The following is a 113,674-nucleotide window of genomic DNA, read 5'->3' on the forward strand; positions in this document are numbered from 1 at the left end:
TCGAAAAAACCCCTTCCGGTGATCCGGTTGGGGTTTTTTTACGTCCAATGATTTATGCATGGCATCGATCGCGTGCTACCTTGAAAGGGATATCTTGTCTGCTGTGCATACACTGGAGCAATTACGCGCTGGCCAACTGGCCGGCCTGCGCCGCCTGAAGCTGTCCTGCGGCTTGACGGACTTTCCCCGCGACATCTTCGACCTGGCAGACAGCCTGGAAATCCTCGACCTGTCCGGTAATGCGCTGTCCGCGCTGCCCGATGATTTGTCGCGCCTGCACAAGCTGCGCATCATTTTTTGCTCGGATAACCTGTTTACCGCCTTGCCGGCCGTGCTCGGTTCCTGTCCTGCACTGGAAATGATCGGTTTCAAGGCGAACCGGATCGACCACGTGCCAGCCGCAGCCTTGCCATCCAGATTGCGCTGGCTGACCCTGACCGACAATGCCATCGCAGTCTTGCCGGACGAACTCGGCATGTGCAGTGAGCTGCAGAAACTCATGCTGGCAGGAAATTGCCTGGACAGTTTGCCCGCTTCGTTGGCGAACTGCCGCCGGCTGGAACTGGTGCGCATCGCCGCCAACCGTTTCACTGCGCTGCCCGAATGCCTGCTGTCCTTGCCACGCCTGAGCTGGCTCGCGTATGCGGGCAATCCCTTTACGCAAGCGCGTGAACTGGCGGCCCTGGCCGATATGGCTGCGGCGGGCATGGCATGGCAGCGCCTGGAACTGGCGCAGCAGCTGGGTGAGGGCGCATCGGGCGTGATTTACCGTGCCCGCCTGGATGGTGTGGATGAGGTCGCCGTCAAGGTATTCAAGGGGGCCATGACCAGTGATGGCTTGCCGCGCAGCGAGATGGCCGCTTGTGTCGGCGCCGGCGCCCATTCGGGCCTGATTCCCATCCTCGGGACGCTCGATGCGCATCCGCAAGGGGCGTTGGGACTCGTCATGCCGCTCATCGACACGGCCTTCCGCAATCTGGCCGGACCGCCGAGCCTGGAATCGTGCACGCGCGACGTATATGCCGATGGCGTGCGCTTTGATCCTGCGCAAGCCCTGGCCATTGCCCATGGCATCGCTTCGGCCGTGTGCCAGCTGCATGCGCGCGGCATCGTGCACGGCGATCTGTATGCGCACAATATCCTGCATGCGGACGCGGGGGCTTGCCTGCTGGGTGACTTTGGCGCGGCGTCGATGTTTGCGCCCGGTTCAGCGCAAGGGGACTTGCTGCAGGGCATAGAGGCGCGCGCCTTTGGCGTGCTGCTGGGTGAATTAATCGCGCATTGTGCGACGCCTTTGCCCGCCCTGCAGGTCATGATGGAAGCTTGTCTGCAGGAAGAAGTATTGCGGCGGCCCGCCTTCGACGTGATCGAGCGGGACTTGCGGGACATGCTCCCCGCATAAAAAATGGCGCAGCCTTCGCAGGCTGCGCCATTTTCATTTCAGGCTGGCAAGATTCAGCTTGCCACCAAGATTTCTTTTTCCGGCAGGGCGATCTGGTTGTCGACGCTGAACTGGTAATCCTTGAAGACGTGTTCGGCCGTCAGGATCTGGTATTCGCCGTTGTCGAGCTTATGCGTGGTGTCCTTCAGGCGATACGTGTAATGGCCGCAGGTCCAGCAGTTGAAGTTGCGCATGTGCGTGCACAGGCACGTCTTGTCCATCACGACGACGGTTTTTTGTTCCGGATGGGCAGCCACTTCGCGGTTGTACGAATTGATGTACGCGCAGTTACCCGTTGCATCGAGCAGGTAGCCATACGATTCGCAGCCTGGACGGATGCCGGCGCCGATGGCGGGCGTGTTCTTCAGCATGCGCATCGGGTAGCCCGTCGGCGAGACGCCATTGACGATGATGTCTTCTTCCGAGGCCTTGTAGTATTCCTGCTTGACCTTGTTTGGCAAGCCGCATTCCTTGGTGACGGTAAAGCGCGTCGCCACTTGCACGCCAGCCGCGCCCGCTTCCAGGAAGGAAACGGCATCGCTACCCGTGAAAATGCCGCCGGCGGCGATCAGCGGGATGTCCAGCTGTTCCGCTTTCAGGTAGGCCAGCAGTTCCGCCGTGATCGTGTGCAGGTCGTAATTGGCCCAGTCCATGCCGAAACCCAGGTGGCCGCCGGCCAGGGGGCCCTCGACGATGATGAAGTCGGGCAAACGGTCCAGCTTGGCGTTCTTGCGCAGGAAAATCTGCAAGGCGCGCACGGACGAGACGATGATGCCCAGCTTGGCATCACGGAAACGCGGATGGTCGGCCATCAAGGCGAACGAACCGAAGTGCAAGCCGGCGGACAGGGTGATGCCGTCGATGCCGGCGTCCAGCGCCGCATTCAGGCGCACGCGCAAGGTTTCACGGGGGCCGTTCATGGTCAGCTTTTCCATGCAATTGACGAAGATCAAGCCATCGCCTTTTTTTGCTTCCATGGTGCGGCCGATATGCAGGCGCTGCGCTTCCGCCAGGCGGCCCAGGTCGAACTGCACCACGGCCTTGTCGCTGTTATTGATGTTGAACTTGTACAGTTTCGTCTTGTCTTTGACGAAGGTGGTGTCGAAACGGCGATCCGACACGTCTTCCACCATGGCATCGGAAATATGGCCGATACCGTTCAGCCGGGCCGCTTCCAGGGCCAGCTCCGACGTGGAAATATCCACACCCATTCCGCCTATCATGATGGGCACATATTCTTTTTTGCCAAATCGCAGGCGGAAATCATCAACACGTTTCATTGCTATCCTTAGACTACCGTGGTTATCACTGAGCCAGATGTACGGTCAAGCCCGCTGCCGGTCAGGCGCGCGGGCGCATGTAGCTGTGCGCAGCTTCAATTCTACCCCAAGCGGGCAGGCTCTCCGAGGCAGAGCTTGCCACCATGCCGCGTGAACGCTGGCTGGATCGTGCGCTTGATCGAAATTAATCGCGGAAATTGTTAAATTCCAGCGGCATATCGGGCACGTCCTTGCGCAGCATGGCCATGGCCGCCTGCAGGTCGTCGCGCTTGGCGCCCGTGACGCGCACGGCTTCACCCTGGATGCTCGCTTGCACTTTCATCTTGCTGTCCTTGATGACGCGCACGATTTTCTTTGCATCATCCGATTCAATGCCATTCTTGATCTTGATGATCTGCTTGACCTTGTCGCCGCCGATCTTCTTGATGTCACCTTCGTCGAGGAAGCGCACATCGACCTTGCGTTTGGTCAATTTGTTGGTCAGCACGTCGCGCACTTGGCTGAGCTGGAATTCCGAGTCCGCAAACGCGGTCAATTCGTTTTCCTTGTGCTCGACGCGGGCATCGCTGCCCTTGAAGTCGAAGCGCGTCGTGATTTCCTTGTTGGATTGCTCGACTGCATTCTTGACTTCGATCATATCGGCTTCGGAGACTACATCAAATGACGGCATGGTCTGTTCCTTTTCTTGTTAAAGCGAGCGCACGCTCGGCGCGCTGGGCCTTGGCGGCTGATTCTGCGCCAGGGGACGGCCCTGTTAAAGATGCGACATTTTAACGGACAACGGGCAAGTCGCCCTTGTCCTGAGGTGGTTTTTTGTCGCTTTCGCTCTATAATCGAGCAAAATTTCCCTATCCCATGTCTGCAGAGCTCACCATCGAACACAATTACTCCCTCCAGCGCCTGAATACCTTCGGCATCACGGCCAGCGCGGCCGCCTACGTACGCATCACTTCGCAAGCCGAATTGCAGGCGGCGCTGCAAGATCCGGCCTTGTCCGCCATGCCGCGCCTGATACTGGGCGGCGGCAGCAACATCGTGCTGACCGGCGACTTTCCCGGCGCCGTGCTGCACATGGCCACGCGCGGCATGCGCCTGGCGCAGGCGGATTTCGAGACGATACTCGTCACGGCCGCGGCCGGCGAAAACTGGCACGATTTCGTGCAATGGACCCTGGCGCAGGGCGTGGGCGGGCTGGAAAACCTATCGCTGATCCCCGGCACGGTGGGCGCGGCGCCTATCCAGAATATTGGCGCGTATGGCGTTGAAATCAAGGATTATCTGCATAGCGTAAGCGTCATGCACAGCGCCAGCGGCATCGTCTTCGACATGGACCGCGACGCCTGCCGCTTCGCCTATCGCGACAGCATCTTCAAGCAGGCGGACGGGCGCGAGCTGATCGTGCTGGAAGTCACGTTTGCCTTGCCGGCCGAGTGGCAGCCGAACTTGCGCTATGCGGAACTGGCGCAGGCCGTGGCCGAGCGCAATCTTGCCGAGCCGACGCCGCAACAGGTGGCGGACACGGTGATGGCGATCCGTCGGAGAAAATTGCCGGACCCGGCCGTGATCGGCAATGCGGGCAGCTTCTTCAAGAATCCCGTGGTATCACGAGAGCAATGTCTTGCCTTGTTGGAACGTTTCCCGACCCTCGTGCACCATGCGCAGCCCGATGGCACGGAAAAGCTGGCGGCCGGCTGGCTGATCGATCAATGTGGCTGGAAGGGGAAAAACCTGGGGCCCGCGGGAGTGTATCCCAAGCAGGCACTGGTTCTGGTGAATAATGGCGGCGCTCGTGGCGCGGACATTACCCGGCTGGCGGCAGCGATACAGGATGATGTAGAGGCGAAATATGGCGTGCGCCTGTCGCCCGAGCCTGTGTTTGTCTAAATAGTCAATCTGCACTTGAAAAAATGCTCAGGGCAAGGCGCATTGTCGAAGACAGTACGAATAGTACGGCGAGGCAGTGCAACGCAGCCATGGACGTTTTTTCTGCGTGGATTAACCGAAGTGGCAGACGTAGTCGACGGTCTCCAGCGTCTCGATATCAAAATAGCTATTGCCCGGGATACTGAATTGCGTGCCCGCGGCATAGCTGTGCCACTCTGTCGCATCGGCCAGGCGTACCTTGCACAGGCCGCTGACGATTTCCATGATTTCCGGCGCGCCCGTGTTGAAGCGCAACGAGGACGCGAAAATCACGCCCACGCTTTTCTTCGTGCCATCGGCCAGGATGACGTTGTGCGAGATGCATTTGCCGTCAAAGTAGATATTCGACTTCTTGACGACGCTGACATTGTCCAGTTGTGTGCTCATGCTTCACTTTCCTTGCTGTTAAAAATCAGTCCTGGACGTCAGCGGCGCTCAGCACGCTGTTGCGTCCGCCACGCTTGGCCGCGTACAGGGCTTGGTCGGCGCGGTTGATCAATTGCTCGACCGTCGAGTCCGGCGAAGGCACGATGGTGGCCACGCCGATCGAGATGGTGACGATGCCCGTGCCGGCCGCCGGGTTCTCTATCTGCAAGCCTTCCAGATGGCGCCGGCACGCTTCGGCGATCAACAACGCGCCGGCCGCTTCCGTTTCCGGCAGGATCAGGGCGAATTCTTCGCCGCCGTAGCGGGCGGCCAGGTCGGCCGGGCGTTTCAAATGTTCCGTCAGCACGGCGGCGACTTTTTTCAGGCACAGGTCGCCCGCCAGGTGGCCAAAGTGATCGTTATAGCTTTTGAAATGGTCGATATCGCAGAACAGCAAGCTCAACGGTGTTTTGTCGCGCTGGCCACGCTGCCATTCGAATTGCAGGGTTTCATCGAAGCGGCGGCGGTTGGCGATGCCCGTCAAGCCATCGAGGGCGGCTAGTTTCTGTAATTCAATATTCGCGTCGGCCAGGTTCTTCTGACTTTCCCGCAGGAAACGAAAAGCCTGGTCGCGTTGCAAGCGGCTGATGTGGGCGTTGGAATGGTAGCGTATGCGTGCCAGCAACTCCAGGCGGTCCGGCAGTTTCACCACATAATCGTTGGCGCCGACGGCAAAGCTGTGCGCCTTCAGTTTCGGGTCATCCTTGGCCGACATCACGATCACCGGCACATGCGCCAGCGCCGCGTTTTCGCGGTACAGCTGGATCAGGGCGAAGCCGTCGATGCCCGGCATCACCAGGTCTTGCAGGATGACGGTCGGTTGCAAGCGCAGCGCCGTGTCCAGCGCCTGCGTGGCGTCGGTCACGTAATGAAATTCGATATCCTGCTGCTCGCTGAGCATGCGCCGGACTGCCTCGGCAATGATCAACTGGTCGTCCACCAGCAGCACGCTGACCTTGAATTCGGTCAATGCGGGCTCAGGCTGGGTGAAACTGGAGGAGAATTCTGGCATTGCATTCTTTTCAGATGTTAGGGGAGGGCTCCCACCCATTGTTGAGTTTGGCGCCCAGGCGGCTGCGCAGGCTGGCGCCTATTCTATCCAGGGGCAGGATGAGCTGCGCCGCATCGAGTTCGGCCGCCGCGCGCGGCATGCCGTACACGGCACTGCTGGCCTGGTCTTGCGCGATGGTCGTCTTGCCGGCGCGGCGCATGGCCAGCAAGCCATCGCCGCCGTCGCGCCCCATGCCTGTGAGCAATACGCCGATGGCCTCGCCGCGCCAGTGCTGCGCCACGCAGTTGAAGAAGACATCGACGGACGGGCGGTAAACATACTCGCGTGGTGCTGCATCGTAACCCAAACGATAATTTTGATCTAGCAGCAGGTGATCATTGGTCTTGGCGATCAGTACCGTGCCGGACACCAGTTCGTCGCCTTCGGCGATCACGCGCACGGGCATGCTGAGCTGGTCATCGAGCCATTTGGCGAAGTGCGAGGCGAAGGTTTCATCGATATGCTGCACCACCACGATGGCGCAGCCGGGCGGTGCCGTCCAGCCGGACAGCACCTTGGCCACGGCCGAAGGGCCGCCCGTCGAGGCGCCGATGGCCACCAGGGTCGATACCTGGCCGTCGCCCCGTTCGCCGCCATTGCCATTCGTCTGGCGCGGCGGCGGTGTTTCGGCGCTGTGGCGTATCAGCTTGCCGATGGTCTTGATCTTGGCCAGCAGTTCGCTGTCGCCGCCCACCTGCCCCTGCAGCACGGGGGTGGCCGTGACGTCGAGCGCGCCGGCGCCCAGCGCACGGAAGACCTGGTTGACATTGTCTTGCGGGCGGCCAGTGACCACCAGGATGGCGCACGGGCTTTGTTCCATGATCAGGCGCGTCGCCTCGACGCCATCCATTTCCGGCATATTCAGGTCCATCAGGATCAGGTCGGGGCGGTTGCCCTCGCACATGCGCACGGCTTCGAGTCCGGTGCGGGCGATCCACAGCACCTGGTGTTCCTGCGTGCTGGCCACCACGCGGCGCAGGGCCTCGGCGGCCATGGGGACATCGTTGGCAATGGCAATTTTCATGAAGTACAACTCATAAGCGGGCATCTCCTATCAGGTCGGCCACCGCGTCGAGCAAGGTCTCGTCGTGGAAGCTGCCTTTGGTCAGGTAATAGTCGGCGCCGGCGGACAGGCCGCGCGCGCGGTCTTCCGGACGGTCCTTGTACGAGACGATCATCACCGGCAGCTTGTGCAGGTGCAGGTCCTTCTTGATCAGCGACACCAGTTCGATGCCATCCATGCGCGGCATGTCGACGTCGGTGATCACCAGGTCGTATTCGCCGCTGCGCACGACGTTCCAGCCGTCGATGCCGTCGATGGCCACGTCGACTTCGAAGCCGCGCGCCAGCAGCAGCTTGCGCTCCATCTCGCGCACCGTCAGCGAATCGTCGACGACGAGGATGCGCTTGGCGCGGCGCTGCTGCGTGTGGCCGGCCTGCGCCAGCTGGTGCAGGCCGCCCTCGTGCAGCAGCTTGTCGATCGACAGCAGCAAATCGGGCACGTCGAGGATCAGTACGGGCTCGCCGTCGTCGAGCAGGGCTGCGGCGGAAATGTCGCGCATCTTGCCGAAAATCGGGTCGATGGCCTGCACCGCCAGGCTTTGCTCGCCGCGGATGGCGTCGACCACCAGCGCATAGCTTTGCTTGCCGCGCCCGATCACCACTACCGGCAAGTCGTCGGCCTGGTTGGCCGCTTCGCCCAGTTCCAGCACCTGCGCCGCCGACACCAGGCCCAGATGCTCGCCCTTGAGTTCAAAGAACTGCTTGTTTTCCAGGGTATGGATGGCCGCTTGCGGCACGCGCACCACGCTTTCCACCTTGACGATGGGGATGGCATAGGCTTCGCCATGCACGTCGACCACCAGCGCGCGCACGATCGATTGCGTCAGCGGCAGGGTGATCAGGGCGCGGAAACCCCGTCCCGGTTCCGATTCCAGGCGCACCGTGCCGTTTTGCTGGCGTATCGTCTCGTGCACGATGTCGAGGCCCACGCCGCGTCCGGACAACTGGTTCGCCGTCGCCTTCAGGCTGAAGGCGGGCAGGAATAAAAATTCCAGTAGCTCGCCCGGCGACAGCGCGGCGGCCATGGCGGGGCTGGCCATCTTGCGCTCGATCACGGACTGGCGGATTTTTTCCAGGTCGACGCCGCGCCCGTCGTCGCTGATCTCGATGCTCAGCATGCCGGCGCGGTGGCGCGCTTCCATGCGTATCGTGCCCAGCGCCACTTTGCCAGCGTCGATGCGCTCGTACGGGCCTTCCATGCCATGGTCGATGGCATTGCGCAGCATGTGGTTCAGCGGGCTTTCGATCTTCGCCAGGATGTCGCGGTCGACCAGGGTGTCTTCGCCTTCGATTTCCAGCTGCACTTCCTTGCCCAGGCTGCGCGCCAGGTCGCGCACCATGCGGGGAAACGCGTGGATGCCGTCGCGGAAAGGGCGCATGCGCAGGGCCAGCACTTCGTCGACCATGCCTTGTGAAACGGCCAGCAAGCGCCGTTCATAGGTTTCAATGTCGGCGATGTGTTCGAGCATGAACTGCTTCAGGGGCTGCGTCTTTTGCAGCGCCAGCAGCGACTTTTCCATCAGGCCCGCGTCGCCCGAGCGGGCAATGGCTTCGTGCAGGTGCTCGACGGCGGAAAACAGGCTGCTCTGGTTGCGCTTGAAGCGCTGCAGCGCGCCGATGAACGGGTGCATCTGGTGCGCATTGATGCGCGATTCGCTGGCCAGCGACAGCAGTTTGTCGAAGTTTTGCGCCGCTGCCTTGGCAGTGCCAGCACCCGCGCGCGGCGCCGGGGCGGCCGTTTCCGGTTCATCTCCCGCCAGGCCGCTGGCCATGGGAGCCTGCGCTTCAGCCACCGGCGGCGGCAAGGGCGCCGCGGCCGAGGGCAGGGCCGGCAATTCGGGCAGGTCGGCGATGCCGGCGATGGCGTTCAGGGTCTGGTCGATCTGCGTCGCATTCGCGGCCAGCCACGCTTCGGCGCCCGCGTCGTCCAGGCGCGACAGCTGGACGATCAGGTCGACGCCCGACAGCAGCACGTCGATCCGTTCCGGCGTGAGTTTCAAGCGGCCATGCTGGGCGGCAACAAAACTGTCTTCCATGCCGTGCGCCAGTTGCACCACCACTTGCAGGCCGACGATGGCGGCGGCACCCTTGATCGAGTGCGCCGCGCGCATCATCGCCTCGACGGCTGCCGCATCGCCCGCATGGCGCTCCATGGCCAGCAAGCCGTCGGTGAGAATCTGGGTCTGGCTGTCCGCCTCCATGCGGAACAGGTCCAGCATGGAAAAGGCACTCAGGTCGCCGTGCTGGTCCTGGCTCATCGTAATAGTCTCGCAAGTTGAAAGCCGATCAGCGCCGTATCGAGGCAGCCGATGCGCAGGTCGCCCTCGGTGATGACGCCGGACAGATAGCGCGACAGGCCCTTGTTGATGGTGGCCGCCGGCGCCTGCACGGCGCCTGACGCATAGCGCACGATGCCGTGCAGGTCGGCCACGGGCAGCGCGTAGGCTTGTTCCTCCCAGCGCATCAGCAGCAGGCGCGCGAACGTGTGGCGGCCCTTGGCCGGTGGCGCGCCCTGTTCGTCGATGCCCAGCAAGTGTGCCAGCGACATGCATGGATACAACTTGCCGCCGATATTGACGATGCCCGCCAGGCCGCGCCCGCCGCGGTGCGGCAGCACGTGCGGCTTGGCCTGTGGCGCCACGGCGTCGAATACGCGCGTGGGCAGTGCCAGCCATTCGCGGCCGATGCGAAACACCAGCGCCGAGCTGTCGCGCACTTCGCCGCCCGCATCGATCTGGCGGAAGTGGCTGGCCCAGTCGCGCTGGTAGTGCTCATCCACGGGACGTTGCAGGTTGCGCTGGGCGGCGCCCGCATACACGTCGCAGTTACGGCAATGCACGTTGGCCGGCAGCTTGGGGCAGCTCTGGTCGCCGACCACGCCGATATGGTTCCAGCAGTCGTCGATGGCGGCGGGGGACTCGGTGGCGATGAGATTTGTCATGCTTGCCCCTTAGTTGGATGCCTGGCGGCGCTGGTAGATGCGCGCCGCGCGCGCCTTCAGGGTGGCGGCGGCCGTGTGGTTGCCATTGCGTTCGGCCAGCAGGGACAGGTGGCACAGCGCCTCGTAGTGGTCGGGCTGCAGGTAGATGCAGCGGCGCCAGTAATCGTCGGCCAGGTCCATCTTGCCGGCCAGTTCATTGATGATGCCCAACATGAAATACGCTTCCGCCGCCTCGGGCACTCGCGCCAGATGGGCGTGGCATTTTTCGCCGGCCTCGCGCAATTGGCCACGGTCGGCCAGCAGGCGCGCCTCGGCCAGCAAATCGGCTTGCGCTGCTTGCGCGGCCGGCGCCGGCACGGACACGGGGCGCGTGCGCGGCGCAGCTTGTGCGACGGGAGCGGCAGTGCGCCTTGGGGCGGGCGGCACGCTGCGCAAGGTGCGCATGGCCGGCAGCGGCGCCACCTGCATGGGGCTGGCCGGCGCCGCCGTTTCCTTCTTCAGGGCGAAGGCCTGGCGAAACTGCAGCGTCGCAAAGCCGTTCTGGCAGAACGATGGCACTTCCGCATAGCCGGCCAGCAGCATGCCGTCGTCGGCCAGCAGGGCGGACAGGTTGTGGATGGCCGCGCGCGTGGTCGGCTTGTCAAAATAGATCAGCAGGTTGCGGCAGAAGATGACGTCGTAGTGGCGGCTGTAGGTGGCGGTGTCGAACTGCAGCAGATTGCCCTGCCTGAAGGTCACCTGTTCGCGCAAGGAGTCGATGATGCGGTAGGCGTCGTCGGCCACGTGCGTGAAATAGCGTTCTCGGAAGGCGACGTCCTGCGCGCGGAAGGCGTTGCGGCCATACACGCCGGCTTGCGCGCGCTCGATGCAGCCGGGACTGAGGTCATACGCGTCGATGCTGAACGCCTGCTTCGGCACGCCGCCGTCGCGCAGCGCCATGGCCATCGAATACGGTTCCTCGCCGCCCGCGCAGGGAATCGACAGGATGCGCGTGGCGCGTCCCCGCGCCCAGCGTTCCTGTACCAGTTCGACGGTGGCGTAGAACGCCTGCGGGTCGCGGAACAGCCATGATTCCGGCACCACCACCAGCTCGATCAATTGCGTCATTTCGGCCGGCGTGAGCGCCTGCAGGTAGGCCTCGCTATCGCTGAAGCCCGTCTGCTCCATGCGCTGGCCGACGGCCCGCTCGGCCACGGACTTGGAAACGGACAGGCCGGTCGCGCGGCGCAGCAGGGCTTGTGCCGTCATGCTGCACTCGCGTCTTGAAACAGCAGCGCACGCACGTCCGGCGGCAGCAGCTGTTCGAGTTCGACCAGCTGCACGATGCCGTCGGCGTCGCTGGCCACCTGGCCCAGGAAGGTGGCCGTAGCCACGCCGCTATCTTCGAGCTTTTCCGCAGCGATGTCGGCGATGCCGCGCACCTGCGTGGCCAGCAAGCCCAGCGCATGCGTGGTCCCGCCAGGCGCGCGGTAGTCGACGATGACGATGCGCGTGTCGAATTGCGCGGCGGCGGCAGGCAGTCCTGCCAGGCGCGACAGGTCGATCACGGGCACGGGCGTGCCGTGCAAGTCCATCAGGCCGGCCACGTAGTCTGGCGTGAGCGGCAACTGTTTCAGCTCCAGCAACGGCAAGACGCGCACGATGCCGGCCAGGGGCAGGCCATAGCGGTCGCGTCCGATGTGAAAGAGCAGTACTTTCATGGGATCAGATGGTGACGGCGAAGGACGACACGCTCGACTGCAGGTCGCCTGCCGCATATTGCAGCTGGTGCACCGCCTCGCTGGTGGCTTTCAGCGATTCCACCGTTTGCTGCGTGGCGTCGTTGAGCTGCATCATGGTGTCGGAAATTTGCGACGCGCCGATCGCCTGCGACTGCATGCCTTGCAGCACGGCATCGAATTGCGGCGTGAGTTTCTGCACCTGGTCCATCACGGACGACAGTTGTTCCGCCACTTGCCGCACTTCGCCCACGCTGCGGCGAATTTCTTCCGAGAATTTATCCATGCCCATCACACTGGCGGACACGGCCGACTGCATTTCCTTGAGCATTTGCTCGATATCCCAGGTGGAGACGGAAGTCTGGTCGGCCAGGCGGCGGATTTCCGTCGCCACGACGGAAAAGCCGCGGCCCGCCTCGCCCGCTTTTTCCGCTTCGATGGCGGCGTTCAGCGAGAGGATGTTGGTCTGGTCGGCCACCTTGGTGATGGTGATCAGTACGCTATTGATATTGCTGGCTTTTTCCGACAGGGCCGCCAGCTTGGCGTTGATGGAATCGGTGGCCGAGACCATGTGCTGCATGGTCGAATCCATGCGCTTGAGGTTGTTTTGCGCTTCGGCCGTGGCATTCGTCGTGTAGTCGGCCACGGCGGTGGCGTCTTCCATGGTTTTGAGCAACTGGCTCGTGTTGGCCGAGATTTCCTTGGTGGTGCTGAGAATTTCCACGCTCGTTTGCGCTTGCTCAATGCCCGTGGCTTCCTGCTGGCGTGCCGAGGCGGCGATTTCCGTGGCGGACGTCGTCACCTGGATGCCGGCCTTTTGCACATTGTTGAGCAGGCTGCGCAGATTTTCGAACATCTTCGCCAGGCCATTGCCCAGCTGGCCGATGGCGTCGCTGCCCGTGATGCTGACCTTGCCCGTCAGGTCGCCCGAGGCTGCCTTCGACACCACTTCCAGCAGCGAATCGACCTTGGCCCGCAAGCTGTTGGTGGCAGCCAGTTCATTGGCCTGATTGTCCTGGATGGTTTGCGCCATGCGGTTGAATTCTTCCGTCACCTTGCCCAGCTCGTCGCGCGAGAGGATGGCGGCGCGCGCGCTTTGCTCGCCGCCGGCGATGCGCCCGACGGCGTCCGTCAGGCTGTTCAGCGGACCGAGGATGGAACGGCCGAGCAGGTAGGAAATACCCAGCGCCAGTACCACGCACAGCAGGCCGCCCAGTGCCAGGGTCAGCAGCATGGTTTCCTGCAATTTCGCCGTCGTGGCCGTGCGTTCGGCCAGCAAGCGGGTTTCTTCGGCGGCGACTTCGTCGAGCAGCTTGTTCGCTTGCGCGACGGCCGGGTAGCCGGTCGGCGGCATGGTGCGCGCCACCGATTCCGTGGCGCCCGGCGCGTTGCCCAGCGCGCGGCGCTTCTCGATCAGGGGATTGATCCACTCCTTGACCCAGGTGGTGGTCAGCGCATCGATCTTGCGGAAGCGCTCCGACTGCAGCTTGTTGTCGACCGTCATGCTGATGGCTTTTTGCGTGTGCTGCGTCAGCACCGCCATCTCGTCCGTTTCCGGGTTCAGCGAAGCTTCGTTGCCGGTGAGAATGAAACCGCGCGCTTCCACCTGGATTTGCAGGATGGAATTGTGAATCTTGTCGATCTCGACCAGCACTTCCATCGTGTGGCGGTCCCAGGCATTGGCTTCTGACAGGCGCGAAAAGCTGTTGTAGGCGACGGCCAGCAAGATCAGGATGATGGCCACGATGGAGCCGAAGCCCAGGTACAGTTTATTCTTGATACTCAGGTCTTTGAACATGGGAGGGCTCCGGAAGCGGGAAGGTCAGCACAATTGCACTGTAGCATTTTGCCACGCAGACAGCAAAATGGGGGGCGTGCAGGGGCGTAAATCGCGGCAGAGTGCGCTGTAAACGGAAAAAGCCGCCCGTGGGCGGCTTCGGTGGATGCGGGAGATAGTGCCTCCCGGCAACTAATTACTTCTGACCGCGCTTTTCGCGGGCGATGGCGGCGATGCGCATGCGCAAGGCGTTCAGCTTGATGAAGCCGCCGGCGTCGGCCTGGTTGTAGGCGCCGCCGTCTTCGTCGAAGGTGGCGATGTTCATGTCGAACAGCGAATCCGTCTTCGAATCGCGCGAAACGACGATGACATTGCCCTTGTACAGCTTGATGCGTACCCAGCCGTTCACGGTTTCCTGCGTGTGGTCGATCAGGGTTTGCAGGGCAACGCGCTCAGGCGCCCACCAGTAGCCGTTGTAGATCATCGACGCGTAGCGCGGCATCAGGTCATCTTTCAGGTGGGCCACTTCGCGGTCCAGGGTGATCGATTCGATGGCGCGGTGGGCTTTCAGCATGATGGTGCCGCCCGGGGTTTCATAGCAGCCGCGCGATTTCATGCCGACATAGCGGTTTTCCACCAGGTCCAGGCGTCCCACGCCATGCTTGCCGCCAACTTTGTTCAGTTCGGCCAGCACGGTGGCAGGCGACATGCGCACGCCGTTGATGGCGACGATATCGCCTTTTTCGTATTCGATGTCCAGGTATTCCGCTTCGTCCGGGGCGTTTTCCGGGCTGACGGTCCAGCGCCACATCGTTTCTTCTGCTTCGGCGCTCGGGTTTTCCAGGTGGCGGCCTTCAAAGCTGATGTGCAGCAAGTTGGCATCCATCGAATACGGCGCGCCACCGTTCTTGTGCTTCATGTCGATTTCGATGCCGGCGTCTTCCGCGTACTTCAGCAGTTTTTCGCGCGACAGCAGATCCCACTCGCGCCATGGCGCGATGATTTTTACGCCAGGCTTGAGGGCATAGGCGCCCAGTTCGAAACGCACCTGGTCGTTGCCCTTGCCGGTCGCGCCGTGCGAGATGGCGTCGGCGCCCGTGGCGTTGGCGATTTCGATCAGGCGCTTGGCGATCAAAGGACGGGCGATCGAGGTGCCCAGCAGGTACTCGCCTTCATACACGGTGTTGGCGCGGAACATCGGGAAGACGAAATCGCGCACGAATTCTTCGCGTACGTCTTCGATATGGATGTTTTCCGGCTTGATGCCGAATTTGATGGCCTTGGCGCGCGCCGGTTCCAGTTCTTCGCCCTGGCCCAGGTCGGCCGTGAAGGTGACGATTTCGCACTGGTAGTTATCTTGCAGCCATTTCAGGATGACGGAGGTGTCGAGTCCGCCGGAATAGGCCAGGACTACTTTTTTAATGTCGCTCATATTGCTTCCAGTTGTCGTTGTCGATGTATGTGTTGCGATGCTGCCAGGTGTTATGCAGTGCCTGGCGAATTAGTTGATTTTACCGAGTAACAGGTATTCGATCAGCGCTTTTTGCACGTGCAAACGGTTTTCCGCTTCGTCCCACACCACCGATTGGGGGCCGTCGATCACTTCGGCGGCTACTTCCTCGCCGCGGTGGGCGGGCAGGCAGTGCATGAACAGCGCGTCGGGCGCGGCGCGGGACATCTTCGCGCCATCGACGATCCAGCCGTCGAAGGCGGCGATGCGGGCCGCGTTTTCCGCTTCGTAGCCCATGCTGGTCCACACGTCCGTGTTGACCAGGTGCGCGCCTTCGCATGCGTCCGACGGGTTGGCGAAGAAGGTGTAGCGCTCGGTCTTGACTTGCGCCAGGTCGATGTCGTAGCCCTTTGGCGTCGACACGTTGACGTGGAAGCCGAACACTTCGGCCGCTTGCAGCCACGAGTACAGCATGTTGTTGGCGTCGCCGATCCAGGCGACGACCTTGCCGGCGATCGAGCCGCGGTGTTCGATATAGGTGAAGATGTCGGCAAAGACCTGGCACGGGTGGTGTTCATTGGTCAGGCCATTGATCACCGGCACGCGCGAATTGGCGGCGAAACGCTCGATGATTTCCTGGCCGAAGGTGCGCACCATGATGATGTCGCACATGCGCGACATGACCTGGCCCGCGTCTTCCACCGGCTCGCCGCGGCCCAGCTGGGAATCGCGCGTGTTCAGGTAGATGGCGGCGCCGCCCAGCTGATGCATGCCGGCTTCGAACGACAATCGCGTGCGGGTCGAGTTCTTTTCAAAGACCATCACCAGGGTGCGGTCGATCAGTGGATGGTAGATTTCATAGTTCTTGAACTTGCGCTTGATCAGATGGGCGCGTTCGATCACATATTCGTACTCTTCCAACGTGAAATCGGAGAACTGGAGGTAGTGCTTGATCGGTTTTTTTGTCGACATAATGACCACTTGAAGATGCGCAGGCCGCCGGCGGCGTGCCTTTCCCGCCGGGTTGCATCAGCGTACAACATCTCGTCTGATGACTGCCTCGCCCGGCGCGCTGCTGTGTTGATCGGTGCCAGCGCGACGCCTGTCGCGCGGGTCGATGCAGTTTGCCAAGTTGAAAATAATGCAATGGCAAGTACTTCAGCCGTTCAATTATAAGGGTTTTGCTTTTAGATTGGAAAGACTGGCCGGGCGCGTACTTGTATAGGCAAGCCTGCGCCCGGGCAAACGGTGGTGGTTAATAGATGCTGGCGGGCGCAGCGCCGTCCAGCTGGGGCGCTTCCAGCGGCAAGTCCAGGGTGAAGCGCGTGCCGGCGGGGCTGCTGGCCACCTGGATGGTGCCTCCCAGCAGGGCCGTGACGATGTTGTAGCTGATCGACAAACCCAGGCCGCTGCCACCCTGGCCCAGCTTGGTGGTAAAGAAGGGGTCGAAGATGCGCGACAAATGCTGTTCCGCGATGCCGCCGCCATTGTCCTCGAAGACGATCTGCACGCGCGCCGCTTCCATCGTGGCGGACAGGCGCATGCAACCGGTGCCGGCGGCGCCATCGTTGGGCGCGGGAGCGAAGGCATGCAGCAGGGCATTGTTGATCAGATTGGTGATCACCTGGCCGAACGGGCCCGGATAGCTGTCCATGGCGATGCCGAAGGCTATCTCCACTTCGATGCGGTGGCCCGAACTGCGGATGCGGTTCATGACGGTGGCGATGATTTCATTGCTTACTTGTTGCAAGTCAAACCGGCGCCGCTGCTCGGTGGTGCGGTCGACGGCCACCTGCTTGAAGCTGTTGACCAGGTCGGCCGCGCTGCGCAGGCCCCGCATCACCAGCGCCGACGCCTTGCCTGCATCGTCGATGAAGGCGGCCAGGTCCGAGCGGCGCAGGCCGGGACCGTTCATCAGGCGTTCCACGTCTTCCGTCTTTTGTTGCATGGTGCTGGCGATCAGCAGACTGTTGCCGATCGGGGTATTCAGCTCATGCGCCACGCCGGCCATCAAGGAACCGAGGGCGGCCAGTTTTTCCTGCGATACCAGTTGCGCCTGGGCATCTTGCAATTGCCGGTAGGCGCTGGCATTGTCGAGCGCGATGGCGCCATACGCGCACAGGGTGCGAAAGATCAGCCGCTCGCGTTCGCCATACGCGTTGGCATGGCAGGCTTGCACCGTCATCACGCCCAGCACGCGCTCGCCCACCATCAGCGGCACGTACAGCACGCTCTGGTTATGCAGGGTGCCGGGCACCGTGTAGGCGTGGCGGCGCGGCGGTACCTGGTCGATATACACTTCGCGCCGGCCCAGCAGGCAGCGCACGGAGTAGGCGCGTGGATTGTTCAGTGGAATGGCGTTGTCGGACAGGGGCCGGCCCGCTTCCATGCCATGCGCGCGGCGCAGCGCCGTGCCTGCCGCGTCGAGCATGTAGACGGCGAAAGTGTTGACGGGCAGCAAGGCATGCACATGGCGGTCGAGCACCTGGAATACGGCGCTGGCGTCGAGGTGGGTGGTGATTTCCTGGCCGATGGCCGACAGCCGTTCCAGGGTGTCGCTGGTCTGCTGCAGCACTTCGGCGCGGCGCGCTTCGGAGGCGGCCAGTTCGCGGTGGTGATAGCCTTCCGAGCGCGCATGTTCCGTCTGGTGGTAGACCTGCATGGCGGTGGCGCGGTTGCTCGCCTGCTGGGTGTGGCTTTTTTCGCGCGCCATGCCCGCATCGAGGGCGATATCGTAGGCGCGCGCATAGTCGCCCGCGTGCGCGTATTCGCGCGCCAGCGCGTCGAGCAGTTCGCCCGGCGGCGAATAGCCTTCGATGGAGGCGGCCACCTGCAGCGCCTGGTGCAGGAAATGCAGGGCGGGATTACGTTCCAGCATGTCTGCGGGCGGCGGCAACTCATGGCGCGCATGCAGCATGGACAAGACGCGCAGCGCCGCCACCTGGTGCATGGCGTCGCCTTGCGCGGTGGCCAGCTGGCAAGCCCGCTCGGCCGCTTGCAGCGCCTCGTCCGGGCGGTCCAGGTAGGACAGTGCGTGGGCGCTGCCGCGCTGGGCCATGCTGCGGAAATCGGCCTGGCCCAACGCTTCGGCCCGCTGCGCCAGCCGGCTGAAGGCGTCGAGCGCCGTGTCGTAGTCGCCCTTGTCCAGGCTCAGTTCGCCCAGGTGGAACAGGGCGTTGGCATAGGTGCGCGCACCTGCCACGGGCGCCAGGATGAGCAGCGCCTGGCGCAGCAAGTCTTCGGCAGCGGCCAGGCGCCCCAGCTTGCGCATGGTTTCGGCCGTATGCGTCTGGCAGGCGCCGATGCTGCGCGGCCAGCCCGTGGGGCGCGCCAGGTCCAGCGCGCACTGCATCCATTCGAGGGCCGATTCGTTGTCGTTGAGACTGGAAAAACAATCGCCGATATTGATGGCGGCCGTGATGGCGCCGCGCAGCTGGCCGCTTTCCAGCGCCGCCTCGTAGCTTTGCATGTAGTGGCCGGCAGCCGTGCCCAGGTCGCGCGAGGTGTGCGCCAGCAAGCCGCGGAAGTCATGCACCCAGGCAGCCAGCGGCGCGGGCAGCTTGCCGCTGGCGCCGTCGGCCTGGAAGGAGGCGCCCCAGCGGGCTTGGGCGGCCGGTGCATCGCGCAACACGGCCCAGCGCGCCGTGGCCGCGTCGGCCAGGCTGGCGCGCATCGCATCGCCGGCGCTGCGCGCTTGTTCGGCAGCGGCCAGCAATTCGGCATCGCAGCGGGCATGGTCGCCCCGGTCGACGGCAATCGAGGACAGCAGCCAGTGGGCGTCGGCGCAAGCGGCGCCGTCGCCGTGGGCGCACAGGATGGCGTGCGCCGCCATGGCCAGGTTTTCGGCCACATCGAGCGCACCTTGCAGCCATGCCACTTCCGCCTGTACCAGTTGCAGGCGCGCTTGCGCGATGGCCAGGGCGTGGTCCGGCAGTTGGGCCTGGGGCAGCAAGGCCGCCGCTTCGGCCGCATGGTGCAGCGCCTGTGCGCAGTTGCGCTGGCGCAAATGCCAGGCCAGCAGCATCAGCAAGGGCAAGCGCTCCAGGGCGCGCAATGGCCGCAGTGTGTCTTCCCACTGTGCAATGTCATGTTCGAGTGCGAACATTTCCATCCGAAATCTCCTGCAAGGCGATGGTGTTGGCCCGCGGCCAGTGACACCTTATTGGATCGCATTGTAAGCTGCATTCGGATGCAGTTGTTTGGCCGACTCGACAGTATTTTTTGCGCGCGCCCTTTCAGGCTGCGCAAAGCGGGTGGGGCGTGCACCAGCCCCTGCCGGCCGATGCACGCCCCGTGGACAGGCTGGCGATGGCTTGCCGGCCAGTTGCCGCGCTGCTTGCCGTGCTACCTGCTTAGCGGCCGGCGAAGTGCACGGTGCTGGCCGTTTCGCCAGCCTTGGCGATGGCGCCCGGAATATTGTTCAGTCCGGTAATGGCGATGACGTCGCCATCGTTGCGAAATTCCATGCGGGTGCCGCCGGCTGTTTCAAAGACGCCCGGCGCGCGGCCGAACAGTTCTATTTCGGGCTGACCCTTGATTTGCGTGAAGTAGCGGTTGACTTGCTGGCGCAGCAGCAAGGTATCGCCCGTGTCGAGCTGGTAGCGATTGCCGTACTGGCTGAATTCCTGCGGGGCCAGTTTGTAGACCTTGCCGGAGACCTGGACCTTGTCCTGGTCGCCGATTTCCAGCGCGCTGGCGCTGAGGCAAGACAGGCCGAGGACGAGGGCGGCGCTGCCAAGGGCGAGGGTACGCGAGAACGATGCTTTCATGATTTCACCTTGTGATCAAAATGCTGGTTGGAGTTAGACCAATGTTGTCTCCAGCAGGTTCGCTGGCGGGGACAATGCCAAGGTAGCAAGTGGACCTGCGCGATGCCAGCGCAAAGCGATGAAACGCCGGAATCCGGCGCTGAAACGCGAATTCGGGCGATGGATGGTTTTGGAATGAATGCGCGAAAGCAGGCTGAACAACAGAATTTAATTCTGTTTAATTCGTGGTGGTAATGTTTTTGTCGGTTTGGCGCCCGCGCCGATGGCGGGCGCCAGGCGCGTTCAATACAGCGTTTGCGCCGATTCGTGCAGCAGCTGGCCGTACAGGGTATGGCGCATCTTGGCGATCTTACCTTCAGACAAGGCTTGCAGGATGGCGCACTGCGGCTCGATCAGGTGGCGGCAGTTATAGAACTTGCAGCCGCCAAGATACGGCTGGAATTCGCGGAAGGCCCGCTCCAGCATGCCTTCGGACAAGTGGTACAGGCCGAATTCCTGGAAGCCCGGCGAATCGATGATGGAGCTGTTCGCGCCCAGTTCGTCGAGCTTGTACAGGCGCGTAAAGGTCGTCGTGTGCTTGCCCGTGTCGAGCGCTGCCGAGATTTCGCGCACGGCGATGTCGGCGTCCGGCACCAGCAGGTTGATCAAGGACGACTTGCCCATGCCCGACTGGCCGATGAGGATGGACGATTGGCCCGCCAGCAGCGGCGCCAGGGTGGCCACGGCGTGCTCGGGTTCGGCGCGTGCCGACACTTCATCGACGGGATAGCCCATCGAGGAATACGGCAGCAGGCGTTCGCGGGCGCGTTCCAGCGAAGCGGTCACGTCCGTTTTGTTGAGGATGATGCGCGCCTCGATGCCGGCCGCGTCGGCCGCCACCAGCGAGCGCGAGATCAGGTCGTCGGCAAAGCCCGGTTCCGTCGCCACGACGATGAACAGCTGCGTCAGGTTGGCGGCCAGCAATTTCGACTTGTACTGGTCCGAGCGGTACAGCAGGGTCTTGCGTTCCTCGATGCGGTCGATGACGGCCTGGTCGTTGGACGTGCGCGTCAGGTGCACGATGTCGCCCACGGCCACATTGGTTTTCTTGCCGCGCGTCACGCATTGCAGCTTGGCGCCGTCCACGTCGGCCAGGTAGTGGCGGCCGTGGGCGGCGATGATGACGCCTGTCAACTTGCCTTCGCTCATGGGGCCACCTGGCTGCTCTGGTAGATGAGGTCTGCCTTGGCGGCGCAGATGAAGTCGTTTTCGGACAGGCCGCCGGCGCCCTGGTTGACCGAGTGCGTGTCGTAGCGCACGGCGCAGGTTTTGTAAGTAATGATGAGCTCCGGATGGTGATCTTGTGTATGGGTCATATAGGCCAGGGCGTTCACGAACGCCAGGGTCTGGTAGTAATTCTTGAAGCCGAAGTCGCGGCACAGCTTGCCGTTTTGCAAGCTCCACTGCGGCAGCAGGGCGTGCAGGGTGGCGATATCCGTGTCGCCCAGCGCCTGCTGGCGCGGCGTGCAGGACAGTTGGACCAGTTCTTGCGAAGTCGATGGCGTATTCATGTGGCAGCCCCTTTCAGGTGGCGGATGCGCACGCTGGCCGGTGGGTGGCTATCGTAAAAGGCCGAGTGCAGCGGGTCGGGCGTCAGGGTCGACGCATTGTCTTCATACATTTTGACGAGCGCCGAGACCAGGTCGTCCGCCTGCGTGTGCGTGGCGGCAAAGGCGTCGGCTTCGAATTCGTGCTTGCGCGAGCTGAGCGAGGTCAACGGGCCCAGCAGGAAAGTGAAGACGGGCAAGGCCAGCATGAACAGCAGCAGTGCCAGCGCATCCGTCGGCTGGCCAGTGAGCGCCAGGGCAACAGGGTCGACGCCCAGGCCCGCGTAAAACCATGGCTGCGTCTTCAGGAAGCCCAGCAGCGCGAGGAAACCCAGCGAGATGACGAACATCATGGCGATGCGCTTGACGATATGCTTGAGCTTGAAGTGGCCCAGTTCATGCGCCAGCACGGCTTCGATTTCCTGCGGCGCCAGGCGCGACAGCAGGGTGTCGAAGAAAACGATGCGCTTGTTGGCGCCAAAGCCCGAGAAATACGCATTGCCGTGGGCGCTGCGCTTCGAGCCATCCATGACGAACAAGCCTTTCGAGGCGAATCCGACGCGCTGCATCAAGCCTTCGATGCGGCTTTTCAGCGCTTCGTCGGCCAGCGGCGTGAATTTGTTGAACAGGGGGGCGATGACGGTGGGAAACAGCACCATCATCAGCAACTGGAAGCCGCTCCAGACGAACCAGGCGTACAGCCACCACAAGTCGCCCGACTTGGCCATCAGGGTCAGCACGACCCAGATCAGCGGCAGGCCGATGACGGCGCCCAGGCCCACGCCCTTGAGCATGTCCGTGAAGAACAGCTTGCGCGCCATGGTATTGAAGCCGAAGCGCTGCTCCAGCACGAACTGGCGGTAGTAATCGAAGGGCAGGTCGATCAGGCCGGAAATGGCGGCAAAGGCGGCGATCAGGCCGATCTGGTACAGCATGGGCGAACCCGGCCCCATCCATTCATTGAGGTGCAGCGCCAGCCATTGCAGGCCGCCCAGCAAGGTAAAGCCGATCAGCACGGCATAGTTGATCAGCAGGGTCAGCAAGCCGAACTTGGTCTTCGCCACCGTGTAGTCGGCCGCCTTCTGGTGCGCGGCCAGCGGGATCTTTTCCGCGAACTCGGCAGGCACGGCGGCGCGGTGCGCCAGCACGTGGCGGATCTGCCGCGAAGCGAGCCAGAAGCGCACGGCCAGGGTCAAAACGAGGACGGATACAAACAAAATCGAAAACGCGAGTGAATACATTCTGTGCCTGTGAGAAAATGGCTGATTATTTAGTTTGATTAGGCCAAGAGAGAATTATGTCACAAGCGACCGACTTATCTGCACCCACCTCTGCATCCACCCCCGCACCCGCCGTGCCCGCACGTCCAAATGAGATGAACCTGGTCTGGGTCGACATGGAAATGACGGGTCTGGAGCCCGATACCGACCGCATCATCGAGGTGGCGGTAGTGGTGACGGACATGCACTTGAACCTGCTGGCCGAAGGCCCCGTGTTCGTGATTCACCAGTCGGATGAAACCCTGAACAAGATGGATGCCTGGAACAAGGGCACGCACGGCCGCTCGGGCCTGATCGACAAGGTGAAAGCGTCGACCGTGACGGAAGCCCAGGCGGAAGCGGAATTGATCGCGTTCCTGAAGAAATACGTGCCGGCAGGCAAGTCGCCCATGTGCGGCAACACCATTGGCCAGGACCGCCGCTTCATGGTGCGCGGCATGCCGAAGCTGGAAGCATTCTTCCACTATCGCAATGTTGACGTGTCGACACTGAAAGAGCTGTGCAAGCGCTGGAAGCCGGAAATCGCCACCGGTTTCAAGAAACACCAGAAGCACACGGCGCTGGCCGATATCCTCGAATCGATCGAGGAATTGAAGTACTACCGCGAGCACTTCATTAAATTGTAAGTTGAAAACGCCTCACAAAACCTACTGCGCGTCGGTATAGGCGGCCTGCGATGCTCACCGTACTAGAATACGGTTGCGCTTCTTAGCCACCTCTCCCTTCCGCTCGCTACGGTTTTGTGAGGCGTCGCGAAGGTTCTGTTACATCGTATCAAAGTCAAAATCGAGGGTGTGCCAAACGCCGTCTTCATCCTGCCACTCCAGCGCAAATGGCCCTGTTTGCCGTAGTTCCATGACCCAGACGGTAGCTCCAGGTTCGCGAAAATACGCCACGCACTGCCCGAACGGTTGCTCCATCCGGCACAGCACCAATCCCTCGCCCGCCACGGCGCACCATTGCTCATTGATGTCGATCAAGGCCACGGCCGGGTCGCCATAGAATTCGCCCGCGCTGGCTTGCCGGCCATCGGCCGCCGTCACCGTGGCCTGTTCATAGTCATGCTGGACTACGTATTGCGCGCTGCGCGCCAGTTCCCTGCTCGTCATGCGGTCTCCACGGTGGGCCAGACGGTTTCCTGGTCGGCGCGCGCCTCGGCGATCAGCCATTCGCAGAATGCGTGCACGAGGGGCCGCGTTTCCGCCTGGGGCGAGCGCAGCAGATAATAGCAGTGAGGTCCGCGCACGGCGTGTTCGAACACGCGCACCAGGCGGCCCGAGCGCAGGTCGTCGCCGATCAGGGGGCTGGCGGCAATGGCCACGCCCTGGCCGCTGGCGGCCGCGTCCAGGCATAGATAGGTGTGCGAAAAGCGCGCGCCGCTGTTGCCGCTATTGCCGCTGTAATGCACGCCGCAGCTGTGCAGCCAGCGCGTCCAGTCGATTTCGCCGGGCAGGTGCACTTCCGGCTCGTCGTGCAGCAGCGGATAGCGCAGCAGGTCGGCGGGCTGGCGCAGGCTGGCCGCGTTGGCGCGAAAATCGGGGCTGCAGACGGCGGAAAACCATTCTTCCATGAGTAAATCCACTTTGAGGCCCGGATAGCGGCCCGGTCCCAGGCGGATGGCCACGTCCACGCCATCGCGCGCCAGGTCGACCGGGTGCATCGAGGCCAGCACGCGCAGTTCGATCTGCGGATAGCGGTCGCGCAGGCGGCCCAGGCGCGGCATCAGCCAGCGCGAGACGAGCGAGCTGGTAGCCGTCACCGTCACCACCTTGTCGTCGCCCTGGCGCCGCGCCTGCTCGGAGACGTCGGCCAGCTGGTTGAGGATCGGCCCCAGCGAGGCCGCATAGCGCTGCCCGGCATTGGTCAGCACGACGCCGCGCGGCAGGCGCTGGAACAGCACGATGCCGAGCCACGCTTCCAGCTGTTTCACGTGGTGGCCGATGGCGCCGGCCGAGACGTGCAATTCTTCTCCCGCGCGCTGGAAGCCTTCATGGCGGGCGGCCGCCTCGAAGGCGTGCAGGGCGGCGAGTGGGGGCAAGGGACGTGACATGGCACTCTCAAGAGAATTGAGCCTCAGTAATATTCGGCCTATCCGTGAAGAATATTGGTTTGTTTCATTTTGCGCAAGCGAATATGATGCCGTCACTGCGTGAAGTGACCCGCAATATGATTAATGCAGGATTTTTTGCGCAAGCATCCCAAGCCAGGAACGAGACCGCCCGCAGAGGCGCTCCGGACAGCCCGCCTTGTTCTTCGTTCTACCCGATTTATTGAAGAGGTTTAGCATGTCTGATCGCCGCGCTGTTGCGCTGGTGTTGCTGTCGGCCGCCGGTTTCGGCAGTTCCGCAGTGTTTGCCAAGGCGGCATATGCGTCCGGGGTCAACCCGTCGACCATGCTGGCCTTGCGTTTCGTCATCGCCGCCATGTTGTTGCTGCCGCTCGTATGGCTCGGTGGCTGGCGCTTGCCGCGCGGCCGCCTGCTGGCCGGCTACATGCTGATGGGCTTGATGTACACGGCCCAGTCGCAAGGCTATTTCAATGCCCTGATGTATGCCAGTAGCGGCCTGTGCGGCATGTTGCTGTATGTGTATCCCGTGCTGGTCACCATCCTCGCGCTGGCGCTGGGCTGGGAAAAGCTGGACCGGCGCATGCTCGTGCTGATGGCGCTGGCCATTGCCGGCATGGCCATCACCCTGGGCGGCAAGCTGCAGGGCCAGCCCATCGGCATCGCGCTGGCATTGATGGCCGCCGGCGTGTATGCCGTGTACATCCTGTTTGGCAACAGCCTGTCGAAAAGCCGCGAGAATATTCACCCATTGGCCGCCTGCGTGGTGATCCTGGGCACGGCCGGCCTGTCGAACAGCGCGATTGCCTTGTGGCAAGGCGTGTCCTTGCCGGGCACGGCGACGGGCTGGCTGGCCGTCAGCGCCATTGCCCTGTTCTCGACGGCCATCGCGATTGCCGCCTTCTTTGCCGGCGTGGCGCAAATCGGCGCGGCCAAGGCGTCCATTATTTCCACGTTTGAACCCGTCATCACGATGGCGTTCGGCGTGACCTTGCTGAAGGAATCCGTGAGCGGCACGCAATTGCTGGGCGGTGCCATGGTGCTGGCCGCCGTCGTCTTGCTGGCGCAGCGTCCCACTGCCAAGCCGGTCTCCATGCCGGCCGTGCAAGCGAGCGCCTGACCTTTTTTCCCGAACTGATCGGTTGTATTGATCGGTCTCCTTTGCGCCGCGACGGGTTTCCTGTCGCGGCGCTTTTTTTTGGCCGCGCACAAATAACTCTTGATTGCGAATGATTCTCATTTATAATTGATTTCAAGATTCCCTACCACCAGCCAGCCCATGCCAGCCAGTGTTCGCCTTGAAAGGAGACACCGTGACGAGCATGCCCCCTATTTGCAACACCGAGCTGGTCGCCAGCGAATTTGCCCGCCTGCGCCGCGAAAAGAAAGCCCGCCACCGCGACATCGCCGAGGAACTGGCCATTTCCGAAGGCGAGCTGATCGCCGCGCATGCGGGCCTGTCGCTGGCCGATGGCGCCTTGCTGGGCGCCGAGCGCCTGCAGGCCGACTGGCCCGCCATCATCGCCGCGCTGGAGCCGCTGGGCGAAGTCATGGCGCTCACGCGTAACGCTTCGTGCGTGCATGAAAAGACGGGTGTCTATCGAAAAGCTAGTCACACCAACCACGTGGGCCTGGTGCTCGGCGGCGACATCGACTTGCGCGTGTTTTACCGCCAGTGGGCGCATGGCTTTGCCGTTCGCGAGATGGGCGAAAAGGAAGTGCAGCGCAGTCTGCAGTTTTTCGATGCGGCCGGCCACGCCGTGCACAAGATTTTCCTCAAGCCGCAAAGCGACCTGGCCGCCTATGACGCGCTGGTAACGCGCTTCGCCGACGAGGACCAGGCGGCCGGCATCGCCGTGACGGCAGCGGCGGTGCCGCCGGCCGAACTGCCCGACGCGCAGATCGACGTGGCCGGCTTTCGCGCCGCCTGGGCCGACTTGCGCGACACGCATGAATTTTTCACCGTGCTGAAAAAATATTCGGTCTCGCGCCTGCAAGGCCTGCGTCTGGCCGAGCCGCGCTTCGTGCAGCAGCTCGACAAATCCTGCGTGCTCGACCTGCTCAATAACGCCGCCCTCGAAAAGGTGGCCATCATGGCCTTCGTCGGCAATGCCGGCATGATCCAGATCCATTCGGGGCCGGTGCACAAGATCGCCGTGATGGGGCCGTGGATCAATGTCCTCGACACGCGCTTCAACCTGCATTTGCGCGAAGACCATATCGCCAGCGCCTGGGTGGTGAAAAAGCCGACCGTCGATGGCCTGGTGACATCGGTGGAGCTGTTCGACGCCAAGGGCGACACCATTGTCATGTTCTTTGGCGAACGCAAGCCGGGCGTGCATGAACTGTGCGAATGGCGCAACGTCGTCGAGCGCGTGCTGCAGGAGGGTGAACTATGCGCCGCATGATCGCCGCCAGCGTGGCGCGCCGCATCGCGCTGAAAAAAATGGGGGCGGGCGCGCTGGCGCTGGCCGCGCCGATGCAGGTGCTGGCCGCCGTGTCGGACGCGGGTAAACCCGTGGCGAAAGCGCGGCGCATCGTCAGCGTCGGCGGCGCCCTGACGGAAATCGTCTATGCGCTCGAAGCGCAGGGCGAACTGGTGGGCGTCGATACCACCTCGCTGTATCCGGCCGTGGCGCAACAGCTGCCGCAGGTGGGTTACGCGCGCACCCTGTCGGCCGAGGGCGTGCTGTCGCTGGCGCCCACGCAGCTGATCGCCACCGAGGAAGCGGGACCGTCGGCGGTGCTGCGCCAGGTGCGCGACGCGGGCGTGCCGGTGGCGGTGCTGAACGCGAATAACAAGTTCGAAGGCTTGCTCGAACGGGTCAAACAGGTGGGCCAGATCACGGGACGTGCCGACCCCGCCGCGCGCCTGGCGCAAGCCTTGCAGCAGCAGTGGGACGGCGCCCTGGGCAAGGTGCGCCAGCGCAGCCAATCACCGGGACAATCAGCCGTGCGCGTGCTGTTCATCCTCGCCCATGCGCCGAACCAGGTGATGGTGGGCGGGCGCGAGACGGGCGCCGACGCCATGCTCGCGTATGCGGGCGCCGTCAACGTGATGGGCGGGCAGGGTGGATTCGCCGGCTACAAGCCGCTGACGCCCGAAGCCGTGATCGCCGCGCGGCCCGACATCGTGCTCGTCACGGACCAGGGCTTGAAAGCGTCGGGCGGCGTGGACGGCATCCTGAAACTGCCAGGGCTGGGGCAGACGCCGGCCGGGCGCAAGCACCGCATCGTGTCGCTGGAAGCCATGCTGCTCTTGGGCTTTGGCCCGCGCATGCCGCAGGCGCTGGCGGAACTCGACACCGCGTTTGCCAAAGCCATGACAGCATGAACGTGGCCTCCCTGGTGTCCGTCACGCCCTGGCGCTGGCCACGCTGGGGCGCTGGCGGCTTGCTGGCCGCCGCACTGGCGTGCGGCTTGCTCATTGCCGTGCAGGCGGGCGCCGTGCCCGTGACGCTGGCCGACTGGCTGGCGCCGTTTCAAGCGGGCGACGAGGCGCTGTCAGGCGGCGCGTATGTATTGTGGCATATCCGTTTGCCGCGCGCCCTGTTCGCCGCCCTGATCGGCGCCGCGCTGGCGCTGGCCGGCGGCCTGACGCAAGGGCTGTTTCGCAATCCGCTGGCCGATCCGGGGCTGCTTGGCGTGAGCAGCGGCGCCGCCTGCGCGGGCGCGGCCACCATCGTCTTCGCCGCCAGCCTGCACGTGGCGCCCGAGCTGCGCGTGTGGCTGTTGCCGGGGGCCGCGTTTGGCGGCGCCATGCTCATTTGCGTGCTGCTCGACAGGGTCGCCCGCTGGGCCACGCCCGGTTCCATCGTCGGCCTGCTGCTGACGGGCGTGGCGCTGAACGCCATCACGGTGGCCGTCATGGGCCTGTGCATCTACCTGGCCAGCGATGACCAGCTGCGCACCCTGACTTTCTGGACCCTCGGTTCGCTGTCGGCCGGCAGCTGGCGCCAGGTGGCGGCGTTGCTGGTGGTGCTGGCCGGCGCACTGTGGGCCACGCGCTTCCTGATGCGCTCATTGAACGCGCTGGCGCTGGGCGAGGCGCAGGCGCTGCACGTGGGCATCGACGTGGGCCGGCTGCGCACGCAGGTGATCGTGCTGGTGGCCGTGCTGACGGGTTTTGCCGTCGCCTGGTGCGGCGGCATCGGTTTTATTGGTCTGATCGCGCCGCATCTGGTGCGCACCTGGCTGGGGGCCGACCAGCGCCGTGTGCTGCCCCTGGCCATGCTGGCCGGCGGCTTGTTGCTGCTGTTGGCCGACACCCTGGCGCGCACGGTCGCCATTCCGGCGGAAGTCCCCGTCGGCATTTTCACGGCCTTGCTGGGCGGGCCATTTTTCCTGATGCTGTTGCGGCGCTTCCGCCACGGCACCGCTTAGAGGTGAACATGACGCCCCTGCTGGAACTCTCCTTCGCCACCACCCAACTGGGCCAGCAGTATTTCGGCCCCTTCAATGTGCGGGTGGCGCCGGGCGAGCGCATCGCCATCCTCGGCCCCAGCGGCGCCGGCAAGTCGACTCTGCTCAAACTGATGGCGCGCGAACTGCAGCCGCAGGCGGGCCAGGTGATGCTTGCCGGCCATCCCCTGGCGCAGTGGCCGCTGGCCGACCTGGCGCGGTGCCGCGCCGTGCTGCCGCAAGGCTCGCACGTGGCCTTCGGATTGCAGTGCGAGCTGGTGATCGGCCTGGGAAGAGTGGCGCGCCTGGTCGACCCGCAACTGGGGCAGATCGTGCAGGACGCGGCCGCCCAGGCGCACGCCGGGCATTTGCTGGGGCGCCGCCTGGACACCTTGTCCGGTGGCGAGCAGGCCAGGGTGCAACTGGCGCGCATCTTCGCGCAGATGTGGGATGTCAAAGATGGCTTGATACTCGTCGACGAACCGCTGGCGGCGCTCGATCCCGGCCTGCAGTTCGATCTGCTCGATAGCCTGCAGCAGTTTTGCACCGCGCGCGGACACGCCGTCATCGCCATCCTGCACGACATCAATCACGCCTTGCTGGGTTTTGACCGGCTGCTGCTGGTGCGTTCGGGCCAGCTGGTGGCCGATATCGCCAGCGATGCCGGCGCCGTGCCGGCCCTGGCTGCGCTGTACGGCATCGCCCTGACGACGGCCACCAGCAGCGATGGCGACGTGTGCGTCATCCCTGCCAGAAGCGCGGTGCGCAGGGCCGCCTGACCGACTCACTTATTCACTCATTTATTCACTTATTCACCACACGTCCGCCGCGCGCGGCCGCGCCATCTGGCCGCTGCCCAGCAGCCACACCATCAGGGCCTCGGCCTGTTCGCGCGTGGCCGCCACTTCCTGCAGGATGCCGAACGCTTTCATGGCGCCGGCTGCCATCGCCTGCAGGCGCGCGCGCCGTTCCGCATCCGCCTCGATCGACACGAGGCCTCGGCAAAGGGTGGCCAGCGCCACCTTGTTGTGCTTGAGCCACAGGCCGCGCCGCTTGCGGTCGATGTGCGCTTCATCGCGGCGTTCCTCTTCGAACAGCATGACGAACGGTACACCGTGGCGTAGCAGGGCGTCCATGTCGTTTTCCCACAGCGGGGCATAGCCGGTGACGGCAGTTTCAGGACGAAAGCGCACGATGGGAAAGTCGCTGACGTCGTGGATGGAAAAGTGTGCGGGATTCGGTTTCATGGCGTGCTTCCTTGCGAGGTGGTTGAAAAGGCTTGCCAGCCGCCGCCCAGCGCCTTGTAGACCTGGACCAGCGACAGCGAAGCGGTGGCGCGGCTGTCGACCAGCGCCGCTTCGTTGTTCAATAAGGTGTTTTGCACGTGCAGCACGTTGATCAGGTCCGTGCCGCCCTGGCGGTACTGCAGTTCCGCGCTGCCCAACGCGCGGCGTCCCTGTTTGACGGCTTCATCGAGGCTGGCCTGGCGGCGGGCGTTGGCCTGGTAGCCAGACAGCGCATCTTCCACTTCGTGCCAGGCGGCCAGCACGGTCTGGCGGTAGGCGATGGCCGCTTCCTGCTGCTGCGCCTCGCGCAATTGCAGATTGCCGCGCAGGCGGCCGCCATCGAACAGGGGCACGCTGAAGCCCGGACCGAAGGCAAAGCGTTTGGCGTCCCAGCCGATGTCGGACAGTTGCATCGCTTGCAGGCCGATGCTGCCCGAGAGCGTGATGCGCGGATAAAAATCGCCTTGCGCCACGCCGATGGCGGCCGTTGCCGCGTGCAGCTGCGCTTCGGCGCGGCGGATGTCGGGTCGCCGCTCGGCCAGGCTGCTGGGCACGCCCAGCTGCACTTGCATGGTCATGGCGGGAATGTCCTTGCCCGCCGCCAGCTCCGCCCGCAAGGCTTGCGGCGGCAGCGCCAGCAAGAGGGCGAGGGCATTGCCCAGGCGCGCTTCGCGCTGCTGCAGCGGCGGCAGGCGCGCTTCGATGGTGGCCACGTGGGCCGCCGCCTCGGCCTCGTCGAGCCGCGTCGCCGCGCCTTCGCGCAGGCGGATGCGCGTCAGGTTCAATGTATGGCGGGCGATATCGAGCAGTTGCTGCGTGATGGCCAGGGTCTGCTGCGCGCCGCGCAGCTCGATGTAGTCGCGCGCCGTTTCGGCCAGCACGGCCAGCAGCACGCCGCGCTGCGTTTCCACTGCCATGTCGACGCGCGCGTCGGCCACTTCCACTTCTCGTCGCACGCGGCCCCACAGGTCCAGCTCCCAGGCCGCATCGAGATTGCTTTGCCACAGGCTGTAGGCGGCCTGGCCATTGTTACGCGACGGGTCGCTCAAGCCCTGCTCGCTGTTGCGCGCGCGGCCATAGCTGCCATTCGCACCCAGCGACGGGCCTTGCGCGGCGCCGATGACGCCGCGCGCGGCGCGGCTTTGTTCCAGCCGGCTGGCGGCCGCCAGCACGTCGAGGTTGGCGCCGGCGGCGCGCTGCAGCAGTGACGACAGGGTGGTATCGCCAAAGCTGTCCCACCAGCGCTGCTCGATGGCGCCATCCTGGCTTGCGGCGAAACGGGCATCTTCCACCTGGCGCCATTGCTGTCCCAGATCATGGTGCTGGCGCTGGAAATCGGTGCCGACGCTGCCGCAGCCGGCCAGGCCCAGGGCCGTGATAAAGATCAGTGCTTTCATCGCGCGCTCACCTGTTGCAGCTGTTGACGGCGCATGGCCGTATCGATGCGCACTTCGGCCGACATGCCCACGCGCAGGCGGGCGTCGCCATCCTGGCCCGGATCGAGCGCGATCCTGACGGGGATGCGCTGTACCACCTTGGTGAAGTTGCCGGTGGCGTTTTCCGGCGCGATGGCGGCGAACGTCACGCCCGTGGCGGGCGCGATACTGTGCACGGTGCCGTGCAGGAGCACGCCCGGATAGGCGTCGACGGCGATGCTGGCGCGCTGGCCCTGGCGCACGTGGGTCAGCTGGGTTTCCTGCAGGTTGGCGACGACAAAGCTGCGGTTCAGGGGCACCACGGCCATCAAGCTGGCGCCAGGAGCGACCAGGGCGCCGACGCGCACGGCGCGGCGTCCCACGATGCCGTCGATGGGGGCGTGCAGTTGTGTATGCGACAGATCCAGTTCGGCCCGTTGCAGGCTGGCGCGGGCGCGCAGCAAGGCCGCTTCGGCCGCGCCTTGCTGCGCTTGCAAAATTTCCGTCTGCTTGCGGGTGGCGACGAGGGCGGCGCGGTTTTGCGCCAGGCGCGCGCGGCTCACGTCGAAGCGCGATTGCGCCTGCTGCGCGTTCTGCACGCTGCCCGCGCCCTGGCCGGCCAGGTGCGTTGACCGGGCCAGTTCCTGCTGCGCCAGTTTGTCTTCCGCCTGGTTGGCGTCGACCAGGGTGCTGGCTTGTTCGATCACCGATTGCTGGCGCTGCAAGGTGGCGCGGGCATTCGCCAGTTGCGCTTCGGCGCCGGCTACCTCGGCACGGGCCGAGGCGGCGGCGGCCTGGTAGTCGCGGTCGTCGATGCGCGCCAGCAGCTGACCCGCCTTGACAGTCTGGTTGTCTTCCACCAGCACTTCCCGCACGATGCCGCCCACCTTGGGGGAAAGCACGGTGTAGTCGGCGCTGACAAAGGCGTCGTCGGTGGCTTGTTCGTCGCCACGGGCGAACAGCAGTTGCCAGGCGCAAAAGGCGAGGGCGCAGGCCAGCAGGGCCAGGCCGAGAAGAAAGGCGCGCGAGCGCAGTATGGGTGTTTGCATGGTGAAGCTCTTTCGTGAAAATAGAAATCAGGCTGCGCGCGGCGGATAGACGCGCGTCGGCAGGATGGGAATGATCACAATCATGGCCAGCGCGATGGCGGCCACGGTGAGGTACAGGTCGGACGAAGTCAGGGTGACGACTTGCGCATGCATGCGCTGCGCAATTCCCGCCATGTCCACGCCGGCTGGCAGGTTGCCCAGGCGTTCGCTGAGCACCGTCGAATGAAAATGGTTGCGGCGCGTGATCAGCGCATCGAGCACGCCGGTGGCGACGACGGCCGACATGCCCTTGATGGTGTTGAACCAGGCCGAGGCGAACGGGCCATCCTGCGGCGCCAGGCCCGTGGTGGCCAGCAGCAGCAAGGGAATCACGGCCATCGGTTGCGCAAAAATCTGCACCGCTTGCAGCAGGTAGAAATGCGTGCGTATCCAGTCCGGCGACATGCGCGCGCCGAGCACGCAGGACAGGGCCAGCAGGGCCAGGCCGATGGCCAGCACCCAGCGGCAGTCGACGGCGCGGATGTTGCACAGGGCGGCCACCAGCGGCAGGGCGATCAACTGCGGCAGCGCCACCATCAGCATCACGGGCGCCGTTTGCAGCGGGCGGTAGGCGTGCACCTGCGCCAGGTAGGACGAGGGAATCAGGATCACGGCCAGCAGCACGAACAGCACGCCGCCCAGGGTCAGCAGGGCGTGGCTGAGATTACGCCGCGACAGCAGCTGCAGCTTGAAGAACGGCAGCGGATGCGACCACTCGTTGATGAAGAACAGCACCAGCAGCACGGTGCCGCCGCCCAGCAGCACGCAGATCAGCGGCGAGGCGAACCACGCCAGGCGTTCGCCCTGCAGCAAGCCGACCACCAGCATGCTGATGGCGGGCAGGCCAAGCAGCAGGCCGCGCCAGTTGAACTGGCGCAAGCGCTCGAGGCGTAGCGGGTCTTGCGGCAAGCCCCAGGACACCATCAGCAGGGCGACGATGCTGCCCGGGACGACTTGCCAGAAGGCCCATTGCCAGCCCAGGTACTCGGTCCAGAAGGCGGCCAGCGGCGTGCCCAGGCTGGGACCGAAAGTGGCGCTCAGCGCATAGCCGCCCAGGCCATACAGCTTGATGTTCGGCGGCAGGAAGCGCAGCGCCACCGTCATCAGCATGGGCGGCAGGGCGCCGCCTGCCGTGCCCTGCACCACGCGCAGGAACATCAGCACGGACAGGTTCGGCGCAAACGGGCATAGCAGGCCGGCCGCCATGCAGACGATGATGGCGGCGGCCGTCAGCCGGCGCAGCGAAAAGGTGACGGAGCACCACGGCGCGAACGCCATGGCCGACACCGAGGCGGCCGCATACAGGGCGACGAGCCAGCTGGCGTCGTCGCGAGAAATGCCCATGGCGCCGCGAATGTCGGCCAGCGCGACCTTGGTGATGTTTTCATTCAGGCCGGACACCAGCACGGCCAGCAGCACGCCAGCCAGGCCCGTGGCCAGGCGCAGGCCAAAAACAGGTGGGGCGGCGGCAGGAGGGGAAGGGGCGGCCGCGGGGGCGGCGCCGGGAAGGGGTACAGCAGACACAGGGGACTCCGTGGATGAGGATCAGTCCACGCAGTATAGGTAGCGTTAAATATTATGAAAATTGATCATTGATGAAGTTTGAATTGCGTCTGGCGCAATGATTTATTCCTCTGGCAGCGCGCTGCCGCACAGCTCCTTGATCATGCGGCGCAGCCAGCGGTGCGCATGGTCGTGGTCGAGGCGCGGGTGCCAGGCCTGGAAGACTTCCACGCTGTCGACGGGAATCGGCAGCTGGAAGGTGCGCAGCCTCAAGCCCAGGCGCTCGACGATGGCCAGCAGCGGCGTGGGCATCAGCGGCAGCAGCAGGCGCGAATCGGCCACGGCGAAGATGGCGGACTGGAAGTTGGGGCTGATCAGCGAAACCCGGCGCGTGTAGCCCCGCTCGGCCAGGGCCGTATCGAAGGGGCCGCGCGCCAGGCCGCGCCGCGAGACGCTGATATGTTCGTACTCGGTAAAGCTGTCGAGGTTGATGGGGCCGTCGAAGATCGGGTGGTCGCTGCGGGCGATGCCGACAAAGCCGCTGGTAAACAGCTGCTGCAGCTTGATGTCGGGCGCAAAGGCGCGCCGCGCGCTGATGTACAGGTCGACGCGGCCCGCGTGCAGGGCGTCGTTTTCCGTGGCGCCATCGCCTTCGGGCACGAAGCGCAGCACCGTGTGTGGCGCGTGCACGGCCAGCAGGTCGCGCAGCTTGCCGCCGTAGGCGCCGACAAACACGTCGTTGGCGCACAGGCTGAAGGTGCGTTCCAGGGTGCGCAGGTCCACTTCGCGGCCCGAGGTGAAGATGGCGTGCGCCTGCTCCACCACGCCGCGCACCTGCTCGCGCAATTCCAGCGCGCGCGGCGTGGGCGCCAGGCCGCGCCCGGAGCGCACGAAGACGGGGTCGCCGATGGCGTCGCGGATGCGCGCCAGGGTGCGGCTCATGGCCGGCGCGCTCAAATGCATGCGCCGCGCGGCGGCCACGGCGCTGCCTTCCTCGAGCAGGATGTCGAGGGCGACGAGCAGGTTCAGGTCGGGAAGTTTCATGCGCCGATTATAGCGCCGGATCTCTCCTTCAGAAATCCACCTGCGCCGAGAAACGCGCGCTGCGCGGGCTGCCCACGTTCAGCCAGCCGCCGCCCACGCCCGCTGCCGAGGCCCAGTAGCGGCGGTCGAACACATTGTCCAGGTTAGCCCGCAGCACCACCGGACGCATGTCTTGCAGCCGCAGCGTGTAGCGCGCGCCCAGGTCGAGGATGGACCAGGCGGGGATCTGCTGCAGGTTGCCCGAGCCGGCATACTGCGAGCCGGCATGCGTGATCCTGCCCGTCAGCGTCAGGCCGGGCGCGAACGGCGCATCCCACTCCGAGCCGAGATTGACATTCAGCCTGGAGATGCCGGGCGCCTTGTCACCGTCAGACTTGCCTTGCGGGGTGGCCGTCAGCACGGCGTCGAGCAGCATGGCGCCGGCCATCACGCGCCAGCCCTTGACGGGTTCGCCGACGATGGACGCTTCCAGGCCCCGGTTGCGCTGTTCGCCAAACAGGCCGTACACCATGCTGGCGGTGTCGAGCTGGCCATTCGGCTGCTTGACCTGAAAGACGCTGACGGTGGTCAGGTAGTCGCCCGTGTCGATCTTCACCCCCGCCTCGTACTGGCGGCTTTTATAGGGAGAGAAGATTTCGCCGGCGTTCCTTGCCATGTCGGGCGCCACCGGGCCCTTGTTCAGCGCCTGCATGCTGTTGGCGTACAGCGACACGTTGGCGACGGGCTTGAAGACGATGCCCACGCCTGGCGTCAGCGCGCTCTTGTCGTAGGCCGTTTTTACGCCGTTGCGGTAGCTGGCCACATCGACGCGCTGGTGGCGCGCGCCGCCCATCAGTTGCAAGCGGCCGTCCAGCATGGTGATGGTGTCGGCGATGGCAAAGCTGGTCAGCGTGCTCTGCGACGTCAGCGGCAGCGCGCTCAGGCGGCTGGTAAATACCGGTGCATCGACAAACACGGGCGCATACAGATTGGAGTTGAGTTCTCCGTTGTATTCGCGCGCGCTGTAGATTTTTTGCCACGTGCCGCTGGCGCCCGCGTGCAGTTCATGCGTCAGGGCGCCCGTCCTGAGCACGCCGCGCAAACCCGCTTCACCGGAGCGCGACTTGGTCAGCGAAGGGCGCGATGAAAAGTATTCGGTAAAGTCGCCTGCGCTGTTGCCGATGATGGGTTCGGGCGACAGTTTGTCCTGCTGCGCATGCTGGGCGCCCAGCGCGGCGTAGGCCGTCAATCCGGGCGCGAGATCGTATTCGATCCTGGCCATGCCGAATTCGGTGGTCGATTTGGCGTAGTTCCATCGTTGCGTGGTGTTGCGCGTCGGTGGCTTGGGGATGTCGAAGCCGTTCGAATCGAGGAAGTACCACCAGCCGCCACGCCGCATGTCGAGGTGGTCGTAGCCGAGATCGAGCGAGGCGCGCAGGGCGCCGCCCCGGTAGTCGAGTCCCAGGCTGGCCGTGCCCATGGTCTTGTCGCTGCCCTTCAGCGCCGTTTCGCCGTCGCGGTACACGGCATTGGCGCGCACGCCGAACTGCCTGTTGTCGCCGAAGCGGCGGCCCACGTCCAGATGGGCGCCGAACTGCGCGCGCGAATCGTAGCTGCCCGTCAGGCGCGTGAGCGGCGCGTCGCCCGCGCGCTTGGGCACCAGGTTGATGATGGCACCGATGCTGCCGCCGGGCGCGATGCCGGCCAGGAAGGCCGAGGTGCCCTTCAGCACCTCCACTCTTTCCAGCGTTTCCATGGGGATCTTGGTGGCTGGCGCCACGCCGAACAGGCCGCCGTAGCTGATGTCCTCGGCCAGCACATTGAAGCCGCGCACGTGGGGCTGGTCGATATAGCTGTCGCGCGGCCAGCCGCTGGCGATCGACGGGTCGTTGGCCAGCACGTCGCCCAGGCTGCGCGCCTGCTGGTTGCGCAGCAGTTCTTCCGTGTAGCTGGTGGCGGCAAACGGCGTGTCCATCACGTCGCGCGTGCCCAGCACGCCCAGGCGGCTGCCGCGCGCGATCTGCCCGCCCGCATAGGCGCCGGGCAGGGCGTCGTCCTGCGCGCCGCTGACGCTCACTTCGGGCATGACGGCGTCGCGCGCACCGGCAGGCGTGGCCAGGGCGGCGCGCAGCGTATAGCCACCCGCCTCGGTACGCAGCAGTTCCAGGCCGCTGCCGGCCAGCGCCAGCCGCAGCGCTTGCGCCGCATCGTAGCGGCCGCGCACGGGGGCGGCGCTGCGCTTGGCCGCCAGGGTGGCGTCCATGGTCAGCACCACGCCGGCCTGGCGCGCGATTGTATTCAGGCTGGCGGCCAGCGCACCGGCGGGGATGTCGTACTCCTGCACGGCTTGGGCGGCGTCACGGTGTTGCGCCAGGGCGGACAGGGGCGCCAGTACGGCGGCGCTGCTCGCCACGAGGGCGGCGGTAAACAGGGGGTGAAACGGAAAGGGCAAGGACACGGCGCGACTCCTGAAAAAGGGAAAAAGATGGGGCTTCCCTTCCTTGCCGTGCCAGACCGCGAAAGTGAGAGGGGCAAGATGACTTTTATTTGTCTTCACGCCGCAGGCGCACCGTGCTCCACCAGCGGGCAGTGGTCGACACTTCCACCGGCACGGCCGCGCTCAAGGCCAGCAGCGCGGCGCCGCTGTCGCCCAGGGGCAGGGCGCCGCTCACGCGCAGGCGCGCCGCCTCGGGCGTCACGTGCAGGTAGCCGTGGTGATAGCGGGCGATTTCGGCCACCACGGCGCCCAGCGGCTGGTTCTCCACCACCAGCATGCCGTCTTTCCAGGCGTCGGCATTGCCGTCGGCCGGGGCGGGCAAGCCGACCACGCCGTCGTGCAGGCGCACGGTTTCCCCCTGGCGCACGATGCGCTCCTGGGCGCACGGCACTTGCGGCTGCGGCGCGCAGCTGGTCGGACGGGCGGCGACGGAAAAGCGCGTCACCGTCAGGCGCGTGCCGCCCTCGTCGAGGCGGCGCACGATGAAGCTGGTGCCCAGCGCGCGCAAACTGCCATCCGGCGTATGCACGATAAAGGGACGCCCGCTGTCGTTGCCGCCATGGCTCGTATCGATGGCGATCTCGCCGCTGCGCAGCATCACGCCGCGTTCGTGGCTGTCGAATGCCAGGTCCACGGCGCTGCCGGTATTGAGGTGCAGCACGCTCCCGTCGGGCAGCAGCACGCTGCGGCGCTCGCCCGTGCCCGTACGGTAGTCGGCCAGCAGATCCAGCGGTTGCACGTGATGGATGCTGCCGATGCCGGCGGCCAGCATGATCGTCAGCATGACCGCGAGCGCTGTCGCTGCTGCCACGCGCGCGGGCTGCGCCAGGCGCCGTTTGCCGCGCTTGAGCAACAGCGTGCGGGTGGCCGGCGCCAGGTGCTGGTCGATTTGCCCCAGCTGCCGCCAGGCCTGCGCATGCTCCGCCGCCTGTTCCAGCCAGGTTTGCAAGCCGTGCCGGTCCGCTGCGCTGGCCGTGCCTGAACCGAGCAACAACTGCCAGGCGATCGCCTGGTCCAGCACACTGGCTGGTACGGGAGCATGGGCATGCATGTCAGCGCGCCTCGCCAAATTGCAGCTGATAGGCCAGGCGCGCGGCATTGGCCAGGTATTGCCGCACGCGCGGCACCGAGATTTTCATTTGCGCGGCGATGTCGGCATGCGCCAGTCCATCGAGGCGGCTCAGCAGCCAGACCTGGCGGGTTTTGGGCGTCATGGCGTCGAGCATGCGACCCACCGCTTCGAGCGTCTGCAGCGCCAGCAGCCGTTCTTCGGGCGAGGGATGCAGCGCCGGCGGCAGGGCCGCCAGATCGGTCAGGTAGGCTTGCTCCAGGTCGGCGCGGCGGAAGCTGTCGATCATCAGGCCGCGCGCGATGGTGGTCAGGTAGGCGCGCGGCGAGCGCAGCGCCAGCGCGCCGGGGCTGCTTGGTGCGGGTGCGCCCAGCAGGCGTGCGAAGGTGTCGTGCGTGAGGTCGGCAGCCTGGTGCTGGTTGTTCAGCTTTTTGCGCAGCCAGCCCAGCAGCCAGCCATGGTGCTCGCCATACAGCGTCTGCACCGGGGTGTCTGCAGTGGATAGGGGATGGGCCAGCGGCATGGATGCCTCCAGGAGTTCGGCTGCCATGCGGCAGTAATGCAAATAAGAATTATTCGCAATTATAGGCGAAGTGCCGGGGCGGATGCAATCGGGGACGCGCAAATGCAAAACGCCGGGACGGTGCCCGGCGTTTCAGTGACTAGTTACCTATTCGCGTATTACTCTGCTGCCGGCTCGGCGCCGCAGCATTTCTTGAACTTCTTGCCGCTGCCGCAAGGGCAGTCGTCGTTGCGGCCCACTTTTGGCTCTTCGCGCTTCATGGTTTGCACCGGTGCCTTGCGGCGCGGTACCCAGAAACGGTGGATGGCCGGCAGGTTCGCTTCCAGTTCCTGCGCCAGCTTGTGCGCCTTGACCGGGTCTTCCACCAGTTTCAGTTCTTCTTCCTTGATTTCGTCGGCACCCAGCAGGTAGATTGGCTGCATCAGCTCGGCCACTTCGGAATCCCAGATTTCATTCCACGAGCCGGGACGCAGTTCCATGCCGTCCCAGAAGCCCCAGCACCAGGCTTCGGCGTCGATCAGGGTCTGGCCTTCGTAGTCGTGCTCGACGAACAGGGCTTCGAATTCTTTCGGTGCTACTTCAAACGTCACCAGCACTTCATTCATGAAGCGCATGATCAGGTTGACGATGCGTTCTTCTTCCTTGCTGTTCTTGAATTTTGGCGCATCTTCGGCATCTTCGCCCCACACGCGCGGCAACCATTCGGCCGGCATGATCGGTTCCGGGCCGATGGCGACGGCCGTCAGATAGCCGTGCAGCATATCCATGGTCATCGCGTCCTCGGAGCAGCGCTCCGACAACAGGAATTGGTCTAATTCGTCGAATTCTTTTTCTGATAGTGGTTGTTCGAGTTGCATGGCTTGCTCTTTTCTTGAATGTAAGGCGCCAGTATACGCTTTGCTGCGGCTTGCCGCCGAAGTGTTTGCACCGGCGGCCCGCGTGCGCCTTACAATGTCGCTTATGCACAATGAAAACCAGCCGCACGAGGACGACCGGCCCGTCCATCCCTTTTCCGCCCTGAGCCCCGATTGCGTGCTCGACGCGCTCGATAGCGTGGGACTGCGCGGCGATGGCCGTCTGCTGGCCCTGAACAGCTATGAAAACCGCGTCTACCAGGTGGGCATCGAAGACAGCGCGCCCCTGGTGGCCAAGTTTTATCGTCCCGCGCGCTGGAGCGATACGGCCATCCTGGAAGAACACGCGTTCGTGTCCGAGCTGGTCGAGCGCGAAATCCAGGTGGTGCCGGCGCTGGAAATCCATGGCAGCACCCTGCACCAATACCAGGGCTTCCGCTTTGCCGTCTTCCCCCGCCACGGCGGCCGCGCGCCCGAGCTGGACGACCCGGCGACCCTGGAATGGATAGGGCGCTTCATCGGCCGCATCCACGCCGTCGGCGCGCTGTCCACCTACAAGGAGCGGCCGGCGCTCGACCACCAGACGTTTGGCGTCGAGCCGCGCGAATTCTTGCTGGAGGGTAATTTTTTGCCGCCCGAACTGCTGGCCGCGTATTCCAGCGTGGCGCAGCAGGCGCTCGACGGCGTCAAGCGCTGCTATGACCGCGCGGGCGACGTGGCCATGCTGCGCACGCATGGCGATTGCCATGGCGGCAACGTGCTGTGGACGGATGCCGGCCCCCATTTCGTCGATTTCGACGACAGCCGCATGGGCCCGGCCATCCAGGACCTGTGGATGATGCTGTCGGGCGAGCGGGGCGACATGGTGCGCCAGATGAGCGACATCCTGGCCGGCTATGAGGATTTTTGCGATTTCGACCCGCGCCAGCTGTACCTGGTCGAAGCGCTGCGCACCCTGCGCCTGATCCATTATTCAGCCTGGCTGGCGCGCCGCTGGGACGACCCCGCTTTCCCCGTCGCCTTCCCGTGGTTCAATACGCAACGCTACTGGCAGGACCGCATCCTTGAACTCAGGGAGCAGGTGGCGCTGATGGACGAAGCGCCATTGTGGCCCATTTGACCTAAACGTCCGAAAAGCGTGGTAAAAGGCGCTCTTCTTGCCGTGCTGATTTGTGCATGCCTGTTCGATAATGGTGGTAATAAATTCCCATAAGCAACGGAATTCACCCGAATAAGCGAGAAATCATGCAAGCACAGCAAAATCAGCGCCAGGCCGCCTCCCTCACCGTCGCGTATTCCGCCGACGACGAGTTCGACCAGGACAGCATGGTCTCGCTGCATGATTTCAAGGACCTGGAGCGCAAGGCCGAGGCGCCAGCTGTCACCATCACGCCTGAATTGCACGCCGAACCTCAAGCCGAGCCGGCAGCCGAAGCCGATGCCAGGGCGCCCGCCGCCGAACGCCAGAAAATGGAATTGAAAGCCATCCACGAGGCGATTGCCCGCGTGGAAGCGGAAGCGAAGGCCACCTGCGCCGCCGAAAGCCGCGCGCTGGCCGAGGCGCGCGTGCGCTCGCTGGCCGAGGACCGCGCCGCCATCGACGCGGCCGCCGCCGCCGCCGCACAGCAAAATGCGCAGGCAGCCGAAGAAGCGATCGCCGCCAACCGCGAACGTCTCGACACCATGCGCGCCGCCGCGCAAGCCAGCGTGGCCCGCCTGGAAGCCGTCAAGCAGGAGACGGCCGAACTGCGCGCCCGCGTGGAGTCCGACAATGAAATCCGCCTGGCCGCCGAACAGCGTTCGCGCGCGGAACAGGAAAGCCGCTTGCGCGCCAGCGAGCAAGTGGCCGTGCAGTCGGAACTGGCCGAGCAGGCCGCCCGCGCCGCCGAGGAATTGCAGGTGCAGACGGAGCAGGCGCGCCTGCAGGCCGTCGAGCGCGTCGCCGCCGTGCAGGCGGCCAAGGAAGAAATGGTGGGCATCGCCTCGGCTGACGCACGAGTCGCCGTGCTGGCGCGTGAACGCGAGCGCCATGCCCACGGTGCGCGCCAGACGGCGCAGATGCTGGCCGAAGCGGAAAGCGAAGCGCTGGACTTGACAGTGCAGCGCGAGCGCGCCGACCAGATCGCGCTGGAATCGGCCTTCAACCGCGCCGCCGCCGAAGTGCGCGCCCTGGAAGAAGCGCGCGCGCTGGCGCACCTGGAGCAGGAACGCGAAGCCATCGCGCTGGCGCAGGCGGAATCAGAACGCCATGCGGCGCAGTCCCTGCGTCTGCGCCTGCAGACGGAAAAGGAATTGCGCGACGCGGCCATCCACCGCGAGCGCCTGGAAATGGTCGCCGTGGCCAGCGCGCAGGCACGCCGCGATGCCGACGTGCGCATCCTTGCCGCCACCGAAGCGCGCATCGAGGTGGACCGCCAGTTGCGCGCCGTGGCGCTGGCCCGTGTGACGGCTGAACAGGATGCGGAAATCGCCGGCCACGCCAAGCTGGAAGCGGAAACGGCCGCACTGGAACAGACCAAGGCACGCGAAGCGGCCGAACAGGCAGCCGCCGTTGCGGCAGCGCGCGAACTGGAAGAGCAGCAGCGCGCCGCCAGCCTGGCGCATGAACGGGCCGAACTGGCGCGCCAGGCGGCGGAACTGGCCGCCAGCCAGAATGCGGCCGAGCAGGCCGAAGTCGATGCCGGCAAGGCGACCTTGGCCACGCAGGAACAGGCATCGCAACTGGCGCAGGAAAAGGCCCGGCAGGCAGAGCAGCTGCTGCAGGCGGAGCAGGAGCGCCTGGCCGCCGAACAAGCCGCCATCGCCGCCTTGAAAGAAAAACTGGAAGCGGAAGCGCTGGCGTGCAACGCAGCGCAGGAACGGATCGCCGCCGAAGGCGCGCAAGCGGAACTGCTGCGCGGCCAGCAGGCGGCCGAACAGGCCTTGCGGGAAGTTGCGCAAAAGGAAGCGGACGCCATCCGTATTTTGATGGACCAGGCGCTGGTCGAAGGCGAACAGAAAGCGGCTGCAGCGCAAGCCGTGCAGGCGCAGGCGCGCCTGGCCGTGGAGCTGGGACAGGTGCATAGCGAGCGCGCCCGAGTGGAAGAATCCAAGGCGCAAGCGGCAGATGCGCTGCTGGCGTCCGAGCGCGATTTCGTCGCGGCCGAGCGCGAGTCGCTGGCCCTGATCGCGCAAAAACTGGTGCAGCAGCGCCAGACCAGCAGCGCCGAAGAACGCGCCTCGCAAGCCATCGCCGGCCGCCTGGAAGTGGAAAAGCAGGCCACGGCGTCAGCCGAAGCGCGCGCCGCCATGGAACAGCAGGCGCTCGACGCCATGCGCCAGCGCGAGCAGCTGGAACTGGCCGCGCAGCAGGCCGCCAGCGAGAAGCTCGCCGCGCAGCAAGCCTTGCTGGCCAGTGCGCAGGCCCATGCCGCCCTGCAGCGCAAGGCGGCCGAGACGACACGCGCGATGGCCATCGCCAAGCAACAATTGCTGGACCTGGAAACGGCGCGCGCGCAGCAGCAAGAGCGTGAACTGGCCGCCTTGCGCGCCAGCCTGGAGCAGCCGCAAAGCGCGTTTTCCAGTTCCCTGACCGCCGCCCGGGCGAAAGCAGAACAAGTCAGCTCGGCCAGTTTGACGCGTGAAGTGATCGAGCGGTTAACGCAGCCGAATGACGCTGGCGCCGTCTGGCGTTCGCGCTGAGCTGGATACCGAACCAAACCTACTGCGCTGCGCGCTTTGCGCCCGGCGATGCTCACCGTACTAGAGTACGGTTGCGCTTCTCGGCCACAAATCACTGCCGCTCGCTACGGTTTTGTCCGGTATCGTTACTTTAGCGGAAGAGCAAGCCTTTACGTTTCCCTCAAAACTTCCTGCCCACGCCCACCAGCAACACATCCGCATCGCGGTGGTAATCCGTTACCACGCGGTTCCACGCCACTTGCGCCACCCAGCGGCGGTTGACGTGGTAGCGGGCCACGGCTGACAGCAAGCCTGTCAGGCGCGTGTCGTGGCCCTGGGTGTCGCGGCCGTCCCAGGCCACGTACGGGCCGGCGCCCATGCCGAATTCCACCTTTTCATTGAGCGAGCGGATCAGCCACAGCTGGGCCGCCGCGCCGCGCCGGTGCGCCAGCACCGTGCTGCCTTCATCGAGCGCGCTGACCGTCCAGTCCACGTATTTTCCCGCCGCGCGCCGGTATTCGAGGGTGAACGGGCGCGAGGACTCGGAGCGCAAGCTGTTGACGATGGTGTGGCCGGTCGATAAAGTCAAGGTGTCGTCGTACGCCCAGTTCTGCAAGTGCAGCTTGGCGCCCGGCACCCCATCATAGCGGTAGCCGGCGCCGATCAACAGGTGCGTGGTGTTGTCCTTGCCATCGGGCTTGATACGGTTGAGCTGTGCTTGCGCATACCAGCGGTTGTCGAACTGCCAGCGCGCCTGCAGGCTGACGATGGAACCCCAGCCATGGTCATTGTCGAAGTTGTGGAGGCCGTCGTCCGTCCTGGCCGTGTCGAAGAAGAAGTAGCGGCCCACGCCGGCGCCCAGCATCAGGCCTTGCTCCACTTTTTTCGTGCGCAGCCAGACCTGGCCCGCCATGCCGTCGCGGTGGTGGTCTTCCGGGTGCCCTTCGTTGATATACGACAGGCTGACGGCGCTGTAGTTGCCCACCGGCTGGGTGTAGCTGACGGCGGCCACAAAGGTGCGCTCATTGGTCGAATTGACTTTCAGGGCGCCGGCCATGCCGGACAAGTCCTGTGCCTGGGCGGAAAGGGGGAGCGAGGCGGCCAGCAGGGCCAGGATGGTGAATGGCAGGCGCATGACGGTTCCAGTGACAGGTGAATACACGCTAAAGGTCGTCTGGCGGGGATCATGCGATTGTGCAAGAATCTTGCACATTGGCTACATTTGTAAGCTGTATTGGCCAGAACTCGTCACTAGTGTATAAGAAAAGTGAGAATGTGTGAGGCGCCGGCCTGGAATGGCTGGCCGGCGCGGGACTGCTGGACTGGCTGGAATGGAGGTATTACTGGCTCAATACGACCTTATCGGCAAAATATTCCGTCTCGCCGAAGCATTGCGTGGGCACGCCCTTGTGCTGGCTGTAGGTGACGAGGATGCGCTTGCCGGCGGCGGCCGACAGTTGCTTGGCCACCTCTTCATCGCGCACGCTGAACTGGAATTTTTCCGGGATGGTGCCCGGCAGCGCGGTCAGCAGCAATTCACCTTCCCATGTCTTGCAAATCCAGCCCCGCTTGGAGAACTTTTGCAGGTAGCCCGCCCGTTCGCCTTCCGAGTACGAGAAGCTGAGGGCCATCCACGTGTAGGCTGCCAGCAGCAGGAAGCCGGCCACGAGGAAGATGGCGAAGGCGAAGGTGACTTTTTTGGTCGTAGGGGTCATGGTAGGGTTGTTTAGGTAAAAGGATCAGTCCTTGCGGCCGGCTTTCCAGTTCAGACCAAAGTTATATCTTTCGTCCATGGCCTGGTGCGCCGTGATTTTACCTTGGCCGCCGAAGTATTCCACCAATTTTGTCACCTGCAGGTTGCCGCCGTGGTTTTCCAGCATAGCGATGGCGCACATGGCGTGCTGGCTGTCGCTGTCGAGGCGTACTTCCACGGTCGGCTGACCGGGAATTTCGATCGTCACGACGCCATCGGTGGCGGCCCAGTTCGGCACGCCTTCGTAGATGAAGGCGTAGACGAGCACGCGCTTGATCTGGTCGAAATGGGTGCCGTTGATGAAGATGTTTTCGCCGCTGCTGATGCTGCCCGTGCGGTCGTCGCCTTCCAGGTGGATATACGGCGGACGGTCGTAGGCGCCCCAGCTGTTGCCCAGCGCCTGCACGGCGCTCTTGGCCCCGCCGCTCATTTCGAACAGGCAGCCGATATCGAGGTCGATGCCGCCCGAACGGCCGGCCGGTTTGTTGAACAGCTTGCCGAGGAAGCCCGTGTCCAGCTTCGAGGCGGGCGCCTGGCCTTGCGACGCGTTCTGATTCCAGTTCAGGTTGACCCGGATGCGGCCATAGCCGCCGCTGTCGCGCTTGTCGAGCGAAATCTTGTCGCCCCGTTTTTCCAGGCGAATTTTCGACAGCGAGATTTTATTCGCCGGCGGCGGGGCCGCTGGCGTGGGGACGGGAATCGGTGCAGGGGCAGGAGCCGATTGCGCCGCCTCGCTGCCGCCGAAGTGCTTCAGCAGCGCCGCCAGGCCGCCGGCGAAGCCCTGGCCCACGGCGCCGAAACGCCAGCTGCCGTCGCGGCGATACAGTTCGCCGATGATGACGGCTTTTTCGTCCTGGAAGTCATTGCCCGTGAAGGCGAACGTGGCTGCCTGGCCCAGCGCCATGCTGGAGTTGCCCAGTGCGCGCATGCTGCCCTGTTCCGTCGCCGCCGTGAACACCAGCTTGTCGATCGAGGCGGGCAGGCGGGCCAGGTCGACCTGGAAGGTGGAGCGGGGACCGTTCAAGTCCACCGTGATGGCGTTGTCCGGCGCGCTTTTCTGGTTGAAGAAGACCATGTAGCGGTCGTCCGACAGCTTGCCGGCCGCATCGACGCCGAAGCAACTGACATCCACTTCCATCGAACCCGAAACGATATCGAGCGTGACGGCAAACGGGCCATTCAAGCCCAGGTCCGCCAGTTTGCCTTTTTGTCCGCGTGTGAAATTGGTCATGGTCGTGCAATCCCTTCGTCGCTTGAGAGTTGAGTCAATGAGGTAGTCGGTACGTGCGCCGGAGCCGTGTCGGCCGCATGGCGGATGCCGAACAGGCGCGCCTGCTCGATGATGCGCTGCGCCCAGCTGGAATGGGTCGCCACTTCGCACATCGATTCCTGCATGCGGAACACGGCCGGGCTGTCCGGGTCGATGATGCGCAGCGCCAGTTCGATGTCCGACTGCGCAACCTGGTAGTGGCGCTCGATCTGCGGCACCTGGTCCGGGTGGATGGCTGTCTTGGCGATCATGCCGTGCGCCATGTCCTGCGCCACTTCGGCATCGAGCCAGCTGCCCTGCGACAGGTGCTCGAAGACGGGCGCCGTCAGCTGGAAGCCGTGCGGCTTGAAGATCGTCACCAGGCGGCCGATGACCTGGCCCAGCGGCGTTTGATAGATGGTGCCGCTGGTAGGGCGGCGCAGTCCCAGCAGGGCCAACAGATCGTTGCCGCCAATGCGCAGGGCCAGGATGCGGCGCCGCACTTCCGGCTCGGACAGCATGATGCGGAACTGCTTCATTTCTTCGTCGTCGAACACTTCCGCCGTTTCCAGCGTCGGCATCAGCAAGTGATGCGTGTGGCGCACCAGCTCGAAATACGCGGCGAAGTTGTGGCGCGTGGATTTCGGCAGCACGAAGCCGCTCAATTTGTCGGCACCGGGCATGCCCAGCACGCGCGCCAGCACCTCGAGATTACGCACGCGCACGAAGCGCAAGGTATCCGATTCGTCGCACATGTTTTGCAGCGCCAGCGACAAATTGAACAGCGCGTAACTGAGGTCGCGTTCCGCGATGGCGTCTTCGGTGCAAAGTATGACCGAACGCAAATGGCTGAATTTGTCGCCATTGGCGATCGCCAGCAAGTCCTTGTGCGTGGTCGGCACATACATGGAGGCGCCCAGCGCCGCCTTATGCTCACTTTGTGGATGTAGGGAGTTGTTATCCATCGACTGCGCTCCTGATTAGGGCGACCGCCTGGTAAGGCAGCGCCGGTTCTACTGTGACGGGTATGGCTTTTTCCTGCGCCAGAAGCAGCAAATGTGCCACGTCCGGCGCATTCGTGTCGCGCACGATCAGGCGCTCGGGCACGCGGCGCAGCAGTACGCGCGTCGCTTCGCCGATGCCTGGCTTGATCAGATTGATGTCGCTGATGCCGTATTCCTGCTGCGCGGCGGCCATGTAGGCTTGCGAGCGGGCCGCCATGGCTGGCGCATCGCTCGCTTCGGCCAGCGGGATGCCGCTGCTGGCGGCAATCGCCACGGCGTCTGCCACCAGGCCGTCGGCGAAAGCGCGCGACTGGTCGTGCGCTTCGAACTGCGCGTAGTACACGCAGCCATGGAAGTCGTCCGGGCCGATGGCATCATTGAGCACGGAGCGGCTGACCAGGCCCGAGACGGTGGCATTCAAGATGCTCGACGGGATCAGGTAGTCGCTGGCCGAGGCGGCGCAGGCGGCCGTGCCGGCCAGGTCGGACAGCACGAACAGGCCGCCGTCGATCGCCGTGCCATGCGCCGCATTGAAGTCGTTGACCGTCTGGCGCAGTTCGCGCGAAATCACGCCCTTGCCCGTCCAGCCGTCGACGAAGACGATGGAGTCGGCCGCATGGCCGTGCGCCAGGATGTGGTGCAGGGCATTCGCGTCGATGCCGCGGTCGCGGATGATGGAGACGGAATAATGGCTGCACTCGCGCTGGAACACCTGGCGCAGCAGGTGGCCCAGGATGACGCCCACGGGCGTGCCGGCGCGCGCCAGCGACACCAGCGTGATGGGGCCCGTGCGGCGCGCCGCGATCAGGGCCGCCAGGCGCAGGCAGTCGCGCGCCATTTGCAGCCGGTTGGCCGCGAACGCGCTCTGGAAGAGGGCCAGGTAGGCGGGCGAGGGCAAGGACTCTGGCGACAGCATTTCGCTGTAGTGGCGCTGGCCCGACTGGATCAGGCGCTCTTTTTCGGCCAGGTCGAGGATCGGTTCAAGCGCCATGGGCGTCAGCAGAAACTCCACGTCTTCCTGGCGGTAGCTGCCGCTGAAGTGCTGCTTGCCGTCGGTCATAGCGCCGCCACCGTGAGTGCCGCCAGCTGGGTGCCGTTGGGGATGATGGCGTAGTCGCAGGCGGCCATGAAGCGCGCGTCCGAGCGGCTGTCGCCCATGCCGAAGCTGACGATGGGGCCATGTTCGGCTTCCAGTTCCGCGCGCAGGTAGGCGACGGCGCGCGCCTTGTTCAAGGTCTTCGGCAGCACGGCCAGGTTGTTGCCATTGCGGTGGATGAAGTAGTCGGCGCCTTCGGTGGCGATCCACTGCTGCAGCGCTTGTTCTTCGATGTCGGCCAGGCGTTCGCCGCGCGCTTCATGGTCCTTGACGACGATGTAGAACGGCGTGTTGTAGTCCTCGATCAGGCGCGCGCGCGAGGGCATGCCCGTCTTGACCTGGAAATCGTCGATGATGCGCATGGCGTCCCGCAGACCGGGCAAGGCCGTCTGCATGTCGTTCTGCATCAGGGACAGCCAGCCCGCGTCGAGCGCGCCGCCCGGCTGCAGCACGATGCCGCCGTAATCGAGCACGCTGTAGCTGGTGAACGGCAGGTCGACGCGGCGGAAGGCGTCGCCATTTCTCGCCGTGGCGGGGATCAGGGTCATGCCGCTTTGCGCAAACTCAAAGAAGGCGCGCTGGCGCGCCGTCGTAAACGAGCAGGCATCGCCATTTTTCAAATACGCGGCCGCTTGCAAATCGGTCTCGCCGGGGCATTTCTTAGGGGTCTGGAACAGTGTGTCGTCCAGATCAACAAACAGGAATTTCTTCAATTTTGGTCTCTGACTGAAAGTGGAACAGGCGGCCATTCAACTGGCCGGCGAGTTGCATGAGGGCCGGGCTGGCCGGGGTTTCATGGCAGATGAAAACGTGCTGGTACTGGCCAGGCGCCACGTTGTACAGGTAATTTGCGATGCCTTCGCCGTAGTTGTCGTCGCAGTTGACGATGTGGCTGACGGAGCCCCATGACAGGATCGGCGAGCGCGTGGTCGACTGCACCACGACGTTCTTGCCCAGCGCTTCGAGTTCGCGCGCCAGCAGGAACGACGGGTGCATGAATTCGCCAGTGCCCAGCACCAGCACGGAGTCGCCGGCGCCGATTTCCTGCGCCAGCTGCACCGCCAGGCCTTGCGGCGGCGTCAAGGCGCGTCCCACGCCGATGCGGCCGAACGCCGGGCTGGCGCCCCGTTCCGCATTCGCCTCGAAACGCTGCGCGCTGGCCGCCACGGGAGCAGGCGCAGCGCCGGCCTGGAAGGCGTAGTGGCCGGACAAGGCTGCGCCTATGCTGGTGGGCAGGCCGAAACGCTCACTCAAGCCCGCGTTGGCGGCCTGGCCCATGAAATTGGTGATCACGCCCAGGTGCAGCTTTTCCAGCTGCGGATAGCGCGCGCGGCACACTTGCACCAGGTTGGCGAAGGTGTTTCCGGTCGACGCTTCATCGTCGATCAGCACCAGGCTGCGGGCGGTGGAAAACAGCGCGCTGGCAGCGTCCGACAAATGCAGAAACTGGCGCGGCGCGTGGCTGTGCGATTCCTCGAATTCGAAGAAAGGCACGCTGCCCACGCGGTAGCGCGAGCTGTGCAAAAACAGGGCCTTGCCGTTCGGATTGGCGCGCAGCCACGCCTCGAACACGCCCTGGCCCAGGCCGACGGCCGTTTCCGCCATGGCGATGAAGACGACGGGACCGGGCAGGCTGGGGGGGATCTGCGCGGCCAGGTCGTCGTGGATGGTTTGCATGGCGCGCGGCGTGACGGGCCAGTGCTTGCCCAGCACCTTGGACAGGAACAGGAAGCCCCGTTTGGCGTTGGCGCGCGCGGCAAAGCCGATCAGCCAGTCCAGCGGAAAGCGCGCCTCGTCCACTTTGAGGGTCAGCTCGCCCGTGGGCATCTGCTGCTTGACGACGTTCATGGCAGCTCCACGGCGTAGGCGGCTTCGCCCACGCGCATGCCTTCGTGGATGGCGGGCACGGTGAGCTTGTCAAAGCCCTGGTCGAAGCCGGCCAGCGCCAGGTAGGGCAGGTTGGGGCCGGCCGCGCAAGCCATGCCGATGCCTCCCGACATGCGCGGGTTGATTTCCAACAAAGCCAGGCCGTTCGCGCCTTCGCGGAACTGGACGTTGAAGACGCCATTCAGGCGGTAGTCGCGCGCCAGTTTGCCGCAGGCCGCCAGCAAGTCGGCGCGCAGCTCGATCAGCTGACCGCTGCCGCCCCCGTGCAGCTTCTTGCGCGGCACGGCGCAAATGAGCTTGCCCTGGTCGGCGACGCAGTCGGCGCTGTATTCGTGGCCGTCAAGGTATTCCATCAGCAGCAGGGTCTTGAACGATGCCATTTGCGCGAGGCCATTGCGCAGCTCCTGCGCATTGATCTGGTAGGCGGCGCCGGCCAGCAACAGCTGGGCGCTCGAACGCTCTTCATCGAGAATGGCAAAGCCCAGGGCATACACGGATTCGGACGGCTTGATGCACAGCTTGCGATGCAGCGGGCGCAGTTCGGCGTAGGCGGCGTCGTATTCCGTGATGGTCGTCACGGCGCGGTAGTCGGCCGGGCGCGCCATGGACAGATCGAGGCCGTCGCAGAAGCGCGCCTTGTCGTGCATCAGGGTCAGCGTCTCTTCGCTGGCCACGCTGAGCACGCGCGTGCCGATGGCGGCGAAGCGCGCGCTGGCGCTGCCGATCAGGCCCGCTTCCTTGCCGGGCCAGAAAATCGTGATGTTGCGTTCGCGGCAAAATTCCAGGCACCACTCGACATAATTGAGGCCCGTCAGGCCCGACGGTTCGACCGCGTATTCGTGGGCCGACAGGAAGGCGGCCGCGTGCGCGTTCGTATTGCTGCTCACGAGGTGATAGCGGGGCGCACCGCTTGTCGCGGCCATATCGGCCTCGCGGATCAGGCGCATGGCCGTGCCGACCGAGGAAAATGTTTTGTTGAACCAGACTCTTTGCATGTACGGGGACCGGGTGGAAATAGGGGAAGCCGCGCGCAGGTGCGCGCGGGGATTCTAAACGGCCAGACTTAACCTGGCCTTAGATTTTTTTGAACTACAACGTTGAGCAGCAAACTAACAGCGCCTGACAAAACCGTAGCGAGCGGAAGGAAGAGGTGGCCGAGAAGCGCAACCGTACTCAAGTACGGTGAGCATCGCAGGCCGCCTATGCCGACGCGCAGTAGGTTTGGTCAGGTGCCTCTAACTAGCTTTGCCGCTGGCTGTCCATTTTAAGAATGCATCGCGGTTGCGCGAGCAGATGAACACCTTGCCCGAGCCGGAAAAGCGCAGCACGATGCCTTCGCCGCTGGTCACGCTATTGACGATATTGCCGAGGAAACCGCCGATGCCGCCGCCGCTGGCGCCGCCGCCCGTGGTCACGGAAATCTCGTATTTCAGGCTGTTGTCCCAGCAGACCACGTGGGAATTGTCGATCACGACGTCCTTGCCCGGCTCGACGTCGAGCTGGAACATGGAGCCGAAGCCCGACACCACCACCTGCCCCGTGCCGGCCGTCTCCATGACGAAGAAACCGCCCGACTGGGCGAACAGCGCGTTGCCGATGCTTTGCGTGCGCACCTTCATTTCCGTGCCCGCAGTGGCGGCGACAAAGGCGCCGTCGTTGAGCAGGTACTGGCGCGCGCCCACGTCGACCACTTCGATGGCACCCGGCAGGGTCGGCGAGAGCAGGCAGTCGCCGCTGCCGCGCACCGCTTCGATGTGCTGCTGGAAGAACGACTCGCCATTCGCAAAGCGGCGCATGATGGCGCTGCCCAAACCGCCCGTCATCTTGCCTTTCAAGTCCAGCGCCGTTTCCATCATCACCATCGCATCGGATTCGCAATAGATGGTTTCGCCCTGCTTCATGCTGACGTGGAGGAAAGGATCGACGTCGCCCGTGACACTAAATACTGGCATGATAAATCTCCAAAAAAAAGCCGCCTGAGTACGTCCAGGCGGCTGTGTTTAGCGCATAAAACGTTTAGGCATTCACACCGAAGGAACGGGCCAGAGGGCCCAGGCCGCCGTTGAAGCCCTGGCCGATGGCCTTGAACTTCCATTCGCCGTTGTAGCGGTAGATTTCGCCAAAGATCATCGCCGTTTCCGTCGAGCTGTCTTCGGACAGGTCGTAGCGGGCGATTTCTTTTTCGCCTTCCGCGTTCAGGCAGCGGATGAAGGCTTTCGACACCATGCCGAAGTTCTGGCGGCGCGCGTCGGCGTCGTGAATGGTGACGGTGATGCTGATGCGGTCGATGTCGGCTGGCACGCGGGTCAGGTCGATTTCGATGCGCTCATCGTCGCCTTCGCCTTCGCCCGTCGTGTTGTCACCCGTGTGCACGACGGAACCGTCGGTCGACTTCAGGTTGTTGTAGAAGATGAAGTCAGAGTCGCCACGGACTTTGCCGTCGCTTTTCAGGAGAAACGCGCTACCGTCAAGGTCGAAGGTGGCGCCGTCCGTCGAACGAGGATCCCAGCCGAGGCCGACGATGATCTTCTTCAGGTTTGGTGCTTCCTTGCTCAGGTTGACGTTGCCGCCTTTTTGCAAACTGATTGCCATGTGGTGCTCCTTTAGTAATTAAGTGCAAACATTCCTTCATGGGATGAGCGCCAGGCGCTCGTGCCATTACTCTCTCAATTGGGGGCGGAACCCCCGATTTCAAGCTTGTGCCGCGTGCCGTTTGCGATAACGCAAGGATGACCACAGCGAGACCAGGATGAAGGCCACGCCCGACAGGCCCGTGAACCACTCCGGAATATGGTACTTGACGGACGCCAGCATGATCAAGGCGAGGATGCCGATCGCATAATGGGCGCCGTGCTCGAGGTAGACGAATTCGTCCAGGGTGCCCTTGTGCACCAGGTACACCGTCATCGAGCGCACGAACATGGCGCCGATGGCCAGGCCCAGCATGATGATGACCACGTCGTTGGTGATGGCGAACGCGCCGATCACGCCGTCAAAGCTGAACGAGGCATCCAGCACTTCCAGGTACAGGAAGCCGCCGATGCTGCCGCGCGCCACCGTTTTCACGAGGTCGCCATTGCCGTTCCTGGCTGGCGCGGCGCCTTCCTCGTCGTCATCCTGCAAGTCCGGTTCGCCTTCTTCCAGCAAGCCGCTGATCCAGTTCACGCCGATGTAGACGGCGATGCCGACGATGCCAGACGCGAGCACGCTATACTTTTCGTCCACGGGACCCATTGCCACGCAGGCGGCCACGGCACCCATGGTGATCAGAACGGCCAGGCTTTCGGTGCCCAGCGCATTGACTTTTTCCTCGGCCCAGCCCAGCCAGTGCAACTCTTTTTCATCGTCGAACAGGAAGTTCAGGAACACCAGCAGCAGGAAGGCGCCACCGAAGGCCGCCACTTGCGCATGGTTGTCCGTCAGGTGCTTGGCGTACACATCGGGCGTCGTGGTGGCCATGGTCCACACGTCGACCAGGCCCAGGCCCGTAGCGACGGAAACGATGACCAGTGGAAACAGCAACCGCATGCCGAAGACGGCCACGAGGATACCGACCGTCAAGAACAGTTTTTGCCAGAATTCATTCCAGTGACGCAAGACCGAGGCATTTACCACGGCATTGTCGAACGACAGCGATACTTCCATGATGCCCAGTACGCCCGTGATCCACAGCGCCTGGATCATGCCTGGCATGCCGCCATGGCTGTAACCCCACCAGCCTGACACCGCCATCAGGATAAAAGTGACTAAAAAGGAAATTCTGAAATGCCGCATGAGTACCCCGTTGCAAGTGTGAAAGACGTTTGATTATCCGCGCCGCTGTGCGCGCCGCACTCAGTGTTGATATACGTCAATTGTTGTATATGCCATGATTTTATATTAGTTGCCGCCGGGGGCGGCGTTTTATAGGTCGGCGATAGACAGTTCTGCTGGCGCGGCTGATCTGCGATAATTGCGGCGCGCTTGTCTGGCTGCCGCAGCCCCTGACACATTCTCTACATATATATAAGAAGGAATACCCCGTGGATATCGCTTACCTCGTCACGCCCCTGATCGCCTGGATCCTGGTCGGACCGATCAAATTCCTGATCAACAGTGTCCGCACGCGGCAATGGGCGTTCGGCCTGGTCGGCAATGGCGGCTTTCCCAGCAACCATAGTGCCGTTGTTTCCAGCATGGCAACCCTGATCGCCTTGCGCGAAGGCATAGGCCATCCCGCCTTTGGCGTGGCCGTGACCTTGGCCTTCATCGTCATCATCGACGCCAACAGCCTGCGCCAGCACGTGGGCAAGCAGGCGGCGGCCATCAACCGCCTGGCCGGGGAAGCTGCCAGCCCCGCGCACAAGACCTTGCGCGAGCGTATGGGTCATACCCTGGTGGAAATCGCCGGCGGCCTGTGCACGGGCGTGGCCATCGGTTTCCTGATCAACACCGTGTTTGCCCGCTAAGTTCGCTTCCCCTGAAACGCAAAACCCCGCTTCAAGGCGGGGTTTTGCGTTTCAGGGCGTAAAAACTACGTTTCATCCATTCATTAAAGCATTACAGGAAGCCGCCGATTGACATGCCCGGACGCGCTCATGGATACTTTGGCGCTTGTGGTTTTAATAAAAATATTATGCTTGCTATCGCTTGCAGCCCTATCCGGGCAGCAGGAACGGTAGTGGTGCTATCTATCCGGAGAATTACCCATGTTGCGCAAAACCCTGTTTGTTCTGGCAATCGCTTCTGCCCTGGCCGCCTGCGGCAAAGAGTCCAAAGATCCCGGCAAGGGCGGCAAGAATGCCAAGGAACAGGCGGGCGCTGCCGTCAATTTGCTGGTATCCCCGGAAGACCTGTTGACCATCCAGAGCAATGCGCTGGCGTCGGGGCCTGTCATCACCGGTTCCGTGCAGCCTGAGCGCAACGCGGACTTGCGCGCCGAAGTATCGGCCGTAGTGCTCCAGGTACTGAAGGAAAACGGTGAAGTCGTCAAGCGGGGCGACGTGCTGGTGCGCCTGGATGAAACGTCCATCCGCGACAGCCTCAATTCGGCCGAGGAAGCCAGCCGTGCCGCCAGCCAGGTGCTGGAGCAGTCCGAACGCATGTTCCAGCGCATGAAAACCCTGCGCGCTTCGGGCATGACGTCGACGCAGGCGCTGGAAGACGCGGAAATTCGCCGCAATAATGCGCAAAGCGATTTGTCCGCCGCGAAAAGCCGCGCCGTGCAAGCCCGCCAGCAGTTGCAGCGCACCCTCGTGCGTGCGCCGTTCGATGGCATCGTGAGCGAGCGCAAGGTATCGAATGGCGATACGGCGCAAATCGGCAAGGAATTGATCAAGGTCATCGATCCAACCAGCATGCGCCTCGAAGGCCTGGTGTCGGCCGACAAGATCGGCGTCGTCAAGGTGGGCCAGCCCGTGCTGTTCCGCATCAATGGTTATCCAGGCCAGGATTTTGCGGGCAAGGTGCGCCGCGTCGATCCGGCCGCCAATGCCGTCACGCGCCAGGTGGCCGTGCTGGTCGATTTCAACGACAAGGAACAGCCGCGCGTGGCCGGCCTGTATGCGGAAGGGCGCATCGAGACGGAAACCGTCAGCGCGCTGATGATCCCCGACTCGGCCCTGGTAAAGGCGGGCGACGTCACGTACACGTGGAAAGTCAAGGACAAGGCTTTGCATAAAGTCACATTGCACATCGGTGCGCGCGACGTGCGCACGGGCCAGTGGGAAGTGCAAAGCGGCCTGGCCAGTGGCGACACCGTGCTGCGCACGCCCGGTTCCACCTTCAAGGATGGTCAGAAAGTGGAATTGACGGCCGCCAAGGCCGTGCCAGCCGCCGCCGTGGCCAGCAGCAGCACCGCCGTTGCCGGTAAAGGAAACTAAGCCATGTTCCTTTCCGATTTCAGTATCAAGCGGCCCACCGCCACCATCGTCCTGATCCTGGCCATGATGTGCGTCGGCTTGCTGGCGCTCAAGAAATTGCGCGTCAACCAGAACCCGGATGTCGAAGTGCCCTTCATCGTCGTCAGTATTCCTTACCCTGGCGCCTCGCCCGATACGGTCGAGCGCGAAGTGGTGAACCGCCTGGAAAAGTCGCTGCAAAGTATTTCCGGCGTGACCGAAGTCAACAGCGATTCGAATGAAGGTTCAGCCAGCATCTTCCTGAAGTTTTCCTTCAATACCAATTTGATCGAAGCGTCCGACAATATCCGCAATGCGATTGCCGCCGTGCGCTACAAGTTGCCGACGGAAATGCGCGAGCCCATCTTGCAGCGCATCGACCCGGCGGCCGAGCCGATCATGCAGCTGGCGCTGTCGTCGAATACGCAAAGCCATGCGGAAATTTCGCGCCTGGCCGAAGACGTGCTGTCGGACCGCTTCCGCACCGTCGATGGCGTGGCGCTGGTCAACGTGGGCGGATCGCTCAAGCGCGAACTGTCCGTGCTGCTGCGGGCGGAAAAGTTGCGCGAATACAATGTTTCCGTCAGCGATGTCGTCACCGCCTTGCGCAACCAGAACACGAATGCCCCGGTGGGCAAGGTGCGCGGCACCCTGGACGAGAAAAGCATCCGCCTCGTGGGCCGCATCGAGTCGCCAAGCGACTTCGAGAAAGTGGTGATCAAGCGCCGCGGCGAGGAAATCGTGCGCCTGGCGCAAGTGGCCACCATCGAAGATGGCTTTGCCGAAGTCAACAGCCTGAGCATGCGCAGCGGCAAGCCTAACGTGGGCATTTCGATCACCCGCGTGCGCGACGCCTCCACCGTCAGTGTGGCCAACAAGATCCGCGACATGGTGGCGGAAATCAACAAGACCTTGCCGAAAGGCACGATCCTGCAAGTGACGCGCGACGGCGGCGAAAACGCCCAGCATAGCTTGAACAACGTGATCGAATCGCTGGTGCTGGGCGCCGTGCTGACGATCTTCGTCGTCTACGCCTTCCTGAACTCGTGGCGTTCCACCCTGATTACGGCACTGAGCCTGCCGACGTCCGTGATTGCCGCCTTCATTGCCGTGTGGCTGTGCGGCTTTACCCTGAACTTCATGACCTTGCTGGGCCTGTCGCTGGCCATTGGCGTGCTGATCGATGACGCCATCGTGGTGCGTGAAAACATCGTGCGCCACATGCAGATGGGCAAGGATCGCCGCACGGCCGCGCTGGAAGGCACGGCCGAGATCGGTATGGCCGTGGCCGCCACGACCTTCTCCATCATCGCCGTCTTCATTCCCGTGGCCTTCATGCCCGGTATCTCCGGCGAATGGTTCCGTCCGTTTGCCTTGACGGTGACGTGTTCGGTGCTCGTCAGCCTGGGCATCTCGTTTACGCTCGACCCGATGCTGTCGGCCTACTGGGGCGACCCGGTCGAGGAACACTCGGCGCCGAAAAAAGGTATCGGCCGCGTGCTGGAAAAATTCAACCACTGGTTCGACCATCAGGCCGACCGCTATGGCCGCGTGATCGCCTGGGCCCTGCATCACCGCCGCTGGATGGCCGTCATCGCCTTCGGCAGCCTGGTGGGCGCAATTGTTCTGCACGCTACGCATGGCGGCACGAGTTTCTTGCCGGCATCCGATTCGGGCAACTTGATGATCAATGTGCGCACGCCATCGTCAAGCAGCATCGAGTATTCGCGCCTGAAACTGGAAGCGGCGGCCGTGCTGGCGCGTTCCTTGCCTGAAACCAAGGACACCAACAGCTCCATCAATGCGGGCGGCGGACGCGTGTATGTCGATATCGGCAAGCGCAACACCCGCAAGCGTTCGGCCAAGGAAATCGCGGTCGAGCTGCGCGAGAAGATGTCACGCCTGGTCGGTGCCGAATACGTGGTGCAGGATGACTTGAGCAATGGTTCGCAAAAGCCGATCCAGGTGGAGTTCACGGGTCCCGATTCGCGCAAGCTCATGGAAATCACGAATGCCTATATGGACAAGCTGCGCGCCATTCCTGGCGCCGTCGATGTGGGCTTGTCCGAGCAAGACCCGAAGAATGAGCTGCAGATCGAGCTCAACCGTGGCCTGGCCAACTCGATGGGCATTTCCGTCAATGACGCGGCGCAATCGTTGCGCGTGGCGTTTGCCGGCGTGGAAGTGGGCGACTGGGTCGATCCGACGGGCGAAACGCGCGACGTGGCCGTCCGTCTGCACCCTGACGACCGTGTGGCATCGGAAAACATCGAGCGCCTGCCGATCAGCGTGACGGGCACGTCGCAAATGGTGCCGCTCGACCAGATCGCCACCATTACCATGGGCAAGGGCCCGTCCGGCATCGAGCACAAGAATGGCAAGCGCACGATTACCGTATCGGCCAATGCGCAAGGCCGCTCGAATGGCGAAGTGACGAGCGACGCCATGAAGCTGGCCAACTCCATCGACTTCCCGCCCGGCTACGGCCTGGCACTCGGTGGCGCCGGCCAGGACCAGCAAGAGTTGTTCACGGAAATGCTGATCGCGCTGGTGATGGGTATCGGCCTGATGTATTTGATCCTGGTCATGCAATTCGGTTCCTTCACGGCGCCCGTGGCCGTGATGATGTCCTTGCCGCTCAGTTTGATCGGCGTGGTGGTGGCGCTGGTGATCACGAACAACACCCTCAACCTGATGAGCTTTATCGGTATCATCATGCTGATGGGCCTGGTCGCCAAGAACGCCATCCTGCTGCTGGACGCGGCGCGCAAGCGCGAGGAAGAGGGCCATGGCCGCGAAGATGCGCTGATGTATGCAGGCCGCATGCGTCTGCGCCCCATCCTGATGACGACGTTTGCGCTGATCGCCGGCATGTTCCCCGTGGCACTGGGCCTGGGCGAGGGCGGCGAGTTCTACCGTCCATTGGCGATCGCCATCATCGGCGGCACCATCACCTCGACGATTTTGACCTTGCTGGTCGTGCCGACCTTCTATGACAGCATCGAAATCGCCCGCGATGGCGCCGTGGCCAAGTTCCACCGCCGCGCCGCGCGCATGCCCGTCGCCGTGGCCATGATCCTGACCCTGGTCGAGTGCGTACTGACCTTGCTGCTGGTGCGTTTCGTCTACCGCATGCTGAAAAAGGCCGTGCTGTTCCTGATGGGACGCCGCACGCCGAAAGCAGCGTCGGTCAGCCTGCAAAAGTAATACCGGGCCAAGGCCAGCTCACGCTGCGCAGTGGTATTTCAAGAGCCTTCCTCGGAAGGCTCTTTTTTTGCCTGCTCGTCTGGCTAGGGGGCTAGCTGTTGCGTGGTGGCGACGTAGTGCCTGTGCCTGTTCCTGGTGTCGTGCCATTTTGAGGCGGCGTGGTCGAGGGTGGCGTGGTAGTGCCATCGGGATTGGTGGTGGTGCCTGGTGTCATGCCAGGTGTGGCGGCTGGCGTGTCCGGGTTGGTCGTGCCCGTGGTGCCGGACGTGCCGCTGGTGGCGGGCGGCGTTGTCGGCGCGGTGGCGGCGGGCGTGGCGGTGGTGCTGGTGTCATTGCGTTTGTTGCAACCGCCCAGCAACGCGCAGACGATGGCGCTACCAAGGACGAGCTTGCTGGTGGTCAGGAGTGGAGCCGTCATGATTGTTCCTTTTCAGTGTAAGACTGTCGTGGAAACGCATGCCTTGCCAGATTGCGTATCTGGAACAAGGCTGGCATCGCTTGCAAGGATTAGAGTAGGTGGGCCGGTACAGGTTCACCGGACTTGCACAGGCGTGGTGCTGGCGGAGGCGGGGAGAGCGCTGCGTTTGACGTAGCGCAAACCCGCATGGGATACGAGATGGGCCAGGACAGGATGCCCTGGCCGTGTTCGGGTGGTTTATTTGGCGCCAGGGACCTTGCTGACTTCCACTTCCCAATCCACGCCCGACTCGACGTGGTGCTTGGCAGCAAAGTCACCCTGGCTGATGGCAACAGCCACGTCGAGCAGGCTGTTCAGGTAGACCAGCGGCTTGCCCTTGGCGACGCCGCCAAATGTGTGTTCGAATGGCGCCGTCACCTTGGCCACTTGCTTGCCCTTGTGCAAGATGCGCACTTGCAGCGGATCATGCAGTTTCACCTGCAATTCGTCGAGCAGCGATTTCGGGATATTCGTCCACACATTGCCATACTTGACGTCGAGTACGGGCACGATGCCACGGATGGTATTGCCGTCGCGCACAGGCTTTTGATACGCAATCTTGACTACTGATTCGCTCGGCAATTGCGGGCCTACCTGTTCATACGTGATGGCGCCCGATGCCAGGCGCGCGCCCACATACGCGTACACGTCGCGGCCATGGAAGGTGTACGACTCGGCGGAGCCCGCCAGGCGATTGACCTTTTCATCGATTTCGCGCAGTTCGGCCACGCCGTCGCGTTCGGCGATCAGGGTGAACAGGCCATTGTCCGGCCCCACGAAGTAGCGCCCGCCCTTGGTTTTCAGCACCACCGACTTGCGCGTCGTGCCCACGCCCGGATCGATGACGGAAACAAACACCGTGCCTTGCGGCCAGTAATTGGCCGTCTGGTACAAGCGGTAGGCGCCCAGCCAGATGTCGTAGTCGGGAATCTGGTGCGTCAGGTCCGAAATGGTCAGCTGCGGATCGACGCCATAGGCGACGCCATGCATGGCTGACACGGCGCCGTCGGCCGTGCCGAAGTCCGTCATCAGTACCAGCGGCGCGGCAGCCTGGGCGGACGACAGCAGGAGGGCGCTCAGGCAGGCGCCGGCGACGAGGTGGGAGATTTTCTTGAGGATCATGGGTTCTTTCCGTGGCGTTAGAAGGTGTAGTTCAGCTTGGCGTAAAAGTACGCGCCGTTCACGCCGATGGGGTTGATGAAATTGTAGGGCAGGGCGCCGCCATACGTGGCGTTATTCGTTTCCCGTACGCGCTGCGGATAGCGGTCGAGGATGTTGTTGCCGCCCACGCTCAGGGTCAGCTGCTTGCTCAGTTTTAACTGACCCTCCAGGTCCAGCGACCAGACGGCGCCGAAGCGTTGCGCGGGGATGCCATCGATCAGGGGGGCATCGCTGTCGTAGGAAAAATCTTTCAGCTCGCCAAAGCGCGTGGCGCGCGCCTGCACACCCCAGCCGGCCGCTTGCCAGTCGGCACCGAGGATCAATTTGCTGGCGGGTGACGCATGTTTGATGCGGAACAAACTCGTCTCCGTCAGCAGGGTCAGACTTGGATCGATATTGGATAGCGCGGCGGAACTCTGGTGCACCTTGTCGAGGCTGGTCTTGTTCAGGTTCAGCGCCGCATTCAGGTTCAGCTTGCCTGAGGTGAACGTCAGGTCGTGGTTCAGCACCACGTCCAGGCCTTTGGTCCGCGTGTCGAGCAAATTGGCCAGGTAGGCCACGGACTGGATGTCGCTGCGGTTATTGGCGGCCAGGTAGGCCGTGACGGTGTCGCTTTGCAAGTCGCTCGAGCGCGTGATGCGGTCGCGGATGCGGATCACGTAGGCATCTACCGTCACGCTGGTGGCGGCGGCCGGTTTCCAGGCCAGGCCCAGCGAGACGTTGGTCGATTTTTCCGGTTTCAGCTGTTGCGCGCCGAAGCTGCGCGCCAGCGGGTCGCTGGCCGGCAGCAGGGCCGCCGTTTGCAGGGCCGTGCCATCGGCGTTGAAGTTCAGTGTGGCGAAGCGGAAGCCCGTCTGCACGAGGGCCGGCGCGCGGAAGCTGTTCGACAGCGAACCGCGCACAAGAAAATTCTCCGTCACTTTATAGCGCGTGGACAGCTTGCCCGTACTGGCACTGCCGAAGTCGCTGTAGTCGGAATAGCGGGCGGCGGCGCCCACCAGCAGGCGCGGCGTGAGATCGCTTTCAACGTCCGCATACACGGAGCGGATTTGCCGACTGCCGTCATAGGCATCCGATGGACGCAGGCCAGGTCCCGCCTGGGCGCCCGGCGGCGCATCCGTGAAGCTGCCGGCCGCATACGAAGCGGGGTCGCCTGCCGAGCTGGTGTAGGTTTCCCGCATCCACTCGGCGCCCACCGCCACGCTCAAGGGGGCGGGCAAGCCGATGTCGATGCTGCGCGTGGCATCGATGTTCAAGGCGTTCTGGCGGAAGTCGAAACCGGCCAGCTTGAAACGCGTGGGGCTGGCCGCGCCCAGCGAGGCGTTGACGGAGTGGCTCACGCCGTAGTCAAAGCGGTCGCTGCCGTGGCGCGCGCTGGCGTCCCAGTTCCACTCGCCCGCGCTGCCGCGCACGCCGGCCACGATGCTGAGGTCGCGCTTGTCGCCATTGGTGACGGGGCGGTAGCCGTTCGGATACAGGGCCAGTACGTTCGACGGGTCGCCCGGATAGCGGAAGTAGGCGCTGCCGTCCGATTTGCGTTCGTTGAGGGTGGCAAACGAGTACAGGTCCAGGCCGTTGGCCAGGGTGAGCTGGGTGTTGTAGAACAAATAGTTGTTGCGCTGGCGCGAGTCGCCCGACTTGAACACCACCTTGCCGTCGAGGGCCTGGTCCGCTGGCGTGAAGTTGTAGGAAGTCCAACCCGCGTCGCTGGGGCCGGCCCGTTCCGTCGGCGAGCGGTGCCGTGTTTCGGCGCCGAAGCGGAAGAAACCCGCTTCGCCCAGCGGCACGCCATAGTCGGCGTTGACGATGACGGTCTGGCCATCCGTCAGGGTTTGATCGGTGGGGGCGAAATGCGTATGGTTGGCGCCATAGCTGATGGAAGCGGCACCGCCCGTGCGCGCCTTTTTCAGCACGATGTTGATGACACCCGCCACGGCGTCGCTGCCGTACTGGGCGCCGGCGCCGTCGCGCAGGATTTCGATGTGGTCGATGGCGTTGGGCGGAATGGCATTGATGTCGACCGGCACGGTGCCGGCGAAGCTGCTTTCAGTATCGAGCACGGCGCTCGTGTGGCGGCGCTTGCCGTTGATCAGCACCAGCACCTGGTCCGGTGCCAGTCCCCGCAACTGGATGCCGCGCACGGAGTCCGACGCGCCGCTCGACTCGATGCGGGGGAAGTTGATCGACGGCGACAGGTTTTGCAGGGCCGCGCCCACATCGCCTGTCGCCAGCGCATTGCTCACTTCGCGCGCGCCGAAGCGGTCGATGGGCACGCTGCTGTCGAACACCGTGCGATTGCGCGCGCGCGAGCCGACGACGGTGACCTGGTCGATGCTGGCGCCGGCCGTTTCAGCGGTGTTGCCTGTGCCTGTGCTGGCGGTGGCTTGCGCGTCCTGGGCCCAGGCGGGAGCGGTGCCCAGCATGGCGCAGGCCAGCACGATGGCGCGCAGCGGCGTGGCGGGAAGGGAAAGGGAGTCGGTTGAATGGCGCGGATACAAGGCGGTGTCCTTTGGGCTCGATTAGTGTCGGTGTGGAAACAGTTGCCATGAGCTTAAGGGAGGCGCCCGCCGGCGCTAACGATTCTTTCTGGATATGCTTATGCTGTTGTTTTTATGCCGCCAGATTGCGCAGCAGGGCGGGAATCTCGGCCGGGATTTCGCGCGCCAGGTAGCCGAGGATGCCGAAGCGCAGGGCCAGCTGTTCGCCCGCCTGCGCATGCAGGGCGATGCCCCAGGCGCACGCTTGCTCCAACGGAGCGCCGCGCGCGGCCAGACCCGTGATGATGCCGGCCAGGGTGTCGCCGGAACCGGAAATGGCCAGGCCGATGTTGCCGCCCGCATGTGTCCAGCTGGTGCCGTCGGGCATGGCGATGACGGTCAGTGCGCCTTTCAGGGCGACGATGGCATTCCAGCGCCGCGCCGCGTCCACGGCGCAGGCATGCGGGTCGGCCAGCACGGCGTCTTTTGACAGGCCCATCAGTTGGGCCAGTTCGCCCGCGTGCGGCGTCAGCAGAACCGGTTGGTCAAAGCGGAAGTGCGCGGGCTTGCGCACGACTTGCATGGCGCACGCGTCAAGAATCAAGCGACTGGCGGCAAACAGGGGCAGCAGGTGACGCATCAGCTCGCAACTTGCGGCCGTGTCGCACATGCCTGGCCCGACGAGCACGGCGTCCACCTTGCCGGCCAGCGGCGCCAGCTGATGTTGCGCTTCGTGCCGGAAGCCGCCCAGCGCCGTTTCATCCAGGCCGATGACCCGCGCCTCGGGCATGGCGATGGCCACTTGCGCCGCCACCGACGCGCCCGTCGCCAGGGTCAGCTTGCCGGCGCCCGCGCGCAGGGCGGCCGTGGCGGCCAGCACAATGGCGCCCGGCATTTCCGCCGAGCCGGCAATGATCAGCAGGTGGCCGCGCACTTCCTTGTCGCCGTCTGGCTGGGGCATGGGCAGGGGCCAGGAGCGCAGCAGGGATGGGGTGATGTCGGTGGTGTCCATGCATGCCTCCGAAGGATCAGGATTTGGGCGCGGCCGGCATGTCGGGCTGGGCCGTGACGGGTGTGCCGGCCGCTTCCAGCGGCGCGACGAAGTTGCACAGGTTCAGCTGCAGCTTGCCGTGCTTGCCCACGGCGGGGTTGAAGGCATACGAGGTGACGCCGCAGTTGGGCACGTCGGCTGCCTTGTCGATGGCCAGGATGGCTTGCTCGTCGCAGCGTTCCAGCAGGTAGCGGAAGCAATTGACGATGACCTGGTGGCCGACGATCAGCACCCGTTCGCCCCGGTATTCGCGGGTGATGGTGTCGAGCACGCTGCGCAGGCGCAGGATGACGTCGCACCAGCTTTCGCCGCCCGGTGGACGGAAGTAAAATTTGCCCACGTGCTGGCGCTGTTCGTACAGTTCCGGGTACTTGCTGGCGATGCCGTGCACGGTCAGGCGGTCGAGGATGCCGAATTCCTTTTCGCGCAGGCGCTCGTCGGCCACCACGGCGCTCAGGCTGTCTGCATCGAGGCGCGTCAGCACGGCTTGTGCCGTCTGCTGCGCCCGTACGTACGGGGAATACAGCACGACGGTCGGTTGTTGTTCAGGGGGAAGGGTGGCGAACCAGTCGCCCAAGGCTTGCGCCTGGCGCGCGCCCAGTTCGGAGAGGGGGACGTCGACATCGCGCTCGGCGATGGCGATCAATAACTGTTTTTCCGCTTCGGCGGCATCGCGCGCCACGTTGCCGGCACTTTGGCCGTGACGCACGATCCAGATTTGCCGCGGCCATTTCTGTTCCATCGCCTTGCGCCTTCCTCTGTATTTATTGTTAATAAATATAGACGAAAGCGGCAAGGTACGGCGCGCCGCTGGACAGATTTTTAGGCGGCGTGCTCCGCTTCATCCAAGTCGGGCGCGTCGTCGCTGTTGTAGACGGCCAGGTCGGTTTGTCCCATGACCCGGCTGGTGACGGTACCGGCCGTGATCGAGCCGCTGACGTTCAGGGCCGTGCGGCCCATGTCGATCAGCGGTTCGACGGAAATCAGCAAGCCGGCCAGTGCGACGGGCAAGTCCATCGCCGACAGCACGATCAGCGCGGCAAACGTGGCGCCGCCGCCCACGCCGGCCACGCCGACGGAACCGATGGTGATGATGGCCAGCAATGGCAGCAGGAAGCTGATCGTGAACGGGTCGACGCCGACGGTGGGGGCGATCATGACGGCCAGCATGGCCGGATAGATGCCGGCGCAGCCGTTCTGGCCGATGGTCGAACCGAACGAGGCGGCAAAGTTGGCGATGCCTTCCGGCGTGCCCAGGCGCTGGGTTTGCGTCTGCACGCTCATCGGGATGGAACCGGCGCTGGTGCGCGACGTAAACGCGAAGGCCAGCACGGGGAAGACTTTTTTCACGAAGCGCAGCGGATTGAGACCCACGCCGGCGATGATGGCCAGGTGCACGAGGAACATCAATATCAGCGCGCTGTACGAGGCGACGACGAAGTTGATCAGTTTCAAGATGTCCGTGTAGCTCGACGACGCCACCACTTCAAACATCAGCGCGAACACGCCGTACGGCGTCAGGCGCAGTACCAGGGTGACCATGCGCATGACGATGGCGTGCGCCACTTTCATGAAGTTTTCGAAAGAAGCGAAGATTTCCGGCTTCTTCACCGCGATACCCGTGGCCGAGATGCCGATGAAAATCGAGAACACGACCACGGCGATGGTCGACGTCTTGCGCGCGCCCGTCATGTCGAGGAAGGGGTTGGTCGGCACGAAGCTGACCAGCAGTTTCGGCAGCGACAGGGCCTTCGCCGTTTCCAGCGAGCCTTGCAGCTGCACGCCGCGCGCCACTTCGGCAGCGCTCGAGGTCAGGCCGACAGCCGTCAGGCCGAACAGCTTGGCCATCAAAATGCCCAGCGCGGCGGCGATGGTGGTGGTGATGAGCAGGGTGCCGATGGTTAACGCGCTGATCTTGCCCAGGGAACTCGCATCCTTGAGCTTTAAAATGGCGGAAATGATCGAGACCATGATCAGCGGCATGATGATCATTTGCAGCAGTTTTACGTAGCCGCTGCCGACGATGTCGATGTATTCATTGGTGCCCGCGATGATGGGCGAGCCGGCGCCGTACAGCCACTGCACGGCCGCACCGAGCAGCACGCCCAGGCCAAGGCCCGTGAAGACGCGCACGGTAAACGTCGCATGTTTGCGTTGCTGGTGGAACATGAAAGCGAAGACGAGCAACGCAACGAGCAGGTTCAGGATGATGTTAATTGCCATGAAGGGGCCTTATCTTGGTTTTATTCGAGACTGCACGGAGCACATAAAACAGTACTACAACTGACAGCTGCCCCAGCCCGGGGCGGAAGGGCAAGCACTGTACAGTACTATGGTGGCGTTTTGCGCAATACCGCTGCGAATATTACGCTATATAAATATGCTCCACAGGCATAAGTCTTCCGGCGGATTGTGAAAAACCCGATTTCATGCCAGCATGTTTTGCCTATTTATCAATGTCGTGCATATATTTGAAGGAAAAAGATGAATGCTTTAACGGAAGTACAGGTACTCGATGCGGAAGAACGCTTGCGCCTGGCCATGATGGCCTCCGACGTGGCTGTACTGAATCAGTTGCTGGCTGATGACTTATTGTTTACCAATCACTTGGGCCACTTGCTGAGCAAGCATGCGGACCTGGCCGCGCACGAGCAGCGCCTGCTGACAATCACGGACTTGCGCGCGTCCGAGCGCCATGTGCGCATCAATGGCAACGTGGCCGTCGTCTCCGTGCGCATGCAGCTGACGGGCAGCTATCACGATGTGGAAACGCATGGCGACTTCCGTTTTACGCGCGTCTGGACGCAGGATGCGGCCGGCGCGCTGCAAGTGATCGCCGCCCATTCCGGCGTCGTGGCTTGAGGAGCATCATTTAGTGGATCATCGTTCCAAAGGGCAGCTGTTTGAAGCTGTTATCGCCGCCGGCCCTGCCACTCTGGCCATCACGGCCGGCTATCCCGTGCTGTTGTACAACCTGGTGCGCACCTGGGCTGACGCCCCCGGCGCCAATGCCCTGGCCGCGCTGCTGTTGACGGGCGGCTTGTGGGCCTTGCTGGAATTTTGGCGCATCGCCCTGGCCACCGTGGCGCGCAAGGCATACGCGTTCAACTGGCGTTTCTGGCTGGCCATCGCCAGTTTTCTCGCCTGCTTCGTGCGTTTCGTGCCGGACATGCCGGCCGGACTGATGCTGCTATTGATGGTGCTGCCGGCGCTGGCGTGGACGCATTTCATCTTGCTGCAGAGCAAGCGCCCACCCAATTTGTAAGTTTTATTCTTCCTCTTCTGCTTCTGCTTCTGCTTTCAGCCAGGCTATCCGCCCATTGCCCGCCTCATGCAAGTGGGCGAGCAGGGCGGTAGCCGCCGCTTCCGCCAGGCTGAAGTCGAACAGCACGTGCTCGCCGTGTTCCACGCTCAGCAAGGTGGCGCCGGCGCCATCGAGTTCGCGGCGCAGCATGCCTTCCATTGCATACGGCACCGTGCAGCGCAAGGTTCTCTGGCGCACGATGGCCGTCTTTTCCGCCTGCAACAGCGCTTGCGCCACGCTATCCGTGTAGGCGCGCACGAGGCCGCCCGCGCCCAGCTTGATCCCGCCAAAGTAACGCACGACGGTCGCCAGCACGCCTTCCAGGTCCTGGTGGCGCAGCACGTCGAGCATGGGCCGTCCGGCTGTGCCGCTCGGTTCGCCATCATCGACGGCCGCCGACTGCCCGCCCGCCAGCAGCGCCCAGCACACATGGCAGGCGCCCGGATGCTGCGCCTTCAAGTCGTTGACCACCTGCTGCGCGCTGGCGCGGTCCGTCATTGGCTGCACGCAACCGATGAAACGGCTTTTCTTGATGATCAGTTCGCTGTGGACGGGAGTGGCAATGGTAAACGGCATGGCGGGTGCGAAGGCGGGCAAAGCAGCATGATAGAGGAAATGTGCGCCGGGGACGAGTCAGCCCGCTCGCGCTGTGGGGGCGGTAACCAGTTCGCGCAGCGCCGCATCGCGCACTTGCACAATGTCGAACAGTCCCAGTGCGTGCAGGGCGGGCAGGGCATCAACAATGTCGCGCTCGGCCATGGTCCGTTCGGCGATGCTGCTGTTCTCGTCCAGCCATAGCCTGGCATTGGCCAGGAAGGCGCCCACCGTGCCCTTGCGAACGGTCACGCCATTGAACTGACCCTGGTTTTGTTGATCCGGTAATACGTCTTCTGCGCGCATGGTGAACTCCTGAATGTTGGAAAGACTTCACTGTATGATGGCTGGATTGTCTTGCCTGCGTTGTTTATGTCATTCAATACGTCAAATCCGCCAATCTTGTCGCCATCGCTGCCGCTGCACGCCATGCATATTTCCCAGCCGCAGGAAAGGGTGACGGCGGCGCACCACCACGCCAGCGGCCAACTGTTCGGCGCCATGCAGGGCTTGCTTTCCGTTGCCGCCGACAGCGGGCAGTGGGTGGTGCCGGCCAGCCACTGCGTGTGGATGCCGCCCCACCACGTCCATGGCCTGCGTTCGCATGGCCCGTTTGCGGGCTGGAGCGTGTATGTGGACGAAGCCAGTAGCGCCAGCTTGCCCGCCGCGCCTTGCGTGATGCGTGTCTCGGGCTTGCTGCGCGAAGCGGTGGGCCGCGCCAGCGCCTGGGACGACGGCGCGCTGGACGCGCGGCAAGCCCGGGTGGCGGCCGTGATCCTCGACGAAATCGCCGCTTCGCCGCACGAACCCTTCGGCTTGCCCCTGCCCACGGACCCGCGCCTGCTGCGCGTGGCGCGCGCCGTGCTCGATGACTTGGCCGACGAGCGTGGCGTGGAAGCGTTGGCCGCCTGGGCCGGCGTATCACCGCGCACCCTGGCCCGTCGCTTCACGGCCGAGACAGGCTTTACGCCCTCGGCCTGGCGCCAGCGCGCCCGCATCCTGCGCGCCCTGGAGTTATTGGCCACCGGCCAGCCGGTCACGACGATTGCACTGGACCTGGGCTACGATAACATCAGCGCCTTCATCGCCATGTTCAAGCGGGTGATGGGCGTGACGCCGGGGAGGTATGGGGGAGAATAAGCTGGTGCGCAAACAAAAAAGCCAACCGCGAACGGTTGGCTTCTCTGAAGTATTTGGTAGGCCGTGCGGGATTCGAACCTGCGACCAACGGATTAAAAGTCCGCTGCTCTACCAGCTGAGCTAACGACCCAAAAACTTTGACTACTTACTGCGGTAACACTGTGCGGTACGTGGCTTGCCATGGTGGCAAGTAAGCGTACTGCAAATTCTTGGTAGGCCGTGCGGGATTCGAACCTGCGACCAACGGATTAAAAGTCCGCTGCTCTACCAGCTGAGCTAACGACCCAAGGGCGGCTATTATGACGGCCAGCGGCGGTTTTGGGAAGGGCGGGGATGGAAAAAAGCCTTGCATGGTGTCCGGGGGCGGCATAATATTGGTAGATAGCCTACCTACTTATATATTTCCATGTCCACTACAGAAGACCTTCCCATCCCCGAACGCGCGCTGGCGCTGTCCGATGAATTGCGCACGGCGTTCAAGCGCCTGCTGCGCTCCATGCAGCGCGAAGGGGGCGAGCTGGAGGGTAGCGTATCGATGATGCAATACATGCTGCTGGCGCTGATCCACGAGCAGCCTGGCATCGGCGTGGCCGCGCTGGCGCGCCTGCAGAATGTGCGCGGGCCTACCGTCAGCGCGCAGGTCAAGTCGCTGGAAGAAGCGGGGCTGGTCGAGCGCAGCGCGCCCGATCCGCAAGACCGGCGGCGCTCGGGCCTGCAGGTCTCCGCGCAAGGCCTGGCGATACTCGAAACCCTGCGCGCGCGCCGCCGCGATACGCTGGCGCGGCGCATCGCCCGCCTGACGCCGCAGCAGATCGATGCACTGGAAGCCGCCATGCAGCCGCTGCTTGAGATCGGACAAGCATGAGCCGCCACGATCAAGCCACCGATGCTGTAAAACCCGTCACCGAGCGCGAAGTGCGCGCCATCTATCTGGGCCTGTTGGCCGTGCTGGGCCTCGGCGCGCTGGACCAGAGCATCGTCGCCACGGCCTTGCCGCGCATCGTCGATGACCTGGGCGGCATGGCGCACCTGTCGTGGGTGGTCACGGCGTATGTGCTGGCCTCGACGGCTACCATGCCCCTGTACGGCAAGCTGGCCGACCAGTACGGCCGCCGTCCCATGATCTTTACGGCCCTGCTGACCTTTTTGCTCGGTTCCGTGTTGTGCGGGCTGGCGCAGAACATGACGGAACTCATTATCTTTCGCGCTATCCAGGGCTTGGGTGCGGGCGGCTTCATGCCGCTGGCGCAAATCATCATCGGCGATATCGTGCCGCCGGCCGAGCGGGGCAAGCGGCAGGGCATGGTGCCCATCGTGTTTGCCGTCACCAGCGTGCTGGGCCCCGTGCTGGGCGGCGTCATCACGGATGCCTTGTCGTGGCACTGGATTTTCTACGTCAACCTGCCCATTGGCGCGGCTGCCTTTGTCATCATCGCGCGCGCCATGCGCAAGCCCGTGCGCATGCACGCGCACAAGATCGACTATCTGGGGTCTGCCTTGCTGACGGGCGCTGTCACGGCGGCCCTGCTGGTGCTGGCGTTGGGCGGTACCGAGTGGCCGTGGGACGCGCTGGCCATCAAGGTGTGCGGCGGCATCGCCGTGTTGCTGGGTCTCTGGCTGGCGTTTCACGTGGGCAAGGTGGATGAACCCGTGCTGCCGCCCGAGCTGTTCGAAAACCGCACCTTCAATATCGCCAGCCTGGTCATGGCCATGACCTTCATGGGCCTGATGGGCGCCAGCGTCTTCTTTCCCCTGTTCTTCCAGCTGGTGATGGGCACCAGTCCCGCCGAATCGGGCGTGATGACGGTGGCGATGATGGTGGGGCTGGTGGCGTCGTCGATGTTCAATGGCCGGGTGCTGTCGCGCTCGGGCAAGTACAAGATGGTGCAGGTGATGGGGCTGGGCGTGGCGGTCGTGGCGTTTGCCGTGCTGGCCTGGGCCATGGAAACGTCGCGTGGCTACTGGATCATCGAGCCGGCCATCTTTTTCCTCGGCACGGGGCTGGGACTGGTGATGCCGAACATGACGATTGCCGTGCAAAATGCCTTGCCGCTGGCGCGCCGCGGCGTGGGCACGGCCATGCTGGCCTTTTTCCGCTCGCTGGGCGGCTTGCTGGGCGTGACGGCGTCCGGCGCCATCCTTGCGCACCAGTTGCACAAGCATGGCGTGGAAGCCGTCTCGGCGCTCGGTGCGCACGCGGCGACGCAGACGGTGGAAGTGTACCGCCATGCGATCGCCAGCGTGTTTGGCGCCGGCGCCGTGTTGCTGCTATTGGGGCTGGTCTTCCTGCTGTTCCTGCCGGAACTGCCCCTGGAGGGGCATCCGGCGACGGTCAGGGACGATCAGTAGCGTTCCAGCCAGTGGGCGTACGGTGCCGGCAGGGTCCACGAGGCGCGTTCCACGCCGAGTTCCTTGGCGGCAAAGTATGCCCAGTGCGGGTTGGCCAGGTGCGCCTTGCCGACCATCACCACGTCCAGTTGTTCTTCCTTGACGACACGCTCGGCAATGGCTGGCGTGCCGAAGCCCCAGGCGGACGAGACGGGAACGCCCGCTTCGCGGCGCACGCGCTCGGCAATCGGGCCCATGAAGGCCGGGCCCCATGGAATCGACACGTCGGGAATGGTAAAACCCATGCTGACGCTGAGCATATCCATGCCCGCATCCTTGAACTGGCGCACGAGGCCGATGGATTCAAGCAGGGTTTGCTCGTCGCGGCCGTCGAATTCCAGCACGCCAAAGCGGATCGTCAGCGGCAGGTGTTCGGGCCACACTGCGCGCACGGCTTTCAAGGTTTCCAGCAGGAAGCGGCTACGGTTTTCCAGGCTGCCGCCATAGATATCGTCGCGCTGGTTCGAGTGGGCGGAAAAGAAGCTTTGCGCCAGGTAGCCGTGGGCGAAGTGCAGTTCCAGCCATTCGAAGCCCACTTCGCGGGCGCGTATGGCCGCGTCGACGAAGTTCTGTTTCACGCGGGCGATATCGTCGAGATCCATGCTGCGCGGCACTTTCGGCAGGCCGCCGCCGAAGGCGATGGCGGACGGGCCGATGGTTTGCCAGCCGCGCGCATCGCCCTCAGCGATATGATCGTCGCCTTCCCATGGCCGGTTGGCGCTGGCCTTGCGGCCCGCGTGGGCGATCTGGATGCCGGGCACGGAACCGGCCGCCTTGATGGCTTTGACGACTGGCACGAAGGCTTGCGCCAGGTCATCGTTCCAGATACCCGTGCAACCGGGCGTGATGCGGCCTTCCGGCGCCACGGCCGTCGCTTCGACGATCACCAGGCCGGCGCCGCCACGGGCCATGCCCGCGTAATGCGACAGATGCCAGTCGTTGGCGACGCCATCGACGGCCATGTACTGGCACATGGGCGGCACGGCGATGCGGTTGCGCAGGGTGACGTTTTTGAGGGTGTAGGGCTGGAAGAGGGCGGACATGGTGGCCTTTGTGTTTGTTGATGAAGGTGTATGGAAATACTGATTCGGTAGTTCGTAAATATTCGAAGAATGGAATTAGTATAGCGTATGCTGTATGATTCTGCTCATGCGCCCACACAAACATCCTCCCGCCAGCGAATTCGTCCTTGAAAGAGTGCTGTACGCCTTGAGCGATTCCATCCGCCTCGACATCGTGCGCCACCTGGCCAGAGTCGACGCGGCCGCTTGCGGCGACCTCGATGGCGGGCGGCCGAAGTCGACCGTTTCCCACCATTTCAAGGTCTTGCGCGAAGCGGGCCTCGTCTACACGGAAAACGCGGGCACGACGCACATGAACACCCTGCGCCGCGCCGATATCGAGAGCCGTTTTCCCGGTTTGCTCGACGTCATCCTGGCGCAGCAGCCAGTGGCGCCCGAGGTGTCGGACGCGGGCGGGCGGGGAGTCTAGCCGCCTGCCGTGCCCCGCCATTTGCCAGGCTCGGCTATGATGTCGGCCTTTCGGTAAATCCTCAGCCGCGCGCCTGTTGCGCGATGGGCTGGCGACACTACCTGGCACGGCAAGGATAGGGAATGACGGCAGCAGCAGTGGTATCACAGGCGGACCTGGCAAATCGTCCGCAGTTTGGCTGGATCAATGGTTTGAAGGCAGGCGCGGCGCAGTTGATCGTGTTGCACCACCTGGCGTTTTACGGCCCCATGTCCGACTACGTGCAACCCCTGTGGCCAGCGTTGCTGGACTGGCTGGGCGGCAGCGCGCGCATCGCCGTGCAAGTTTTTCTCGTCATCGGCGGCTTTCTTGTCGCCAAATCGCTCTCTCCCGCCGGCCGTCCCGGTATTGCTTCACCGCTGCAAGCGATCTGGCGCCGCTATGCCAAGCTGGCGCCGCCATTCCTGGCTGCCACCTTGCTCGCGGCCATCATCACGCCCGTGGCAGGCATCTGGATGCAGCACGACTCCATGTCGGCCGCCGTCACCCTGGGCCAGCTGAGCGCCCATGCCTTGCTGCTGCACGGCGTGCTGGGCTATGAATCGCTGTCGGCCGGCGCCTGGTATGTGGCCATCGATTTCCAGCTCTACCTGCTGACGGTATCGCTGCTGTGGCTGGGCGGCCGCGTGGCGGGCCATCGGCGCCGGCACTGGCTCATGCCGCTGGCCGTCACCGTGGGCATCACTTTTTCCTTGCTGTATTTCAATCTCGACGCGGACTGGGACAACTGGGCGCCGTATTTCTTCGGCAGCTACGGCCTCGGCATGCTGGCCTGGTGGGCCAGCGACCCGGCCCGCAAACCGGGCGCCATGACCGTGCTCATGGCCATGGCCGCCGTGCCCGTCCTGCTGGCCCTGGCCGTCGACTACCGCAGCCGCATCGCCCTGGCCCTGATCGTCGCCTGCGCCCTGTTCCTGTTCGGCCGCGCCCGCACGCCGTCCCAGGGCGGCGCCTGGAACGTCATCAATACCCTCGGCCGCATCTCGTATGCCGTGTTTCTCGTGCACTTTCCCGTCAGCCTGCTGGTGAATGCCTTATTTATTACGTATGTGCCGCTCGAGCCGGAATGGCAGGCGCTGGGCATGCTGACAGCCTGGGGCGCCAGCCTGGCGGCCGGTGCCGCGTTTTACCGCTGGGTGGAGGTGCCGCTGGGGCGGGTGATGGGTGGCGTGGTGGCGCATCTGGCCGGGCGGCCGGCGTTGGCGTCGCGTTAGGGGCGACAACGTAGTTGTCCTGATGCTGCCCTTGCCCGGAAATAGGGCTGGCTGTTTCCATTATTTGTTACTACAATAAATAATGAGAATCACTTTTGATGCTGCCAAGCGTGAAAAGACGCTCAAGGAGCGTGGTCTCGACTTCGCACGTGCACGCGAAGTGTTTGGCGGACTCACCGTTACGCTGCCGGACCAGCGCCAGGACTATGGCGAATCCCGTTTCATCACTGCAGGCTGGCTCGATGAGCGCCTGGTTGTACTGGTCTGGACGCCGCGTGGCCTGGCGCGCAGAATCATCAGCATGAGGAAGGCAAATGAACGCGAAATCGACAAATACAAGCAAGGCCTGGGTTGACCACGACGATGCGCCTGAATTGACGGACGGTTTTTTTGAGCAGGGCGTCTGGCAAGTGGGTGACCAGCCCGTTTCCCGGCCCGAGGCGCAGCAAGAAATGGCGCGTCGTCGCGGCAGGCCCGCTGGTACCGGTGGCAAGGTCAGCACGACCATACGCTTCGACGCTGAAATTATCGAGGCCTTCAAGGCCACCGGCGACGGTTGGCAAACGCGCATGAATGATGCGCTGAAGGAGTGGCTGCGGGCGCGGCGGGTGTAGTGGCTTACTTTGGTACTCGCAAGGCTGAGGTGCCGCATTAAAAGCGGTGTTCCGTATGGCAGAGAGTATTGTTGCTCAGGGATATAGTTGCCGTGTATGCATGACGGCCGTCAGTCTGTGGCGTGACGATTTTCCTCAGTTGCGCCATGACTGTCTCGTGCGAGGCGGTAGGGCGGTCATCATTGAGCGACGCCAGCACCTTTGTGCGAAACCAGTGGTCATAGGTTTCGGCGGCTTCCGTTGTCGCAAATTCGGACGTGGTCGAGGATGGGCTGGCGTTCATGATGGTCTGATTATACGACAGTCCGACAGAGATGTAGCGCGGGTGACAAGGCGTTTGATTTGTATCAGCGATGGCATCGCGTGCAAGTGATGCCGCTGAAAACAAAAAAGCCAACCGCGAACGGTTGGCTTCTCTGACGTATTTGGTAGGCCGTGCGGGATTCGAACCTGCGACCAACGGATTAAAAGTCCGCTGCTCTACCAGCTGAGCTAACGACCCAAAAACTTTTTACAACAACTTCGGTAACACTGTGCCGTAAAAAAATGCTTGCTATAACAACTCGCAAGCAGATCAGTACTGCGTATTCGTGGTAGGCCGTGCGGGATTCGAACCTGCGACCAACGGATTAAAAGTCCGCTGCTCTACCAGCTGAGCTAACGACCCGAAGAAGAAAGATTATAGGGGGTGCCCGGGATTCTGTCAAACCTAACGGGCAACTTTTTCCCCGCTTTTACTTTTTGCCGCCCCGTTCCTTGGCGGCCTGGGCCGCGCTGGAGTCCGGGTAGCGCGAGATCAGGGCGTTCAGCGTCTTGGTCGCGTTCGGCTTGTCTTTCAGCTCCGTGTAGCAGCTGGCGATGTTGAGCATGGCGTCGGGCGCTTTAGGGCTGTCCGGGTAGTGTTTCAGCACTGCCTGTTGGGCCGTGATGGCGCTCTTGCAGTCGCGCTGGGCGTAATAGGCGTTACCCAGCCAGTATTGCGCGTTGGCCGCGTAGGCTGATTCCGGATAGCGCTTGACGAAGCCGTCCAGGGCCGTCACGGCGCCCTTGTAGTCGCCCGACTTGAACAGGCCGAACGCGGATTCGTATGCGCTTTGCTCGGATACGCCCACGGCCGCTTCCTGACCGTCGATGGTGACCTGGCGCGGTTCGAGCTTGCGCAGGCGCGCATCGATATCGGTGTAGAAATCCTTCTGGCGCTTTTGCGTGTTCGCCAGATCGTTGCCCAGCACTTCGATCTGGCCGCGCAGGCGGGCGATCTCCTGCATGGTTTGGTCGTGCTGGTTGATCAGGCTCAAGGTGCTGGTCTTGTCCGCCTTGGCGTCGATGCGGCTGTTCAGGTCGCGCGCCATGGCGTCGACCTTGGCGCGCAGCTCGAGGATGGCCTTGCGCGCTTCGTCGTCATCGAACAGGGCGGCGTTGGCGTGCAGGGGCAGGTAGGCAAACGCGGCCATCAAGGCGGCGGCGACGCCGGCTTTCGAGAATGTCATCATGAGTCGGGCTTTCTAAGGTTACGCAAACATGCAAACGGGGCGCCGGGCGGTGAATCACCGCGCTGCGCCCCATTATTATGCCTATGACTGGCCAGTTAGGTAAGCGTCAATGCTGCCGCGCTCACCCGTAAACATCAATAAACGATGTCAGCGCGGCGGTTTTCTGCCCATGCTGCTTCGTTGCTGCCTTGAGCTTTAGGCTTTTCTTTGCCCAGCGACACGGCTTCCATTTGGCCTTCTGGCACGCCCAGGGCTGCCATCGACTTGCGCACGGCTTCAGCACGTTTCTGGCCCAGGGCCAGGTTGTACTCAGCGCCACCGCGTTCATCGGTGTTACCTTGGATCAGGATCTTGCGGCTAGGCGTTTTCACCAGGTAGCCAGCGTGGTTTTGCACGACTGGGGTGTCCGCTTCGCGCACGACGTACTTGTCGAAGTCGAAGTAGATGCTGCGGTTAGCCAGCACGCCTTTTGGATCGTCCAGTGGATCGACCGATGCGGTCGTCACTGGCTGAACTTGACGGGTGTCAACTGGTGCAACGACTTTTTCAGGAGCGCGCTCAACCACTGGGGTCTCTGCTACTTTGACTGGGGTGCTGCAGGCGGACAGCAGGGCTGCGGTAGCGGCGATGAAAGCCAAACTTTTAAAGTTACTCATTTTTATTCTCCGGGTCATGGTTAAAGGTGAAACTGTACAGCATTTACTTCATAAAAGGACCCCAGGTGGGCTCCTTGATATTGCCAGCTTGCGTAGTCAAACGCTGTTTGACGCGGCCATCCACCGATACCACTGCCAGCGACTTGCGTCGTCCGGATTCGGTCGCGTACATGATATATTTCCCGTTGGGCGAAAAGCTCGGTGATTCGTCGTTGGCGGTGTCCGACAGGCGCAGTTCCTGGCCACTAGCCAGGTCGAGCGCGTAGAGCTGGAAATTGCCGTCGCGACGGGAAATATAAGCGAGTGTCTTCCCGTCGGACGAAATCCGCGGGCTGATGTTGTAGGAGCCGCCAAACGTCACGCGCTTGGCTTCGCCACCGCTGGTCGACATGCGGTAGATTTGTGGTCCGCCGCTGCGATCGCTGGTGAAGTAAATACTTTGGCCATCGGCCGAGAATTGGGGTTCCGTATCGATGCCGCTGCTGGTGCTGACGCGGCGCAAGCCGCTGCCGTCGGCATTAACGGTGTAGACCTGGGTATGACCGTCGCGCGACAGGGCCACGGCCAGGCGCGAACCGTCCGGGCTCCAGCTCGGCGCCGAATTGCTGCCTTTTTCATTCGATACGATGGTGCGCTGGCGCGTCACCAGGTTTTGCACGTAGACGATCGGCTTTTTCTTTTCAAACGACACATACGCGACCTTGGTGCCGTCCGGCGACCACGATGGCGAAATGATCGGCTCGTTCGAGCGCAGGGCGACCTGGATGCCTTCGCCATCGGCGTCGGCGATTTCCAGGCGGTATTCGCGGCCCGATTGCGTGACGTAGGCGATGCGTGTGGCGAACGCGCCTTTGACGCCCGTCAGCTTCTCATAGATGTCATCGGCGATCTTGTGCGCCAGCAAGCGGTTGAACTGCGGCGCGGCCGCATTGTTCATGCTCGAGATCTGGGCGCCCTTGATGGTGTCGAACAGCTTGTAGCGCACGTCCAGGCGGCCATCGGCCATGCTTTGCACGGTGCCGGCCGCCAGCGCGTCGGCGCCGCGCGACTTCCATTGCTCGTAGCTGACGGGCGCCGTTTCCGATACAGGCGCATCGGCATCGATCAGCTTGAATACGCCGCTGCGCGCCAGGTCGGCCTTGATAATGCCGGACAGCGATTGCGGCGCGGCCGATTCATTGACGAAGCTGGCGACAGCCACCGGGATCTGGTTGCTGCCGATCCCCGTAATCTCCACGCGCAGCTGCGCCTGGGCGCTTGACGCTCCCAGCACCAGGCCGGCGCAGAGCACGACATAGCTCATTTTTTTCATGGTCATCATTTAGGCAAATCCTTCATCTCGAATATGAGTTCAATCTCGCGTTCCACGGTGCCGTCTTTTTTCTTCGGCAGTGGCGACGATTTATTAATGGCGTTTTCCACCGAGCTGTCATACGCCGGCAGGCCGCTACTTTTAATCTTTCGGACCGAAATAATTTCCCCAGTTGGCAGTTGCTCGATCTTGAACACGGCGCGCGGGTTGCCCGGCACGTCCGTGCTACCGCTGTACGCGATATTGCTCTTGATCTTGCTCGTCAGGGCAGCGACATAGCCGCTGTCCTTGCGTGGCGCGGTCGCTTTCGCGGCCGTGCCCGTCGTGCCATTGCCTGCCTGCGCCATCATCCGCTTCATGTCATCGGCGCGCATTTTGTCGGCTGCGGCTTTTTCCGCCGCCGCTTTTTTCGCCTTGGCCGCTTTTTCGGCCGCCGCTTTTTTATCGGACAGTTCTTTCTCGGCTTTTTCTTCCGCCGCTTTTTCTTTGGCTTCCTTGGCTTTCTCCAGCTTGTCGGCCTTTTCTTTCTCCAGCTTGTCAGCCTTGTCTTTTTCTTTCTGCTTCTGTTTTTCCAGTTCGCGCTTTTCTTCCTCGCGTTCCTTCAATTCCTGCTTGCGGCGTTCTTCCGCTGCCGCTTTGTCTTTCTCTTCCTTCAGCTTTGCCTTCTTGCGCTCGAGTGCGATCTCCGCCTCGCGCAGGTCGACCTTCGGCTCGGGCGCGGCCACGGGCGGCGGTGGCGGCGGGGCCGGCTGTTCCACTTGCGGTTGCGGCGGCGTTGGTGTCGGCTCCGGTTCCGTCGCCACGTCGGGCGGAGGCGCGGCCGTCTGCACTTTCATGTCCCACACTTCCGCTTCGACGGCGACAGGTTCCGTATTTTGCCAGTGTACGCCCACCCACAGGAAAAACAGCAGCCCAAGGTGCATCGCCAGCGCCAGGCCCAGCGAGGGCCAGCGGCTGCGTTCGCGCGGCACGCTGTAGGGCTTGCCGAGTACATGGTCGATTTGTTTGTTCTGCAAAGTCTAGTCTATCTAAAAACGGTCAAGTCTGGAAACAGGATGCTGCGCTTACTTGGTGGCCAGGCCGACTCTGGTAATACCCATCTTTTTCGCTTCCGAAATGAGCTGGATCACATCGTCGTACTTGCTTTCCTTGTCGCCCGCGATCATCACAGGATAGTCAGGATTGCTTTCATGCAAACCGCGCAGCTTGCGCAGCAGGGCGTCGCGGTTCGGTTCCGTTTCCGGCGACAACTGTTCCTTGCCGATGACGCCGATCGACAGCGAACCATTCGGCTTCAGCACGATCTGAATATAGTCATCGGGCGGTTTGGCCGACTTTTCCGCGTTGGGCAAATTCACCACGCTGGGATTGTTCGACGACGGCATCACCATGAAAATGATCAGCAGTACCAGCATCACGTCGATATACGGCACGACGTTGATTTCGGACTTGAACTTGCGGCCACGACCGCCGCGCATGCCGCCACTATTGAAGGAGGAACCCATGGACGCTGCTCCCTCTTAGCGCGACTGGCGCTGCAAGATGTTGGAGAATTCCTCGACGAAGCTCTCGAAGCGGATCGCCAGGCGGTCGATGTCATGCGAAAAACGGTTGTAGGCGACGACGGCGGGAATGGCCGCGAACAGGCCGATGGCGGTGGCGATCAGCGCTTCGGCAATGCCGGGCGCGACGGCGGCCAGGGTGGCTTGCTGCACGTTGGCCAGGCCGCGGAAGGCGTTCATGATGCCCCAGACGGTGCCGAGCAGGCCGATGTACGGCGAGACGGAGCCGACGGAAGCGAGGAAGGCCAGGTGCGATTCGAGCACGTCCATTTCGCGCTGGAAGGCGGCTCGCATGGCGCGGCGTGCGCCGTCGAGCACGGCGCCGACGTCCAGCGCTTCACGCGAACCGTAGGAAGCCTTGCCTTTGATGAATTCGCCCATGCCGGCGTCGAAGATGCGGGCCAGCGCGCCGCTCTGGTCGCGGTTGCCGCTGGCGTTCTGGTGCAGCGCATGCAGGTTGCCACCGGCCCAGAAGCTGCGTTCGAATTCGATGGTTTGCTTGCGCGCCTGGCGCACGGCAAACATCTTGCGGAAAATGTAGGTCCAGCTGGTCAGGGAAATCAGCAGCAGCAGGGCCATGATCAGTTGCACGATCAAATGGGCATTGGAGATGAGCGCGAGGAAAGAAAGATCTTGTGTAACGTTCATTGGCTGGCAGTCTGTTGGGTGAATTGTCCGGGGGTGGCGGGTAGGGCTCAGGCGGCGCGCATGCGGACCGCGACTGCATCAGGCACGGCGCGCGGGCGCAGTGCCGAATCGACGCAGCCGATCTTGACGCGGGCCGTGTTGAGCAGGCGGTCGCCGCACCAGGCTTGTTGCAGAAAAACGATGGAGGCGCGCCCCATTTTTTCTATGCTTAAGGTTAATCTTACCGTGTCATCGAGCCTGGCTGGCGCATGATAGTCGGCGTTGACGCTTTTGACAACGAACATCGCGTCGTGCTGCTCCAGCAATTCCTGCTGGCCCACGTCGATGGCGCGCAGCCATTCGGTACGCGCGCGTTCGAAGAATTTCAGGTAGTTAGCGTAATAGACGATGCCGCCGGCGTCGGTGTCTTCATAGTAGACACGTACGTTCCAGGTAAAGACTGAAGGCATGTTTATTGCGCCAGTAGTGAGATTGAGCAACATTTTACGCGATTTTTCTTCTTGTGACTGTGGGCGCTTGCTGGAAAGCCATGCAAAAGCTGCATATAAGTTGCACCGCAGCATTGTAAATCCGGCGTGTGCAATGGCAAGCTTCGTAACATACGCTTACATGCCATGGCCAGGTTTAAGCCCAGCTTAAAAGCCGCAGTCATCCCCTGGGGCGGCCTGTGGCCGCGCCCGGTCTGCGGTGGCGCGCGGCGATTATAGCCGCACGGTTGCATTCCTTGCTCAATTTGGGCACTTAACTTACAATTTGGCTTCCATTACGTCTCACGTGACTGGCGAAAAGTCGGGCGATCTCCATGAATGGCGATCGGCAAACCGGCGAAAGGTGGGCATCCACCGGGAAACGTGAGATTTTTCATCAGCCGTTCGCCTGGGTAGCCACTATGGAAAAGCACGAAGAGGCTGCCTGTCCAATGTTGTTATTCACTTAACGCCGGCTCCCCTCATTCGATCCAACCTGCCAGTACAAGCACCCTCATACTTGGAGTTTTTACATGTTTGCAAAAGATCACAACCTCGCCAACGTCGATCCTGAATTGTTCGCCGTCATTCAAAAAGAGAATACGCGCCAGCACGACCATATCGAACTGATCGCGTCGGAGAATTACACGTCGCCAGCCGTAATGGAAGCGCAAGGCTCGCAGCTGACGAATAAATATGCCGAAGGCTACCCAGGCAAACGCTACTACGGTGGCTGCGAATACGTCGACGTGGCCGAGCAACTGGCCATCGACCGCGTGAAACAGCTGTTCGGCGCCGAATGCGCGAACGTGCAGCCGAACTCCGGCTCGCAGGCGAACCAGGGCGTGTTCTTCGCCATGTTGAAACCAGGCGACCTGATCATGGGTATGTCGCTGGCCGAAGGCGGCCACCTGACCCACGGCATGCCGCTGAACATGTCCGGCAAATGGTTTGACGTCGTCTCCTACGGTTTGACGGCGGAAGAAGACATCGACTACGAGGCGATGGAACGCCTGGCCCGCGAACGCAAGCCAAAACTGATCATCGCCGGCGCCTCCGCGTTCTCGAAAAAGATCGACTTTGAACGCTTCGGCAAGATTGCCAAGGAAGTTGGCGCCTACTTCATGGTCGACATGGCCCACTACGCCGGCCTGATCGCCGCCGGCCTGTACCCGAACCCGGTGCCGTTCGCCGACTTCGTCACCTCGACCACGCACAAATCGTTGCGCGGCCCGCGCGGCGGTATCATCCTGATGAAGGCCGAACACGAAAAAGCCATCAACTCGGCCATCTTCCCTGGCATCCAGGGCGGCCCGCTGATGCACGTGATCGCCGGCAAGGCTGTCGCCTTCAAGGAAGCGCTGAGTCCTGAGTTCGTCGAATACCAGAAGCAAGTGATCAAGAACGCCGACGTGCTGGCGAAAACCCTGATCAAGCGCGGCCTGCGCATTGTTTCCGGCGGCACCGAATCGCACGTCATGCTGGTCGACCTGCGCGCCAAGAACCTGACGGGCAAGGAAGCCGAAGCCATCCTCGGTTCCGCGCACATCACCTGCAACAAGAACGGCATCCCGAACGACCCGCAAAAACCATTCGTCACCTCGGGCATCCGCCTGGGCAGCCCGGCGATGACGACGCGCGGTTTCAAGGAAGCGCAAGCGGAAGAAGTGGGCAACCTGATCGCCGACGTGCTGGACAATCCGCATGACGCCGCCACCATCGAGCGCGTCAAAGCGGCCGTGAAAGTCCTGGCCGACGCGCACCCTGTGTACGCAGCATAATTATTTGTCCAGAATGTGTCATACGGAGTAAGATTCTGTATGACACATTCCTTCGTGCCCAAGGGCGCCCGGAGTGATTCGGGCGCCCTTTGTACAAGGGCGGCGATTTCCCGTAATTATTACTATAAAGTTGTAGCCAGCCCATGAAATGTCCATTTTGCCAGCACGGCGACACCCAGGTTCTCGATACGCGCGTATCGGAGGAAGGGGATGCCATTCGGCGCCGCCGCCGCTGCGGCAAATGCGACAAGCGGTTTACCACGTACGAGCGCATTGAACTTATCATGCCGGCCGTCGTCAAAAAGAATGGCAGCCGGACGGAGTTCGCTGCGGATAAGTTGCGCGGCAGTTTAATGCTGGCCTTGCGCAAGCGTCCCGTCGCGGCCGCCTCTGTGGATACGGCCATCGCATCCATCCAGGAAAAACTGCTGACCAGCGGCTTGCGCGAAGTCGATTCCGGCTATATCGGCGAACTCGTCATGCAGGAACTGAAGCGCCTCGACAAGATCGCCTACATCCGCTTCGCCTCGGTGTATAAAAATTTCGAAGACCTGGCCGAATTCCAGGATGCGATTGCCGAAGTGGGGCAGGCGCGCAAGCCCTGACGCACTCTGACGTTCACTTTGCCGACAACGGGGCCGCTCATGTGCCCCGTTTTCACCACGCCAGCGCGCGCCTGGCAAGCGGCCTGATCAATACCAGCGCTGTTCTTCTCACCTTATCACCGTACTGTTTGCGCTAGCGCAGATCCAGCTTTTTGCGCGCGCCTATCTTGTATCTGGGCCGCCTGTTCTTGCGACTCTTTCTGCGAAAGGGAGTAGCGCATGGGCAAGGGCGGTCGCACTATGTTTCCTGCCGGTGGCAGCAGCCTCATCGAGGTGTTGGTGTCGCTGCTGCTGTTGGCGCTGGGCCTGCTCGGTGCCAGCATCCTGCAACTGAACTCCCTGCGCGCGCGCCATGAGTCGGCGCTGTTGTCGGCGGGCGTGCAACTGGCCGCCGGCATGGCCGAGCGCATGCGCGCGAACAGCGTGCTCATGCATGGTCCGGATACGGCCAATCCCTACCTGAACGTGGCCTACGCGGCGGCGGACGACGCCGAAGCGGGCGGCGGTGCGCCGGACTGTTTTGGCGCCACCGCCTGCAGCGCGGCCGAGCTGGCGCAATTCGACATCGCCGAATGGAAGCAAGGGCTGCATGCGGCCTTGCCCAGCGCGCGCCTGCGCATCTGCCGCGACACTTCCGCGTGGGATGCCGCCGCCCAAGGCTTGCACTGGGCGTGCAGCGGCGGCAAGGGTGCGCCCATCGTCATCAAGCTGGGCTGGCGCGCCCGCTTGCCCGATGGCTCGCCCGCCGAGAATGCGTCGGGCGAGTCGCTGCCCAGGCTGGCATTCCAGCTGGGCGGAGGCGGCGCATGAACTGCGTGTTTGCAGCGTGGAGCCGGCGTCGCGGCATGAGCCTGGTCGAATTGCTGGTGGCCCTGTCGCTCGGTGCGCTGCTGATGCTGGCCGCCAGTAGCGTGTTGCTGGCGGCCAGCGGCAGTTATGGCGACCAGTCCGCCAGCGCGCGCCTGGACGACAACGGCCGCTATGCGCTCGACGCCATCGCCCGCGCCGTGCGCCAGACGGCGTACGTGAACTGGGACAGCAGCGCCGCGCCCGTCGCCCATGCCGATGATGACAGCGCCAATGTCGCCGGGCTCGACGCGCGCAGCCTGGGCAAGAACAGCGAAGGCATCAGCGGCGCGCTGCCCGATGTCCTGCATGGCAGCGACGTGCTGGCCCTGCGCTATTACGGCGCCGGCGCAATTGAGGGCGGAGACGGATCCGTCCTCAATTGCGGCGGCTTTGGCGTGGGCGCCGCGCAAACGGAGGCGCAGCGGGGCTGGAGCATTTTCTATGTAGCGCAGGGCGCCGATGGCGATGGCGAGCTGCGCTGCAAATACCGTGGCGCGAACGGCTGGGGCGCGGACGCCATCATCCGAGGCATCGACGGCTTCCAGGTGCTGTATGGCCTCGACACGGATACGCCGCCCGATGGCGTGGCGAACCGCTATGTCAACGCCAGCGCGCTCGACGCTGACGATGCGGCGCTGGTGCTGGCGGGTGCGGATGCGGCCGCGCGCCAGCGCGATTTTCAACGGCGCACGCACTGGAAGCGCGTGGCCAGCGTGCGCGTGGCCTTGCTGTTGCATGGCGAGGCGGGCCAGGCGGACAAGATGGTGGAACTGGGACCGGCGCAGTTCGACCTGTTTGGCCAGGCATATGCCGAGGCGCACGGCGCCGGCGACACGGGCGTGCGCATCGCGCGCGCGTCCTTGCCCGCCGCGACGCGCTCCAGGCTGCGGCAGCTGGTGCAGACGAGCATTATGCTGCGCAATGGACCGGCCTAGGTGGGCGGCGCGATGGCCGGCGCGGGCGTCCGCCGTTGTTCAGGCTGCTGCGTTTCTGGCGGACAAGGGCGTGGCGCCACTCTCGTGTATGTGCTGTGCCTGCTGGTGATCATCTTGCTGCTGGGCATATCGGCGGCGCAGATGGCCTTGCAGGGCGAAAAGTCGGCACGCGGTGAGCGCGACCGGCAGATCGCCTTTCAGGCGGCGGAGGAAGCATTGATGGATGCGCAAAATGATATCGAAGGCTTGCCCGGCGCGCCGGGACGCAGCAGCCTCTTCGCGCCAGGCAGCGCGGCCGGGTTCGCGGACGGCTGCGGCGAGGGAGGGGCGCTGGGCCTGTGCCTGCCAGCAGGCCCGGATGCGCCGGCGCTCTGGTTGAGTACGGACCTCGATGGCGCCGAAGGGGGAAGTGCCAGCCGCGCCGTGCCATACGGCCAGTTTACGGGCGCCGTCATGCAGACGGGGCAGGGTTTCCTGCCGTCGCGCCGGCCCCGCTACCTGATCGAGTTGCTGCCGTTTCACCCGCCCGGCGCGCAGGCCACGGCGGTGGCTGGCGGCCTGGCGACGGAAAGCTATGTGTATCGCATCACGGCCATCGGTTTTGGCGCGCAGGAAAGCACGCAAGTCGTGTTGCAAAGTTATTACCGAAAACAGACGGTGGGAGCGGGGGCATGAAGGCTTGGTCAGTCGCTTTGTCGTCCGCCCGGCTGCTGCTGGCTGGCCTGGCTTGCGGCGGCGCCTTTGCCGCCGCCACTCCCCCGGTGGCGCTGGCACGGGCCGACGCAGGTTTGTACGGCGCCCGCGTGCCGCCGAATCTGCTGCTCAACCTGTCTTTCACGCATGCGGCCGCCGCGGCCGCGCATGGCGGCGAGTATGCTCCGCAGCGCGAGTACGCAGGGTACTTCCATGCGCGCATGTGCTACAGCTACCCGTATCGCAACAAGGATGGCGTCATGCTGCCGGACTTGCGCGTAGCGACCGCTTACTTCTCCGTGTTGAAACCGTCCGATGCGCTGCACGGCTGCGGCGGCGATAGTTTCAGCGGCAACTTTCTCAACTGGGCCAGTACCAGCATGCTCGACCTCGTCCGCTATGCGCTGACGGGCGGCGACCGCGTCATAGACGAGGTGCGCAAGACGGTGCTGCAGCGCGCCTACCTGCCCGATGCCGATGGTCCCATCGACTTCTTTGCCCACCCCGTCTTTTTCCCGCGCAAGGTCTTGCAGGCTGGGGTGTCGGCGGCGACACCGTTTGCGCTGGCGCAACTGGCCATCGTTTCCTGCCGTAATCGCCTGCTGTTCGGCGACGCCAGCTTGCCCCCGGGCGGCAGTTGCGATGCGCCCGGCGTTGCCGCCACGCACGGCGTGTTCCGCGCGCGCGTGCGCGTGTGCGACACGGAAGAAGGACCGCTGCGCGACGACTTGTGCCTCGCGTATGGCAAGAACTACAAGCCGATCGGCGCCGTGCAACGCCATGGCGGCAGGGTGCGCGTGGGCGTGTTTGGCCATTTGAACGGCGTGAGCTCCGGCGCCGGCCCCGTGTATGGCGGCGTGCTGCGCGCGCCGCTGGCCCATGTGGGGCAACAGCGTTGGACTGCGCCCGACTTTATGCCGCAAGACAATACTGGCGCCGAGTGGAATCCCGCCACTGGCGTGTATGCGGCTCAAGCTGCGGCACAAGGCGCGGGCTCTGGCGGCGGGGTGACCGCTTACATCAATGGTCTGGGCCGCGGCAACGCCGGGCATCCCGGCGCGTACGCCAGCGCGGCGCCGCTGGCGGAATTGCTGTACGAATCGTTGCGTTACCTGCAGGGGCGCCAAGCGAGCCCAGTGGTGCCACCCGCCACGGCTCCGCCTGCCATCGACGACGGTTTGCCGGTCGTGACCCAATGGAGCGACCCGCAAACGGCCAGTTGCCAGCGCCACATCGCCGTCAGCCTCGGCGATGCGGGCATGGCGGGCGACCGTTATGTGCCTGGCAATGTCCCGCACACTCCCGCATCAAGCGGCGACCGCGCCCGCGCCGCCGATGGCTTTGCGCCGCCGCCCTTCGATGCGATGGCGTGGACGCATGCGGTGGGCAGCCTGGAAAGCGGCGGCACACCTGGCAATCCCGCGCCACGGCCAGACCTGGCTGCGCTGGAATGGCTGGCCGACGGGGTGGGCGGCGCCAGCTACCATGCGGCGGGCCTGGCCTACTGGTCGCACGTGCAGGCCCTGCGTCCCGGCGCCAAGAACGACGGCCTTGCCAAGGTCGAGCACTATGCGGGTGACTTGCGCCAGGGCGACCCGGCCGGCGAGTCTGCCACCACTCCCGCCGCTACGCCCTTGTTATTGGCGGCCAAATATGGCGGCTTTCTCGATGGGAACGGCGACGCCAACCCCTTCAAGAGCGCGACTGGCAGCGCGCTGAGCGAGTGGAGCGTGGACGGCCGCTGGCCCGCCCATTACCTGCCCGGCAGCGATCCGGCCGCCTTGATCGCGGGACTGCGCGCGGCCTTTGCTGTCGCCGACAAGGCTACCTTGCCGGCGACGCTCGCCGGGCCGGCCCTGATGGCGCTGGCCAGCGGTACGGAAGAGGCATACTGGTTCCAGACGCAGATGCGCCTGGCCGATGGCAGCATGACCTTGTTGCGCACCGCATTTGCCGTGGGCGCCGATGGGGCACTGCTTCCCGGCAAACCATCGTGGACCGCCGGCGGACAAGAGAAGCCCGTGCCGGATGGCACGCCAGCGGCCTTGCATCCCGTCTACACACTCGACGCCAAGGGCGCCCTGATGCCGCTGGCCTGGACGCGGCTCGATGCGGAGCAGCGCAGTGCATTCGACGGCGGCGATGGGCGAGGGGAAGTACGCCTGGCGTACCTGCTGGGCCAGCGCACGCACGAGGTGGGCCAGCCGGGCGGCTTCCTGCGGCGCCGCTCAGGCAGCCTGGGCGCGGCTCCCTACGGCAATTTGCTGTACGTGGGCGCGCCCGGACTGGGCATGCCGGGTGCCGGCTATGGCTTGCACCGCCAGGCGCTGCTGCAGCGGCGCAAAATGCTCTACCTGGGCGCCAACGACGGCTTGCTGCACGCCTTCGATGCGCGCACGGGCAGCGAATTGTTTGCCTATCTGCCGCAAGCGCTGCTGCACGATGTGCCCGCCGCTGCGAGCACTCACTACAGCCCCGGTCCCCTGCTCGACGGCGCGGCAGCCACGGCGGAAGTGCTGGTGCTGGGACATTGGAAGACGGTGCTGGTGTCGGGCATGGGCGGCGGGGCGCAAGGCGTGTTTGCGCTCGACATCACCGATCCGGCCCGCTTCGCGCAGGAGGGGGCGCTGTGGGAATTCACGGACCGTGACGACAAGCTGATGGGCAACGTGCGCGCGCCGCCCGCCTTCGCCCGCATCAACATGGGCGGCAAGGAGGGCGCGCCTGCCTACCGCGATTTTGCCATCGTCGCCAGCGGCTACAACAACCATGTGAATGACGGCAAGGACACGACGGCACCCGCATCGGCCGCCGCCATCTTCCTGCTGGCGCTGGACAAGGCGCCCGGCATGCCCTGGGTGTTGGGAAGTAATTACTTCCGGCTCAAGGTGCCTGTGGCCAGCGGTGGCGGTGATGGTGGCCATGACAGCGATGCGGATGCCACACCCCAGGCGCTGGCCCCGCCCGTCGTGGTGCCGGGCGGCGACGGCGCGCTGGCTTTCCTGTATGCGGGCGATTTGCAGGGCAATATCTGGCGTCTCGACATGGCTGCCGGGCCGCCGTGGAAGGACGGGCAGGGGCGCAAGCTCGTCTTTGTTGCGCGCGATGCGCAGGGCCGGCGCCAGCCCGTGACGCAGCAGCTGAACGTGGCATACGCGCCCGGCGGCGGCTATCTGCTGCTGTTTGGCACGGGCAAGCTGGTCGAAGCGGCCGATACCTGGCCTTCCGCCTTCCTGTCGCAGTCGTTTTACGCCGTGCACGACGATCTGCGGGCAAGTTCGCCCACGCGCAGCCGGAGCGACCTGGAACCGCGCAGCCTGAGCGCGGCGGCCGGTGGCGTGCGCGTCGACGGCGCTGAGCTGCGCTATACGGGCAGCGACGCCATGCGCGGCTGGTACCTCGATTTTCTCGATACCGCGCAGACGGGCGAGCGCAGTATCAGCAGTCCCGTATTGGCCGCCGGCAAGGTGCTGTTCAACACTGTCCTGCCGGGGCGCGACCCTTGCGCCAGGCCGGCCACGCGCCTGTACGTGCTCGATGTGCTGAACGGCTTTGCCGCCGATGGCGCCGGTGTCGTGCAAGCGGGCGAGCAGACGGGACGCTTGTTCGATGGCCTGGCGCGCGCGCCGCCGCTGGCGCTGGAGCTGAACAGCACGGTGGGTGCCGCCACGGCCACCGGGCGGGCCGAGGGGCGCAAGGAACTGGCCGTGCTGCAGCCTGGCTTGCCCGGCGCGACCAGCGGTGCGGGGCTCAAGGTCGTCAGCGCGCCGCTGCCGGCCCGGCGCCTGAGCTGGCGCGAAGTGGCGAACTGGCGCGAATTGCACGAGGCGGCCAAGAAAAAATAGGCCCAGGCAAGGCACACGCATCGTACCGGCTGGCGCTTTTTGGGAAAGAGGGAGATCGCATGGGGACGCTGGCAAGGCGGAATGGGTTCGCTGCGAACGGTGGAACTCCTGCTGCCAACCCGCAGGGCTTCAGCCTGATCGAGCTGCTGTCCGCGCTGGCGATCATGAGCCTGCTGCTGGCGCTGGCCGTGCCCGCTTATCACAGCCATGTCGTGCGTGCCAAGCGGGTGCAGGGACAGGCGGCCCTGCTGCGCCTGATGCAGCAGCAGGAGCGCTATTACTCGAAAAATAACCGCTATCTGGCCTTTTCCTCGGCATCGCCGGCGCAGCAGTCGCAGCAATTTCCATGGTGGTCGGGCGAAGGGGGCGCGGCTGGCAGCGCGTATGAAATCGAGGCGCTGGCCTGTCCCGGCCTGACGATCGGGCAATGCGTACTGTTGCGCGCCATGCCGGGCACGTCCAAGGTTGATGCGCAGTTCCAGGATGCCGATTGCGGCGTGTTGTCCTTGAACAGCACGGGCCAGCGCGGCAGCAGCGGCCCGACCAGCCATTGCTGGCCCTAAACCATGGCCACACGCAAGCGGCTACCGAGGAGCAGGCACAAATTCGGGCGCACCCTCGGCCGTACCCTCGGACACACCATGCTCGAATTGCTGGCCGTGCTGGCGATTGCCGCGCTGCTGGCGGCCGCTGCCATGCCCAGCTTGCTGCACCTGCTGGCGCGCCAGCAGGTGCGCGCGGCGGCGACCGACTTGTTCTCGGCCATCGAACTGACGCGGGCGCAGGCGATGGCACGGGGACAACGCGTGCTGCTGGTGCCGGCCGGGCCCGGTGGCGTGGACTGGCGCACGGGCTGGCTGATCTTCATCGACCGCAATGCCAACCTCGTGTTCGATGGCGATGACGAATTGCTGTTCCGCCAGGGGCCGCTGCCGGAGGGCATCACGGCCCAGTTCGCGTTTTCCTCGGCCACGGCGCCGTTTTATATCGCCTACAATGGCGCAGGACGCAGTTGCAGCGCGACCAATAGCCTGGCGGCGCGCTGGGGTACCTTGTCCCTGGCTTTGGGAAAGCAGGTGCGGCATATTAAAATCAATATGCTGGGCAGGGTGCGCGTGTGCGATCCGCAGCAGCAGGCGGCCAATTGCAGCGGCGTGGCCGACAGTTCGTAGCACGACTTATCAATTACTCACCTTCAAGCAAAGAAGCCCGTGGAAATACTCAACGATATCGATGGCATGCGCCTGGCGCTGGAATGGGCGGCGCGCGGTTTGTACACGACCTCGCCCAATCCCCGCATCGGCTGCGTCATCGTCAAGGATGGCCAGGTGATCGGCGCCGGCGTGACGCAGGCGGCCGGGCAGGATCATGCCGAGGTGCAAGCGCTGGCCAATGCGGCGGCGCGCGGCAACGACGTGCGCGGCGCCACCGCCTATGTCACCCTGGAGCCGTGCAACCATCACGGCCGCACGCCGCCATGCTCCGATGCGCTCGTGCGCGCGGGGCTGGGCCGCGTCGTGGCCGCCATGACGGACCCGAACCCGCTGGTGGCGGGGCAGGGACTGGCCAAGCTGCAAGCAGCCGGCATCGCCGTCACCACGGATGTGCTGGCCGACGAGGCATATGAAATGAATATCGGCTTCTTTTCGCGCATGCAGCGCGGCAAGCCGTGGGTGCGCATGAAAACGGCTGCCAGCCTGGACGGCATGACGGCCTTGCACAATGGCCAGAGCCAGTGGATCACGGGGCCAGAGGCGCGCGCCGATGGCCACGCCTGGCGCGCGCGCGCCTGCGCCATCCTGACGGGCATCGGCACGGTCAAGGCGGACGATCCGCAATTGAACGTGCGCGCCGTCGAGACGCCGCGCCAGCCGCGCCGCATCGTCGTCGACAGCCGGCTCGACATCAGCCTCGACGCGCGCATCTTGCAGGGCGGCGGCACGTGGATCGTGGCGGCAGTTGCCAATCCGGAAAAGGAAGCGCAGCTGCGCGCCCTGGGCGCGGAAGTCATCCTGCTGCCGAACGAGGACGGCAAGGTCGATCTGGCCGCGCTGATGCTGGAACTGGGACGCCGGCAATGCAATGAAGTTCACGTCGAGGCCGGCGCCAAACTGAACGGCTCGCTGATCCGCGAAGGCTGCGTCGACGAGCTGCTGGTCTACCTGGCGCCCACCTTGCTGGGCGACGCGCAAGGCATGTTTGCCTTGCCCGCCTTGACGGATATCAAGCAACAGCGCACTTTGCAATTTCACCAGGTTCAGCAAGTGGGCGAAGATGTGCGTATCCTTGCAAGATTCGCCCAGCGCAATTAATACTTCACACTTTTATAGGGTTAGTTCATGTTTACAGGAATTGTTGCCGCCATCGGCAAGATTGAAACCGTGCAAGCACTCGACGGCGGCCTCGACGCAGGCGTGCGCCTGAACATCCATGCGGGCGGCTTGCCGCTGGCCGATGTGGCCCTGGGCGACTCCATCGCCATCAATGGCGCCTGCATGACGGTGGTGGAAAAATCGGACACGGGCTTTGCCGTCGATGTCTCGCGCGAAAGCCTCAATTGCACCGTGGGTCTCGATACCACCACGGAAGTCAACCTGGAAAAAGCCCTGACCTTGGCCGAGCGCCTGGGCGGCCACCTGGTTTCCGGCCACGTCGATGGCTTGGGCATCGTGCGCAAGTTCGAAGCCGTGGGCGAATCGTGGGAACTGGTGATCGAAGCGCCGCATGAACTGGCGAAATACCTGGCCTTCAAAGGTTCCGTCGTCGTCAATGGCGTGTCCCTCACCGTCAACCGCGTGGAAGACCTGGGCGCGGGCGCCGTCAATGGCTGCCGCTTCTCGATCAACCTGATCCCGCACACGATCGCCATGACGACCTTGAAACACTTGACGGTTGATGGCAAGGTCAACCTTGAAATCGACCTGATCGCCCGCTATGTCGAGCGCATGTTGTCGCTGGACAAGGCTGCCGCTTAACACCACAGCGTAAGGCAACACACCTGCCGCCTTGCCAGGCGTGTGTTGCTTTTCTTGCAGACGCGCATACTATGAAGCTTTCCGCAGTGGAGGCTAGCCATGGACCCGATTTCGCGCGCAACCGTGCCCAACACCATCCCGGCCACGTCCCGCGTGGGCGCAACGGCACCTCTGGCGCCTGCGCTGCCCGTGCTGCCTTCCGGCGCGGCGGCTCTCAATACCATCCTGTCCTCGACCCAGGTCGACATCTCCCCACTGGGCCAGTTTCTGTCCGGTGTGGCCTTGTCGCGCCGGCAACTACTGGCCTTGCAGGGCGCCACGGAAGAGGGCAGGGCGGCGAATACCCCCGTGAATGTCAATGACGACTTGCTGGCGGTGGCGCGGCAGCTGACGGAATCGTTCGCCCAGCTGCAAACGAGCGGCATCGATGCCAGCCAGCTGGCGACGGCCGGCGATACGCCGGGCAGCCTGGCGCAGCGCTACGATTTGCTGTCGGGCGATGGCACGACGGATGCGGCGGCCGCGCTGGCGCAGGACGGCAACTTGCTTACGCAAGCGCAGCTGGCCCGCATCGGCATCGATCTGCGCAATGAAGATGTCGATGCTGCAACGTTGCAGGCCGCGTATGCGGCCGACAGCAATGTCACTCTGGACGCCTTGCAACAGGGAACGGACGTGCTGGCGCAGGTGGGTGCCGTGCTGGCCCGGCAGCAGGGCGCGCCGCTGGCGAGCAATGTCGAAGCGGATTTGACAGGCGAAACACTGCCGTCCAGTGCCGCGCAAGCCTTGCAGGACGCGCCGCCGCAGGTCGTGGACGAGGCGCCGCCGCAGACGATCGCCATTGCGCAGCGGCAACTGGAACTGCAGCAGCAGCTGGAAGCGGAAGAACTGAACCTGGACTTGCAGGAGCTGCGGCCGCAGCCGTCGGCGCAAGCCGCCGCCGATGCAGCGGAACTACTGCAGGCGCAGCGCGCGGACAAGCAGCGCGTCGATGTCCAGCGCATCGACAGCGAACGCATCAATACCGATCAGCAGGCGCAGCAGCAGGAAGCGGCACGCGTGGACGAACTGCGCCAGGGGCAGGTGCAGCAGCAGGGTTTGCAGCAGCAGGCGCAAGCGGCGGCGGATGATGCGGCGCGGGCGCAGCTGGCCGCCAGCGACGCGCAAATGGCGGCTCAGGCGGCCAGTGACCGGGCGCAGTCGCTGGCGCGTGCGGCGCAGGGGCAAGCCGATGCGGGCCTGGCGACGGCTCAAGCCCAGTTGGCCCGGCAAAATACGCAGGCGCAAGAGCTGGCCGCGCAAAACGCGGGCATGGCCGTGCCGCCGCCGTCATCGCAAGACCCGTCCGTGGCGGCAGCCATTGCCGCCTATAACCTGAACAATGCAGCCCTGAATCCGGGGTTGATGAACCGGCCATTGCCGGCCAGCGACTCGCGCCTGCCGCTGGTGGCACCCGTCGCTGCCGTGGCGCCCGTCAAGCCCGTGCCTAAAATCTAGGGCAGCAGGGTGGCGTCCAGGGTAATGTTGGCTTTAAGCAGCTTCGACACGGGGCAGCCGGCCTTGGCCTTGCCCGTCAATTCCTCGAATTTTGCCTGGTCGGCGCCCGGTATCTTTGCTTTCAGGATCAGATGGACGGCCGTGATGGCAAAGCCGTCGTCGACCTTGTCGAGGGTGACTTCGGCCGTTGTCTCCATCTTTTCCGCCGTCAGGCCCGCTTCGCCGAGGATCAGCGACAAGGCCATGGTGAAACAGCCCGCGTGCGCGGCGCCGATCAATTCCTCGGGATTCGTGCCGGGCTTGCCTTCGAAGCGGCTGGCAAAGCCGTAGGGATATTCCTGCAAGGCGCCGCTGCGCGTGCTGATGGCGCCCTTGCCGTCCTTGATGCCGCCTGACCAGATGGCCGATCCGTTGGTTTTCATGTTGCCGCTCCTGTGTGGGGTATCGCTGCGAGAGGGGTGTCAGCGCCGTGACGGTGACTGGCCGATCTTATGCTCTTTGCAAGGCCGGCGGCGCGCGCCTTGCCGTCGCCGTGTGCGCTGGATCAGGAAATGGGCGCTTTGCGGGACTAGCTGCGGCATCCGTGCCGCAAAGCTGTCTTATTTCAGGTCTGCAAGCGCTAAATCCTTTAAAATAGCAGGTTATAAGAAAATTCCCGGAAATCCGCGGAGTATTCGCGCTCGATATTTAGTTTCAGTTTTTAGTTTCATTAACAACGCCAGGCAAAACCGTCGCGAGCGGAAGGGAGAGGTGGCTGAGAAGCGCAACCGTACGAAGGTACGGTGAGCATCGCAAGCCGCCTATACCGACGCGCAGCAGGTTTTGCCAGGCGTCTTCAGAGGATGAATAATGTCAATATCAAGCACCGAAGAGATCGTCGCTGAATTACGCGCCGGCCGCATGGTGATACTGGTCGATGAAGAAGACCGGGAAAATGAAGGCGATCTGGTGCTTGCCGCCGATTTCGTGACACCTGAAGCCATCAATTTCATGATCACGCATGCGCGTGGCCTGGTCTGCCTGACCCTGACGGAAGAGCGTTGCGACGAGCTGAACCTGTCGATGATGACGTCGCGCAACGGCACCGCCTACGGCACCAACTTTACTGTTTCCATCGAAGCGGCCGAAGGCGTGACGACAGGCATTTCCGCCGCCGACCGCGCCAAGACCATCCAGGTCGCGGTTGCCAAGGGCACGCAGCCCAGCGATATTGTCCAGCCTGGCCATATCTTCCCGCTGAAAGCGCAAAAAGGCGGCGTGCTGATGCGCGCAGGCCATACGGAAGCCGGTTGCGACCTGACGGCCATGGCCGGCCTGACGCCCGCGTCCGTGATTTGCGAAATCATGAAGGATGACGGCACCATGGCGCGCCTGCCGGACTTGCTGGTATTTGCCGAGCAGCATGGCCTGAAAATCGGCACGATTGCCGACCTGATCCATTACCGCAGCCAGACGGAATCCCTGGTCGAGCGCGTTGCCGAGCGTACCCTGCATACGGCGCACGGCGAATTCCGCCTGATCGCCTTCCGCGACAAGCCTAGCGCGTCGGCCCACCTGGCCCTCGTGCACGGCGACCTGGCCCCCGGCCTGGAAGCGCTGGTGCGCGTGCATCAGCCCGTTTCCCTGCTGGACGTGCTGGAAAGCGAAGCGACCACCCACTCGTGGACGGTGGCCGCCTCGATGGCCGCCATCAAGCAGGCTGAGCGGGGTGTGATGGTCTTGCTGAACTGCGGCGAGACGTCGAGCGAGCTGTTTGCCCAGTTCGCCGCGCTCGATACGCCGCAAGCCAAGCCGAAAGGCCGCGCCGCCAGCATGGACTTGCGCAGCTACGGCATCGGCGCACAAATCCTGCGCGACCTGGGCGTGAGCAAGATGCAATTGCTGGCCAGCCCCCGCAAGATGCCGTCGATGGCCGGTTTCGACCTGGAAGTAACAGGTTTTCAGTGCCATCCTGGCCAGACGTCGATGTGAGAGTAAACGATGGCGGCATGTGTGTGTCGCCCTGAACCACCAGATTAAAGAGGCTTATGATGACAGTAGGAGCATATGAAACCAATTTTGCCGGCGAAGGTTTGCGCGTCGGTATCGTCCAGGCACGATTCAATGAAATCGTCGGTGGTGGCTTGCTGTCGGCATGCCTGGAAGAGTTGAGCAAGCTGGGCGTGGCCGATGAAGATATCCTGCACGTGACCGTGCCGGGCGCCCTGGAAATCCCACTGATTCTGCAAAAAATGGCAGAAACCGAGCAATTCGACGCCCTGATCGCACTGGGCGCCGTGATTCGCGGTGAAACCTACCACTTCGAGCTGGTATCGAACGAATCGGGCGCAGGCATCACGCGCGTCGGTCTCGATTACGGCATCCCGATCGCCAACGCCGTGTTGACGACCGAAAACGACGAGCAGGCGGAAGTGCGCATGCTGGTCAAGGGAGCCGAAGCGGCACGCGTGGCAGTGGAAATGGCCAATCTGGCGCAAGCGCTAGAAGAGTTGCAGGACACCGACGAAGATTAAGCGCGTGTGATAAGAATGCCATGGCTGCGTTGCAAGGCCTCGCCGTACTTTCGTACTGTCTTCGGCCTCGCGCCTTGCCCTGACATCCTTCTCACGCACGCTTGAATTGCGGCTGCGCTGCCTAAAAGCGTGCCGCAGTGTCTCGTCGGAATTTGTAATGAACAAGTACTTAAAAACAGGTAACAATCATGACTGAGAAAAATTTGCTCGCCAATCCCAGCAAAAACCGCACGCCGCGTCACCGCGCGCGCGAGTTTGCGCTGCAGGGCTTGTACCAGTGGCTGCTGAACAATGAAGACGCGACCACCGTCGTGAACAATATTCGCGCGGCGCATGGTTTCGACAAGGCCGATGGCGATCATTTCACGGTGCTGCTGTACGGCGCCATCAAGGATTCGCTGGCGTTGCGCGAAAGCATGGCACCCTTGATCGACCGCAATATCGCGGAACTGTCGCCCATCGAACACGGCATCCTGCTGATCGGCGCGTTCGAGCTGAAGAACAACATGGAAATCCCGTACCGCGTCGTCATCAACGAAGCGGTCGAGCTGGCCAAGTCGTTTGGCGGTATCGACGGCCACAAGTATGTGAACGGCGTGCTGGATAAACTGGCAGTGAAATTCCGCGAGGAAGAAGTCAACGCCAACAAGCGCAAGTAATATAGGTATGGATCCAGCGGCGAAGGCCGCAATGGATGCAAAAAGGGCAGACTGAAAAGTCTGCCCTTTTTGCTGTCGGAGTGTTGCGCATTAACGCATCGGCGCCTCTTCAAACCGTAGCGAGCAAGCCCGATGTCGGGTTGAGTAACGCAGCTGTACTGGAGTACAGCGAGTAACGCCGACCCGAGCGCGGGCTGCGCAGTAGGTTGGAAGAGCGCGTTACTACAGGCCGGCGATCTCGTTGTGGGGCAGCACTTTGATGGTGATGCCGCTTTCCGGCGCTGGCGCCTTGGCTGGCGCTGGCGTGTTCGATGCCATCACTGGCGTCGTGGTTGGCACGCGCTGGCCGGCGGACACTTGTTTCAGGCGGCGATATTCGGCCAGCACGCGCGAGCCGTAGCCCGAGTCGGTGGCGAAGTTGGCGGCGCCGACATAGGTTTTCAAGCCCGCTTCGACGGAACCGCCACGCGTGACGTAGTCTTTCAGGATCAGGGAACCGACGCGGATGTTGGCGACCGGATTCAAGGCTGCTTGCACGCCGCCCATTTCCTGGAAGCGCTCATGGTGCACTTTCGACATGACTTGCATCAAGCCTTGCGCGCCGACGGGGCTTTCCGCGAACGGGTTCAAGCCCGATTCGATGGCCATCACGGCCAGGATCAGCAGCGGGTCCAGCTTGATTTCACGGGCCGTCAGGTATGCCGTCGAGACGAGCATATTGGTCGCATCGTTGGCCACGCGGTAGCGCTTGGAGAGCCAGTTGGTGACCCATTGCTGCTGCTTTTGCGTGCCCAGCAAGGCTTTTTCTTCCTTGCTCAGCGGTGCGTCGCTGGCGGCGGCCGTTTGCACGGAAGCAGGCGCTTCCATCAGTGCCGACAGGGCCGGCGCTTCAACGGCTTGCGCCTCTGCCATCGGCAGCGGGAACAGGCTGTGCGTCAGTTGTTTGCCCAGGTCCGGGCGGAACATCAGCAGGGCGATCAGTGCCAGGGCGGAAATGCCGAAGACTGTCAGTGTGTGTTGTGCCGTGGTCAATACGCCACGTGCCGAAATGGCTTGTGCGCGGGCGCGCAAACGCGCCAACGCTGGCTGGCCAGCCACGGTTGAAGCAGGCAATGCTGCTTCAGTGCTACGATGAGTCATAGAGTTCCCCGAAATGTCGCGTCAACAGGCAGTCCCTCCGCGGTGTCGCGGTGTTGTGGGTACTGCCAATGCCGTGCATCAGAAATATCATCGTTTCCGCCGCGTATGGATGCGTGCGAGAAACGCCGTCATTGCTTGCTTGAGCTGATCGGTCCCGTTTTGGTATTGGATCAGTCGCAATACAACTTTTACCGGGGGTAAGGCAGACGCCTTTTGAAAACACTCCTTAAAATGTCATGTGGAGCCCCGACTCCGTGAATGAAAGAGAAACGCTAAAATCAAGCTCTGGGCCGGCGTGCTCTTTCAAGTTGGGCGAATTGTAGAAGCCGTTTTATATCAAGTCAATACTAACGAATCGTTTCTTTATTACTTTTATGTCTTACTTTTTGACTTGCATTGTGCCAAAAGCCAATAAAATCAATTACTTGGCATAGATCCTTCAGCAACGGCGTCCGACGTCAAAAAAAATTAAAAACACATGAAATATTCAGATTTGCGAGATTTTATTTCTCAACTGCAACAAATGGGTGAACTTAAGCCCATTTCGACCCCCATTTCACCGATTTTGGAGATGACGGAAGTTTGCGACCGTACCTTGCGCGCAGGCGGGCCGGCCTTGCTGTTCAATAATCCGACGGGATACGACATGCCGGTGCTGGGCAATCTGTTCGGCACCACGCGCCGCGTGGCGCTGGGCATGGGCGCGGAAGATGTGAGCGAGTTGCGCAAGATCGGCCATGTGCTGGCGCGGCTGAAGGAACCGGAACCGCCGAAGGATTTCAAGGACTTGCTGGGACTCGGTTCCCTGGTGAAATCCGTGTGGGACATGTCGCCGAAGGAGTTGCGCGGCGCGAAATGCCAGGAAATCGTCTGGGAAGGCAATGACGTCGACCTGGCGCGCCTGCCGATCCAGCATTGCTGGCCTGGCGACGTCGCCCCCCTGATCACCTGGGGCCTGGTGATCACCAAGGGCCCGAACAAGAAGCGGCAAAACCTGGGCATCTACCGCCAGCAAGTGCTGGGGCGTAATAAGGTCATCATGCGCTGGCTGGCGCACCGGGGCGGGGCGCTGGACTTCCGCGAACACGCGATCCAGAGCAAGGGCAAGCCGTATCCGATCGCCGTCGCGCTGGGCGCCGATCCCGCTACTATATTAGGGGCCGTCACGCCGGTGCCGGACAGCCTGTCCGAGTACCAGTTCGCCGGCTTGCTGCGCGGCAGCCGCACGGAGCTGGTGAAAGCCATCGGCAGCGAGCTGCGCGTGCCTGCGTCGGCCGAGATCGTGCTCGAAGGCCATATCTATCCGGATGAAAACCATCCGAGCGGCTATGAGCACGCGCTGGAAGGGCCGTATGGCGACCACACGGGCTACTATAATGAGCAGGACAGTTTCCCCGTGTTTACCATCGACCGCATCACCATGCGCCGCGACCCGATTTACCACTCCACGTATACAGGCAAACCGCCGGACGAGCCGGCCGTGCTGGGCCTGGCCCTGAACGAAGTGTTCGTGCCGCTGCTGCAAAAGCAGTTCAGCGAAATCACGGACTTCTATCTGCCGCCCGAAGGCTGCAGCTACCGCATGGCCGTGGTGCAGATCAAGAAACAGTACGCGGGCCACGCCAAGCGCGTGATGTTCGGCGTGTGGAGCTTCCTGCGCCAGTTCATGTATACCAAGTTCATCGTGGTGGTCGATGAAGACGTGAATATTCGCGACTGGAAAGAAGTCATCTGGGCCATCACGACGCGTGTCGACCCCATCCGCGACACGACGCTGGTCGACAACACGCCGATCGATTACCTGGACTTTGCCTCGCCGGTCAGCGGCCTGGGCAGCAAGATGGGTATCGATGCGACGAATAAGTGGCCGGGCGAAACGACGCGCGAGTGGGGCACGACGATTGCCATGACGCCGGAAGTGAAGGCGAAAGTGGATGGGATCTGGCAAGAGCTGGGCTTGTAAGGGAAACCAGGGGCTGGGGGAGTCCGGTTTTTGCGTGACTTCCCCAATCTTGCGCAGGTCGGTTATAATTGTCCCCGGCGGGCCCCTGCGCATCGTGGCATGGCTAACCTGGTCAGGTCGGGAACGAAGCAGCCACGGCTATTAACCATGAGTGCCGCAGATCAGGCTCGCCTCCTTCGGGAATGTTTTATCAGGATCAACAATCAAGCTGCCATGGGCAGCTTTTTTGCTTTTACGGCCCCGTTTTCTTTCCGATCCGCAGCATTGCCGGACTTGCCGTGTTTTCCCTGTTTCTGCCGGGCCATGTTATACAATTGCTGCTTTGCCGCGTTTGCCATATTGGAATGGCCCGGCCATGAGGCTTGCGCCCGCCGCGCAGGATCACCCGCAAAATCGCATGGTAAAATCTCAGCATGTCCTATCAAGTCCTCGCCCGTAAATACCGCCCCAAGAATTTCGAGACGCTCGTCGGCCAGGAGCACGTCGTGCGCGCGCTCACGCATGCCTTGCACAGCGGCCGATTGCATCACGCCTACCTGTTCACGGGCACGCGCGGCGTCGGCAAGACGACCCTGTCGCGCATCCTGGCCAAGTCGCTCAATTGCATCGGCCCCGATGGCACGGGCGGCATCACGGCCCAGCCTTGCGGCGTGTGCGAAGCGTGCACGGCGATCGACGCGGGACGCTTTGTCGACTATATAGAGATGGATGCGGCGTCGAACCGCGGCGTCGATGAAATGGCGCAGCTGCTGGAACAGGCGGTCTACGCGCCCAGCAATGCGCGCTTCAAGGTCTATATGATCGATGAGGTGCACATGCTGACGAACCACGCGTTCAATTCCATGCTGAAGACCCTGGAAGAACCGCCCGAGCACGTCAAGTTCATCCTGGCCACGACGGACCCGCAAAAGATTCCCGTGACCGTGCTGTCGCGCTGCCTGCAGTTCAACCTCAAGCAGATGCCGCCCGGCCACATCATCAGCCACCTGGACAATATCCTGGGGCAGGAAGGCATCGCCTTCGAACAGCCGGCCTTGCGCCTGCTGGCTCAAGGCGCCCACGGCTCCATGCGCGATGCGCTGTCCCTGACGGACCAGGCCATCGCCTATGCGGCCGGCGAAGTCACGCTCGATGCCGTGCAAGGCATGCTCGGCGCGCTCGACCAGTCCTACCTGGTGCGCCTGCTCGACGCGCTGGCGCAGCAGGATGGCGCCGATCTGCTGGCCGTGGCCGACGAGATGGCCTCGCGCAGCCTGTCCTACAACGGCGCCCTGCAGGATCTGGGCACTTTATTGCACCGCATTGCGCTGGCGCAAACCGTGCCGGCCGCCTTGCCGCAGGATTTGCCCGAATATGCGGACATCGTGCGTCTGGCTGCCGCGTTCGACGCGGAAGAAGTGCAGCTGTTTTACCAGATCGCCGTGCATGGCCGCAATGAACTGGGCCTGGCGCCCGACGAATATGCGGGCTTTACCATGACCTTGCTGCGCATGCTGGCCTTTCGGCCCGGCATAGGCGGCGCCGATGGCGTGCCGGCGGCACCAGCCTCCGTCCCAGGCAACCGTCCCGCCGCCGTGGCTGCCGCGCGCGCTGCGGCAGGGGCATCCGCACCGCCCGCCCGTGCCGCCACGAACAGCGTGGCCAGCCACGCCGCCGTGACACCGCCCGCCGTGGTCGCAGCCGCTGCCGCCAGCATGGCGCGCAGCGAAGCGCCGCCGCCACGCGCAGCTGCTCCGGCACCGGCACCGGCGCCTGTAGCAGCCCCGGCGCCAGCACCAGTGCCGCCGCCTGCCGCTGCTCCCGCTGCGGCTGCCCCGGCAGCCTCGGGCGCTCCGATCAGTTCCGCCCGCGCCGCCATCAATGCGGCGCTGGAAGCGGCCCGCGCCGCCTCGAAAGGACGTCCGGGCAGCGCGCCATCGGCGCCATCGTCGGCGCCCAAGCCAGCTGCACCGGCACCGGCAGCGGAACCTGTCGCCGCGGCGCCAGCCCCGGCTGCACCCGTCCAGGCCGCGCCGCCACCACCGCCCGCCGCCGCGAAAGCACCTGCGCCGTGGGACGATGCGCCACCGGTCGCCGTGATGGAAGCTCCCGTCCAGCAGGTACGTCCTGCCGCACCGCCGCCACAGCAGGCGCCCGCCGACGACGACTTGCCGCCGTGGGTCACCGAATTTTCCGACGACAGCGCCTCCGCCGCTGTAGCGGCGCCAGCTGCGCAAAGCAGCGAGCAGCCGGCCGTCATCATGCCGCAGCGTGCCGCCAAGCAAGCCGCGCCCAGCGGACCGTATGTGATCACGCCCGTGCCGGGCCTGGACTGGGACGGCAACTGGCCGGCCGTCGCTGCCGTGCTGCCCCTGCGCGGCATAGCCCAGCAATTGGCCGTGCAGGCCGAGCTGATCGAATGCCTGCACGACGGCCACAGCACCACGTTCCGCCTGCGCGTGCCGATCGACACGTGGCGCAGTCCGGCCAACGTGGAAAAACTGGCGGCCGTGCTGAGCGAGCGCTTCGGCCGCAAGGTCAATGTCGACACGGAACTGGGCGCCGTCTGGTACACGGCCAGCGCGGAAGCGCAGGCCCACCGCGAGGCGTGCCAGCTGCAAGCGGAAGAAACCATCGCCAGCGATCCCTTCGTGCTCGACATGAAGCGTGCATTCGACGCTTTTGTTGTGCCGGGAACGATTACCCCTGCACCGGCCGGCTCCGCCGCGCCGACCCTGCATTGATGATTAACAAAACTCACAAACTGAATTGAACGGAGCATTCTCATGATGAAAAATCAACTGGCTGGCCTGATGAAGCAGGCGCAAGCAATGCAAGACAACATGAAAAAGGCCCAGGAGCAACTGGCGCTGGTGGAAGTGGAAGGCCAGTCCGGCGCTGGCCTCGTGAAAATCGTCATGACGTGCAAGAACGACGTCAAGCGCGTCTCCATCGACCCGTCGCTGCTGGCCGACGACAAGGACATGCTGGAAGACCTGGTGGCCGCCGCTTTCAACGACGCCGTGCGCAAGGCGGAAGCGACGTCCGCTGAAAAAATGGCAGGCTTGACTGGCGGCATGAACTTGCCAGCCGGCTTCAAAATGCCATTCTGATGCACTGCCGCATGCGCTCGATCCATGGCACGGGACAAGGTTGATCCATGTCCAAGTCGCTTGAATTTTTGACCGAGGCGTTGCGGCGCCTGCCCGGCGTCGGCCCCAAGTCGGCGCAGCGGATGGCGTTTCATTTGTTGCAGCACGATAGGGAAGGCGCGGCCATGCTGTCGCGCGCCCTGTTCCAGGCCGTCGATGCCGTGCATCACTGCGGCCTGTGCAATACCTTTACCGAACACGAAGTGTGCGAGACCTGTCTCGACGAAGAGCGCGACAAGCGCTTGCTGTGCGTGGTGGAAACGCCCGCCGACCAGCTGATGATCGAGCAGACGCTCACCTACAAGGGCCTGTATTTCGTCCTCATGGGGCGACTCTCTCCGCTGGACGGCATCGGCCCGAAAGATATCCACCTCGAAAAATTGCTGAACCGCGCCAACGATGGCGTGGTCGGTGAAGTGGTGCTGGCCACCAACTTCACGAATGAAGGCGAAGCCACGGCCCATTACATCAGCGAAATGCTGAAGGCGCGGGGCTTGCACGTGAGCCGCCTGGCCCGCGGCGTACCCGTGGGCGGCGAACTGGAATACGTCGACGCGGGCACCATCGCTCGCGCGATGCTCGACCGCAGGGCAACCTGAACTGATCTCTATGACTGAACCCTCCGCGAATACTGGTCCTTTAAAAGGTATCAAAGTCCTTGAACTGGGCACCCTGATCGCGGGGCCGTTCTGCGCCCGCATGCTGGCCGAATTCGGCGCCGACGTGATCAAGATCGAGTCGCCCGATGGCGGCGACCCGATCCGTACCTGGCGCGTGCTGAAGGATGGCACTTCGCTGTGGTGGTCGGTGCAGGCACGCAACAAGAAAAGCATCACCCTGAACCTGAAGTCGCCCGAGGGCCGCGCCATCGCGCGCCAGCTGGCCCTGGAAGCGGACATCATCATCGAGAACTACCGCCCCGGCGTGCTGGAAAAGTGGGATCTCGGTTACGAACAGCTCAAGCAGATCAAGCCGTCCCTGATCATGGTGCGCCTGTCCGGCTTTGGCCAGACGGGGCCGATGAAGGACTTGCCCGGCTTCGGTGCCATCGGCGAGTCGATGGGCGGCTTGCGCTATGTGTCCGGCTTTGCCGACCGTCCACCCGTCAGGGTTGGCGTGTCGATTGGCGACTCCGTGGCGGCCCTGCACGGCGTGATCGGCGCCATGATGGCCTTGCGCCACCGCGACGTGACGGGCGGGCGCGAGCAAGGGGAAGGCCAGATGGTCGATGTGGCCCTGTATGAATCCGTGTTCAACCTGATGGAGTCCCTGGTGCCCGAATACGACCAGGCGGGCGTCGTGCGCGAGCGCACGGGCGGTTCCTTGCCCGGCATCGTGCCGTCGAATACCTACACGACGGGCGACGGCGAAAACATCGTGATTGCCGGCAACGGCGACGCCATCTTCAAGCGATTGATGCTGGCCATGGGCCGCATCGACCTGGCGGGCGACCCGCAACTGGCGCGCAACGATGGCCGGGTGGCGCGCACGCAGGAAATCGACGACGCCATCGGCGCCTGGTGCGCCACGCACACGATCGACAGCGCGCTGGCCGTGCTGAAAGCGGCCGACGTGCCATCCGGCAAAATCTACTCCGTGCGCGACATGCTGAGCGATCCGCAATTCCTTGCCCGCAATATGTTCGAACAACACCATTTCGCCGACGGCACGCCCGTCAAATTGCCCGCCATCAGCCCGAAACTGTCCGCCACGCCGGGCAAGACGCAGTGGCTGGGACCGACCCTGGGCCAGCATAACGACGAGGTGCTGGCATCGCTCGGCTATGACGCTGCGGCCATCGCGCGGCTGAAGGCCGGTGGGGTGGTGTAATTCGCTATTAACCCACAGAATTAAAGCTGGGGTCAGACCCGGCGGGTCTGACCCCTGAATTTGCTTCCCGACTTACTTGATACCGATCATGCCTCCATTGTTCCGCACCGCGCTTGCCCTGGCGTCCGCCGCCATCCTTCTTTCCGCCTGTGCCAGCTTCCCGCACGATGCGCCGGTCGCGGGCCTGCGCCTGATCGGCGAACAGCGCATCGCCTTGAAGCATCCGTTCCAGGGCACCACAGTGGGCGGCCTGTCCGGCATCGATTACGATGCGGCCAACAACAGCTGGGTGATGGAAAGCGATGACCGCTCGGAAATCAATCCGGCCCGCTTCTACCGCGCCACGCTCGATTACGACAGCCGAGTATTTTCCGCCGTGACATTAAAAAGCGTGCATTTCTTCACGCAGCCCGACGGCAGCCGCTACCCGAACCTGGCGCACGCCAAGCTGGATCGGGGCGACCAGGTGCCCGACATCGAAACCATCCGCGTCGATCCGCAGGATGGCAGCCTGTGGTACGCCAGCGAAGGCAACCGCAAGGTGGGTCTGGATCCGTTCGTGCGCCACGCTGATAGCGGCGGCCATTACCTGACTACCTTGCCCACGCCCGTCATGTTCAAGGTCTCGCAGGAAGCAACGGGCTCGCGCAACAACATGAGTTTTGAGGCGCTGTCGTTCTCGTCGGATGGCAAGAGCTTGTGGCTGGGCATGGAAGCGGCGCTGTACCAGGATGGCCCGCTGGCCACGCCCGATAACGGCTCCATCGTGCGCATCACGCGCCTGGACCGCGCCGGCACCGTGCTGGGCCAGTACGCGTATCCGATTGAGCCGGTGGCGTCGCGGCCGGCGCCGGGGAAGGAAGCGGACAATGGCGTGTCGGAAATCCTCGCCGTCAACGGTCACCAGTTGCTGGTAGTGGAGCGGGCCGGCGTGGAACATGCGAACGGCGTGTATACGAACCATGTGCGCATCTACGCGATGGAAACGGATGGCGCCACCGATATCCAGGCCATGCCGGCGCTGGCGGGCGCGGCCTATGTGCCAGCGCGCAAGCGCCTGCTGCTGGACCTGGAAAAGATCGGCCTGGCCAGGATCGACAATATCGAAGGCATCAGCTGGGGCCCGCGCCTGGAAAATGGCCGCCGCAGCCTGGTGATGATTTCCGACGACAATTTTAATCCGCAGCAAGTCACGCAAATCCTTGCCTTCGAAGTGCTCTAGTTTCCAGGCTGGCCAGCTGGCCCCTCTGCCTGGCCAGCATGGCCGTGATCGTGTCGTGCGGCGACGGGTGGCCTAAAAAGTAGCCCTGCGCCATGTCGCAGCCGTATTCTTCCAGCATCAGCAGCTGCTCGTCCGTTTCCACCCCCTCGGCCACTACCACCATCTTCAAGCCATGCGCCATGGCGATGATGGCGCGCGTGATGGCCGCGTTTTCCGTGTCCTGCGGCAAGCCGGCGATAAAGCTCTTGTCGATTTTCAAGGCCCGCACGTCGAAGCGTTTCAAATAATTCATCGACGAATACCCCGTGCCGAAGTCGTCGATGGACAGATACACGCCGATGCCGCGCAATTGCTCCAGGGTCACCATGGTGGCGCGCGCATCGTCCATCAACGTTCCTTCCGTCAATTCCAGTTCCAGCAGGCGCGCATCGAGGCCCGTGTCGGCCAGGACCGACAGCACGATCTGCATCAGGTTTTCATCCTTGAATTGCTTTGCCGACAGGTTGACGGCCATGCGGATGGCCCGTCCGCCATCGCTTTGCCACGCCTTGGCCTGGTTGCATGCCGTGCGCAGCACCCATTCGCCGATGGGCACGATCAGCCCCGTCTCTTCGGCCAGCGGGATGAATTCCGTGGGCGAGATGATGCCCCGCTCGGGATGGCGCCAGCGCACCAGCGCTTCCACGCCGACGATCTGCGTGCTGGGCACGTCGATCTGCGGCTGGTACAGCAAGTACAGCTCGTTGTTCTGCAAGGCTTTCCTCAAGCCGACTTCCATCTTGACGTGGCTCATGATTTCCATCGTTAGCGAAGAACTATAGAGCTTGGCGTTGTTCTTGCCGCAGTTCTTCGCGTGGTACATGGCCGTATCCGCATATTTGAGCAGCGAGTTGCAGTCCTCGCCATCTTCCGGATACAGCGAGATGCCGATGCTGGCCGTGACGAAAATCTCGTGTCCTTCGATCATGAAGGGCCGGCGCATGGCTTCTTTGACGCGGTGCGCCACGTTCAGCGCGTCTTCCACCCGCTCCAGGTCGGGTATCAAGATCGTGAATTCGTCGCCGCCCAGGCGCGCCAGGTTGCTGCCGCCGAAGGTGGCTTCAAACTCGTGTTCGGCGCGCAGCACCAGGTCGCTGGGGCGGATGGTTTCGCGCAGGCGCTCGGACACCACCTTGAGCAAATGGTCGCCCACGTCGTGGCCCAGGGTGTCGTTGATGCGCTTGAAGGCGTCCAGGTCCATGAACAGCACGGCGAATTTCTTGTCGTGTTCTTTCGAACGCAGCAGTTCGCGTTCCAGGGTTTCAAGGAACGCTTGCCGGTTGGGGATGCCCGTCAGGCTGTCACAATAGGCGAGGCGGCGGATCTGTTCCTCGGTGCGCTTGCGTTCGCTGATGTCGCGCACCAGCCCCAGCACCTCGTCGGCCCCCGTCGCCACCAGGCGCGCCTCGAAATGGCGCGTGCTGTCCTCGTGCGTGAGCGTGTAGTCGACCGAGCCGATATGCTGCGTGGCCAGCACGGCGTGCGCCTTGTCCAGCAGGCGCGCGGCGATTTCGGGCGGCAGCACGTCGCGGATATGGCTGCCCACGCAGTCGCTGAGGGAAAAGCCGGCGCTGGCGTCGTGGCCCTGTTCATAGTCGAGATAAAAGCCTTCGCGGTTCAGGCGGAAGAAGGTGTCGGGGATGGCGGCCAGCACGGCGCGGTTGTGCGCGTCGGCGATGCGCAAACGGGCGATGGCGTCGCTGGCGCGCAGCACGTACAGCACGCGGTGGCCGAGGATGGGCCAGTTGATGGGCTTGGAAATGAAGTCGGTGGCGCCCACCTCGTAGGCGCGCGTGACGGCTTCCAGTTCGTCGCCGCCCGTGACCATGATGATGGGCACGGTGCTGCCCACTTCCTGGTGGCGGATTTCGCGGCACACGGCAAAGCCGTCCATGGCCGGCATGTCGACGTCGAGCATGACCAGGTCCGGCCCGCTGTGCTTGTAGCTGGCCAGCGCCTGCACGCCGTCTTCGGCCTCGATCACGTCCAGGCCCACCTGCGTGAGCATCTGCCGCATCAGCAGGCGCATCACGGGATCGTCGTCGGCCACCAGCACCAGGCCGCGGGGAGGGGAGAGGGGCGCTGTCATGTCAGTGTTCCTTCACGAGGATGGCGTTCAGCGAGTCGCGTACGGACAGGAAGGCTTGCTGCATCTGCTGCAACAGGGGCGCCGCGCCCTCGGTGCTGCCGGCGCGGCCCAGTTTTTCCATCTCCTTGCACAGCTGCGCCAGGCCGTCGGCGCCCACGTTGGCGCTGCTTGACTTCAGGCTGTGCGCCACCTTGCGCAGCGCTTCCGCATCCGCGCCGGCAATGGCTGCGCGCATGGCGCTCAACTGGCGCGGAGTCTCGCCGACGAAGGCCTGGATGACCCTTTCGAGCAGCGCATCGCCATCCGTGCCGGACAGGGCGCGGATGTTTTCCAGCGCCTGCCGGTTCAGCGGCAGGCCCGCTGGCGTGGGCTGCGGCGCGGGAGGCGTCTCTGGCGGCGCTTGTTGCTCTGGCACTTCGCTGTGGTGCACGGTGGCCGCGCGCGGCAGGGTGATCCAGCGCGCGATCGTGTGGCCCAGGTCTTGCTGCGTGAACGGTTTGCTCAGGTAATCGTCCATGCCGGCCGCCAGGCATGCTTCGCGGTCGCCCTGCAGCGCATTGGCCGTGATGGCGACGATGGGCAGCACGCGCGCGTGGCCGCAGTGCTGTTCATGGCGGCGGATTTCCGCCGTGGCGGCAAAGCCATCCATCACGGGCATCTGGCAATCCATCAGGATCAGATCGAAATCCTCGGCCTGTGCCGCCTGCAAGGCTTCTTCGCCATTGCGCGCGCAGACCACGTCCAGGCCCAGGCTATCGAGCATGGCCAGCGCCACTTCCACGTTGACGGGATTGTCTTCGGCCAGCAGCACGCGGCGGCGCTGGCGCCGGCCCACCTGACGGGGGGCGTGCGGCGGATGGATGCGCAGGCCCTCGCTGGCGCGCGGCGGCGTGACGATGCAGTCGAACAGGTCGCATTCGCGGGCCGGCTTGATCAGCTGGAAGGCCACGCCCGCCTCGCGCCGTTGCACGGGGTCGGCCGCCGCCTGTTCCGTACTCAGCAGCAATAATTTGAGGTCGGCCAGCAGCGGGTCGCTCTTGATGTTGGCGGCCAGGGCCAGGCCGCTGGTGCGCGGCAATTCCATGTCGAGCAGGGCCACGGCATACGGCGTGCCCGCCTGGGCGGCCGCGCGCAGCTTGCCCAGGCAGTCGCTGGCCGTGCCGGCGCTGTCGCTGACGATGTGCCAGCTGGCCAGTTGCCGCTCCAGCACGGCGCGCGTGGCCGGTGTGTGGTCGACGATCAAGGCGCGTAACCCTCGCGTGGTTTTCAGGTTGAAGGACGGGTCGTCGCTGTCGACCCGCCGCTTATCGAAATTTACTTCGAACCAGAAGATCGATCCTTGCGTTAAAGCATTATCAACGCCGATAGTGCCGCCCATCAGCTCCACCAGCTGTTTCGAGATCGTCAGCCCCAGGCCCGTGCCACCGTGCTTGCGCGTGGTCGAACCGTCCGCCTGCGAGAACGATTCGAAGATGCGCGTCTGGGCTTCGTTCGAGACGCCGATGCCCGTGTCGTGCACCTCGAAACGCAAGCCCACGCTGGGCGCGTCTTCGCTGCAGACGGTCACTTTCACGGTGACCTTGCCCGTTTCCGTGAACTTGATGGCATTGCCCAGCAGGTTGACGATGATCTGGCGCAAACGGTTCGGGTCGCCGCAGATGGCGATCGGGATGTCGTAGGCGACGTCGAATTCCAGGCTGATGTTTTTCGCTTCCGCCTGCGGCGCGAACACGTGTTCTATGTCGTCGAGCAATTCGCGGAAATTGAAGCGGATGTATTCCACGCTCAGCTTGCCCGCCTCGATCTTGGAAAAGTCGAGGATGTCGTTGATGATCACCAGCAAATTCTGTCCCGAACGCTGCACCATGCTCGTGTAGTGGCGCTGCTGCGGCGTCAGCTGGCTGGCCAGCAGCAGTTCCGTCATGCCCAGCACGCCATTCATCGGCGTGCGGATTTCATGGCTCATGGTGGCAAGAAACGCGCTTTTCGCCTGGCTGGCCGCCTCGGCCGCGTCCTTGGCCTTTTCCAGCTGTGCCGTGCGCACGCCCACCTGGCGCTCGAGCTGGTCGCGGTAGTTGGCCAGGGTGCTGTCGCGGCTGTCGATCTGCGCCAGCATGTCGTTGAAGCTGTCGATCAGCACGCCCAGTTCGTCGCTGCGCTGGTGCGCGATGCGGTGACTGTAGGTCTGGCTGCTCGACACTTTTTGCGCTGTATCGATCAGCTTGGTGATCGGTTCGGCGATCACGCTCTTGAAGCGCCGCGCCAGGAAGACGGCGATCAGGAAGGACAGCACGGTGGCGCCGCCGATGGCGCCCACGTGGCGGCCGATGTCGCGCCACATGTGGTTCAGGTCCGCCTCGATCAGCACGGCGCCGATGATCTGTTGCGGCTCGCCTGGCCGGTAGACGGGACGGTACAAGCGCATGGCCGGCGCCAGGGTCGTGCCCGAGCCTTGCGTGACGGGCTGCACGGCCATGTCTGCCAGCAAGGCCGGGTCCATGTCTTCCGGCGCCGCCAGGCCGTCCGCGTGCTGTGGCGCGCGGTACAGGGCGAACAAACGCCCGCCCTTGTCGAACAGGGCCGCCTGGGCCACCTCGTCGCGCGCGGCCAGCGCGGCCAGCACCTGTTCCGCCTGCGCCGATTTTCCCGCCAGCAAGGGCGCCGCGCTGGCCGCGCCGATCACGCCCGCCAGCGACAGCAGTTGCTTGCCTTCATCATTCTTGTGACTGAGCACGGACGTCAGCGCAAACGCCACGAACACCAGCAGCAGCGCGCAGCCCGACGACAGTACCGAAATCATGGTCAGCTTCTGGCTGATGCTGGAGCGTTGGAAATTGAACATGAATTCGCAGCTTCCCCGGTCGCCCGTTGACTGTTATTTAATTCCTATTGGAAAAATATAGACGCGAAGACACACCCTGATGTTGATGTGGGTCTAAGGGAAGAGAGGGGAGGGGAACTTACTGAAGATGAAACAACGTGGGCGCAACAATGGGGGCAGACCCGGCGGATCTGACCCCAGCACTTACATTAGCAACACCCTCCGCGTTTTCCTGCGCCGCCGTAGCGGGCTTCCTGCCGTTCGCGGAAGAACTCTTCATACGTCATCATCGGCTCGCCGGGATGGGTCACTTCCCGGTGCGCCACATAGGTGTCGTACTCGGGCAAGCCGCACATGAGCCGCATGCTTTGCCCCAGATACCGTCCAGCCTTGATGATTTCGTCGATCATCATTGCACCGTGGGCATGGCCTGGAACGGCGTTTCCTTGGTGCTAGGCTTGCTGTCGGCGCGCGCCTTCAAAATCGTGCGGACGCCGAAGAACAGCACGCTGACGACGACGATGACGAAGAAGGCGGCCAGACCGGCGTCCAGGTAATCGTTGAAGATGATCTGCTGCATCTGCGCCACCGACTTGGCTGGCGCCAGCAGGGTGCCTTCATCGAGTGCCGCCGAGTATTTCTTGGCATGCGCGAGGAAGCCGACGCGTGGATTGGCGTCGAAAATCTTTTGCCAGCCCGCCGTCAGCGTGCACAGCAGCAGCCAGATGGTTGGCGTGATGGTGACCCATGCATACTGGCCACGCTTCATCTTGAACAGCACACAGGTGCCGAGGATCAGCGCGATCGCGGCCAGCATCTGGTTGGCGATGCCGAACAGCGGCCACAGGGTGTTGAT

At 63.6% G+C, this 113,674-nt stretch carries 104 protein-coding genes, 4 tRNA genes, 1 other RNA gene and 1 riboswitch (1 of these 110 cut by a window edge); of the genes, 43 read left to right on the forward strand and 66 right to left on the reverse strand.

Annotated features, from left to right (window positions below):
* Window positions 1-103 precede the first annotated feature (103 nt).
* The gene (locus SJI03_RS25745; RefSeq protein ID WP_322429169.1) at window positions 104-1,402 is read left to right on the forward strand and encodes a leucine-rich repeat-containing protein kinase family protein; all 1,299 of its coding nucleotides are present in this window, start codon (window positions 104-106) and stop codon (window positions 1,400-1,402) included.
* Window positions 1,403-1,455: 53 nt separating this feature from the next.
* On the opposite strand, the gene SJI03_RS25750 is transcribed toward SJI03_RS25745, so the two are convergent.
* Together SJI03_RS25750 and SJI03_RS25755 are read right to left on the reverse strand one after the other, a co-directional pair.
* The gene (locus SJI03_RS25750) at window positions 1,456-2,721 is read right to left on the reverse strand and encodes a nitronate monooxygenase (RefSeq protein WP_070277935.1); all 1,266 of its coding nucleotides are present in this window, start codon (window positions 2,719-2,721) and stop codon (window positions 1,456-1,458) included.
* A 184-nt stretch (window positions 2,722-2,905) separates the two neighbouring features.
* Window positions 2,906-3,391 carry a YajQ family cyclic di-GMP-binding protein gene (locus SJI03_RS25755; RefSeq protein ID WP_034759416.1) on the reverse strand — a complete coding sequence of 162 codons (486 nt, stop codon included), beginning with the start codon at window positions 3,389-3,391 and terminating at the stop codon, window positions 2,906-2,908.
* 185 nt (window positions 3,392-3,576) lie between these two features.
* Here SJI03_RS25755 and murB point away from each other — a divergent pair, with 185 nt between their 5' ends.
* Complete coding sequence (gene murB / locus SJI03_RS25760; protein WP_099380790.1) at window positions 3,577-4,605, forward strand: UDP-N-acetylmuramate dehydrogenase; 1,029 nt, start codon at window positions 3,577-3,579, stop codon at window positions 4,603-4,605.
* Window positions 4,606-4,716: 111 nt separating this feature from the next.
* Here the strand turns inward: murB and SJI03_RS25765 are convergent, their stop codons facing one another.
* From SJI03_RS25765 to SJI03_RS25835, 15 genes are all read right to left on the reverse strand, one after another.
* Window positions 4,717-5,031 (reverse strand): pyrimidine/purine nucleoside phosphorylase, encoded by a 315-nt coding sequence (locus SJI03_RS25765; protein WP_322429098.1) that lies wholly within the window; start codon window positions 5,029-5,031, stop codon window positions 4,717-4,719.
* A 25-nt stretch (window positions 5,032-5,056) separates the two neighbouring features.
* Window positions 5,057-6,082, reverse strand: coding sequence for a diguanylate cyclase (locus tag SJI03_RS25770; protein WP_322429099.1), 1,026 nt, complete (start codon window positions 6,080-6,082; stop codon window positions 5,057-5,059).
* Window positions 6,083-6,092: 10 nt separating this feature from the next.
* Window positions 6,093-7,145 (reverse strand): chemotaxis-specific protein-glutamate methyltransferase CheB, encoded by a 1,053-nt coding sequence (cheB, locus tag SJI03_RS25775; RefSeq protein WP_099380812.1) that lies wholly within the window; start codon window positions 7,143-7,145, stop codon window positions 6,093-6,095.
* 10 nt (window positions 7,146-7,155) lie between these two features.
* Complete coding sequence (locus tag SJI03_RS25780; RefSeq protein WP_322429100.1) at window positions 7,156-9,441, reverse strand: hybrid sensor histidine kinase/response regulator; 2,286 nt, start codon at window positions 9,439-9,441, stop codon at window positions 7,156-7,158.
* Complete coding sequence (locus SJI03_RS25785; RefSeq protein WP_322429101.1) at window positions 9,438-10,124, reverse strand: chemotaxis protein CheW; 687 nt, start codon at window positions 10,122-10,124, stop codon at window positions 9,438-9,440. Before SJI03_RS25785 ends, SJI03_RS25780 begins: the two co-directional genes overlap by 4 nt.
* 9 nt (window positions 10,125-10,133) lie before the next feature.
* Complete coding sequence (locus SJI03_RS25790; protein ID WP_322429102.1) at window positions 10,134-11,372, reverse strand: protein-glutamate O-methyltransferase CheR; 1,239 nt, start codon at window positions 11,370-11,372, stop codon at window positions 10,134-10,136.
* Window positions 11,369-11,824 (reverse strand): chemotaxis protein CheW, encoded by a 456-nt coding sequence (locus tag SJI03_RS25795; protein WP_322429103.1) that lies wholly within the window; start codon window positions 11,822-11,824, stop codon window positions 11,369-11,371. Before SJI03_RS25795 ends, SJI03_RS25790 begins: the two co-directional genes overlap by 4 nt.
* A 4-nt stretch (window positions 11,825-11,828) precedes the next feature.
* On the reverse strand, window positions 11,829-13,640 hold the full coding sequence (locus SJI03_RS25800; RefSeq protein WP_099380797.1) for a methyl-accepting chemotaxis protein: 1,812 nt from the start codon (window positions 13,638-13,640) through the stop codon (window positions 11,829-11,831).
* 175 nt (window positions 13,641-13,815) lie between these two features.
* Window positions 13,816-15,051 (reverse strand): argininosuccinate synthase, encoded by a 1,236-nt coding sequence (locus SJI03_RS25805; RefSeq protein WP_035825961.1) that lies wholly within the window; start codon window positions 15,049-15,051, stop codon window positions 13,816-13,818.
* 69 nt (window positions 15,052-15,120) lie between these two features.
* Window positions 15,121-16,041, reverse strand: coding sequence for an ornithine carbamoyltransferase (gene argF, locus SJI03_RS25810; protein WP_099380798.1), 921 nt, complete (start codon window positions 16,039-16,041; stop codon window positions 15,121-15,123).
* A 283-nt stretch (window positions 16,042-16,324) separates the two neighbouring features.
* The gene (locus tag SJI03_RS25815) at window positions 16,325-19,180 is read right to left on the reverse strand and encodes an ATP-binding protein (RefSeq protein ID WP_322429104.1); all 2,856 of its coding nucleotides are present in this window, start codon (window positions 19,178-19,180) and stop codon (window positions 16,325-16,327) included.
* Window positions 19,181-19,421: 241 nt separating this feature from the next.
* Window positions 19,422-19,838, reverse strand: coding sequence for a hypothetical protein (locus tag SJI03_RS25820; protein WP_322429105.1), 417 nt, complete (start codon window positions 19,836-19,838; stop codon window positions 19,422-19,424).
* A 282-nt stretch (window positions 19,839-20,120) separates the two neighbouring features.
* Complete coding sequence (gene rsgA / locus SJI03_RS25825) at window positions 20,121-21,026, reverse strand: ribosome small subunit-dependent GTPase A (RefSeq protein WP_034785059.1); 906 nt, start codon at window positions 21,024-21,026, stop codon at window positions 20,121-20,123.
* On the reverse strand, window positions 21,023-21,388 hold the full coding sequence (locus SJI03_RS25830) for a 4a-hydroxytetrahydrobiopterin dehydratase (protein ID WP_322429106.1): 366 nt from the start codon (window positions 21,386-21,388) through the stop codon (window positions 21,023-21,025). The genes rsgA and SJI03_RS25830 overlap by 4 nt, the downstream gene beginning before the upstream one ends.
* Complete coding sequence (locus SJI03_RS25835) at window positions 21,385-22,665, reverse strand: M48 family metallopeptidase (RefSeq protein ID WP_322429107.1); 1,281 nt, start codon at window positions 22,663-22,665, stop codon at window positions 21,385-21,387. Before SJI03_RS25835 ends, SJI03_RS25830 begins: the two co-directional genes overlap by 4 nt.
* Before the next feature lie 56 nt (window positions 22,666-22,721).
* Here SJI03_RS25835 and orn point away from each other — a divergent pair, with 56 nt between their 5' ends.
* Window positions 22,722-23,330: an oligoribonuclease gene (orn, locus tag SJI03_RS25840; protein ID WP_180287809.1), complete on the forward strand. Its 609-nt coding sequence runs from the start codon at window positions 22,722-22,724 to the stop codon at window positions 23,328-23,330.
* 138 nt (window positions 23,331-23,468) lie between these two features.
* Here the strand turns inward: orn and SJI03_RS25845 are convergent, their stop codons facing one another.
* The gene (locus tag SJI03_RS25845) at window positions 23,469-23,813 is read right to left on the reverse strand and encodes a hypothetical protein (protein WP_322429108.1); all 345 of its coding nucleotides are present in this window, start codon (window positions 23,811-23,813) and stop codon (window positions 23,469-23,471) included.
* A complete protein-coding gene (gene gcvA, locus SJI03_RS25850; RefSeq protein ID WP_058051030.1) occupies window positions 23,810-24,754 on the reverse strand; it encodes a transcriptional regulator GcvA in 945 nt (314 codons plus the stop codon). Before gcvA ends, SJI03_RS25845 begins: the two co-directional genes overlap by 4 nt.
* A 235-nt stretch (window positions 24,755-24,989) precedes the next feature.
* Between gcvA and SJI03_RS25855 the strand changes: the two genes are divergently transcribed.
* From SJI03_RS25855 to SJI03_RS25875, 5 genes are all read left to right on the forward strand, one after another.
* Window positions 24,990-25,889: a DMT family transporter gene (locus tag SJI03_RS25855; RefSeq protein WP_058051029.1), complete on the forward strand. Its 900-nt coding sequence runs from the start codon at window positions 24,990-24,992 to the stop codon at window positions 25,887-25,889.
* Between the two features lie 202 nt (window positions 25,890-26,091).
* Entirely contained in the window at window positions 26,092-27,177 is a 1,086-nt protein-coding gene (locus SJI03_RS25860; protein WP_099380806.1) for a hemin-degrading factor, read from the forward strand.
* Complete coding sequence (locus SJI03_RS25865) at window positions 27,165-28,103, forward strand: heme/hemin ABC transporter substrate-binding protein (protein ID WP_322429109.1); 939 nt, start codon at window positions 27,165-27,167, stop codon at window positions 28,101-28,103. Before SJI03_RS25860 ends, SJI03_RS25865 begins: the two co-directional genes overlap by 13 nt.
* Complete coding sequence (locus SJI03_RS25870; protein ID WP_099380808.1) at window positions 28,100-29,152, forward strand: FecCD family ABC transporter permease; 1,053 nt, start codon at window positions 28,100-28,102, stop codon at window positions 29,150-29,152. Before SJI03_RS25865 ends, SJI03_RS25870 begins: the two co-directional genes overlap by 4 nt.
* An 8-nt stretch (window positions 29,153-29,160) precedes the next feature.
* The gene (locus tag SJI03_RS25875) at window positions 29,161-29,949 is read left to right on the forward strand and encodes an ATP-binding cassette domain-containing protein (RefSeq protein ID WP_322429110.1); all 789 of its coding nucleotides are present in this window, start codon (window positions 29,161-29,163) and stop codon (window positions 29,947-29,949) included.
* A gap of 33 nt (window positions 29,950-29,982) precedes the next feature.
* Here the strand turns inward: SJI03_RS25875 and SJI03_RS25880 are convergent, their stop codons facing one another.
* The 9 genes from SJI03_RS25880 to SJI03_RS25920 form a co-directional block, all read right to left on the reverse strand.
* Entirely contained in the window at window positions 29,983-30,417 is a 435-nt protein-coding gene (locus tag SJI03_RS25880; protein WP_322429111.1) for a hypothetical protein, read from the reverse strand.
* Complete coding sequence (locus SJI03_RS25885) at window positions 30,414-31,853, reverse strand: efflux transporter outer membrane subunit (protein WP_322429112.1); 1,440 nt, start codon at window positions 31,851-31,853, stop codon at window positions 30,414-30,416. Before SJI03_RS25885 ends, SJI03_RS25880 begins: the two co-directional genes overlap by 4 nt.
* Window positions 31,850-32,920, reverse strand: coding sequence for an HlyD family secretion protein (locus SJI03_RS25890; protein ID WP_322429113.1), 1,071 nt, complete (start codon window positions 32,918-32,920; stop codon window positions 31,850-31,852). Before SJI03_RS25890 ends, SJI03_RS25885 begins: the two co-directional genes overlap by 4 nt.
* A 27-nt stretch (window positions 32,921-32,947) precedes the next feature.
* On the reverse strand, window positions 32,948-34,483 hold the full coding sequence (locus SJI03_RS25895) for an MFS transporter (protein ID WP_322429114.1): 1,536 nt from the start codon (window positions 34,481-34,483) through the stop codon (window positions 32,948-32,950).
* A 102-nt stretch (window positions 34,484-34,585) separates the two neighbouring features.
* Window positions 34,586-35,506 carry a LysR family transcriptional regulator gene (locus tag SJI03_RS25900; RefSeq protein ID WP_322429115.1) on the reverse strand — a complete coding sequence of 307 codons (921 nt, stop codon included), beginning with the start codon at window positions 35,504-35,506 and terminating at the stop codon, window positions 34,586-34,588.
* A 28-nt stretch (window positions 35,507-35,534) separates the two neighbouring features.
* The gene (locus SJI03_RS25905) at window positions 35,535-37,943 is read right to left on the reverse strand and encodes a TonB-dependent siderophore receptor (protein WP_322429116.1); all 2,409 of its coding nucleotides are present in this window, start codon (window positions 37,941-37,943) and stop codon (window positions 35,535-35,537) included.
* 85 nt (window positions 37,944-38,028) lie between these two features.
* Window positions 38,029-39,033: a FecR family protein gene (locus tag SJI03_RS25910; protein ID WP_322429117.1), complete on the reverse strand. Its 1,005-nt coding sequence runs from the start codon at window positions 39,031-39,033 to the stop codon at window positions 38,029-38,031.
* A gap of 1 nt (window position 39,034) precedes the next feature.
* Window positions 39,035-39,601 (reverse strand): sigma-70 family RNA polymerase sigma factor, encoded by a 567-nt coding sequence (locus tag SJI03_RS25915; protein WP_322429118.1) that lies wholly within the window; start codon window positions 39,599-39,601, stop codon window positions 39,035-39,037.
* A gap of 131 nt (window positions 39,602-39,732) precedes the next feature.
* Window positions 39,733-40,431 carry a UPF0149 family protein gene (locus SJI03_RS25920; protein ID WP_034785080.1) on the reverse strand — a complete coding sequence of 233 codons (699 nt, stop codon included), beginning with the start codon at window positions 40,429-40,431 and terminating at the stop codon, window positions 39,733-39,735.
* Between the two features lie 103 nt (window positions 40,432-40,534).
* Here SJI03_RS25920 and SJI03_RS25925 point away from each other — a divergent pair, with 103 nt between their 5' ends.
* Both SJI03_RS25925 and SJI03_RS25930 read left to right on the forward strand, forming a co-directional pair.
* Window positions 40,535-41,548 (forward strand): serine/threonine protein kinase, encoded by a 1,014-nt coding sequence (locus SJI03_RS25925; RefSeq protein ID WP_176382357.1) that lies wholly within the window; start codon window positions 40,535-40,537, stop codon window positions 41,546-41,548.
* Between the two features lie 125 nt (window positions 41,549-41,673).
* On the forward strand, window positions 41,674-44,109 hold the full coding sequence (locus SJI03_RS25930; RefSeq protein WP_322429119.1) for a hypothetical protein: 2,436 nt from the start codon (window positions 41,674-41,676) through the stop codon (window positions 44,107-44,109).
* A 160-nt stretch (window positions 44,110-44,269) separates the two neighbouring features.
* On the opposite strand, the gene SJI03_RS25935 is transcribed toward SJI03_RS25930, so the two are convergent.
* From SJI03_RS25935 to SJI03_RS25985, 11 genes are all read right to left on the reverse strand, one after another.
* Window positions 44,270-45,223: a hypothetical protein gene (locus SJI03_RS25935; RefSeq protein ID WP_322429120.1), complete on the reverse strand. Its 954-nt coding sequence runs from the start codon at window positions 45,221-45,223 to the stop codon at window positions 44,270-44,272.
* A gap of 205 nt (window positions 45,224-45,428) precedes the next feature.
* The gene (locus SJI03_RS25940; protein WP_070224711.1) at window positions 45,429-45,803 is read right to left on the reverse strand and encodes a hypothetical protein; all 375 of its coding nucleotides are present in this window, start codon (window positions 45,801-45,803) and stop codon (window positions 45,429-45,431) included.
* Window positions 45,804-45,827: 24 nt separating this feature from the next.
* A complete protein-coding gene (locus tag SJI03_RS25945) occupies window positions 45,828-47,072 on the reverse strand; it encodes a TerD family protein (RefSeq protein WP_099380498.1) in 1,245 nt (414 codons plus the stop codon).
* Entirely contained in the window at window positions 47,069-48,055 is a 987-nt protein-coding gene (locus SJI03_RS25950) for an HpcH/HpaI aldolase/citrate lyase family protein (RefSeq protein WP_322429121.1), read from the reverse strand. Before SJI03_RS25950 ends, SJI03_RS25945 begins: the two co-directional genes overlap by 4 nt.
* Complete coding sequence (locus SJI03_RS25955) at window positions 48,048-49,154, reverse strand: cysteine protease StiP family protein (RefSeq protein ID WP_099380496.1); 1,107 nt, start codon at window positions 49,152-49,154, stop codon at window positions 48,048-48,050. The genes SJI03_RS25950 and SJI03_RS25955 overlap by 8 nt, the downstream gene beginning before the upstream one ends.
* Window positions 49,151-49,903, reverse strand: coding sequence for an HAD family hydrolase (locus SJI03_RS25960; protein ID WP_322429122.1), 753 nt, complete (start codon window positions 49,901-49,903; stop codon window positions 49,151-49,153). The genes SJI03_RS25955 and SJI03_RS25960 overlap by 4 nt, the downstream gene beginning before the upstream one ends.
* Complete coding sequence (locus SJI03_RS25965; protein ID WP_099380494.1) at window positions 49,881-51,038, reverse strand: phosphoribosyltransferase domain-containing protein; 1,158 nt, start codon at window positions 51,036-51,038, stop codon at window positions 49,881-49,883. The genes SJI03_RS25960 and SJI03_RS25965 overlap by 23 nt, the downstream gene beginning before the upstream one ends.
* Window positions 51,035-52,072 (reverse strand): ATP-grasp domain-containing protein, encoded by a 1,038-nt coding sequence (locus tag SJI03_RS25970; protein ID WP_322429123.1) that lies wholly within the window; start codon window positions 52,070-52,072, stop codon window positions 51,035-51,037. Before SJI03_RS25970 ends, SJI03_RS25965 begins: the two co-directional genes overlap by 4 nt.
* A 240-nt stretch (window positions 52,073-52,312) precedes the next feature.
* The gene (locus SJI03_RS25975; RefSeq protein ID WP_099380492.1) at window positions 52,313-53,029 is read right to left on the reverse strand and encodes a TIGR00266 family protein; all 717 of its coding nucleotides are present in this window, start codon (window positions 53,027-53,029) and stop codon (window positions 52,313-52,315) included.
* A 64-nt stretch (window positions 53,030-53,093) separates the two neighbouring features.
* Window positions 53,094-53,669, reverse strand: coding sequence for a TerD family protein (locus tag SJI03_RS25980; RefSeq protein ID WP_046682304.1), 576 nt, complete (start codon window positions 53,667-53,669; stop codon window positions 53,094-53,096).
* Between the two features lie 99 nt (window positions 53,670-53,768).
* Window positions 53,769-54,851, reverse strand: a complete 1,083-nt coding sequence (locus SJI03_RS25985; protein WP_099380491.1) for a DUF475 domain-containing protein — start codon at window positions 54,849-54,851, stop codon at window positions 53,769-53,771.
* Between the two features lie 248 nt (window positions 54,852-55,099).
* Between SJI03_RS25985 and SJI03_RS25990 the strand changes: the two genes are divergently transcribed.
* The 3 genes from SJI03_RS25990 to SJI03_RS26000 all read left to right on the forward strand — a co-directional run bounded on the left by SJI03_RS25990 (window position 55,100) and on the right by SJI03_RS26000 (window position 60,163).
* Window positions 55,100-55,525, forward strand: a complete 426-nt coding sequence (locus SJI03_RS25990; RefSeq protein WP_099380490.1) for a divergent PAP2 family protein — start codon at window positions 55,100-55,102, stop codon at window positions 55,523-55,525.
* 240 nt (window positions 55,526-55,765) lie between these two features.
* A complete protein-coding gene (locus SJI03_RS25995; RefSeq protein WP_099380489.1) occupies window positions 55,766-56,938 on the forward strand; it encodes an efflux RND transporter periplasmic adaptor subunit in 1,173 nt (390 codons plus the stop codon).
* A 3-nt stretch (window positions 56,939-56,941) separates the two neighbouring features.
* Window positions 56,942-60,163, forward strand: coding sequence for an efflux RND transporter permease subunit (locus tag SJI03_RS26000; protein ID WP_099380488.1), 3,222 nt, complete (start codon window positions 56,942-56,944; stop codon window positions 60,161-60,163).
* A gap of 91 nt (window positions 60,164-60,254) precedes the next feature.
* Here SJI03_RS26000 and SJI03_RS26005 read toward each other — a convergent pair whose 3' ends face one another.
* From SJI03_RS26005 to SJI03_RS26030, 6 genes are all read right to left on the reverse strand, one after another.
* Window positions 60,255-60,581: a hypothetical protein gene (locus SJI03_RS26005; RefSeq protein WP_322429124.1), complete on the reverse strand. Its 327-nt coding sequence runs from the start codon at window positions 60,579-60,581 to the stop codon at window positions 60,255-60,257.
* A gap of 237 nt (window positions 60,582-60,818) precedes the next feature.
* The gene (locus SJI03_RS26010) at window positions 60,819-61,742 is read right to left on the reverse strand and encodes an S-adenosyl-l-methionine hydroxide adenosyltransferase family protein (protein WP_322429125.1); all 924 of its coding nucleotides are present in this window, start codon (window positions 61,740-61,742) and stop codon (window positions 60,819-60,821) included.
* Window positions 61,743-61,759: 17 nt separating this feature from the next.
* A complete protein-coding gene (locus tag SJI03_RS26015; RefSeq protein WP_322429126.1) occupies window positions 61,760-64,279 on the reverse strand; it encodes a TonB-dependent receptor in 2,520 nt (839 codons plus the stop codon).
* Window positions 64,280-64,391: 112 nt separating this feature from the next.
* A complete protein-coding gene (locus SJI03_RS26020) occupies window positions 64,392-65,270 on the reverse strand; it encodes an NAD(P)H-hydrate dehydratase (RefSeq protein ID WP_322429127.1) in 879 nt (292 codons plus the stop codon).
* 16 nt (window positions 65,271-65,286) lie between these two features.
* Window positions 65,287-66,051 (reverse strand): histidine phosphatase family protein, encoded by a 765-nt coding sequence (locus tag SJI03_RS26025; protein ID WP_322429128.1) that lies wholly within the window; start codon window positions 66,049-66,051, stop codon window positions 65,287-65,289.
* 80 nt (window positions 66,052-66,131) lie between these two features.
* Complete coding sequence (locus SJI03_RS26030; protein ID WP_092612184.1) at window positions 66,132-67,532, reverse strand: L-cystine transporter; 1,401 nt, start codon at window positions 67,530-67,532, stop codon at window positions 66,132-66,134.
* A gap of 261 nt (window positions 67,533-67,793) precedes the next feature.
* On the opposite strand from SJI03_RS26030, the gene SJI03_RS26035 reads away from it, so the two are divergent.
* A complete protein-coding gene (locus tag SJI03_RS26035; RefSeq protein WP_099380482.1) occupies window positions 67,794-68,171 on the forward strand; it encodes a nuclear transport factor 2 family protein in 378 nt (125 codons plus the stop codon).
* Window positions 68,172-68,184: 13 nt separating this feature from the next.
* On the forward strand, window positions 68,185-68,574 hold the full coding sequence (locus SJI03_RS26040; protein ID WP_322429129.1) for a hypothetical protein: 390 nt from the start codon (window positions 68,185-68,187) through the stop codon (window positions 68,572-68,574).
* Between the two features lie 3 nt (window positions 68,575-68,577).
* Here SJI03_RS26040 and SJI03_RS26045 read toward each other — a convergent pair whose 3' ends face one another.
* Together SJI03_RS26045 and SJI03_RS26050 are read right to left on the reverse strand one after the other, a co-directional pair.
* The gene (locus tag SJI03_RS26045) at window positions 68,578-69,189 is read right to left on the reverse strand and encodes a YigZ family protein (RefSeq protein WP_322429130.1); all 612 of its coding nucleotides are present in this window, start codon (window positions 69,187-69,189) and stop codon (window positions 68,578-68,580) included.
* A gap of 57 nt (window positions 69,190-69,246) precedes the next feature.
* Window positions 69,247-69,513 (reverse strand): hypothetical protein, encoded by a 267-nt coding sequence (locus SJI03_RS26050; protein ID WP_322429131.1) that lies wholly within the window; start codon window positions 69,511-69,513, stop codon window positions 69,247-69,249.
* Window positions 69,514-69,606: 93 nt separating this feature from the next.
* Between SJI03_RS26050 and SJI03_RS26055 the strand changes: the two genes are divergently transcribed.
* Window positions 69,607-70,347 (forward strand): helix-turn-helix domain-containing protein, encoded by a 741-nt coding sequence (locus tag SJI03_RS26055; RefSeq protein ID WP_416208790.1) that lies wholly within the window; start codon window positions 69,607-69,609, stop codon window positions 70,345-70,347.
* A gap of 54 nt (window positions 70,348-70,401) precedes the next feature.
* Here SJI03_RS26055 and SJI03_RS26060 read toward each other — a convergent pair.
* Window positions 70,402-70,477, reverse strand: a tRNA-Lys gene (locus tag SJI03_RS26060).
* Window positions 70,478-70,557: 80 nt separating this feature from the next.
* A tRNA-Lys gene (locus SJI03_RS26065) sits at window positions 70,558-70,633 on the reverse strand.
* Window positions 70,634-70,753: 120 nt separating this feature from the next.
* Between SJI03_RS26065 and SJI03_RS26070 the strand changes: the two genes are divergently transcribed.
* Window positions 70,754-71,212 carry a MarR family winged helix-turn-helix transcriptional regulator gene (locus SJI03_RS26070; protein ID WP_322429132.1) on the forward strand — a complete coding sequence of 153 codons (459 nt, stop codon included), beginning with the start codon at window positions 70,754-70,756 and terminating at the stop codon, window positions 71,210-71,212.
* Window positions 71,209-72,696 carry an MDR family MFS transporter gene (locus SJI03_RS26075; RefSeq protein WP_322429133.1) on the forward strand — a complete coding sequence of 496 codons (1,488 nt, stop codon included), beginning with the start codon at window positions 71,209-71,211 and terminating at the stop codon, window positions 72,694-72,696. The genes SJI03_RS26070 and SJI03_RS26075 overlap by 4 nt, the downstream gene beginning before the upstream one ends.
* Here the strand turns inward: SJI03_RS26075 and SJI03_RS26080 are convergent.
* Window positions 72,690-73,778 (reverse strand): NADH:flavin oxidoreductase/NADH oxidase, encoded by a 1,089-nt coding sequence (locus SJI03_RS26080; protein WP_322429134.1) that lies wholly within the window; start codon window positions 73,776-73,778, stop codon window positions 72,690-72,692. The genes SJI03_RS26075 and SJI03_RS26080 overlap by 7 nt on opposite strands.
* A gap of 106 nt (window positions 73,779-73,884) precedes the next feature.
* On the opposite strand from SJI03_RS26080, the gene SJI03_RS26085 reads away from it, so the two are divergent.
* From SJI03_RS26085 to SJI03_RS26100, 4 genes are all read left to right on the forward strand, one after another.
* A complete protein-coding gene (locus SJI03_RS26085) occupies window positions 73,885-74,226 on the forward strand; it encodes an ArsR/SmtB family transcription factor (RefSeq protein ID WP_322429135.1) in 342 nt (113 codons plus the stop codon).
* A 122-nt stretch (window positions 74,227-74,348) separates the two neighbouring features.
* Complete coding sequence (locus tag SJI03_RS26090; RefSeq protein ID WP_322429136.1) at window positions 74,349-75,479, forward strand: acyltransferase; 1,131 nt, start codon at window positions 74,349-74,351, stop codon at window positions 75,477-75,479.
* Between the two features lie 82 nt (window positions 75,480-75,561).
* Complete coding sequence (locus tag SJI03_RS26095; protein WP_322429137.1) at window positions 75,562-75,834, forward strand: BrnT family toxin; 273 nt, start codon at window positions 75,562-75,564, stop codon at window positions 75,832-75,834.
* Complete coding sequence (locus tag SJI03_RS26100; protein ID WP_322429138.1) at window positions 75,794-76,093, forward strand: BrnA antitoxin family protein; 300 nt, start codon at window positions 75,794-75,796, stop codon at window positions 76,091-76,093. The genes SJI03_RS26095 and SJI03_RS26100 overlap by 41 nt, the downstream gene beginning before the upstream one ends.
* Window positions 76,094-76,130: 37 nt before the next feature.
* On the opposite strand, the gene SJI03_RS26105 is transcribed toward SJI03_RS26100, so the two are convergent.
* The 10 genes from SJI03_RS26105 to ybgC form a co-directional block, all read right to left on the reverse strand.
* Window positions 76,131-76,376, reverse strand: a complete 246-nt coding sequence (locus SJI03_RS26105) for a stability determinant (protein WP_322429139.1) — start codon at window positions 76,374-76,376, stop codon at window positions 76,131-76,133.
* Window positions 76,377-76,519: 143 nt separating this feature from the next.
* Window positions 76,520-76,595 (reverse strand) — tRNA-Lys (locus SJI03_RS26110).
* An 89-nt stretch (window positions 76,596-76,684) separates the two neighbouring features.
* Window positions 76,685-76,760 (reverse strand) — tRNA-Lys (locus SJI03_RS26115).
* A gap of 67 nt (window positions 76,761-76,827) precedes the next feature.
* On the reverse strand, window positions 76,828-77,586 hold the full coding sequence (gene ybgF, locus SJI03_RS26120) for a tol-pal system protein YbgF (RefSeq protein ID WP_077401297.1): 759 nt from the start codon (window positions 77,584-77,586) through the stop codon (window positions 76,828-76,830).
* Between the two features lie 134 nt (window positions 77,587-77,720).
* The gene (gene pal / locus SJI03_RS26125) at window positions 77,721-78,242 is read right to left on the reverse strand and encodes a peptidoglycan-associated lipoprotein Pal (RefSeq protein ID WP_034786578.1); all 522 of its coding nucleotides are present in this window, start codon (window positions 78,240-78,242) and stop codon (window positions 77,721-77,723) included.
* Between the two features lie 43 nt (window positions 78,243-78,285).
* On the reverse strand, window positions 78,286-79,563 hold the full coding sequence (tolB, locus tag SJI03_RS26130; RefSeq protein WP_322429140.1) for a Tol-Pal system beta propeller repeat protein TolB: 1,278 nt from the start codon (window positions 79,561-79,563) through the stop codon (window positions 78,286-78,288).
* A complete protein-coding gene (tolA, locus tag SJI03_RS26135) occupies window positions 79,560-80,570 on the reverse strand; it encodes a cell envelope integrity protein TolA (RefSeq protein WP_099380469.1) in 1,011 nt (336 codons plus the stop codon). The genes tolB and tolA overlap by 4 nt, the downstream gene beginning before the upstream one ends.
* Before the next feature lie 48 nt (window positions 80,571-80,618).
* A complete protein-coding gene (locus SJI03_RS26140; RefSeq protein WP_223278896.1) occupies window positions 80,619-81,059 on the reverse strand; it encodes an ExbD/TolR family protein in 441 nt (146 codons plus the stop codon).
* 15 nt (window positions 81,060-81,074) lie between these two features.
* Complete coding sequence (gene tolQ / locus SJI03_RS26145) at window positions 81,075-81,764, reverse strand: protein TolQ (protein WP_034759183.1); 690 nt, start codon at window positions 81,762-81,764, stop codon at window positions 81,075-81,077.
* Between the two features lie 47 nt (window positions 81,765-81,811).
* A complete protein-coding gene (gene ybgC / locus SJI03_RS26150; protein ID WP_099380468.1) occupies window positions 81,812-82,213 on the reverse strand; it encodes a tol-pal system-associated acyl-CoA thioesterase in 402 nt (133 codons plus the stop codon).
* Between the two features lie 315 nt (window positions 82,214-82,528).
* A riboswitch (ZMP/ZTP riboswitch) is annotated at window positions 82,529-82,653 on the forward strand.
* A gap of 111 nt (window positions 82,654-82,764) precedes the next feature.
* Here ybgC and glyA point away from each other — a divergent pair.
* From glyA to SJI03_RS26205, 11 genes are all read left to right on the forward strand, one after another.
* Window positions 82,765-84,012, forward strand: a complete 1,248-nt coding sequence (glyA, locus tag SJI03_RS26155; protein ID WP_035826086.1) for a serine hydroxymethyltransferase — start codon at window positions 82,765-82,767, stop codon at window positions 84,010-84,012.
* Between the two features lie 143 nt (window positions 84,013-84,155).
* Window positions 84,156-84,617, forward strand: coding sequence for a transcriptional regulator NrdR (gene nrdR / locus SJI03_RS26160; protein WP_034759169.1), 462 nt, complete (start codon window positions 84,156-84,158; stop codon window positions 84,615-84,617).
* Between the two features lie 219 nt (window positions 84,618-84,836).
* Window positions 84,837-85,427 (forward strand): type IV pilus modification protein PilV, encoded by a 591-nt coding sequence (gene pilV / locus SJI03_RS26165; protein WP_322429141.1) that lies wholly within the window; start codon window positions 84,837-84,839, stop codon window positions 85,425-85,427.
* Window positions 85,424-86,401 (forward strand): PilW family protein, encoded by a 978-nt coding sequence (locus SJI03_RS26170; RefSeq protein ID WP_322429142.1) that lies wholly within the window; start codon window positions 85,424-85,426, stop codon window positions 86,399-86,401. The genes pilV and SJI03_RS26170 overlap by 4 nt, the downstream gene beginning before the upstream one ends.
* 12 nt (window positions 86,402-86,413) lie before the next feature.
* Window positions 86,414-87,076, forward strand: a complete 663-nt coding sequence (locus SJI03_RS26175) for a pilus assembly PilX family protein (RefSeq protein ID WP_322429143.1) — start codon at window positions 86,414-86,416, stop codon at window positions 87,074-87,076.
* Window positions 87,073-90,939 (forward strand): pilus assembly protein, encoded by a 3,867-nt coding sequence (locus tag SJI03_RS26180; protein ID WP_322429144.1) that lies wholly within the window; start codon window positions 87,073-87,075, stop codon window positions 90,937-90,939. The genes SJI03_RS26175 and SJI03_RS26180 overlap by 4 nt, the downstream gene beginning before the upstream one ends.
* Window positions 90,940-90,998: 59 nt before the next feature.
* Window positions 90,999-91,502: a type IV pilin protein gene (locus SJI03_RS26185; protein ID WP_322429145.1), complete on the forward strand. Its 504-nt coding sequence runs from the start codon at window positions 90,999-91,001 to the stop codon at window positions 91,500-91,502.
* 78 nt (window positions 91,503-91,580) lie between these two features.
* Window positions 91,581-92,111, forward strand: coding sequence for a GspH/FimT family protein (locus SJI03_RS26190; protein WP_322429146.1), 531 nt, complete (start codon window positions 91,581-91,583; stop codon window positions 92,109-92,111).
* 39 nt (window positions 92,112-92,150) lie between these two features.
* The gene (gene ribD / locus SJI03_RS26195) at window positions 92,151-93,251 is read left to right on the forward strand and encodes a bifunctional diaminohydroxyphosphoribosylaminopyrimidine deaminase/5-amino-6-(5-phosphoribosylamino)uracil reductase RibD (RefSeq protein ID WP_322429147.1); all 1,101 of its coding nucleotides are present in this window, start codon (window positions 92,151-92,153) and stop codon (window positions 93,249-93,251) included.
* 27 nt (window positions 93,252-93,278) lie between these two features.
* Complete coding sequence (locus SJI03_RS26200) at window positions 93,279-93,914, forward strand: riboflavin synthase (protein ID WP_035826106.1); 636 nt, start codon at window positions 93,279-93,281, stop codon at window positions 93,912-93,914.
* Window positions 93,915-94,013: 99 nt separating this feature from the next.
* Window positions 94,014-95,411, forward strand: coding sequence for a hypothetical protein (locus SJI03_RS26205; RefSeq protein WP_322429148.1), 1,398 nt, complete (start codon window positions 94,014-94,016; stop codon window positions 95,409-95,411).
* On the opposite strand, the gene SJI03_RS26210 is transcribed toward SJI03_RS26205, so the two are convergent.
* The gene (locus SJI03_RS26210; protein WP_034759136.1) at window positions 95,408-95,833 is read right to left on the reverse strand and encodes an OsmC family protein; all 426 of its coding nucleotides are present in this window, start codon (window positions 95,831-95,833) and stop codon (window positions 95,408-95,410) included. The two genes, SJI03_RS26205 and SJI03_RS26210, sit on opposite strands and share 4 nt — an antisense overlap.
* Window positions 95,834-96,260: 427 nt before the next feature.
* On the opposite strand from SJI03_RS26210, the gene ribBA reads away from it, so the two are divergent.
* The 3 genes from ribBA to nusB all read left to right on the forward strand — a co-directional run bounded on the left by ribBA (window position 96,261) and on the right by nusB (window position 98,583).
* Window positions 96,261-97,382, forward strand: a complete 1,122-nt coding sequence (ribBA, locus tag SJI03_RS26215; RefSeq protein ID WP_099380459.1) for a bifunctional 3,4-dihydroxy-2-butanone-4-phosphate synthase/GTP cyclohydrolase II — start codon at window positions 96,261-96,263, stop codon at window positions 97,380-97,382.
* Window positions 97,383-97,441: 59 nt separating this feature from the next.
* A complete protein-coding gene (ribH, locus tag SJI03_RS26220; protein WP_034759563.1) occupies window positions 97,442-97,924 on the forward strand; it encodes a 6,7-dimethyl-8-ribityllumazine synthase in 483 nt (160 codons plus the stop codon).
* Window positions 97,925-98,112: 188 nt separating this feature from the next.
* Window positions 98,113-98,583, forward strand: coding sequence for a transcription antitermination factor NusB (nusB, locus tag SJI03_RS26225; RefSeq protein WP_034759129.1), 471 nt, complete (start codon window positions 98,113-98,115; stop codon window positions 98,581-98,583).
* Window positions 98,584-98,805: 222 nt separating this feature from the next.
* On the opposite strand, the gene SJI03_RS26230 is transcribed toward nusB, so the two are convergent.
* Window positions 98,806-99,723: a transglycosylase SLT domain-containing protein gene (locus tag SJI03_RS26230; RefSeq protein WP_199534502.1), complete on the reverse strand. Its 918-nt coding sequence runs from the start codon at window positions 99,721-99,723 to the stop codon at window positions 98,806-98,808.
* 478 nt (window positions 99,724-100,201) lie between these two features.
* On the opposite strand from SJI03_RS26230, the gene ubiD reads away from it, so the two are divergent.
* The 7 genes from ubiD (at window position 100,202) to SJI03_RS26265 (ending at window position 107,869) form a co-directional block, all read left to right on the forward strand.
* On the forward strand, window positions 100,202-101,686 hold the full coding sequence (gene ubiD, locus SJI03_RS26235) for a 4-hydroxy-3-polyprenylbenzoate decarboxylase (protein ID WP_071650179.1): 1,485 nt from the start codon (window positions 100,202-100,204) through the stop codon (window positions 101,684-101,686).
* A 76-nt stretch (window positions 101,687-101,762) separates the two neighbouring features.
* Window positions 101,763-101,861: signal recognition particle sRNA small type (gene ffs, locus SJI03_RS26240), an RNA gene on the forward strand.
* 238 nt (window positions 101,862-102,099) lie between these two features.
* A complete protein-coding gene (gene dnaX / locus SJI03_RS26245; RefSeq protein ID WP_322429149.1) occupies window positions 102,100-104,409 on the forward strand; it encodes a DNA polymerase III subunit gamma/tau in 2,310 nt (769 codons plus the stop codon).
* 42 nt (window positions 104,410-104,451) lie between these two features.
* Window positions 104,452-104,778 (forward strand): YbaB/EbfC family nucleoid-associated protein, encoded by a 327-nt coding sequence (locus tag SJI03_RS26250; RefSeq protein WP_034759121.1) that lies wholly within the window; start codon window positions 104,452-104,454, stop codon window positions 104,776-104,778.
* A gap of 47 nt (window positions 104,779-104,825) precedes the next feature.
* The gene (gene recR / locus SJI03_RS26255; protein WP_322429150.1) at window positions 104,826-105,416 is read left to right on the forward strand and encodes a recombination mediator RecR; all 591 of its coding nucleotides are present in this window, start codon (window positions 104,826-104,828) and stop codon (window positions 105,414-105,416) included.
* 10 nt (window positions 105,417-105,426) lie between these two features.
* On the forward strand, window positions 105,427-106,647 hold the full coding sequence (locus SJI03_RS26260) for a CaiB/BaiF CoA-transferase family protein (protein WP_322429151.1): 1,221 nt from the start codon (window positions 105,427-105,429) through the stop codon (window positions 106,645-106,647).
* An 88-nt stretch (window positions 106,648-106,735) separates the two neighbouring features.
* A complete protein-coding gene (locus SJI03_RS26265; protein WP_322429152.1) occupies window positions 106,736-107,869 on the forward strand; it encodes an esterase-like activity of phytase family protein in 1,134 nt (377 codons plus the stop codon).
* On the opposite strand, the gene SJI03_RS26270 is transcribed toward SJI03_RS26265, so the two are convergent.
* The 4 genes from SJI03_RS26270 to SJI03_RS26285 all read right to left on the reverse strand — a co-directional run.
* On the reverse strand, window positions 107,838-109,997 hold the full coding sequence (locus SJI03_RS26270) for a putative bifunctional diguanylate cyclase/phosphodiesterase (protein WP_099380304.1): 2,160 nt from the start codon (window positions 109,995-109,997) through the stop codon (window positions 107,838-107,840). The genes SJI03_RS26265 and SJI03_RS26270 overlap by 32 nt on opposite strands.
* Window position 109,998: 1 nt before the next feature.
* Window positions 109,999-112,839, reverse strand: a complete 2,841-nt coding sequence (locus SJI03_RS26275) for a response regulator (RefSeq protein WP_322429153.1) — start codon at window positions 112,837-112,839, stop codon at window positions 109,999-110,001.
* A gap of 188 nt (window positions 112,840-113,027) precedes the next feature.
* Window positions 113,028-113,228 carry a YbdD/YjiX family protein gene (locus SJI03_RS26280; protein WP_010396213.1) on the reverse strand — a complete coding sequence of 67 codons (201 nt, stop codon included), beginning with the start codon at window positions 113,226-113,228 and terminating at the stop codon, window positions 113,028-113,030.
* A protein-coding gene (locus SJI03_RS26285) for a carbon starvation CstA family protein (protein ID WP_099380306.1) crosses the window boundary here: on the reverse strand, window positions 113,228-113,674 show its 3' end. It continues 1,614 nt past the right edge of the window; only the last 447 of its 2,061 coding nucleotides appear in the window; its start codon lies off the right edge, out of view; its stop codon occupies window positions 113,228-113,230. Before SJI03_RS26285 ends, SJI03_RS26280 begins: the two co-directional genes overlap by 1 nt.

Source organism: Janthinobacterium sp. GMG1 (genome assembly GCF_034427795.1).
GTDB lineage: Bacteria > Pseudomonadota > Gammaproteobacteria > Burkholderiales > Burkholderiaceae_D > Janthinobacterium.

Coding starts and splice junctions, on each gene's coding strand:
- SJI03_RS25750 (WP_070277935.1), bottom strand. CDS start 2,721: ATGAAACGTGTTGATGATTTCCGCCTGCGATTTGGCAAAAAAGAATAT.
- SJI03_RS25755 (WP_034759416.1), bottom strand. CDS start 3,391: ATGCCGTCATTTGATGTAGTCTCCGAAGCCGATATGATCGAAGTCAAG.
- murB (WP_099380790.1), top strand. CDS start 3,577: ATGTCTGCAGAGCTCACCATCGAACACAATTACTCCCTCCAGCGCCTG.
- SJI03_RS25765 (WP_322429098.1), bottom strand. CDS start 5,031: ATGAGCACACAACTGGACAATGTCAGCGTCGTCAAGAAGTCGAATATC.
- SJI03_RS25770 (WP_322429099.1), bottom strand. CDS start 6,082: ATGCCAGAATTCTCCTCCAGTTTCACCCAGCCTGAGCCCGCATTGACC.
- cheB (WP_099380812.1), bottom strand. CDS start 7,145: ATGAAAATTGCCATTGCCAACGATGTCCCCATGGCCGCCGAGGCCCTG.
- SJI03_RS25780 (WP_322429100.1), bottom strand. CDS start 9,441: ATGAGCCAGGACCAGCACGGCGACCTGAGTGCCTTTTCCATGCTGGAC.
- SJI03_RS25785 (WP_322429101.1), bottom strand. CDS start 10,124: ATGACAAATCTCATCGCCACCGAGTCCCCCGCCGCCATCGACGACTGC.
- SJI03_RS25790 (WP_322429102.1), bottom strand. CDS start 11,372: ATGACGGCACAAGCCCTGCTGCGCCGCGCGACCGGCCTGTCCGTTTCC.
- SJI03_RS25795 (WP_322429103.1), bottom strand. CDS start 11,824: ATGAAAGTACTGCTCTTTCACATCGGACGCGACCGCTATGGCCTGCCC.
- SJI03_RS25800 (WP_099380797.1), bottom strand. CDS start 13,640: ATGTTCAAAGACCTGAGTATCAAGAATAAACTGTACCTGGGCTTCGGC.
- SJI03_RS25805 (WP_035825961.1), bottom strand. CDS start 15,051: ATGAGCGACATTAAAAAAGTAGTCCTGGCCTATTCCGGCGGACTCGAC.
- argF (WP_099380798.1), bottom strand. CDS start 16,041: ATGTCGACAAAAAAACCGATCAAGCACTACCTCCAGTTCTCCGATTTC.
- SJI03_RS25815 (WP_322429104.1), bottom strand. CDS start 19,180: ATGGAAATGTTCGCACTCGAACATGACATTGCACAGTGGGAAGACACA.
- SJI03_RS25820 (WP_322429105.1), bottom strand. CDS start 19,838: ATGAAAGCATCGTTCTCGCGTACCCTCGCCCTTGGCAGCGCCGCCCTC.
- rsgA (WP_034785059.1), bottom strand. CDS start 21,026: ATGAGCGAAGGCAAGTTGACAGGCGTCATCATCGCCGCCCACGGCCGC.
- SJI03_RS25830 (WP_322429106.1), bottom strand. CDS start 21,388: ATGAATACGCCATCGACTTCGCAAGAACTGGTCCAACTGTCCTGCACG.
- SJI03_RS25835 (WP_322429107.1), bottom strand. CDS start 22,665: ATGTATTCACTCGCGTTTTCGATTTTGTTTGTATCCGTCCTCGTTTTG.
- orn (WP_180287809.1), top strand. CDS start 22,722: ATGTCACAAGCGACCGACTTATCTGCACCCACCTCTGCATCCACCCCC.
- SJI03_RS25845 (WP_322429108.1), bottom strand. CDS start 23,813: ATGACGAGCAGGGAACTGGCGCGCAGCGCGCAATACGTAGTCCAGCAT.
- gcvA (WP_058051030.1), bottom strand. CDS start 24,754: ATGTCACGTCCCTTGCCCCCACTCGCCGCCCTGCACGCCTTCGAGGCG.
- SJI03_RS25855 (WP_058051029.1), top strand. CDS start 24,990: ATGTCTGATCGCCGCGCTGTTGCGCTGGTGTTGCTGTCGGCCGCCGGT.
- SJI03_RS25860 (WP_099380806.1), top strand. CDS start 26,092: ATGCCCCCTATTTGCAACACCGAGCTGGTCGCCAGCGAATTTGCCCGC.
- SJI03_RS25865 (WP_322429109.1), top strand. CDS start 27,165: ATGCGCCGCATGATCGCCGCCAGCGTGGCGCGCCGCATCGCGCTGAAA.
- SJI03_RS25870 (WP_099380808.1), top strand. CDS start 28,100: ATGAACGTGGCCTCCCTGGTGTCCGTCACGCCCTGGCGCTGGCCACGC.
- SJI03_RS25875 (WP_322429110.1), top strand. CDS start 29,161: ATGACGCCCCTGCTGGAACTCTCCTTCGCCACCACCCAACTGGGCCAG.
- SJI03_RS25880 (WP_322429111.1), bottom strand. CDS start 30,417: ATGAAACCGAATCCCGCACACTTTTCCATCCACGACGTCAGCGACTTT.
- SJI03_RS25885 (WP_322429112.1), bottom strand. CDS start 31,853: ATGAAAGCACTGATCTTTATCACGGCCCTGGGCCTGGCCGGCTGCGGC.
- SJI03_RS25890 (WP_322429113.1), bottom strand. CDS start 32,920: ATGCAAACACCCATACTGCGCTCGCGCGCCTTTCTTCTCGGCCTGGCC.
- SJI03_RS25900 (WP_322429115.1), bottom strand. CDS start 35,506: ATGAAACTTCCCGACCTGAACCTGCTCGTCGCCCTCGACATCCTGCTC.
- SJI03_RS25910 (WP_322429117.1), bottom strand. CDS start 39,033: ATGCATGCCCATGCTCCCGTACCAGCCAGTGTGCTGGACCAGGCGATC.
- SJI03_RS25915 (WP_322429118.1), bottom strand. CDS start 39,601: ATGGCAGCCGAACTCCTGGAGGCATCCATGCCGCTGGCCCATCCCCTA.
- SJI03_RS25920 (WP_034785080.1), bottom strand. CDS start 40,431: ATGCAACTCGAACAACCACTATCAGAAAAAGAATTCGACGAATTAGAC.
- SJI03_RS25925 (WP_176382357.1), top strand. CDS start 40,535: ATGCACAATGAAAACCAGCCGCACGAGGACGACCGGCCCGTCCATCCC.
- SJI03_RS25930 (WP_322429119.1), top strand. CDS start 41,674: ATGCAAGCACAGCAAAATCAGCGCCAGGCCGCCTCCCTCACCGTCGCG.
- SJI03_RS25935 (WP_322429120.1), bottom strand. CDS start 45,223: ATGCGCCTGCCATTCACCATCCTGGCCCTGCTGGCCGCCTCGCTCCCC.
- SJI03_RS25940 (WP_070224711.1), bottom strand. CDS start 45,803: ATGACCCCTACGACCAAAAAAGTCACCTTCGCCTTCGCCATCTTCCTC.
- SJI03_RS25945 (WP_099380498.1), bottom strand. CDS start 47,072: ATGACCAATTTCACACGCGGACAAAAAGGCAAACTGGCGGACCTGGGC.
- SJI03_RS25950 (WP_322429121.1), bottom strand. CDS start 48,055: ATGGATAACAACTCCCTACATCCACAAAGTGAGCATAAGGCGGCGCTG.
- SJI03_RS25955 (WP_099380496.1), bottom strand. CDS start 49,154: ATGACCGACGGCAAGCAGCACTTCAGCGGCAGCTACCGCCAGGAAGAC.
- SJI03_RS25965 (WP_099380494.1), bottom strand. CDS start 51,038: ATGAACGTCGTCAAGCAGCAGATGCCCACGGGCGAGCTGACCCTCAAA.
- SJI03_RS25970 (WP_322429123.1), bottom strand. CDS start 52,072: ATGCAAAGAGTCTGGTTCAACAAAACATTTTCCTCGGTCGGCACGGCC.
- SJI03_RS25975 (WP_099380492.1), bottom strand. CDS start 53,029: ATGCCAGTATTTAGTGTCACGGGCGACGTCGATCCTTTCCTCCACGTC.
- SJI03_RS25980 (WP_046682304.1), bottom strand. CDS start 53,669: ATGGCAATCAGTTTGCAAAAAGGCGGCAACGTCAACCTGAGCAAGGAA.
- SJI03_RS25985 (WP_099380491.1), bottom strand. CDS start 54,851: ATGCGGCATTTCAGAATTTCCTTTTTAGTCACTTTTATCCTGATGGCG.
- SJI03_RS25995 (WP_099380489.1), top strand. CDS start 55,766: ATGTTGCGCAAAACCCTGTTTGTTCTGGCAATCGCTTCTGCCCTGGCC.
- SJI03_RS26000 (WP_099380488.1), top strand. CDS start 56,942: ATGTTCCTTTCCGATTTCAGTATCAAGCGGCCCACCGCCACCATCGTC.
- SJI03_RS26005 (WP_322429124.1), bottom strand. CDS start 60,581: ATGACGGCTCCACTCCTGACCACCAGCAAGCTCGTCCTTGGTAGCGCC.
- SJI03_RS26010 (WP_322429125.1), bottom strand. CDS start 61,742: ATGATCCTCAAGAAAATCTCCCACCTCGTCGCCGGCGCCTGCCTGAGC.
- SJI03_RS26020 (WP_322429127.1), bottom strand. CDS start 65,270: ATGGACACCACCGACATCACCCCATCCCTGCTGCGCTCCTGGCCCCTG.
- SJI03_RS26025 (WP_322429128.1), bottom strand. CDS start 66,051: ATGGAACAGAAATGGCCGCGGCAAATCTGGATCGTGCGTCACGGCCAA.
- SJI03_RS26030 (WP_092612184.1), bottom strand. CDS start 67,532: ATGGCAATTAACATCATCCTGAACCTGCTCGTTGCGTTGCTCGTCTTC.
- SJI03_RS26035 (WP_099380482.1), top strand. CDS start 67,794: ATGAATGCTTTAACGGAAGTACAGGTACTCGATGCGGAAGAACGCTTG.
- SJI03_RS26045 (WP_322429130.1), bottom strand. CDS start 69,189: ATGCCGTTTACCATTGCCACTCCCGTCCACAGCGAACTGATCATCAAG.
- SJI03_RS26050 (WP_322429131.1), bottom strand. CDS start 69,513: ATGCGCGCAGAAGACGTATTACCGGATCAACAAAACCAGGGTCAGTTC.
- SJI03_RS26070 (WP_322429132.1), top strand. CDS start 70,754: ATGTCCACTACAGAAGACCTTCCCATCCCCGAACGCGCGCTGGCGCTG.
- SJI03_RS26075 (WP_322429133.1), top strand. CDS start 71,209: ATGAGCCGCCACGATCAAGCCACCGATGCTGTAAAACCCGTCACCGAG.
- SJI03_RS26080 (WP_322429134.1), bottom strand. CDS start 73,778: ATGTCCGCCCTCTTCCAGCCCTACACCCTCAAAAACGTCACCCTGCGC.
- SJI03_RS26085 (WP_322429135.1), top strand. CDS start 73,885: ATGCGCCCACACAAACATCCTCCCGCCAGCGAATTCGTCCTTGAAAGA.
- SJI03_RS26090 (WP_322429136.1), top strand. CDS start 74,349: ATGACGGCAGCAGCAGTGGTATCACAGGCGGACCTGGCAAATCGTCCG.
- SJI03_RS26095 (WP_322429137.1), top strand. CDS start 75,562: ATGAGAATCACTTTTGATGCTGCCAAGCGTGAAAAGACGCTCAAGGAG.
- SJI03_RS26100 (WP_322429138.1), top strand. CDS start 75,794: ATGAACGCGAAATCGACAAATACAAGCAAGGCCTGGGTTGACCACGAC.
- SJI03_RS26105 (WP_322429139.1), bottom strand. CDS start 76,376: ATGAACGCCAGCCCATCCTCGACCACGTCCGAATTTGCGACAACGGAA.
- ybgF (WP_077401297.1), bottom strand. CDS start 77,586: ATGATGACATTCTCGAAAGCCGGCGTCGCCGCCGCCTTGATGGCCGCG.
- pal (WP_034786578.1), bottom strand. CDS start 78,242: ATGAGTAACTTTAAAAGTTTGGCTTTCATCGCCGCTACCGCAGCCCTG.
- tolB (WP_322429140.1), bottom strand. CDS start 79,563: ATGATGACCATGAAAAAAATGAGCTATGTCGTGCTCTGCGCCGGCCTG.
- SJI03_RS26140 (WP_223278896.1), bottom strand. CDS start 81,059: ATGGGTTCCTCCTTCAATAGTGGCGGCATGCGCGGCGGTCGTGGCCGC.
- tolQ (WP_034759183.1), bottom strand. CDS start 81,764: ATGAACGTTACACAAGATCTTTCTTTCCTCGCGCTCATCTCCAATGCC.
- ybgC (WP_099380468.1), bottom strand. CDS start 82,213: ATGCCTTCAGTCTTTACCTGGAACGTACGTGTCTACTATGAAGACACC.
- glyA (WP_035826086.1), top strand. CDS start 82,765: ATGTTTGCAAAAGATCACAACCTCGCCAACGTCGATCCTGAATTGTTC.
- nrdR (WP_034759169.1), top strand. CDS start 84,156: ATGAAATGTCCATTTTGCCAGCACGGCGACACCCAGGTTCTCGATACG.
- pilV (WP_322429141.1), top strand. CDS start 84,837: ATGGGCAAGGGCGGTCGCACTATGTTTCCTGCCGGTGGCAGCAGCCTC.
- SJI03_RS26170 (WP_322429142.1), top strand. CDS start 85,424: ATGAACTGCGTGTTTGCAGCGTGGAGCCGGCGTCGCGGCATGAGCCTG.
- SJI03_RS26175 (WP_322429143.1), top strand. CDS start 86,414: ATGGCCGGCGCGGGCGTCCGCCGTTGTTCAGGCTGCTGCGTTTCTGGC.
- SJI03_RS26180 (WP_322429144.1), top strand. CDS start 87,073: ATGAAGGCTTGGTCAGTCGCTTTGTCGTCCGCCCGGCTGCTGCTGGCT.
- SJI03_RS26185 (WP_322429145.1), top strand. CDS start 90,999: ATGGGGACGCTGGCAAGGCGGAATGGGTTCGCTGCGAACGGTGGAACT.
- SJI03_RS26190 (WP_322429146.1), top strand. CDS start 91,581: ATGCTCGAATTGCTGGCCGTGCTGGCGATTGCCGCGCTGCTGGCGGCC.
- SJI03_RS26200 (WP_035826106.1), top strand. CDS start 93,279: ATGTTTACAGGAATTGTTGCCGCCATCGGCAAGATTGAAACCGTGCAA.
- SJI03_RS26205 (WP_322429148.1), top strand. CDS start 94,014: ATGGACCCGATTTCGCGCGCAACCGTGCCCAACACCATCCCGGCCACG.
- SJI03_RS26210 (WP_034759136.1), bottom strand. CDS start 95,833: ATGAAAACCAACGGATCGGCCATCTGGTCAGGCGGCATCAAGGACGGC.
- ribBA (WP_099380459.1), top strand. CDS start 96,261: ATGTCAATATCAAGCACCGAAGAGATCGTCGCTGAATTACGCGCCGGC.
- ribH (WP_034759563.1), top strand. CDS start 97,442: ATGACAGTAGGAGCATATGAAACCAATTTTGCCGGCGAAGGTTTGCGC.
- nusB (WP_034759129.1), top strand. CDS start 98,113: ATGACTGAGAAAAATTTGCTCGCCAATCCCAGCAAAAACCGCACGCCG.
- SJI03_RS26230 (WP_199534502.1), bottom strand. CDS start 99,723: ATGACTCATCGTAGCACTGAAGCAGCATTGCCTGCTTCAACCGTGGCT.
- ubiD (WP_071650179.1), top strand. CDS start 100,202: ATGAAATATTCAGATTTGCGAGATTTTATTTCTCAACTGCAACAAATG.
- dnaX (WP_322429149.1), top strand. CDS start 102,100: ATGTCCTATCAAGTCCTCGCCCGTAAATACCGCCCCAAGAATTTCGAG.
- SJI03_RS26250 (WP_034759121.1), top strand. CDS start 104,452: ATGATGAAAAATCAACTGGCTGGCCTGATGAAGCAGGCGCAAGCAATG.
- recR (WP_322429150.1), top strand. CDS start 104,826: ATGTCCAAGTCGCTTGAATTTTTGACCGAGGCGTTGCGGCGCCTGCCC.
- SJI03_RS26260 (WP_322429151.1), top strand. CDS start 105,427: ATGACTGAACCCTCCGCGAATACTGGTCCTTTAAAAGGTATCAAAGTC.
- SJI03_RS26265 (WP_322429152.1), top strand. CDS start 106,736: ATGCCTCCATTGTTCCGCACCGCGCTTGCCCTGGCGTCCGCCGCCATC.
- SJI03_RS26270 (WP_099380304.1), bottom strand. CDS start 109,997: ATGACAGCGCCCCTCTCCCCTCCCCGCGGCCTGGTGCTGGTGGCCGAC.
- SJI03_RS26275 (WP_322429153.1), bottom strand. CDS start 112,839: ATGTTCAATTTCCAACGCTCCAGCATCAGCCAGAAGCTGACCATGATT.
- SJI03_RS26280 (WP_010396213.1), bottom strand. CDS start 113,228: ATGATCGACGAAATCATCAAGGCTGGACGGTATCTGGGGCAAAGCATG.